The 111,357-nt window shown below is 66.7% G+C and carries 105 protein-coding genes (1 of these 105 only partly in view); 57 read left to right on the top strand and 48 right to left on the bottom strand.

Translation table 11 applies throughout. The features are described 5' to 3' along the window. From ABZ720_RS16830 to ABZ720_RS16805, 6 genes are all read right to left on the bottom strand, one after another. On the bottom strand, positions 1–289 hold the start of the coding sequence (locus ABZ720_RS16830; protein WP_366556688.1) for an amino acid ABC transporter permease. It extends 902 nt beyond the left edge of the window; 289 of the gene's 1,191 nt are visible here — the first part of the coding sequence; it begins with the start codon at positions 287–289; its stop codon lies beyond the left edge, outside the window. Positions 290–454: 165 nt separating this feature from the next. Next, complete coding sequence (locus tag ABZ720_RS16825; protein WP_366556687.1) at positions 455–1,483, bottom strand: amino acid ABC transporter substrate-binding protein; 1,029 nt, start codon at positions 1,481–1,483, stop codon at positions 455–457. Positions 1,484–1,651: 168 nt separating this feature from the next. After that, positions 1,652–2,698: a GNAT family acetyltransferase gene (locus tag ABZ720_RS16820; RefSeq protein ID WP_366556686.1), complete on the bottom strand. Its 1,047-nt coding sequence runs from the start codon at positions 2,696–2,698 to the stop codon at positions 1,652–1,654. Between the two features lie 23 nt (positions 2,699–2,721). Beyond that, entirely contained in the window at positions 2,722–3,591 is an 870-nt protein-coding gene (gene sseA / locus ABZ720_RS16815; RefSeq protein WP_366556685.1) for a 3-mercaptopyruvate sulfurtransferase, read from the bottom strand. 18 nt (positions 3,592–3,609) lie between these two features. Beyond that, positions 3,610–4,311, bottom strand: a complete 702-nt coding sequence (locus ABZ720_RS16810) for an alanyl-tRNA editing protein (protein ID WP_366556684.1) — start codon at positions 4,309–4,311, stop codon at positions 3,610–3,612. 24 nt (positions 4,312–4,335) lie between these two features. Further along, positions 4,336–5,334: a cysteine synthase A gene (locus tag ABZ720_RS16805; protein ID WP_366556683.1), complete on the bottom strand. Its 999-nt coding sequence runs from the start codon at positions 5,332–5,334 to the stop codon at positions 4,336–4,338. 160 nt (positions 5,335–5,494) lie between these two features. Here ABZ720_RS16805 and ABZ720_RS16800 point away from each other — a divergent pair, with 160 nt between their 5' ends. Continuing rightward, positions 5,495–5,773, top strand: coding sequence for a YrhK family protein (locus ABZ720_RS16800; protein ID WP_366556682.1), 279 nt, complete (start codon positions 5,495–5,497; stop codon positions 5,771–5,773). 20 nt (positions 5,774–5,793) lie between these two features. Here the strand turns inward: ABZ720_RS16800 and ABZ720_RS16795 are convergent, their stop codons facing one another. Genes ABZ720_RS16795 through metC form a run of 3 tightly spaced genes read right to left on the bottom strand, consistent with a single transcriptional unit; the run spans position 5,794 to position 7,993 of the window. Next, positions 5,794–6,414: an NUDIX domain-containing protein gene (locus tag ABZ720_RS16795; RefSeq protein ID WP_366556681.1), complete on the bottom strand. Its 621-nt coding sequence runs from the start codon at positions 6,412–6,414 to the stop codon at positions 5,794–5,796. A 9-nt stretch (positions 6,415–6,423) separates the two neighbouring features. Further along, entirely contained in the window at positions 6,424–6,786 is a 363-nt protein-coding gene (locus tag ABZ720_RS16790) for a winged helix-turn-helix domain-containing protein (RefSeq protein ID WP_366556680.1), read from the bottom strand. Between the two features lie 4 nt (positions 6,787–6,790). After that, the gene (gene metC, locus ABZ720_RS16785) at positions 6,791–7,993 is read right to left on the bottom strand and encodes a cystathionine beta-lyase (RefSeq protein WP_366556679.1); all 1,203 of its coding nucleotides are present in this window, start codon (positions 7,991–7,993) and stop codon (positions 6,791–6,793) included. A gap of 138 nt (positions 7,994–8,131) precedes the next feature. Between metC and ABZ720_RS16780 the strand changes: the two genes are divergently transcribed. From ABZ720_RS16780 to denD, 7 genes are all read left to right on the top strand, one after another. Beyond that, entirely contained in the window at positions 8,132–8,695 is a 564-nt protein-coding gene (locus tag ABZ720_RS16780) for a methylated-DNA--[protein]-cysteine S-methyltransferase (RefSeq protein ID WP_366556678.1), read from the top strand. 76 nt (positions 8,696–8,771) lie between these two features. After that, the gene (locus tag ABZ720_RS16775) at positions 8,772–11,141 is read left to right on the top strand and encodes a heavy metal translocating P-type ATPase (RefSeq protein ID WP_366556677.1); all 2,370 of its coding nucleotides are present in this window, start codon (positions 8,772–8,774) and stop codon (positions 11,139–11,141) included. A gap of 233 nt (positions 11,142–11,374) precedes the next feature. After that, positions 11,375–12,049 (top strand): hypothetical protein, encoded by a 675-nt coding sequence (locus tag ABZ720_RS16770; RefSeq protein ID WP_366556676.1) that lies wholly within the window; start codon positions 11,375–11,377, stop codon positions 12,047–12,049. A gap of 49 nt (positions 12,050–12,098) precedes the next feature. Next, positions 12,099–13,109 (top strand): EF-hand domain-containing protein, encoded by a 1,011-nt coding sequence (locus tag ABZ720_RS16765; RefSeq protein WP_366556675.1) that lies wholly within the window; start codon positions 12,099–12,101, stop codon positions 13,107–13,109. A gap of 89 nt (positions 13,110–13,198) precedes the next feature. After that, complete coding sequence (locus ABZ720_RS16760; RefSeq protein WP_366556674.1) at positions 13,199–13,573, top strand: HPF/RaiA family ribosome-associated protein; 375 nt, start codon at positions 13,199–13,201, stop codon at positions 13,571–13,573. A gap of 114 nt (positions 13,574–13,687) precedes the next feature. Then, complete coding sequence (locus ABZ720_RS16755; protein WP_366556673.1) at positions 13,688–15,130, top strand: multicopper oxidase family protein; 1,443 nt, start codon at positions 13,688–13,690, stop codon at positions 15,128–15,130. A gap of 70 nt (positions 15,131–15,200) precedes the next feature. Continuing rightward, positions 15,201–16,178, top strand: coding sequence for a D-erythronate dehydrogenase (gene denD / locus ABZ720_RS16750; RefSeq protein ID WP_366556672.1), 978 nt, complete (start codon positions 15,201–15,203; stop codon positions 16,176–16,178). 73 nt (positions 16,179–16,251) lie between these two features. Here denD and ABZ720_RS16745 read toward each other — a convergent pair whose 3' ends face one another. Both ABZ720_RS16745 and ABZ720_RS16740 read right to left on the bottom strand, forming a co-directional pair. Beyond that, complete coding sequence (locus ABZ720_RS16745) at positions 16,252–17,496, bottom strand: MFS transporter (protein ID WP_366556671.1); 1,245 nt, start codon at positions 17,494–17,496, stop codon at positions 16,252–16,254. Between the two features lie 208 nt (positions 17,497–17,704). Next, positions 17,705–17,827: an aa3-type cytochrome c oxidase subunit IV gene (locus ABZ720_RS16740; RefSeq protein ID WP_275821682.1), complete on the bottom strand. Its 123-nt coding sequence runs from the start codon at positions 17,825–17,827 to the stop codon at positions 17,705–17,707. Between the two features lie 287 nt (positions 17,828–18,114). Here ABZ720_RS16740 and ABZ720_RS16735 point away from each other — a divergent pair, with 287 nt between their 5' ends. From ABZ720_RS16735 to ABZ720_RS16720, 4 genes are all read left to right on the top strand, one after another. Next, the gene (locus ABZ720_RS16735; RefSeq protein WP_366556670.1) at positions 18,115–18,564 is read left to right on the top strand and encodes a hypothetical protein; all 450 of its coding nucleotides are present in this window, start codon (positions 18,115–18,117) and stop codon (positions 18,562–18,564) included. Positions 18,565–18,577: 13 nt separating this feature from the next. Beyond that, the gene (locus ABZ720_RS16730) at positions 18,578–19,321 is read left to right on the top strand and encodes a competence/damage-inducible protein A (protein WP_366556669.1); all 744 of its coding nucleotides are present in this window, start codon (positions 18,578–18,580) and stop codon (positions 19,319–19,321) included. 141 nt (positions 19,322–19,462) lie between these two features. Continuing rightward, positions 19,463–19,936: a c-type cytochrome gene (locus ABZ720_RS16725; RefSeq protein WP_366556668.1), complete on the top strand. Its 474-nt coding sequence runs from the start codon at positions 19,463–19,465 to the stop codon at positions 19,934–19,936. Beyond that, a complete protein-coding gene (locus ABZ720_RS16720; RefSeq protein ID WP_366556667.1) occupies positions 19,933–20,856 on the top strand; it encodes a cytochrome c in 924 nt (307 codons plus the stop codon). Before ABZ720_RS16725 ends, ABZ720_RS16720 begins: the two co-directional genes overlap by 4 nt. Positions 20,857–20,980: 124 nt before the next feature. On the opposite strand, the gene ABZ720_RS16715 is transcribed toward ABZ720_RS16720, so the two are convergent. After that, the gene (locus ABZ720_RS16715) at positions 20,981–21,640 is read right to left on the bottom strand and encodes a peroxiredoxin (RefSeq protein WP_366556666.1); all 660 of its coding nucleotides are present in this window, start codon (positions 21,638–21,640) and stop codon (positions 20,981–20,983) included. Between the two features lie 294 nt (positions 21,641–21,934). Here ABZ720_RS16715 and otnK point away from each other — a divergent pair, with 294 nt between their 5' ends. The 4 genes from otnK (at position 21,935) to ABZ720_RS16695 (ending at position 26,339) form a co-directional block, all read left to right on the top strand. After that, entirely contained in the window at positions 21,935–23,206 is a 1,272-nt protein-coding gene (otnK, locus tag ABZ720_RS16710; protein WP_366556665.1) for a 3-oxo-tetronate kinase, read from the top strand. Continuing rightward, on the top strand, positions 23,203–23,838 hold the full coding sequence (otnC, locus tag ABZ720_RS16705) for a 3-oxo-tetronate 4-phosphate decarboxylase (protein WP_366556664.1): 636 nt from the start codon (positions 23,203–23,205) through the stop codon (positions 23,836–23,838). Before otnK ends, otnC begins: the two co-directional genes overlap by 4 nt. Before the next feature lie 41 nt (positions 23,839–23,879). After that, entirely contained in the window at positions 23,880–24,938 is a 1,059-nt protein-coding gene (locus ABZ720_RS16700; RefSeq protein WP_366556663.1) for a TauD/TfdA family dioxygenase, read from the top strand. Between the two features lie 153 nt (positions 24,939–25,091). Then, entirely contained in the window at positions 25,092–26,339 is a 1,248-nt protein-coding gene (locus ABZ720_RS16695) for a lipase family protein (protein ID WP_366556662.1), read from the top strand. 24 nt (positions 26,340–26,363) lie between these two features. Here ABZ720_RS16695 and ABZ720_RS16690 read toward each other — a convergent pair whose 3' ends face one another. Beyond that, positions 26,364–26,948 (bottom strand): NAD(P)H-dependent oxidoreductase, encoded by a 585-nt coding sequence (locus tag ABZ720_RS16690; RefSeq protein WP_366556661.1) that lies wholly within the window; start codon positions 26,946–26,948, stop codon positions 26,364–26,366. Positions 26,949–27,045: 97 nt separating this feature from the next. Beyond that, positions 27,046–28,851 carry a translation elongation factor 4 gene (gene lepA, locus ABZ720_RS16685; protein ID WP_366556660.1) on the bottom strand — a complete coding sequence of 602 codons (1,806 nt, stop codon included), beginning with the start codon at positions 28,849–28,851 and terminating at the stop codon, positions 27,046–27,048. Between the two features lie 187 nt (positions 28,852–29,038). On the opposite strand from lepA, the gene ABZ720_RS16680 reads away from it, so the two are divergent. Further along, a complete protein-coding gene (locus tag ABZ720_RS16680) occupies positions 29,039–29,707 on the top strand; it encodes a glutathione S-transferase family protein (protein ID WP_366556694.1) in 669 nt (222 codons plus the stop codon). Positions 29,708–29,728: 21 nt separating this feature from the next. Here the strand turns inward: ABZ720_RS16680 and ABZ720_RS16675 are convergent, their stop codons facing one another. Beyond that, positions 29,729–30,460 carry a tetratricopeptide repeat protein gene (locus ABZ720_RS16675; RefSeq protein ID WP_366556659.1) on the bottom strand — a complete coding sequence of 244 codons (732 nt, stop codon included), beginning with the start codon at positions 30,458–30,460 and terminating at the stop codon, positions 29,729–29,731. Between the two features lie 56 nt (positions 30,461–30,516). Then, positions 30,517–31,455 (bottom strand): DMT family transporter, encoded by a 939-nt coding sequence (locus ABZ720_RS16670; protein WP_366556658.1) that lies wholly within the window; start codon positions 31,453–31,455, stop codon positions 30,517–30,519. 133 nt (positions 31,456–31,588) lie between these two features. Here ABZ720_RS16670 and ABZ720_RS16665 point away from each other — a divergent pair, with 133 nt between their 5' ends. The 5 genes from ABZ720_RS16665 to ABZ720_RS16645 all read left to right on the top strand — a co-directional run bounded on the left by ABZ720_RS16665 (position 31,589) and on the right by ABZ720_RS16645 (position 34,661). Next, positions 31,589–31,861, top strand: a complete 273-nt coding sequence (locus ABZ720_RS16665) for a BolA family protein (protein ID WP_366556657.1) — start codon at positions 31,589–31,591, stop codon at positions 31,859–31,861. 104 nt (positions 31,862–31,965) lie between these two features. Further along, a complete protein-coding gene (locus tag ABZ720_RS16660) occupies positions 31,966–32,313 on the top strand; it encodes a ribbon-helix-helix domain-containing protein (protein ID WP_366556656.1) in 348 nt (115 codons plus the stop codon). Between the two features lie 119 nt (positions 32,314–32,432). Continuing rightward, positions 32,433–33,029 carry a DUF6088 family protein gene (locus ABZ720_RS16655; protein WP_366556655.1) on the top strand — a complete coding sequence of 199 codons (597 nt, stop codon included), beginning with the start codon at positions 32,433–32,435 and terminating at the stop codon, positions 33,027–33,029. Beyond that, positions 33,022–34,035, top strand: coding sequence for a nucleotidyl transferase AbiEii/AbiGii toxin family protein (locus tag ABZ720_RS16650; protein WP_366556654.1), 1,014 nt, complete (start codon positions 33,022–33,024; stop codon positions 34,033–34,035). The genes ABZ720_RS16655 and ABZ720_RS16650 overlap by 8 nt, the downstream gene beginning before the upstream one ends. 89 nt (positions 34,036–34,124) lie before the next feature. Then, entirely contained in the window at positions 34,125–34,661 is a 537-nt protein-coding gene (locus tag ABZ720_RS16645) for an NUDIX hydrolase (protein WP_366556653.1), read from the top strand. 21 nt (positions 34,662–34,682) lie between these two features. On the opposite strand, the gene ABZ720_RS16640 is transcribed toward ABZ720_RS16645, so the two are convergent. From ABZ720_RS16640 to ABZ720_RS16620, 5 genes are all read right to left on the bottom strand, one after another. Continuing rightward, positions 34,683–36,908 carry a cellulose biosynthesis cyclic di-GMP-binding regulatory protein BcsB gene (locus tag ABZ720_RS16640; RefSeq protein WP_366556652.1) on the bottom strand — a complete coding sequence of 742 codons (2,226 nt, stop codon included), beginning with the start codon at positions 36,906–36,908 and terminating at the stop codon, positions 34,683–34,685. A gap of 167 nt (positions 36,909–37,075) precedes the next feature. Beyond that, positions 37,076–39,562, bottom strand: coding sequence for an ATP-dependent helicase HrpB (hrpB, locus tag ABZ720_RS16635; RefSeq protein ID WP_366556651.1), 2,487 nt, complete (start codon positions 39,560–39,562; stop codon positions 37,076–37,078). Between the two features lie 52 nt (positions 39,563–39,614). Continuing rightward, a complete protein-coding gene (gene rnd / locus ABZ720_RS16630; protein WP_366556650.1) occupies positions 39,615–40,787 on the bottom strand; it encodes a ribonuclease D in 1,173 nt (390 codons plus the stop codon). A 61-nt stretch (positions 40,788–40,848) separates the two neighbouring features. After that, positions 40,849–42,843 carry a TRAP transporter permease gene (locus ABZ720_RS16625; RefSeq protein ID WP_366556649.1) on the bottom strand — a complete coding sequence of 665 codons (1,995 nt, stop codon included), beginning with the start codon at positions 42,841–42,843 and terminating at the stop codon, positions 40,849–40,851. Positions 42,844–42,955: 112 nt separating this feature from the next. Beyond that, on the bottom strand, positions 42,956–43,990 hold the full coding sequence (locus ABZ720_RS16620; RefSeq protein WP_366556648.1) for a TAXI family TRAP transporter solute-binding subunit: 1,035 nt from the start codon (positions 43,988–43,990) through the stop codon (positions 42,956–42,958). A gap of 500 nt (positions 43,991–44,490) precedes the next feature. Between ABZ720_RS16620 and aspS the strand changes: the two genes are divergently transcribed. Next, positions 44,491–46,281, top strand: a complete 1,791-nt coding sequence (gene aspS, locus ABZ720_RS16615; protein ID WP_366556647.1) for an aspartate--tRNA ligase — start codon at positions 44,491–44,493, stop codon at positions 46,279–46,281. Positions 46,282–46,583: 302 nt separating this feature from the next. Here aspS and ABZ720_RS16610 read toward each other — a convergent pair whose 3' ends face one another. From ABZ720_RS16610 to metX, 3 genes are read right to left on the bottom strand one after another with little or no spacing between them, the layout of a single operon-like run. After that, positions 46,584–47,411 carry an ion transporter gene (locus ABZ720_RS16610; protein WP_366556646.1) on the bottom strand — a complete coding sequence of 276 codons (828 nt, stop codon included), beginning with the start codon at positions 47,409–47,411 and terminating at the stop codon, positions 46,584–46,586. Between the two features lie 39 nt (positions 47,412–47,450). Next, a complete protein-coding gene (gene metW, locus ABZ720_RS16605; protein ID WP_366556645.1) occupies positions 47,451–48,092 on the bottom strand; it encodes a methionine biosynthesis protein MetW in 642 nt (213 codons plus the stop codon). After that, complete coding sequence (gene metX, locus ABZ720_RS16600) at positions 48,089–49,315, bottom strand: homoserine O-acetyltransferase MetX (protein ID WP_366556644.1); 1,227 nt, start codon at positions 49,313–49,315, stop codon at positions 48,089–48,091. Before metX ends, metW begins: the two co-directional genes overlap by 4 nt. 205 nt (positions 49,316–49,520) lie before the next feature. Between metX and ABZ720_RS16595 the strand changes: the two genes are divergently transcribed. Genes ABZ720_RS16595 through ABZ720_RS16585 form a run of 3 tightly spaced genes read left to right on the top strand, consistent with a single transcriptional unit; the run spans position 49,521 to position 52,434 of the window. Beyond that, a complete protein-coding gene (locus ABZ720_RS16595; RefSeq protein ID WP_366556643.1) occupies positions 49,521–50,417 on the top strand; it encodes a chorismate mutase in 897 nt (298 codons plus the stop codon). Continuing rightward, the gene (gene hisC, locus ABZ720_RS16590) at positions 50,417–51,487 is read left to right on the top strand and encodes a histidinol-phosphate transaminase (protein WP_366556642.1); all 1,071 of its coding nucleotides are present in this window, start codon (positions 50,417–50,419) and stop codon (positions 51,485–51,487) included. The genes ABZ720_RS16595 and hisC overlap by 1 nt, the downstream gene beginning before the upstream one ends. Then, a complete protein-coding gene (locus ABZ720_RS16585; RefSeq protein WP_366556641.1) occupies positions 51,484–52,434 on the top strand; it encodes a prephenate/arogenate dehydrogenase family protein in 951 nt (316 codons plus the stop codon). Before hisC ends, ABZ720_RS16585 begins: the two co-directional genes overlap by 4 nt. A 100-nt stretch (positions 52,435–52,534) precedes the next feature. On the opposite strand, the gene ABZ720_RS16580 is transcribed toward ABZ720_RS16585, so the two are convergent. Further along, a complete protein-coding gene (locus tag ABZ720_RS16580) occupies positions 52,535–53,554 on the bottom strand; it encodes a glucokinase (RefSeq protein ID WP_366556640.1) in 1,020 nt (339 codons plus the stop codon). Positions 53,555–53,657: 103 nt separating this feature from the next. Here ABZ720_RS16580 and ABZ720_RS16575 point away from each other — a divergent pair, with 103 nt between their 5' ends. Genes ABZ720_RS16575 through ABZ720_RS16565 form a run of 3 tightly spaced genes read left to right on the top strand, consistent with a single transcriptional unit; the run spans position 53,658 to position 56,810 of the window. Further along, positions 53,658–54,872 (top strand): diaminopropionate ammonia-lyase, encoded by a 1,215-nt coding sequence (locus tag ABZ720_RS16575; protein ID WP_366556639.1) that lies wholly within the window; start codon positions 53,658–53,660, stop codon positions 54,870–54,872. Then, a complete protein-coding gene (locus ABZ720_RS16570; protein WP_366556638.1) occupies positions 54,869–56,035 on the top strand; it encodes a M24 family metallopeptidase in 1,167 nt (388 codons plus the stop codon). Before ABZ720_RS16575 ends, ABZ720_RS16570 begins: the two co-directional genes overlap by 4 nt. Before the next feature lie 13 nt (positions 56,036–56,048). After that, a complete protein-coding gene (locus tag ABZ720_RS16565; protein WP_366556637.1) occupies positions 56,049–56,810 on the top strand; it encodes a maleate cis-trans isomerase family protein in 762 nt (253 codons plus the stop codon). On the opposite strand, the gene otsA is transcribed toward ABZ720_RS16565, so the two are convergent. From otsA to ABZ720_RS16520, 9 genes are all read right to left on the bottom strand, one after another. Then, complete coding sequence (gene otsA, locus ABZ720_RS16560; RefSeq protein WP_366556636.1) at positions 56,811–58,202, bottom strand: alpha,alpha-trehalose-phosphate synthase (UDP-forming); 1,392 nt, start codon at positions 58,200–58,202, stop codon at positions 56,811–56,813. Continuing rightward, positions 58,202–59,995, bottom strand: coding sequence for a glycoside hydrolase family 15 protein (locus ABZ720_RS16555; protein WP_366556635.1), 1,794 nt, complete (start codon positions 59,993–59,995; stop codon positions 58,202–58,204). The genes otsA and ABZ720_RS16555 overlap by 1 nt, the downstream gene beginning before the upstream one ends. A 3-nt stretch (positions 59,996–59,998) precedes the next feature. After that, positions 59,999–60,775, bottom strand: coding sequence for a trehalose-phosphatase (gene otsB / locus ABZ720_RS16550; protein WP_366556634.1), 777 nt, complete (start codon positions 60,773–60,775; stop codon positions 59,999–60,001). 79 nt (positions 60,776–60,854) lie between these two features. After that, a complete protein-coding gene (gene ptsP / locus ABZ720_RS16545) occupies positions 60,855–62,633 on the bottom strand; it encodes a phosphoenolpyruvate--protein phosphotransferase (protein WP_366556633.1) in 1,779 nt (592 codons plus the stop codon). Next, on the bottom strand, positions 62,623–62,913 hold the full coding sequence (locus ABZ720_RS16540) for an HPr family phosphocarrier protein (RefSeq protein ID WP_366556632.1): 291 nt from the start codon (positions 62,911–62,913) through the stop codon (positions 62,623–62,625). The genes ptsP and ABZ720_RS16540 overlap by 11 nt, the downstream gene beginning before the upstream one ends. A gap of 60 nt (positions 62,914–62,973) precedes the next feature. Further along, a complete protein-coding gene (locus ABZ720_RS16535; RefSeq protein WP_366556631.1) occupies positions 62,974–63,384 on the bottom strand; it encodes a PTS sugar transporter subunit IIA in 411 nt (136 codons plus the stop codon). A 104-nt stretch (positions 63,385–63,488) separates the two neighbouring features. Then, entirely contained in the window at positions 63,489–64,865 is a 1,377-nt protein-coding gene (rapZ, locus tag ABZ720_RS16530) for an RNase adapter RapZ (protein ID WP_366556630.1), read from the bottom strand. 18 nt (positions 64,866–64,883) lie between these two features. Next, complete coding sequence (locus tag ABZ720_RS16525; RefSeq protein WP_438264114.1) at positions 64,884–66,668, bottom strand: sensor histidine kinase; 1,785 nt, start codon at positions 66,666–66,668, stop codon at positions 64,884–64,886. Further along, positions 66,610–67,365, bottom strand: a complete 756-nt coding sequence (locus ABZ720_RS16520) for a response regulator transcription factor (RefSeq protein WP_366556629.1) — start codon at positions 67,363–67,365, stop codon at positions 66,610–66,612. The genes ABZ720_RS16525 and ABZ720_RS16520 overlap by 59 nt, the downstream gene beginning before the upstream one ends. A gap of 311 nt (positions 67,366–67,676) precedes the next feature. Between ABZ720_RS16520 and ABZ720_RS16515 the strand changes: the two genes are divergently transcribed. Continuing rightward, positions 67,677–69,290 carry a phosphoenolpyruvate carboxykinase gene (locus ABZ720_RS16515; RefSeq protein WP_366556628.1) on the top strand — a complete coding sequence of 538 codons (1,614 nt, stop codon included), beginning with the start codon at positions 67,677–67,679 and terminating at the stop codon, positions 69,288–69,290. 7 nt (positions 69,291–69,297) lie between these two features. On the opposite strand, the gene ABZ720_RS16510 is transcribed toward ABZ720_RS16515, so the two are convergent. Next, positions 69,298–70,062, bottom strand: coding sequence for a creatininase family protein (locus ABZ720_RS16510; protein WP_366556627.1), 765 nt, complete (start codon positions 70,060–70,062; stop codon positions 69,298–69,300). Between the two features lie 71 nt (positions 70,063–70,133). On the opposite strand from ABZ720_RS16510, the gene ABZ720_RS16505 reads away from it, so the two are divergent. Beyond that, positions 70,134–70,547, top strand: a complete 414-nt coding sequence (locus ABZ720_RS16505; RefSeq protein ID WP_366556626.1) for an EVE domain-containing protein — start codon at positions 70,134–70,136, stop codon at positions 70,545–70,547. Positions 70,548–70,994: 447 nt separating this feature from the next. After that, on the top strand, positions 70,995–72,788 hold the full coding sequence (locus tag ABZ720_RS16500) for an amidohydrolase (RefSeq protein ID WP_366556625.1): 1,794 nt from the start codon (positions 70,995–70,997) through the stop codon (positions 72,786–72,788). A 200-nt stretch (positions 72,789–72,988) separates the two neighbouring features. Here ABZ720_RS16500 and hemF read toward each other — a convergent pair whose 3' ends face one another. Together hemF and ABZ720_RS16490 are read right to left on the bottom strand one after the other, a co-directional pair. Further along, positions 72,989–73,870 (bottom strand): oxygen-dependent coproporphyrinogen oxidase, encoded by an 882-nt coding sequence (gene hemF, locus ABZ720_RS16495; RefSeq protein ID WP_366556624.1) that lies wholly within the window; start codon positions 73,868–73,870, stop codon positions 72,989–72,991. Then, complete coding sequence (locus tag ABZ720_RS16490; protein ID WP_366556623.1) at positions 73,867–74,328, bottom strand: tRNA (cytidine(34)-2'-O)-methyltransferase; 462 nt, start codon at positions 74,326–74,328, stop codon at positions 73,867–73,869. Before ABZ720_RS16490 ends, hemF begins: the two co-directional genes overlap by 4 nt. A 290-nt stretch (positions 74,329–74,618) precedes the next feature. Between ABZ720_RS16490 and petA the strand changes: the two genes are divergently transcribed. The 5 genes from petA to arsH all read left to right on the top strand — a co-directional run bounded on the left by petA (position 74,619) and on the right by arsH (position 78,621). Continuing rightward, positions 74,619–75,167 (top strand): ubiquinol-cytochrome c reductase iron-sulfur subunit, encoded by a 549-nt coding sequence (gene petA / locus ABZ720_RS16485; protein ID WP_366556622.1) that lies wholly within the window; start codon positions 74,619–74,621, stop codon positions 75,165–75,167. A 13-nt stretch (positions 75,168–75,180) separates the two neighbouring features. Then, entirely contained in the window at positions 75,181–76,461 is a 1,281-nt protein-coding gene (locus tag ABZ720_RS16480; RefSeq protein WP_366556621.1) for a cytochrome b, read from the top strand. A gap of 3 nt (positions 76,462–76,464) precedes the next feature. Continuing rightward, positions 76,465–77,229, top strand: coding sequence for a cytochrome c1 (locus ABZ720_RS16475; RefSeq protein WP_366556620.1), 765 nt, complete (start codon positions 76,465–76,467; stop codon positions 77,227–77,229). A 99-nt stretch (positions 77,230–77,328) separates the two neighbouring features. Further along, positions 77,329–77,682 carry a tRNA-binding protein gene (locus tag ABZ720_RS16470; protein WP_366556619.1) on the top strand — a complete coding sequence of 118 codons (354 nt, stop codon included), beginning with the start codon at positions 77,329–77,331 and terminating at the stop codon, positions 77,680–77,682. Positions 77,683–77,892: 210 nt separating this feature from the next. Further along, the gene (arsH, locus tag ABZ720_RS16465; RefSeq protein ID WP_366556618.1) at positions 77,893–78,621 is read left to right on the top strand and encodes an arsenical resistance protein ArsH; all 729 of its coding nucleotides are present in this window, start codon (positions 77,893–77,895) and stop codon (positions 78,619–78,621) included. Positions 78,622–78,800: 179 nt separating this feature from the next. Here arsH and ABZ720_RS16460 read toward each other — a convergent pair whose 3' ends face one another. Together ABZ720_RS16460 and ABZ720_RS16455 are read right to left on the bottom strand one after the other, a co-directional pair. Continuing rightward, positions 78,801–79,295 carry a GreA/GreB family elongation factor gene (locus ABZ720_RS16460; RefSeq protein WP_366556617.1) on the bottom strand — a complete coding sequence of 165 codons (495 nt, stop codon included), beginning with the start codon at positions 79,293–79,295 and terminating at the stop codon, positions 78,801–78,803. Between the two features lie 30 nt (positions 79,296–79,325). After that, a complete protein-coding gene (locus ABZ720_RS16455) occupies positions 79,326–80,240 on the bottom strand; it encodes a branched-chain amino acid aminotransferase (RefSeq protein ID WP_366556692.1) in 915 nt (304 codons plus the stop codon). A gap of 199 nt (positions 80,241–80,439) precedes the next feature. Between ABZ720_RS16455 and ABZ720_RS16450 the strand changes: the two genes are divergently transcribed. The 5 genes from ABZ720_RS16450 to ABZ720_RS16430 all read left to right on the top strand — a co-directional run bounded on the left by ABZ720_RS16450 (position 80,440) and on the right by ABZ720_RS16430 (position 84,416). Continuing rightward, positions 80,440–80,946: a MarR family winged helix-turn-helix transcriptional regulator gene (locus ABZ720_RS16450; protein WP_366556616.1), complete on the top strand. Its 507-nt coding sequence runs from the start codon at positions 80,440–80,442 to the stop codon at positions 80,944–80,946. 25 nt (positions 80,947–80,971) lie between these two features. Next, positions 80,972–81,682, top strand: a complete 711-nt coding sequence (locus ABZ720_RS16445; protein WP_366556615.1) for a response regulator — start codon at positions 80,972–80,974, stop codon at positions 81,680–81,682. An 11-nt stretch (positions 81,683–81,693) separates the two neighbouring features. Beyond that, positions 81,694–83,103: an ATP-binding protein gene (locus tag ABZ720_RS16440; RefSeq protein WP_366556614.1), complete on the top strand. Its 1,410-nt coding sequence runs from the start codon at positions 81,694–81,696 to the stop codon at positions 83,101–83,103. A gap of 110 nt (positions 83,104–83,213) precedes the next feature. Further along, entirely contained in the window at positions 83,214–83,810 is a 597-nt protein-coding gene (locus ABZ720_RS16435; protein WP_366556613.1) for a class I SAM-dependent methyltransferase, read from the top strand. A 93-nt stretch (positions 83,811–83,903) separates the two neighbouring features. After that, positions 83,904–84,416: a GNAT family N-acetyltransferase gene (locus ABZ720_RS16430; protein ID WP_366556612.1), complete on the top strand. Its 513-nt coding sequence runs from the start codon at positions 83,904–83,906 to the stop codon at positions 84,414–84,416. A 39-nt stretch (positions 84,417–84,455) separates the two neighbouring features. Here ABZ720_RS16430 and ABZ720_RS16425 read toward each other — a convergent pair whose 3' ends face one another. The 7 genes from ABZ720_RS16425 to ABZ720_RS16395 all read right to left on the bottom strand — a co-directional run bounded on the left by ABZ720_RS16425 (position 84,456) and on the right by ABZ720_RS16395 (position 90,843). After that, positions 84,456–85,100 (bottom strand): hypothetical protein, encoded by a 645-nt coding sequence (locus ABZ720_RS16425; protein WP_366556611.1) that lies wholly within the window; start codon positions 85,098–85,100, stop codon positions 84,456–84,458. Between the two features lie 120 nt (positions 85,101–85,220). Next, positions 85,221–85,673: a molybdenum cofactor biosynthesis protein MoaE gene (locus tag ABZ720_RS16420; RefSeq protein WP_366556610.1), complete on the bottom strand. Its 453-nt coding sequence runs from the start codon at positions 85,671–85,673 to the stop codon at positions 85,221–85,223. A 4-nt stretch (positions 85,674–85,677) separates the two neighbouring features. Next, positions 85,678–85,929 carry a molybdopterin converting factor subunit 1 gene (gene moaD / locus ABZ720_RS16415; protein WP_366556609.1) on the bottom strand — a complete coding sequence of 84 codons (252 nt, stop codon included), beginning with the start codon at positions 85,927–85,929 and terminating at the stop codon, positions 85,678–85,680. A gap of 13 nt (positions 85,930–85,942) precedes the next feature. Then, positions 85,943–87,199 (bottom strand): molybdopterin molybdotransferase MoeA, encoded by a 1,257-nt coding sequence (locus tag ABZ720_RS16410; protein ID WP_366556608.1) that lies wholly within the window; start codon positions 87,197–87,199, stop codon positions 85,943–85,945. A gap of 2 nt (positions 87,200–87,201) precedes the next feature. Then, complete coding sequence (gene mobB, locus ABZ720_RS16405; RefSeq protein ID WP_366556607.1) at positions 87,202–87,744, bottom strand: molybdopterin-guanine dinucleotide biosynthesis protein B; 543 nt, start codon at positions 87,742–87,744, stop codon at positions 87,202–87,204. A 101-nt stretch (positions 87,745–87,845) separates the two neighbouring features. Continuing rightward, on the bottom strand, positions 87,846–90,122 hold the full coding sequence (locus tag ABZ720_RS16400) for an NADP-dependent malic enzyme (RefSeq protein ID WP_366556606.1): 2,277 nt from the start codon (positions 90,120–90,122) through the stop codon (positions 87,846–87,848). 118 nt (positions 90,123–90,240) lie between these two features. Further along, a complete protein-coding gene (locus tag ABZ720_RS16395; RefSeq protein WP_366556605.1) occupies positions 90,241–90,843 on the bottom strand; it encodes a L,D-transpeptidase family protein in 603 nt (200 codons plus the stop codon). A gap of 269 nt (positions 90,844–91,112) precedes the next feature. Between ABZ720_RS16395 and ABZ720_RS16390 the strand changes: the two genes are divergently transcribed. The 5 genes from ABZ720_RS16390 (at position 91,113) to ABZ720_RS16370 (ending at position 99,502) form a co-directional block, all read left to right on the top strand. Beyond that, the gene (locus ABZ720_RS16390; protein WP_366556604.1) at positions 91,113–92,204 is read left to right on the top strand and encodes an efflux RND transporter periplasmic adaptor subunit; all 1,092 of its coding nucleotides are present in this window, start codon (positions 91,113–91,115) and stop codon (positions 92,202–92,204) included. Positions 92,205–92,216: 12 nt separating this feature from the next. Further along, a complete protein-coding gene (locus ABZ720_RS16385) occupies positions 92,217–95,336 on the top strand; it encodes an efflux RND transporter permease subunit (RefSeq protein WP_366556603.1) in 3,120 nt (1,039 codons plus the stop codon). Between the two features lie 41 nt (positions 95,337–95,377). Then, positions 95,378–95,767, top strand: coding sequence for a RidA family protein (locus ABZ720_RS16380; RefSeq protein ID WP_366556602.1), 390 nt, complete (start codon positions 95,378–95,380; stop codon positions 95,765–95,767). A gap of 323 nt (positions 95,768–96,090) precedes the next feature. Continuing rightward, positions 96,091–97,395, top strand: a complete 1,305-nt coding sequence (locus ABZ720_RS16375; RefSeq protein WP_366556601.1) for an HlyD family secretion protein — start codon at positions 96,091–96,093, stop codon at positions 97,393–97,395. An 85-nt stretch (positions 97,396–97,480) separates the two neighbouring features. After that, complete coding sequence (locus tag ABZ720_RS16370; RefSeq protein WP_366556600.1) at positions 97,481–99,502, top strand: glycosyltransferase; 2,022 nt, start codon at positions 97,481–97,483, stop codon at positions 99,500–99,502. A 6-nt stretch (positions 99,503–99,508) separates the two neighbouring features. On the opposite strand, the gene tldD is transcribed toward ABZ720_RS16370, so the two are convergent. Then, positions 99,509–100,942, bottom strand: coding sequence for a metalloprotease TldD (gene tldD, locus ABZ720_RS16365; protein WP_366556599.1), 1,434 nt, complete (start codon positions 100,940–100,942; stop codon positions 99,509–99,511). Between the two features lie 107 nt (positions 100,943–101,049). Between tldD and ABZ720_RS16360 the strand changes: the two genes are divergently transcribed. The 9 genes from ABZ720_RS16360 (at position 101,050) to ABZ720_RS16320 (ending at position 109,167) form a co-directional block, all read left to right on the top strand. After that, on the top strand, positions 101,050–102,408 hold the full coding sequence (locus ABZ720_RS16360) for a DUF3422 family protein (protein ID WP_366556598.1): 1,359 nt from the start codon (positions 101,050–101,052) through the stop codon (positions 102,406–102,408). Positions 102,409–102,681: 273 nt separating this feature from the next. Then, the gene (gene coxB / locus ABZ720_RS16355) at positions 102,682–103,554 is read left to right on the top strand and encodes a cytochrome c oxidase subunit II (RefSeq protein ID WP_366556597.1); all 873 of its coding nucleotides are present in this window, start codon (positions 102,682–102,684) and stop codon (positions 103,552–103,554) included. 23 nt (positions 103,555–103,577) lie between these two features. Further along, complete coding sequence (ctaD, locus tag ABZ720_RS16350) at positions 103,578–105,185, top strand: cytochrome c oxidase subunit I (protein WP_366556596.1); 1,608 nt, start codon at positions 103,578–103,580, stop codon at positions 105,183–105,185. Between the two features lie 105 nt (positions 105,186–105,290). After that, on the top strand, positions 105,291–106,220 hold the full coding sequence (locus tag ABZ720_RS16345) for a heme o synthase (protein WP_366556595.1): 930 nt from the start codon (positions 105,291–105,293) through the stop codon (positions 106,218–106,220). Further along, entirely contained in the window at positions 106,213–106,368 is a 156-nt protein-coding gene (locus ABZ720_RS16340; protein ID WP_366556594.1) for a hypothetical protein, read from the top strand. Before ABZ720_RS16345 ends, ABZ720_RS16340 begins: the two co-directional genes overlap by 8 nt. Before the next feature lie 5 nt (positions 106,369–106,373). Then, positions 106,374–107,003 (top strand): cytochrome c oxidase assembly protein, encoded by a 630-nt coding sequence (locus tag ABZ720_RS16335; protein WP_366556593.1) that lies wholly within the window; start codon positions 106,374–106,376, stop codon positions 107,001–107,003. A 37-nt stretch (positions 107,004–107,040) separates the two neighbouring features. Next, the gene (locus ABZ720_RS16330; protein ID WP_366556592.1) at positions 107,041–107,877 is read left to right on the top strand and encodes a cytochrome c oxidase subunit 3; all 837 of its coding nucleotides are present in this window, start codon (positions 107,041–107,043) and stop codon (positions 107,875–107,877) included. A gap of 164 nt (positions 107,878–108,041) precedes the next feature. Then, a complete protein-coding gene (locus ABZ720_RS16325; RefSeq protein WP_366556591.1) occupies positions 108,042–108,428 on the top strand; it encodes a DUF983 domain-containing protein in 387 nt (128 codons plus the stop codon). Between the two features lie 13 nt (positions 108,429–108,441). After that, positions 108,442–109,167 (top strand): SURF1 family protein, encoded by a 726-nt coding sequence (locus ABZ720_RS16320; RefSeq protein ID WP_366556590.1) that lies wholly within the window; start codon positions 108,442–108,444, stop codon positions 109,165–109,167. On the opposite strand, the gene ABZ720_RS16315 is transcribed toward ABZ720_RS16320, so the two are convergent. Further along, positions 109,115–109,576 (bottom strand): hypothetical protein, encoded by a 462-nt coding sequence (locus ABZ720_RS16315; protein WP_366556589.1) that lies wholly within the window; start codon positions 109,574–109,576, stop codon positions 109,115–109,117. The two genes, ABZ720_RS16320 and ABZ720_RS16315, sit on opposite strands and share 53 nt — an antisense overlap. Before the next feature lie 78 nt (positions 109,577–109,654). Here ABZ720_RS16315 and ABZ720_RS16310 point away from each other — a divergent pair, with 78 nt between their 5' ends. Further along, a complete protein-coding gene (locus tag ABZ720_RS16310; protein WP_366556588.1) occupies positions 109,655–111,136 on the top strand; it encodes a carboxypeptidase M32 in 1,482 nt (493 codons plus the stop codon). The last annotated feature ends 221 nt before the right edge of the window (positions 111,137–111,357 follow it).

The raw sequence follows: 111,357 nt of genomic DNA, 5'->3' as shown, positions 1-111,357 counted from the left end.
GGAAGGTGTTGAGAATGCCGACGATGAAGGCGCGGCCATAGCTATCCGCCGCGCTGTAGCTGACCATCGATTCGGCGATGGCGAAGCCCGCTTCCCGGTTGAGGAAGCCGAAGCCGCTGGCGATGTTCTGCCGTTCCAGGTTCGTCATCACGTTGGAGACGAGGTAGCCGATGCCGGCCAGGACCAGAACGACGGTGAGAATCTGAAAGAAGATCGCGCGAAAGCGCGGATCATACCAGAATGGCGTTTTCGACGAAGCGGTTGCGCCTCGATCGCTGTCTGTTGCCACGAGCCGGCCTCCCTGCTTGGCCGCGCGGGGGACTCTGCCCGTTAAGGGTCTGCCCGCCCCGTTCGCGCGTCAGCTCGTCACTACGTCTGCGACCCCTCCTGGAGGCCGCAGCGGCCGCCGCCACCCGAAGGCGACGACGGCCGGTTCATGCGGATAAAACCGTCCTTACCGGACCGGCATGGCGTACATCAGGCCGCCGCGGGTCCAGAGGTCGTTGTAGCCGCGCTCGAGGCCCAGCGGGGTGTCGACACCCACGTTGCGCTCGAAGATCTCGCCGTAGTTGCCCACCTGGCTGATCGCGTTGTAGGCCCAGTCTTCGGAGAGACCCAGGTTCTCACCCATGCCGGCGGTGGCGCCGAGCAGACGCTGAACGCCCGGGTTGTCGCTGTTCTCGCGCATGTCGTCGACATTGTCGGAGTTAATGCCGTACTCTTCAGCCTCGATCAGGGCGAAGACCACCCACTTCACGATGTTGAAGAATTCGTCGTCACCCTGGCGCACGGCCGGGCCAAGCGGCTCCTTGGAGATGAGCTCGGGCAGGATAACGTGGTCTTCCGGGTTTTCGGCAACCGTGGAGCGAATCGAGGCCAGGCCCGAGGCGTCCGTGGTGTAGACGTCGCAACGGCCGGAGAAGTAGGCCGCGTTGACCTCGTCAAGCTGCTCGATCACCACTGGCTCGAACTCCATGCCGTTGGCACGGAAGTAGTCGGCCAGGTTCAGCTCCGTGGTGGTGCCCGGCTGCACGCAGACGGCCGCACCGTCCAGCTCGAGGGCGCTGGTCACGCCCAGCTCGCGCGGCACCATGAAGCCCTGTCCGTCATAGAAGGTGACGGGGGCGAAGTGGAGGCCCAGCGAGGTGTCGCGGGTCAGCGTCCAGGTGGTGTTGCGCGACAGCAGGTCGACTTCACCGGACTGCAGGATGGTGAAACGCTGCTGGGCAGTCGCCGGCGTGTAGGAGACAGCATCGCTGTCGCCCAGGATCGCCGCGGCAATCGCCTTGCAGACGTCGACGTCCAGGCCCGTCCAGTTGCCTTCGCTGTCCGGGTTGCTGAAGCCGGCGAGGCCGGTGCTGACGCCGCAGTTCAGTTCGCCGCGATCAGTGATGGTTTCCATCATGCTCTGCGCAGCGGCCGGAAGGGCGGCGCCAGCAACGGCGACCACGGCTCCGGCAGCAAGAATTGATTTCAGTTTCATTTGTCCCTCACCTGTTCTCGTTAGTGACTCTATCGAAGACCCCGAATGGGAATCCCGAAACCGCTTTGTAGCAGCAAACGGGTGATAAAATGAAGCCCTGCATTATGCACCCTTCGCGTTCTGCGGGTAACCAGGGCGGGAATGCGGCTGATTGGGGCAGAATTCGCGTCAAATGCCGGTATTGGGCAGCAGCAATCCGCTGCCACGCGGGTCGGGGAAGCGGCGTTGTTCCCGGCCGGTCAGCGCGAAGCCCATGCGCTGGCACAATGTCAGCGCACCCGGCGCATCCAGCGTGGTGACCGAGAGCAGCAGGTGGCTGCAGGGCTGGTCCCAGGCCAGTTCCAGGGTCTCGTGCAGCAGAAAGGCACCCAGGCCGCGGCCGCGGAAGGCGGGCGCGAGCCCCACGTGAGTAAGCCGGCACGCCCGCGTGTCGCGCTCGCCGGTGGGGGGCGTTTCGGCTTGGGGCCGGGAGTCGAGTTCGGCAAAGCCGGCCGGCACGCCGTCCACATAGAGCACGTAGATCGCCACGTCCGGGTCGTGGATCGTCGCAGCCAGCGCGGCATCGTCCAGCGCCAGTCGCTCCCACCAGAGGCAGTCGCTGCCAACGCTGCGGTAGAGAAAGCGATAGAAGTCCAGCGGCGGCTGTTCGGCCCGCAGCAGGGCAAGCTTGTGGCCGCCGGAGGGGTGAGGGCGCTGCAGCGCTGGCTTGCCGTCCATTTCCAGGTGGGTGACGACGACTTCGATGTCGGCGCCGCTTTCCGGGGCCGGCGTTTCCTTGGCGTCCAGCCAGCGCGCCATCACCAGGCGCGGCGTCAGATCGTAGCCGCAGCTTTCGTAGAAGGCGCGAACGCGCGTATTGGTGGGGCGGATCATGAGCTGCACTTTGCGCAGCCCGCGCTGCTTCAGCCAGCGCTCACCCTCCTGGACCAGATGCCGCCCCAGGCCCCGCCGCTGCAGGGCCGGGTCGACAGCGAGATAGTAGTACCAGCCGCGATGGCCGTCGTGCCCGACACACAGGGAACCGACGAGCTCGCCCTCTCGCTCGGCCAGCAGGATTTCCGCGTCGGCACTGGCCCTGAACAGGGCGATGTCAGCCTCGGGATCGTTGTGCGGCACGGTGAGGCCGCAGCGTTGCCAGAGCACACAGAGCGCCGGCGTGTCACCCGCTTCGGCCGGGCGCAGGCGGTAGAGCGGGGCGACCTCTTCGTTGCTCATGGATCTCGCTCCGCTCCTGCGTTCTATCCGACCGTGGCCGGCCCGCTCTCTACCGGTGTCTCGCCCTCCCGGCCCCAATCGGCCCAGGAGCCGTCGTAGAGCGCGTGGTCGCGCCGACCAAGGCAGGTGAGCGCAAGGCTGAGCACGGCGGCGGTGACCCCGGAGCCGCAGGTGGTGACCACGGGGCGGCTTTCGCTGACTCCGGCGGCCTCCAGGCGCGCGCGCAGCGCCTCGGGCGGCAGCAGCGTGCCATCAGCGGGCTCGAGCAGCTCGGTGAAGGGCAGGTTGAGGCTGCCCGGGATGTGCCCGGAGCGTAGCTCCGGGCGCGGCTCCGGTGCCTGGCCCTCGAAGCGGGCCCGGGCGCGGGCATCGAGCACCTGTTCCTTGCCGCTTTCCAGATTGCGCTGCATCTGGCTGCGGTCGCGGACCTGCGTGCTGTCCAGCCGGGCGGTGAAGTGGCGCTCCATGGGCGCGACCGGCCGGTCGTCCAGCGGGCGGCCCTCGGCTTTCCATTTCGGCAGGCCACCGTCGAGCACCGCAATCTCCTTGTGGCCGAAAACCCGGAAAGTCCACCAGACCCGCGCCGCGGAAAACAGCCCCTTGCGATCATAGACCACGATGCGGTTGCCGTCCCCCAAGCCCAGGTGACGCACCTTGCTGGAGAAGATCTCCGGCGGTGGCAGCATGTGAGGCAGGGGATTGTTGGGGTCCTTGATCGCATCGATGTCGAAGAAGACGGCGCCGGGAATGTGCTCGGCCTCGTACTCGGCCCGGGCGTTGCCTTCCTCGTTCGGCAGGTAGTAGGTGGCATCCACCACCCGCAGGTCGGGCTCCTCGAGGTGGGCTGCCAGCCAGTCGGTGGAGACCAGGCAGTGTTCCGGGTGCTGGGTCATGGGGCGTCCTTCTGCCGGTCAGGCGAGCCGCAGGTTGATGCGCCGGTTCTGCCGGCCCTTGTTCTCGATCTTGCCGACCTCGAGCCGGCCGATCTCGCCGGTGGAGCGCACGTGGGTGCCGCCGCAGGGCTGCAGGTCCACGCCCTCGATCTCCAGCAGGCGTACCTTCCCGCTACCGCTGGGCGGCTTGACCGACATGGTGCGCACCAGGTCGGGCTGGGTGGCCAGCTCGGCGTCGTCGATCCAGCGCGGCCGGACGGCGTGATCTTCCTCGACCAAGCGGTTGAGTGCCTCCTGCAGCCAGACCTTATCCGGGGCGCTTTCCAGATTGAAATCCAGGCGTCCCTTGCCGTCGCCCACCTGGCCGCCGGTCACCTCGCCCTCGATGAGCGAGCAGAGCAGGTGCAGGCTGGTGTGCACGCGCATGTGGCGGTGGCGCCTTTCCCAGTCCAGTTCCATGGTCACCGGCGTGCCGGGAGCGAGAGGCGGGCTGTCCTCGGCCGGAATGTGCAGCACCTCATCGCCCGCCTCGCCCTTGCGGGTGTCGCGGATGACGACGGCGCTGCCATCGGCCAGCAGCAGGCGGCCGCTGTCGCCCGGCTGGCCGCCGCCTTCGGGATAGAAAATGGTGCGGTCCAGGCGAATGCCCTCGGGCCCCACGCTCACGACCTGGGCCTCGCCCTCTCTCAAATAGGCATCTTCGCGGAACAACAGCTCCATGAAGCGCTTCCCCCTCTCTTTTGCTTACAGCCAGCCCGGCACCGGCAGGCCCTTGTCCCGCAGGAAGGCGGGATTGAACATCTTGCTCTGGTAGCGCGCGCCGGAATCGCAGAGCACGGTCACGATGGTGTGCCCCGGGCCGAGGTCGCGCGCCAGCCGGATCGCCCCGGCGACATTGACGCCGCTGGAGCCGCCCAGGCACAGGCCTTCCTCCTCCAGCAGGGAAAAGGCGACCGGCAGGGATTCGCTGTCGGGAATGCTGTAGGCGCGGTCGATCGGTGCATCTTCCAGGTTGGCGGTGATCCGGCCCTGGCCGATGCCTTCGGTGATGGAGGTGCCTTCGGCCTTGAGACTGCCGTGGGCGTAGTAGTGCCAAAGCGCCGAGCCGCTGGGGTCGGAGAGCGCGATTGCGACCTTGGCGTTGCGCTCCTTCAGCGCCTGGCCGATGCCGGCCAGAGTGCCGCCGGTGCCGACCGAACAGACGAAGCCATCCACCTTGCCTTCGGACTGCTCCCAGATCTCCGGCCCGGTGGTTTCATAGTGGCCGCGGCGGTTGGCGACATTGTCGAACTGGTTGGCCCAGATCGCGCCGTTGGGCTCGCTGGCGGCCAGTTCCTCGGCCAGGCGCGCCGAGACATGCACGTAATTGCCGGGGTTCTTGTAGGGCACCGCCGGCACTTCGCGCAGGTCCGCGCCGCACAGGCGCAGCATGTCCTTCTTTTCCTGGCTCTGGGTTTCCGGAATGACGATCACGGTGCGATAGCCGCGGGCGCGCCCGACCAGCGCCAGGCCGATGCCGGTGTTGCCTGCCGTTCCCTCGACGATCACGCCGCCGGGACGCAGCAGCCCGCGCTCCTCCGCATCCTTGACGATGGCCCAGGCAGCCCGGTCCTTCACCGAGCCGCCGGGATTGAGAAACTCTGCCTTGCCCAAGATCTCGCAGCCGGTCGCCTCCGAGGCCCGGCGCAGCCGAATCAGCGGGGTGTTGCCGATTGTACCGATGAATCCGTCGCGCATGTCCATGGGGCCAGCCTTGCCGAAAGTCTTTGATGAGCGGAACGCGGAGAGTAGCGCCGCCGCCCCGTTCCGGGCAAGCCGGCGCAACTTGACACTCCCGACAGCGGAGTGTGAGCCTGCTTCAGGCCCATTAAGGGGCCAGGAAAATCGGGGGAGGCGCGGCACGATGAAACCGTTCGATCAGGGGCTGCGCCTGCGCACGCCCCGGCACGAGGCGCTGACGCGGCGCTACGAGATCGCCCGCACGGCGATCGAATTCCTGGCTGCGCTGGCCTTCATCGTCGGCAGCGTGCTCTTCTTCTATTCGGCGCTGGTCTACACCGGAACCTGGTTCTTCCTGGTCGGCTCGGTCTTCTTCGCGGTGCGGCCGACGATTCGCCTTTTGTTGGAGCTGCATCTGGCCCGCTTGCCGGCACTCGACGAACTGGAGCCGGCCGGCGACTGAAGCCTGCAAGTTCGCGGTGCTCAGTCGCGGCGCCAGCGCTCGCGCAGGCCGTCGCGTTTCAGCTTCAGGCCGGTGAGGCAGGTCCAGGCCGGTGCGTTGGTGATCCGGCCGGCTTCCAACAGCGCCCAGGCCTCCGCGAAAGGCAGGGTCTCGGCGCGGATGTCCTCCTGTTCGCTCTCCAATCCATGCAGACCGCCGACGTCGCGCGCGTCGGTGCGGCCGATAAAATGGTGGATGATTTCGGTGCTCGCTCCGGGCGAGGACATGAGTGCGGCCACCGGCTCCAGGTCGGTGATGGTCACGCCGGCCTCTTCCTCCGCCTCGCGTCGGATCACCGCTTCCGCAGCCTCGCCTTCATGGTCCAGCAGGCCGGCAACCACCTCGATCTGCCAGGGCGGACGCCCGGCCAGCAGCGCCGGCAAGCGAAACTGCTCGATCAGGACGACGCAGTCTCGTTCGGGATCGTAGGGCAGAACAGCGGCGGACTGGTGCTGGTCGATGATCTCGCGCAGCTGTTCAATCCAGCCACCGGCGAAGCGGCGATAGCGCGCGCTGTGGCGCTCCACGGTCAGAAAGCCGCGGTGCAGCTCCTCCTTGTCCAAAGGTTCACAGTCATCCGGACCGAAGCGGCCGAAGGGCATGGGATATCCTTATCTGTCTTCTTGTGAGTCGGGCTCGCCGAGCAGGCGCGCGAAGCGCTCCATGTCCCCGGCCAGTGCCTCTGCGGCATGGCTTTCCATCTCGCGGTACTGCGCCAGCACTTCCTGGCCCAGCGCGGTGACGTGCGCACCGCCGCCGCCGCTGCCGCCGCGTGCGGCCTCCACCAGCGGCTGGCGAAAGGCGGAGTTCATGGTCTCGACCAAAAGCCAGGCGCGGCGGTAGGACATGCCCATGGAGCGGGCGGCCCTGCTGATGGAGCCGCTGGCGTCGATGGCTTCCAGCAGCGCCGCCTTGCCCGGTCCCATGGCGGTTGCCTCGCCGAGAAGCACCCGCAGGCGAGGGCGGGGCGGCATGGGCTCACTCCGCCGCGGCGCGCAGGCGCAAGCGGTCGAAGCCGGCCTCCAGGTCGGCAATCAGGTCTGCCGGATCCTCCAGGCCGATGTGCAGCCGCAGCAGGGGGCCTTCGGCGGTCCAGGGGACGGTCGAGCGCAGCTTGGCCGGGAAGGTGGGAATGGCCAGGCTCTCGTAGCCACCCCAGGAGTAGCCCATACCGAAGAACTGGAGGCCTTCCAGAAGGTCGGCCACGCTCTCCATTCCCACCGGGTGCAACTCCACGCCCATCAGCCCGCTGGCGCCGCAGAAGTCGCGCTTCCAGATTGCGTGCCCGGGATCGCTCGGCAGTGCGGGGTAGAGCACCCGGGCCACTTCCGGGCGACCCTGGAGCCACTCTGCGACCTTGAGCGCATTGGTCTGATGCTGTGCCAGGCGCACGGCCATGGTGCGCAGCCCGCGCAGGCCGAGCCAGGCATCGTCGGGACTGGCACCGTGACCCAGGTCCTGGGCCTGCTGGCGCACGGCGTCATGCTGTGCCTCGTTGGCGATGACCAGACCCAGCATGGCGTCGGAGTGGCCGACCACATACTTGGTGCCGGCGTGCACCGAGATGTCGACGCCGTGGGCCAGCGGCTGAAAGAAGAGCGGCGTGGCCCAGGTGTTGTCCATGATCGTGGTCACGCCGGCGTCGCGGGCCACCTTGGTGATGGCCGGCACGTCCTGGATTTCGAACGTGAGCGAGCCCGGTGCCTCGAGGAAGATCACCCGGGTGTTGGGCCGGATGCGCTCGGCGATGCCGGCGCCAATCAGCGGATCGTAGTAGGTGGTCTCGACGCCGAAGCGCGCCAGCAGGCCGTCGCAGAACTTGCGGGTGGGCGCATAGACGCTGTCGGCCACCAGAAGATGGTCGCCCTGCTTGATCTGGGACAGGATCGCGACCGTGATGGCCGCCAGGCCGGAGCCCACGGCCACGCAGCCGGCACCGCCCTCCAGTTCGGCCACGGCATGCTCCAGGGAGAAGCTGGTTTCCGTGCCGTTGCGGCCGTAGGAGACGAATTCGGGATCGAGACGGTGGCTATGCACCGCCAGCAGTTCCTCGACGCTATCGAAGAGGATGGTCGAGGCGCGCACCACGGGCGGATTGACCGGGTGTCCCCCCTTGCATGCCAGTCTGCGGCCCGCGTGGGCCAAGCGTGTCTGCGGCGCTGCCTTTTTCGCTTCCGACAAGTCTTCGTCTCCCTGTAAATCACATTTATCCAAGCTTACATCGCCCCTTCCGCCCGGCGAAAGGGCAAGGCGGCGAAAAGGGGGCGGCGAAAAGCAGAGGCGGCGCCCGCTTGCGAGGCGTGGTATCCTGCCCCGGTCATGTCCACCCTGCGCCACCATCTCTTCGATACTGCGATCGGTCGCTGCGGCCTGGCCTGGAGCGACGCGGGCCTGCGCGCGCTCGCTCTGCCGGAGGCCAGCGACGGCGACACCCTGGCGGCGCTCCTGCGCGCCTGTCCAGGGGCAGAGGCCGCCGCGCCTGAGGAACTGGCGCCGGAAACCTGGGTGGGCGCGGCTGTGGCGGAGATCACGGCGCTGCTCGGCGGCGAGACGCCGACGCTGCTGCAACTGCCTCTCGACCTGGCGGATGTCGGCCCCTTCTATCGGCGGGTCTATGACGAGGCGCGCCGGATTCCGCCGGGCCACACCAAAAGCTACGGCGAGATCGCCCGCGCCCTGGGGCAGCCCGGCGCCTCGCGGGCCGTGGGCCAGGCCCTGGGCCGCAACCCCCTGCCCATCGTCGTGCCCTGCCACCGCGTGCTGGCGGCCGGCGGGCGCCCCGGCGGCTTCTCGGCGCCCGGCGGTCTCATCACCAAGCGGCGGCTGCTGGAGATCGAGGGCGCGCTTCCGGGCGATCAGCCGGACCTTTTCGCTACGCGATGAATGAGCGGTTATAGCTCTTGACCTTCCCATTGTGGGAAGCCCCATAACCTGCTCCTGTATCAGAAGGAGAAGGGGCATGGCCCAGGAACAGCATCACGGCGGCTGCGCACACAGCGCCGGCGCGAAGCATCAGCACGGCGGCGAGGCTGCGGCGCAGGACGGGCAGGTCATCGATCCGGTCTGCGGCATGAGCGTCGATCCGGCGACCGCCCAGCATCACGCGCAGCACGCCGGCAAGGACTACTATTTCTGCTCGGCCGGCTGCCGCAGCAAGTTCCTGGGCGACCCCGAGGGCTACCTGTCAGGCAAGAAGCCGGCAGCGGAGGGCCCGCCGGATGCCATCTACACCTGCCCCATGCACCCTGAGGTGCGCCAGGTCGGCCCCGGCAGCTGCCCGAAATGCGGCATGGCGCTGGAGCCGGAGGATGTGACCCTGGAGCAGGGCCCGAACCCGGAACTGCAGGACATGACCCGGCGCTTCTGGATCGGCGCTGCGCTGACGCTGCCGGTGTTTGTCCTGGAAATGGGCGGTCACCTCTTCGGCATCACCCACGCCATCGGGCAGCAGACCTCCAACTGGCTGCAGCTTCTCTTCGCAACGCCGGTGGTGCTCTGGGCCGGCTGGCCTTTCTTCGTGCGCGGCTGGCAGTCGCTGGTGACCCGCAGCCTCAACATGTTCACCCTGATCGCCATGGGCGTCGGCGTGGCCTTCCTGCACGGCATCGTCGCGACGTTCCTGCCCGGCATCTTCCCGGAAGCCTTCCGCGACGCCGAAGGCGCCGTGCCAGTCTACTTCGAGGCGGCGGCGGTGATCGTCGTGCTGGTGCTGCTGGGCCAGGTGCTTGAACTGCGGGCGCGTGAGCGCACCTCCGGCGCCATCCGTGCCTTGCTGGACTTGGCGCCCAAGACCGCGCGGCGCCTGGGCACCGACGATCGTGAAGAGGACGTCTCCCTGGAGGAGATCCAGGTGGGCGATCGCCTGCGCGTGCGCCCGGGAGAGAAGGTGCCGCTGGATGGCGAGGTGATCGAGGGCGCCTCGAATGTGGATGAATCCATGGTCACCGGCGAGCCCATGCCTCAGCGCAAGGAAGCGGGCGCCACAGTGATCGGCGGCACCCTGAACGGTCAGGGCGGCTTCGTGATGCGGGCCGAGAAGGTGGGCAAGGAGACCATGCTGGCGCAGATCGTGCAGATGGTGGCGAGCGCCCAGCGCAGCCGCGCGCCGATCCAGCGGTTGGCCGACGTGGTGGCCTCCTGGTTCGTGCCGGCGGTGGTGGGCGTGGCCGTGCTGGCTTTCGTGATCTGGGCGATCTGGGGCCCCTCGCCCTCCTTGGCCTATGCCCTGGTGAACGCAGTCGCGGTGCTGATCATTGCTTGTCCCTGCGCCCTGGGCTTGGCGACGCCCATGTCGATCATGGTCGGCGTCGGGCGTGGTGCGGGCATGGGCATCCTGATTCGCGATGCCGAGGCCCTGGAGCGCTTCGAGAAGGTCGACACCATCGTGGTGGACAAGACCGGCACGCTGACCGAAGGCAAGCCACGGCTGACAGGGCTGCACGCGGTGGCCGGGCTGTCCGAGGATGAACTGCTGCGCCTGGCCGCGAGCCTGGAACGGGCCAGCGAGCATCCCCTGGGCGCGGCGGTGGTGCAGGCGGCCGAGGCACGCGACCTGCCGCTGGCCAGCGTCGAGGACTTCGATGCCCCCGGCGGCAAGGGAGTCACCGGGCTGGTGGAAGGCCGGCGCGTCGCCCTGGGCAACCGCGGCTTTCTGAGCGATCTCGGCGTGGACGTGAGCGGCCTGGAGGGCCAGGCCGAGACCTGGCGGCGCGACGGGGCCACCGCCATCTTTGCGGCGGTGGAGGGCGTTGCGGCCGGTGCGCTGGCCGTTGCCGATCCGATCAAGGAGACCACGCCCGAGGCCATCCGTGCCCTGCACGAGCAGGGGCTGCGCCTGGTCATGCTGACCGGCGACAACCGCACAACCGCGGAAGCCGTTGCCCGCCAGCTCGACATCGACGAGGTCGAGGCCGAGGTGCTGCCCGAGGACAAGGGCCGGGTGGTGGCACGGCTGCGCGAGGAGGGCCGGGTCGTGGCCATGGTCGGAGACGGCGTGAACGACGCGCCGGCCCTGGCCGCGGCGGACGTGGGCGTTGCTATGGGGGGTGGCACCGATGTCGCCATCGAAAGCGCCGGCGTGACGCTGCTGCGCGGCGACCTCACCGGACTGGTGCAGGCTCGGCGCCTCTCCCAGGCCACCATGCGCAACATCCGCCAGAACCTCTTCTTCGCCTTCGCCTATAACTCGGCGGGCGTGCCGATCGCCGCCGGAATCCTCTACCCGGTCTTCGGTCTGCTGCTCTCGCCGATCGTGGCCGCTGCCGCCATGTCGCTCTCCTCTGTCAGCGTCATTGGCAACGCCCTGCGGCTGCGCATGACCCGGCTATGAGGGAGGGTTGGTTGACACGAAGGACACGAAGAATTCCACGAAGTGCACAAGGGATTTCATTCGAAAAGGGTGAGCGGCGGCTTGAATCGCTCTTGCTGAACTTTGTGAAGCCCTTCGTGTCCTTCGTGTCTCCGCAATGGTCTGCAAAGGTTGCGCCAGATCAAGGCGGGTGCGCCGCGGCGGTGGCAGGCTCGCGGTAATCGCCTGTTCCTGTTCTATGCGAGGAGATGGCCATGAGCGAAAGTGGTGCGGTGCGCGAAGCGGTGGGTGTCTTTCACAAACGGTCCGAACTGGAAGCGGCGATCGACGAGTTGCTGAGTTCGGGCTTCGACCGCGCCGAGGTGAGCCTGCTGGCAAGCCGGGAGGCCGTGGAAGAGAAGCTCGGGCACAGTTACCGCTCGGTGCGGGAATTGGAAGACGACCCCGATGTGCCGACCGTGGCCTACATGGCGCGTGAATCGGTGGGTGAGATCGAGGGCGCCATTGCGGGGACCCTGATCTATGTCGGAGCGGTGGCGGCCGCGGGTGCCGTGGTCGCTTCTGGCGGCGCCTTCGCTGCAGCCATCGCCGCGGCCGCAGCGGCTGGTGGCGGAGGCGGGCTGCTCGGCTACCTGCTCGATCGCTATGTCGAGAAGCGCTATCTGAAATCCATCGCCGACCAGATTGCCCGTGGTGGCCTGCTGCTCTGGGTGCACACGCGCAACGAGGAGCACGAGCGTCGCGCGGTGGACATTCTGACACGAAACGGCGGCGAGGACGTGCATGTCCACGACCTGCCGGCCGGCGAGCGGGAGGCGTTGCAGATGCGTGCGCGCATTTCCGATCTGGTCGACGAGGCCGGCCGGCAATCCTTCCCCGCCAGCGATCCGCCGGGCTTCAACCCCGGCCGCAGCGGCGGGCCGCACTGAGGGTGCATCCAGCCGCATCGGTTTCTCACCTTTGGAAGGAGTCCCGATCATGACACGGAAGCTACGTCTACTGATGTTCGCGGCACTGGGCGGTGTCTTGGCGGCAGGCACGGCCATGGCGCAGTCCTCCGGAATGCAGGAGGGAACCCGCGGCCAGGGGCAGTACCACGATGGCAATCCCATGGGCATGCACGGCAGCGGTCCCGGCAGCCAGCGCGGCGCGCAGCAGGACGAGGACGGCGACTGGGCGCCCCGGTCGCGTGAGCGTCGCGAGCGTGGCGAGGGCCAGGGACCGGGCCAGGGCTACGGCTACCAAATGGGCCCCGGCGATGGCTACCAGATGGGGCCGCAGATGGGTCCGGGTTACGGGCATGGCCCAGGCTACGGGATGGGTGGTTACGGCATGGGCGGCTATGGACCCGGCTACCCTGGTGGCGGTCAGCCGGGCATGGGTCCCGGAATGATGGGCCCCGGAATGATGGGCCCCGGAATGATGGGCCCCGGAATGATGGGCCCCGGAATGATGGGCCAGGGCATGATGGGCCCCGGAATGATGGGGTGGGGCCAGGGTTATGGCGCCGGTCAACCCTGTCCGGGGCCGGGCCATGGGCCGCAGTACGGCCAGCAGTGGGGCGGCGGCTCCGGGGCTGGCTGGCAGGAGGGTGCTGGCGACGGGAAGCGGGGCGATCGCCGCGACCGGCTTGAGGCGCGCGATCCGCAGCGCGGCATGATCGACCGCGACAATGACGGCAGCATTTCTGCCGACGAGGCCGCCGCCCACGCCGAAGGCATCTTCGAGTTCCTGGACCAGGACGGCGACGGTGCGCTGGTGCTCGAAGAACTGCAGGCCCGTCAGCGGGCGCGCGGTGACGCGGACGGCCCCCGGGCGGAACGGCGCCAGCAGCGCCTGGAGGAACGTTTCGGCGAGATGGATGCCGATGGCGACGGTGAGATCTCGAAGGAAGAGTTCATGACCTTCCACCAGGAGCGCTTCGAAAGCATGGCGAGCGAAGGCTCGGCTTCGCCCTGGCAGTATCGCGGCCGCCATCACCGCTACTGAGCGACGCGCTAAGAGCGACCACCTGACCGGCCGGGGCGGCTTGCCCCGGCTGGCATCCCTCGCGTTCCTCCCAATGCACAGGAAACAAGATGCAGACAGAACCTGAAATCGTCTTCCACAACCTGGACCACTCGCCGGCCATCGAGACCCTGGTGCGGGAACGCTTGGAGAAGCTGGACCGACTCTTCGACGGTATCGTGTCGTGCCGCGTGGTGATCGAGCGCAGCCAGCATCGCCACCGCAAGGGCGATCTCTTCGCCGTGAACATCGTGGTGGGCGTGCCGGGGCAGCAGCTTGTGGTCAATCGCGCCGGCCCCAAGGACCATGCCCATGAGGACATCAAGGTGGCGCTGCGCGACTCCTTCGATGCGGCCGATCGTCAGGTGGAGGACCATGCCCGCAAGGTGCGCGGTGACGTGAAACATCACGAACCGCGTCCGGAAAGCCCGCCCGAGAACGTGTAACAGGGCCGGCCGCCCTGACTCGGTGACCCGTCCCATCATCTTTGGGTGGCGCCGGACGGCCGCTTGCGTCATCTGTGACCGGGGGCGCTAAGCAACACAGGAAGCCAGGCGACGATGCGGGCAGACCATTCGAAGCACACGACCTTTGGCGCCGGCCTTTCCCGCCGCCGCCTGCTGTTGACCGGTGCCGGCCTCGTGGCGGCGGGGGCGCTTCCGCGCTCTTTGCGCGCACAGGCCGAGGCGCAGCGCCTCGTCGCCGGTCCGGGCCGGGCGCAAGTGGCGCCGGCCGGCTATCCGCAGACCGATGTCTGGGCCTACGACGGCGTGGTACCGGGGCCGACCTTGCGGCTGCGCCAGGGCGAGCGGCTGGACCTGGTGGTGGAGAACCGCCTGGAGCAGCCCACCACCATCCATTGGCACGGCATCCGCCTGCCCAACGAGATGGACGGCGTGGCGCATCTGACCCAGGCGCCGATCCAGCCGGGCGAGAGCTTCCATTACAGCTTCGACTGCCCCGACGCCGGCACCTTCTGGTACCACCCGCACTTTCGCAGCTTCGAGCAGGTGGAGCGTGGGCTGGCCGGGGCGCTGATCGTCGAGGAGGCGGAGCCGCCGCAGGTGGACCGGGATCTGCTCTGGGTGCTCGACGACTGGCGTCTGACCGAGGAGGCGGCCATCGCCGAGGATTTCGGTGCCTTTCACGATATCAGCCATGCCGGCCGGCTCGGCAACAGCGCGACCATCAATGGCCGCAGCCCGGAGGCCCTGGCGGTGCGCCGCGGCGAGCGGTTGCGCCTGCGGCTCATCAATGTGGCCAACGCTCGGGTGTTCGGCCTCGACTTCGAGGGCCATGCGCCAAGCATCATTGCCTGGGACGGACAGCCGGTGACGCCGCACGCCTTGCCCGACGGCAGGCTGGTGCTCGGCCCCGGCATGCGCGCCGACCTGATTATCGACATGACCGGCGGACCGAACGAGACCTTTGCGGTCACCGATTCCTTCTACCCGAACCAGACCTACCGGCTGGTGGACATCGCCTATGAGGCGGAGGTGCTGCGCGAGGAGTCCCTGGGCGCGGTGCCAAGCCTATCGGCCAATCCCGTGGCGGAGCCGGATCTGGAAGCCGCGGAGCGGCACGATCTGGTCTTCGCCGGCGGCATGATGGGCGGGATGACCGGGGCCGAACTGGATGGTCGCCAGGTCTCGCCGCGCGAGTTGATGCAGCACGGCCTGGCCTGGACGGTGAACGGCGTGGCCGCGCGCGATCACGATCACCGGCCCATGCTCTCCCTGCGGTTGGGGCGCAGCTACGTTCTGACCCTGCGCAACGATACCGCCTGGCCGCATCCCATCCACCTGCACGGCCATGTCTTCCGGGTGCTGAGCCGCAACGGCATGCCCACGCCACATGGAGAGTGGCAGGACACGGTGCTGCTGATGCCGCAGGAGGTGGCGGAGATCGCCTTCGTGGCCGACAACCCCGGCGACTGGATGCTGCACTGTCACATCCTGGAGCATCAGCTGGGCGGCATGAGCGGCGTGCTGCGGGTGGCTTGAGCTTGACCCCGAGGGCGTTCCGGTATCGGATCGCGCAGCAAGAATTCACCTGAAGGGAAGGGAAAGCCCAATGCACGTCCTGGTCATCGGCGCTGCCGGCATGGTGGGCCGCAAGCTGGTGGAGCGCCTGGTTGCCGACGGATCGCTGAACGGTCAGTCCATTTCGGCCATGACGCTCTACGATGTGGTCGAGCCCACGGCCCCGGCCGGAGCCGGTTTCAGCATCGAGACCCATGCCGGCGACTTCACTGCGGAGGGCGCGGCCGAGACGCTGATCGCCGGGCGCCCGGACGTCATTTTTCATCTGGCCGCCATCGTGTCCGGCGAGGCGGAACTGGAGTTCGACAAGGGCTACCGCATCAACCTCACCGGCACCTGGGCCCTGCTCGAGGCGATCCGCAAGGCGGATTACCGTCCGCGGCTGGTCTTCACCAGCTCGATCGCGGTCTTCGGCGCACCCTTCCCCGAGATCATCCCCGACGATTTCCATCACACCCCGCTGACCTCCTACGGTGTGCAGAAGTCCTGCGGCGAGATGCTGCTGATGGACTACACCCGCAAGGGCATGGTCGACGGCATCGGCATCCGCCTGCCGACCATCTGTGTGCGCCCGGGCAAGCCCAACAAGGCGGCCTCGGGCTTCTTCTCCGGCATCATCCGCGAGCCTCTTGCCGGGGTGGAGGCCGTCTGCCCCGTCGATGCCGACGTGGTCCACTGGTTCGCCAGCCCGCGCTCGGCCGTCGGCTTCCTGCTCCACGCCGCCGGGCTGGACGGGGAGACGGTCGGTCCGCGCCGCAACCTGACCATGCCCGGCCTCGGCGAGACCGTCGGCGGCATGGTCGAGGCGCTGCGCCGGGTCGCCGGCGATCAGGTCGCCGCGCGCGTGCGCTGGGAGCCGGATCCCTTCATCCAGGGCATCGTCGCCGGCTGGCCCACCACCTTCGAGGCCAAACGCGCCCGCGCGCTGGGCTTCAAGGCGGAAAGCAACTTCGAGGAAATTATCCGCGCCCACATCGAAGACGAACTGGGCGGCAAGATCGCGTCCTGACCGGTCGACGTTTACTTGGTGAGAGCGCCCCGTAGGTCCGGCTTGCGGGGCGCTTCTGCTTTCAAAGGAAGTTTCAGCCGCGCGGCTTGCCGGTCAGTTGGCGCGGGTGCACGTCACGCGCCGGCAGGTAGACCAGCACGGCCAGCAGCACCAGCGATCCCATGGCGGTGAAGAGCACCCGGAAACCGGCATCGGCGATGACGCCCTGCGAGCCTGTGTAAGCATTGAGCAGCAGCGAGCTGCAGAGCTGGAACAGCGCGGCGCCGCCGATGATGCCGATGTTGATGGTGGTGATGCCGCGCCCGGCCAGGTGATCCGGCAACAGCCCGCGCCCATGGGCGATGATCAGCATGCTGGCAGCCGAGAAGAAGGCGATGGCGCCAAGGAAAAGGGTCACGAGGGTCAGCGAGGGCGCGGGATGAATGCCCAGGCCGAGCAGCAGCAGGCCGAGCGGCACGATACCCGCCAGCACCGCGCGTTTGCGCGAGTTGAAGAGCTGGTCCAGCGGGCCGAAGCAGAGCGCGCCCACCAGGCTGGAGGCCGGCATCACCAGCAGCACCTCGCCCACCTGGGAGGAGGTCAGGCCGAAGCGGGTCTGCAGGTAGGGGCCGCCCCAGAGCCCGAGAATGGTGATCATGCTGGGATAGCCGACCAGGGCCAGGACGAAGGCACGCTGAATGTCGCGCATCTTCAGGATCGACAGCGAACCCTTCAGCGTCTCCGACCAGGAGCTGCGCGCGGCCTGGCGGCTGCGCGGTCGCGGCGTGTCGCGCACCAGCAGATAGACCAGCAGGGAGGCGACAAGGGTCACTCCCGCCAGAACGACGAAGCTGCCGCGCCAGCCGACGGTTTCCACGGAATAGCCCAGCGGTGCGGTGGCCAACAGGTTACCGAGATGGCTGGTGGAGATGATCACCGAGGAGATCAGCGCGAAGTGCCGCGCCGGGAACCAGCCGGAGATGGCGATGAAGGCGCCCATGATCACCGCGGCGCAGCCCACCCCCAGCAGCACGCGCGCGGCGATGAGCACGACCAGGCGGTCGCCGGCGGCGAACAGCAGCGCGCCGGCCACAGCGAAAAGCAGCAGGCCGCTGATCGTCAGCCGCGGGCCGTAGCGGTCGAGCAGGATGCCGGCGGGGATCTGGGTCAGCATGAAGGCGACGAAAAAGGCCGCGGTCATGCCGCCATAGGCAGCGGGCGGCAGGCTGAGGTCGGCCATCACCGGGGCGGCCAGCACCGAGTTGGCGGCGCGATAGAACTGACTGACCATGGCGGCCAGGCAGAGAACGCTCAGGACCAGGAAACGCTGGAGATGCATGGCTCCCGACTCCCTTGGCCCGTCCTAAACTCGCAAGCCGGCACACGGCGGCGGTGGGGCCTTCCGTGCCGGCGGGATGCGCGTACGTCGCGGACAAACCGGGAAGGGGCGTGGGGCGTGTCACGCCCGAAGAGCGATACGGGCCACTGAAGGGAAAACCGGACTGAACTTGCCGGCCAGTGGTCCCGCTGCGCGGGAAAGACGGGAATTACACCAGGAAGAGGGCCATGAGGATGAGCACCACGGCAACGATGACGGCGCCGGCGGTGGAAAACTTGATGAAGCCAGAGTAGGTCGACTTGTGGTCCTGCAGCATCCGGTCGTCGGTCATGCTCGTGCGATCCCCTTTGTTGGTCGGGCCCCTGCGTGTCCGGCCCCTGAATATCTGAGTGGGCAACACGGGCGTCCTCGCCCGCCTTTTGCAGCCTATGTAGGAAAATCCCCGCCCGGGCTCAAGCAAATCCGGGTTGTGGCAGTCTGACAGGGCGCGGCCCTTCCACCGAAACACAGCACCGAGACACAGCACCGGGAAACAAAGGTGGCAGCGGCGCCGGCCAAAGGCGCCTTGTCCTTTGCTTCCCACTTGCACTTGCGCAACGCGGGTCGCAAGCTGTCGGCATGATGGCACTGACTTCTTCCACCCCCCGAGCCGCCTGCCGCCCACCGATCCTGTTTGGCGTGGCCCTGGCGGGACTGCTTACTCTGGGTGCCTGCGCCCAGCGATCGGCTGAAGCCCCGGCGGGCGAAAGCGCGGCCCCGGCCTATCGCTACGATGAGCCAAGGCAGGAAACCTCGCCCCTGATCTACGACGATGCGGCCACGCAGCCCGGTCAGCGTGGACGGGACGAGGGTTACCAGGAAGCCAACGAGCAGTGCGATGCCTATGCCCGGGCGGTGGTGGCCCAGGACCGACGCATCCGCAGTGATCGGGACACGATGCGCAGCAGCCGCCTGGGTTCCGCCCCGATGAGCTCGCTCAGCCGCTCCATGCGCGATCACGGCGAACAGGGCAGCTACGAGCGGCACTTCCGTCAGTGCATGGAAAGTCGCGGGGCGTCCACGGAGTGAGTGGCGGGCTGAGATGAGTCGTATCTACACCGCCGCCGTGCTGGTGATCGGCAACGAGATTCTCTCGGGACGCACCCAGGACGCCAACATAGGCTACCTCGGCCGCCGCTTGAACGAACTGGGCATCCGCCTGCTCGAAGTGCGAATCCTTCCGGACCTGCAATCGGCGCTGGTGCCGGCGCTGCGCAGGCTGAAGGACGATTACGACTATCTTTTCACCACCGGCGGCATCGGCCCGACCCACGACGACATCACGGTGGATTGCGTCGCCGCGGCGTTCGAGCGCCCCGTGATCGAGCATCCCGAGGCCCGTCGCCTGCTGGAAGACTATTACGGCGACCGCATCAACGACGCGCGCCTGCGCATGGCGCGCACGCCTGAGGGGGCCGGGCTGATCGAGAATCCGGTCAGCCGCGCGCCGGGCATCCGGATCGAGAACGTCTTTGTGCTCGCCGGGGTGCCGCGCATCATGCAGGGGCAGTTCGAAGCCCTGGCGCCGGAGTTGGTGGGCAGTCTGCCCATGCAGTCGGTCTCCCTGCCGGTGGCCATGCCGGAGTCCGAAGTCGCGCCGGGATTGGGTGCCCTGCAGGAGCGCTATCCCGACGTGGAGATGGGCAGCTATCCCTATATGCGCGACGGCCGTGTCGGCACCTCGCTGGTGCTGCGCGCGACCGATGAAGCCCGGCTGAACGCCGCGACAGATGAACTGCGCGGCCTGATCGCCGAACTGGGCGGCCGCCTCGACGAGGATATGTAGTCGCGGGGCGACGGGGACTTGCAACGCGGCTTGGAAGCACTGTTGACCAAAGAATGTTTGCGGCAAGGGCACGCGGGCCGCTAGTCTTTTGACATAAGTCCGCTACGACAGGGTTCGACAAACAAACAGGGAGACGATGCAATGCGCCGTACCAAGTCCCTCTTTACGCTACTTGCGGCCGGCCTGCTGATCGCCGCACCCCTGGCCGCCCAGGCCGACCCCGCGGAGATCATCGACGAGCGGCAGGAGTTCATGAAGGGCCTCGGCCAGCAACTGGGCGTTGCCCGCTCCTATGTTCAGGACGGCGAAGGCACTGCCGCCGATGTGGCCGAGGCTGCCCGGACCATAGCCGAGCGCGCCGGCGAGATCGTGGCCCTCTTCCCCGAGGGCACCGGCATGCACGAGGTCGACATCGAGACCGGGGCGCGTCCGCAAATCTGGGAAGATCCCGATGATTTCGCGGCCAAGGCCGAGGGGCTGAGCGAGGCGGCCACCAGCTTTGCCGAGCTTGCCGACTCGACCGAGGACCCGGCCGAGATCGGGGCCGGCATGGCCGCTCTTGGCCGTGACGGCTGCGGCGCCTGTCACCGGACCTATCGCGAAGAACTGGATTGATCGCGGCCGCAACGCTTTTGCGCGGCCTCCCGGCCTTTCTGGGCCTGGCGCTGCTGGTGACGGCGGCGCAGGCCCAGGAAGAGCAAAATCAGGAAGAGCAGGCTGAAGCGGAAGCGGCAGCCGAACTCTCGCCGGCCGAGGAGCGGGGGCGGCAGGTGTTCCTCGCCGCCTCCTGCGCCGGTTGCCACACGGCGCCGGACGAGGGCACTTTCCTGGCCGGCGGGCGGGCCATTTCCTCGCCCTTCGGCACCTTCTACAGCCCGAACATCACACCGCATCCGGAGGCCGGGCTGGGCAACTGGAGCGAGGCGGAATTCGCACGCGCCCTGCGTGAGGGGCGGATGCCGGGCGGTTCAGCCTACTATCCTGCTTTTCCCTATACCTCCTACACCGGCATGAGCGATGCCGACGTGTCGGATCTCTGGGCCTATATCCAGACCATCGAGCCCTCGGACCAAGCCAACCGGGAGCATGATCTCTCCTTCCCCTTCGGCTTCCGCTTCCTGCTGGAGCCCTGGCGGCTGCTCTTCTTCGAGGACGGTCGCTTCGAAGCGGATCCGGCTTTGAGCGAGGAGGAGGCGCGCGGCGCCTACCTGGTCGAGGTATTGGGCCACTGCGGCGAGTGCCATACGCCGCGCAATCGCCTGGGCGCGCTGGAGCAGGACCGCGCATACGCCGGAACCCCGAGGGGGCCGGACGGGCGGCGGGTGGCCAACATCACGCCGCATGACGATGGCCTGGCGAACTGGAGCGCCGGTGACATCGCCTACTATCTGGAGACCGGCTTCACGCCGGATTTCGACTACGCCGGCGGGGCGATGGTCGAGGTGATCGAGACCTCCACCAGCCAGTTGACCGACGAGGACCGTCAGGCCATGGCGGCCTATCTCAAGAGCCTGCCGCCCCTGCCGCGCGAATAAGGCAGATCGCATTCATTCGAAGTCGCTTCGCGATCCGAATGAATGCGTGACTCTGCGTTGCACCTTTGAATCCGGCCCGATGGCGACAGGGGCAGGGCGGGCGAAGAATGCCTGAAGTCGGGGCTTACTTCGGCTGCGGCACGATGCGTAGGTAGGGCTTCAGGGCCTTCCAGCCGTCGGGGTAGCGCTTCTTGGCCTCCTCGTCGGAAACGGAGGGGACGATGATGACGTCCTCGCCCTGCTTCCAGTTTACGGGCGTCGCCACCTGGTGCTTGGCGGTGAGCTGGCAGGAATCCAGCAGACGCAGCACCTCGTCGAAGTTGCGGCCGCTGCTCATGGGATAGGTCAGCATGGCCTTGATCTTCTTGTCCGGGCCGATAATGAAGACCGAGCGCACCGTGGCATTGTCCGCTGCGCTGCGGCCCTCGGCGCTGCTCCCCTCGCTTTCCGGCAGCATGTCATAGAGCTGGGCGACCTTGAGTTCCGGATCGCCGATCATCGGATAGGTCACGGCGTGGCCCTGGGTCTCCTCAATGTCCTTGGCCCAGGCCGCGTGATTGTCCACCGGATCGACGCTCAGGCCGATGATCTTGCAATTACGCTTCTCGAACTCCGGCAGCAGCCCGGCCATGTAGCCCAGTTCCGTGGTGCAGACGGGCGTGAAATCCTTGGGGTGAGAGAAAAGGATGGCCCAGCCATCGCCGATCCACTCGTGGAAGTTGATGGTGCCCTGGGTCGTCTGCGCCGTGAAATCCGGCGCGACGGCATTGATCCGCAAGGTCATGATGTACCTCCAATGTGGCAGAAGCCGTGTCCCGCCGCCCGGGTGGCGGCGGAAAGATGTCGCTCGGGCGGGCGAAATCGGCACGCAGAACGGGGCTGCCGACGGCCTCCGAGCCTGACCGGCGCATTGCACCAAGAATCACCCCGCCGTGCAATCGCCCAATGGGCGGACTCGAGACGCTTCGGCCTTCAGCTTCCAGTTAATGCTCGGTCGACCTTTGAGCACGCTCGGGAAGGCTGGACCCTGTGCCGTGCGCGGTTTAGCTTTCCGGGCAACCACAAACGGGGAAATGCCATGCTGCTTGGCTGTATTGCCGATGATGTGACCGGAGCCAGTGACCTGGCCTCGACGCTGGTGCGCGAGGGCATGCGCACGGTCCAGGTCCTGGGGGTTCCGGCAAGTGACTGGACGCCGCCGGAGGTGGACGCGGTGGTGGTGGCGCTGAAATCGCGCACCGCGCCGGTGGCCGAGGCGGTGCGGCAATCCCTGGAAGCGCTGGAATGGCTGCGCGGTGCCGGGGCGCGGCAGATCTTCTTCAAGTACTGCTCCACCTTCGATTCCACCGATGCCGGCAACATCGGGCCGGTGGCCGAGGCCCTGCTGGAGGCGCTGGGCGGGGAGCAGACCATCTACTGCCCCGCCTTTCCCACCAATGGCCGCTCGATCTACCAGGGGCACCTCTTCGTCGGTGACCGCCTGCTGTCGGAAAGCGGCATGGAGAACCATCCGCTCACGCCCATGACCGATGCCGATCTGGTGCGCGTCCTGGGTCGCCAGACCACCCATCCGGTGGGGCTTGTCCCCTATGCCAGCGTGTCGCGGGGCGCCGAGGCGATCCGTGCGAGCCTGGGTGAACTCCGGGCGGCCGGCAAACGCCACGCCATCGTCGACGCCCTGGACGATGCCCACCTGCGCGCCATCGGCGCGGCCGTGGCGGAGCTGAGCCTGGTCACCGGCGGCTCCGGGGTCGCCCTGGGCCTGCCCGAGAACTTCCGCCGCAGCGGTCTGCTGCACGCCGAGGTCAGCGATGCGCTGCCGGAGTTCGCGGGCGCGGCCGCCGTGCTGAGCGGCAGCTGCTCGCGCGCCACCAACGCGCAGGTGGCGCACTTCGCCGCCAAGCGACCGGCTTTGCGCCTCGACCCCCTGGCGCTGGCCCGTGGCGAGCAGAGCGTCGAGACGATTCTCCACTGGGCACGGCCGAAGCTGGGGGCGGAGCCGATCCTGATCTACGCCACCGCCGAGCCCGAAGCCGTGGCCGCCGTGCAGTCCGAACTGGGGCGTGAGGCGGCCGGCACGTTGGTCGAGGAAACCCTGGCCGGCGTGGCCAAGGGACTGGTCGCCGCCGGGCTGCGGCGCCTGGTGGTGGCCGGCGGCGAGACCTCCGGCGCGGTGGTGGCCGCACTCGGCATCGCTGCGCTTCGCATCGGCCCCGAGATCGATCCCGGCGTGCCCTGGACCGCGACCCTGGGCGAGCCGCCGCTGCTCCTGGCGCTCAAGTCGGGCAACTTCGGCACGGTGGATTTCTTCGAAAAGGCCTTCCAGCAGCTGCCGGGAGAGGGGGCATGAGCGAGGAGAACCGGCTGCGCGAGCGCATCGCACTGCACGGCAAGTCCCTCTTCGATCGGGGCTACGGCTGCGGCTCCTCGGGCAACATCTCGGTGCGCCTGGAGGACGGCATCCTGGTGACGCCCACCAACTCCAGCATGGGCCGGCTCGACCCGGCGCGCATTTCCCGGCTGGACTGGCAGGGCAACCTCCTGGCCGGCGACAAGCCCTCCAAGGAGGCCTTCCTGCATCTCGCCATGTATCAGGAGCGCCCCGATGAGCGCGCGGTGGTGCACCTGCACGCCACCCATTCGGTCGCCGTCTCCTGCCTGGCGGAAATCAATCCCGAGAACGTGCTGCCGCCGATCACCGCCTACTATGTGATGCGCGTCGGCAAGCTGCCGCTGCTGCCCTATTACCGCCCCGGCGACATGGCGCTGGCCGAGGCGGTGCGGAGCATGGCGCGCGAGCACCGTGCCATGCTGCTGGCCAACCACGGCCCGGTGGTGGCCGGAAAGGAACTGGATGCGGCGGTCTATGCGGCCGAGGAGCTGGAGGAAACGGCACGGCTCTTTCTGCTGCTGCGCGGTGAGCGCACGCGCTACCTGACGCCCGAACAGGTGGGCGAGCTGACCGAGCACTTCCCCACCTGAGGGGTTCACACCACACAAGACGAAGGGGGAGCCAGGCAGCGATGATGACAGCGCGGAAGATCGAAGGCGTCTGTGTCTGGGAGGGCCGGGAGATGGCGGCTTCCGATCGCTGGATCATCGAACTGACCCAGGCAGAGATCGCGACTCTGGACGCAGCGGTCGCGACGGCCATGCGCCGCGGCCTGCCCTGGCACGAGCTGACCCGCGAGAGCTTCCCGCTGCCGGGCCTGGAGGAGCGGCTGGCAGCTGCACGCGCCGAACTGGAGGAGGGCAGCGGTATGGTTAAGCTGCGGCGCATTCCGGTTGAGCGCTACGAGCCGGCCGACCTGAAGCGCCTCTGGTACGGTCTCGGCCTGCACCTCGGCACCCCGCGCTTCCAGAACGCCCGCGGCGAACTGATGCGCGAGATCTGCGACGAGGGGGCCGGTATCGGCGAGCGCTATGGCGCGGTGGAGACCGACAAGGGCACCTTCCTCTCCTCCTACGCCCGCACGCTGAGCAACGGCGCGCTGCGCTTCCACACCGACCGCTGCGACGTGGTGGGCCTGCTCTGCGTCAGCCAGGCCGGCAGTGGCGGCGTCAGCACGCTCTGCTCCTCGGCAGCGGTGCACAACGCGATCCTGGAGCGCCGGCCGGACCTCGCCGCTGTACTCTACCAGCCCTATCACCGCAGCCGTTTCGGCGAGGAAAAGGGCGCGGAGCGGCTGGCCTATCCTCTGCCGATCTTTGGGCAGAGGGACGGCAAGTTCACCAGCCACTATTCCCTCACCTACATCGAGGCGGCGGAGCTGCTGCCCGACATCCCGAAGATGACGGCGGCCCAGCGCGAGGCGCTGGATATGCTGATGGCGGTGGCGAAGGAGCTCTCCTTCGAGATGACGCTGGAGCCGGGCGACATCCAGCTGCTCAACAACCACGTCATCTATCACGGCCGCACGCCCTTCACCGACGCGCCGGAAAACGGCCGCAAGCGTCTGCTCCACCGTCTCTGGCTCGCCATGCCCAACAGTCGCCCCCTGCCGGAGGACCACGCGGTGCTCTGGGGCTCGGTGGCGCCCGGCGCCCTGCGCGGCGGCATCGGCCAGGAGGCGATGGGATAGGCGCGCGCCGACGTAGAGATGAAGTAAAGATGTTTGTCGATTTTGGGTATGTGCAGGATGAAGATAGAGAGCTTTTGTAATCTATTATTGCGATGAAATGAGATTGCGATGTAGTTTGCTTTGGATGGGCTAATGTTAATTTGGGGGGCGGCAATGAAGACCAACAAGTATGGCATGGCAGTTGGCGGCGGGTTTCTCACGCTTGTGCTTGCTTCAGCAGCGGCTGCGGGGAATGTTCCCCAAGGTCCTGACGGCGCGGCTTTCTATGATCCGGCCGACCCTCTGCCCAGCGGGGCGCGGGGCGACGTGATCTACGCCCGTGCCATGGACGAAACCAAGACCATGGCCCTGCCCAGCGCCGCTCGGAACAGTCTGGTCCTCTATCATGGTCTCAGTGACCGTGATCAGCCCATCCCACTGTCTGGGAGTGTCTCTGTGCCCGAGGGCGCGCCGCCGGAAGGCGGTTGGCCGGTCATTGTCTGGACCCACGGCACTTCCGGAATGAACCCCAGATGCGCCCCCTCCCTGGACACAGCCGACGGCCCGGAACACGGCTATGTCAGTGCCATGGCAGAGTTGCTGGATGGCTTCGTGCAGAAGGGCTATGCGGTTGTGGCCGCGGACTACCAAGGCCTGGGCGTGGTCAACCATCAGCCCTTCCTCCAGGGTGTGCCCACCGGCCGCAGTGCCCTGGATATGCTGACGGCCGGCCATCAGGTGGAAGCCGACCTGGGCACGCGCTACGTCGTGATGGGACACTCCCAAGGAGGTCAGGTTGATCTCTTTGCCTCATCTCTTGGCCCGGAGTATGTGCCGCAGTACGACTTCCTGGGGACCGTGGCCTTCGCGCCGGCCTCGCATCTGGCAGATCGCCTGGATGCCATGCGCCAGTCCGACAGCCCGCAGCCGGCGCTCGCCTACGTGCTCTATATTCTGCAGTCCTACGCCACGACCCACTCCGCGATAAATCTCTACGATATCCTGACGCTGGACGCCCTCGATAACCTGCCCAGGATCCACGATGACTGCGTAACGGCCGCCAGCACCTCGGGCTATTGGACCACGGTCAGTTCCGGCGCTCAGTTCCTGGAGGCACCGGACCTGGAGGCCTTTCGCTCTGTTGCCGCCAGCAACGAACCCGGCGAGCTAGAGATCGACCGGCCGGCGATGATCGTCCAGGGCGCGCAGGACCACACGGTCCTCCCGTCCGCGACCGACAGCACGGTGCGGCGGCTCTGCGAGAGTGGCAACTTCATCAACTATCAGGTCTTCGCTCAGGCCGACCACAGGGGTGCTTTGCGCTACGGCGCCGATGCGGCGCATAGCTGGGTGCAAGACCTCTTCGCGGGCAACGAGGTGCAGAGCAACTGCGCCAGCCTGCCGTCAGCAGCACAGAGCTGATTCGGCGGCGCCAGGGAGTCAGCGCTACCGCGCCCGCTCGCCAAGCCGGCGCATTTCGGCCAGCCAGCCTTGGCGCCGCTGCGGGCTGGCGCTGGCCACCATGCCGAAGAGGGTCTGGCGCACCGGCTTGAGGCCGACGAAGCCGAAGAGGCTGTGCGACAGGCCTTTCAGGGCGTGGGCGCCGTAGAGCCAGCGGTAGGCCAGCGCGGGCATGCCCATGGTGACCACCAGGCGCACCGAGCGGCCCTTGAGCCGTCCCTTGGGAAAGCCCTTGCCCTCGGTGGCAAAGGCGAAGCCGGGGCGCAGCGCCTGCTCGAAGAAGGCCTTGACCAGGGCGGGCAGGGTGCCGAGCCACAAGGGGAAAATTACCACGATGTGCTCGGCGGCCAGCAGGGCCTCCTGGGCCCGGCGGACCTCCTGCGTGGGTTGCTCCTCCTTGAAGGCGGCTTCGCTGCGCAGCAGGGGAATGTCCATTTGGGCGAGGTCGAGGCGGGCGATCTCATGCCCCGCCTTGTGTGCGCCCTCGGCATAGGCCTCGGCCAGGGCGCGGCAGAGGCGTGCCGGGTCGGGGTCGGGATGACCCTGGATGATCAGGATGCGGCGGGGCATTGGTGGGCTCCGGCGGTCATGTCTCGCCGGCTCCTTGCCACCCCCGCCGCTCGGCTGCCATGACCTGGATCAGCATGACCTGGATCAGAGGGTCGCGCTACTCCTCGCCCATGCGCAGCGCGGCCAGGAAGGCGGACTGCGGGATCTCCACATTGCCGAACTGGCGCATGCGCTTCTTGCCCTCCTTCTGCTTGTCGAGGAGCTTGCGCTTGCGGGAGATGTCGCCACCGTAGCATTTGGAGGTGACATCCTTGCGCATGGCGGAAACCGTTTCGCGGGCGATCACCTTGCCGCCAATGGCGGCCTGGATGGCGATCTTGAAGAGCTGGCGCGGGATCAGTTCCTTCAGCTTCTGGCAGAGTGCTCGTCCGCGCGCTTCCGACTGGCTGCGATGGACGATCAGTGCCAGGGCATCCACCGGCTCCTGGTTGACCATGATGGAAAGCTTGACCAGGTCGCCCTCGCGATAACCCTCCAGGTGATAGTCGAAGGAGGCATAGCCGCGGGTCACGGATTTCAGGCGGTCGTAGAAGTCGAAGACCACCTCGTTGAGCGGCAGCTTGTAGACCACCATGGCCCGATCACCGGCGTAGGTGAGGTCCTGCTGCTCGCCACGCCGCTCTTCGCAGAGCTTGAGCACCGAGCCCAGGAACTCGTCCGGCACCATGATGGTCGCCTTGATCCAGGGTTCGTCGATGGAGAGCACCCGGGTCGGGTCGGGCATGTCGGAGGGGTTGTGCAGGTGCAGCGTCTCGCCGTTGCGCTGATGCACGTGATAGACGACCGAGGGCGCGGTGGTGACGAGGTCGAGGCCGAACTCCCGCTCCAGGCGCTCCTGCACGATCTCCAGGTGCAGCAGTCCCAGAAAGCCGCAGCGGAAACCGAAGCCCAGCGCCGGGGAGACTTCCGGCTCGAAGACGAAGGAGGAGTCGTTGAGCGCCAGCTTGCCCAGGCTGTCGCGCAGCTCCTCGTAGTCGCTGGCGTCGGCCGGGAAGAGGCCGCAGAAGACCACGGGGATCGAGGGCTGGAAGCCGGTCAGCGGGCCGGCGCAGGGGCGGCGCTCGTCGGTGATGGTGTCGCCCACCTTGGCGTCGGCAATGTCCTTGATCCCGGCCACCACATAGCCGAGCTCGCCGGGGCCGAGTTCCTGGACCTTGGTCTTGGTCGGCTTGAAGATGCCCACCTGGGTCACGTCGTGCAGCGCCCGGGTACCCAGCATGCGGATCTTCATACCGGCACGCAGCTTGCCGTCCATCACGCGCACCAGCACGACCACGCCGAGGTAGGGATCGTACCAGGAATCAACCAGCAGGGACTGCAGCGGCGCCTCGGGTTCTCCTTGTGGTGGCGGAAGGCGGTGGACGATGGCTTCCAGCACCTCCTTGACGCCGATGCCGGTCTTGGCCGAGATCTGCAGCGCGTCGGTGGCATCCAGGCCCACCACCTCCTCGATCTGCTCGCGAATGCGCTCGGGTTCGGCGGCCGGCAGGTCGACCTTGTTGAGCACCGGCACGATCTCATGGTCGTGGTCGATGGCGAGGTAGACGTTGGCCAGCGTCTGCGCCTCCACGCCCTGGGAGGCATCGACGAGCAGGAGCGAACCTTCGCAAGCCTTGAGCGAGCGGCTGACCTCGTAGGAAAAGTCCACGTGGCCGGGCGTGTCGATCATGTTGAGCTGGTAGGTCTCGCCGTTGTCGGCGGTGTACTCCAGCCGCACAGCCTGGGCCTTGATGGTGATGCCGCGCTCGCGCTCCAGGTCCATGGAGTCGAGCACCTGCTCCTTCATCTCGCGCTCGGTCAACCCGCCGCAGAGCTGGATCATGCGATCGGCCAGGGTGGACTTGCCATGGTCGATGTGCGCGATGATGGCGAAGTTACGAATATGACTCAGGTCGGTGCTCATGCCGGTCCGGTTACCGTGGCTGGGGCGCTCTGGGCGTGCAGACTCCTGGGAGCCTGCAGGCTCATGGAAGGCGGAAAATAGGGTGGACGGGCCGCTGCCGCAATGTCATGCGGATGCGCTCTCCCTGCAATCGGCAGAAACCCCGGCCCTGTTCAGTCCGGGAGACAGTCCGTATATGGTGGCGCTCATGCGTGTCCTCTACCATCATGCCCTCAATCCCGGCAGCCGCAAGGTCCGACTGGCGCTGGCGGAGAAGGGACTCGAATTCGAGCTCAAGGCCGAGCAGGTCTGGGAACGGCGCCAGGCCTTCCTGCGCCTCAACCCGGCCGGCGAGGTTCCCGTTCTCATCGAGGAGGACGGGACCGTGGTGCCCGGCGACGGGGTCATCACCGAGTACCTCGACGAAATCTATCCCGAGCGCCTATTGCTGGGCGAAACGGCCCTGGACCGGGTTGAGGTGCGCCGCCTGACCAACTGGTTCGACCGCAAGTTCGCGCGCGAGGTTTCCGAGCCGCTCCTGGAGGAAAAGCTGCTGAAACGCCTGGCGCGCAGCGGTTCGGCGGACTCCCAGGCGATCCGGGCCGCCAATCACAACATCCATCACCACCTGGAATACCTCGCCTGGCTGGCCGAGCGGCGCAATTGGCTGGCGGGTGAAAGCCTCAGTCTGGCCGACCTGGCGGCTGCGGCGCATCTCTCCTGCGTGGATTACCTGGGGCACGTCCCCTGGGACAATCACCCCGTGGCGCGGGACTGGTATGCCCGGATCAAGTCGCGCCCGATCATGCGCGCACTGCTTGCCGACAGCGTGCCGGGGGTGCCGGCGCCGGCCCACTACGCCGATCTGGATTTCTGACGCCAGATTCCCGGCGGGGAGTTAATCTGCCGCGGCCTCGAGGCGTTGCAGGTTCTCGCGCGCAATCCGTCCGGCTTCGCCCTGCGGGTCCAGGTCGCTCGCCTGACGCCAGTCGGCGGCGGCGGCTTCACTCTCGCCCAGTTCGACTTGCACGATGCCGCGCTGCATCAGCGCCTCGGCATTGTCCGGCTCCAGGGAAAGCAGGCGGTTGAGATCGTCGAGCGCCAGCTCCGCGGCATCGACCCGGCGGTAGGCCTCGGCGCGCAGCAGCAGCGTTTCCGTGCGCTGCGGCGCCAGCTCCCAGGCGCGGTCCAGGTCATCGATCGCCTGCCACCAGCGCTCGCCTTCCGCCCGCACGATGGCGCGGTCGATCCGCAGGTCCGCGTTGTTCGGCGCCTGCTCGATTGCTTCACTCAAGGCCGTGTCCGCCGCATCGCGATCGCCGCCCAGCAGGTGCAGCCAGGCCGCCTCGGCCAGCAGGCCGGGACGGGCGTCGTTCTCGACCAGACGGGCCACGCCCTCCAGTTCCAGTGCCGCCTCGCCGTAGCGTTGCAACTCGGCCAGGGCCGCCGCGGCGCAGTGGCGTGCCGCAGCGCCCCCGCCCTGCTGTCGCCAAGCCTGGGCGCGTTCGAGTGCCTGGGTGGGCTGCGAGGCCGCCTCCTCCAGGCAGGCCTGATGGCGATCCTGGGCCGCGGCCGGCAGGGCCGGCAGCAGGGCGATGAGCGCAAGCGCGAGAAGGGGCATAGGCAGCATGGCTGCAGGGTGCGTCCGGAAAGCCGCGCTCGCAAGAGCCTTGCGTGTCGCCGGCTCTATCGTGTGCGCCGATTGCGACGCAGGTCGGAGAGATTGACCAGCGTGACGCCAAGCAGGATCGCCAACAGCCCGGCGATCACGCTGAGCGTCAGGGCCTCCTGCACGATCACGGCGGAGGAGAGCACGCCCACCACCGGAACCCCGAGGAAGCCGAGCGACGTGGACATGGCCGGCAGGGCACGGGTCACCGTGAAGGCGGCCCAGTAGCAGAAGCCGGTGGCCAGCACGCCGTTGTGCAGCAGCAGCAGCGCCAGATCCCAGCGCGCCGGCGGGCGCCAATCGGGATGGAAGAAGAGCGCCCCGGCGAGCAGCGGCGGCATGGCGACGAGCAGCTGCCAGGGCGCCAGCTCCAGCGGCGAACCCTGCCATCGGCGCGAGCGCACGTGCAGGATGGCCACGGCCCAGGCCAGGGAGGCCAGCATGAGCAGCGCATTGCCGCGCAGCTGGGCGGCATCCCCCCAGTCGAAGGCCGTGGGGTTGAAGAGGATCGCAACCCCCAGCAGGCCGGAGAGCAGGCCGAGGGTCTTCAGCGGTCGCAGGCGCTCGCCCAGCAGCAACAGGGCGCCCGGCACCACCCAGAGCGGCGTGGTGTAGGCCAGGATGGCCGAGCGTCCCGCGCCCACCACCGGCACCGCCAGATTGATGATGAGCAGGAAGGCGGCGATCTGCAGCATGCCGACGGAGAGGATCACCGGCAGATCGCTGCGCTGCGGCAGGCGCAGGCTGCCCACGGCAGCCAGCACGGCAAAAAGGGCGAGACAGCCCAGGAAGACGCGCAGGAAGGCGAACCAGAAGGCCGGGACCATGGTCAGCCCGATCTTCATGATCGGCCAGTTGCTGCCCCAGATCAGCACCGTGATGGCAAAGAGGCCGTAGGCGAGGGCGGGAGTGGGTGGTGGCGACGTGGATGCCGGGGTTGAAGCGGTCCTGCTCATGAAATCGGGTCATCCCCTCCTGCGCTTGCGTGCTTCCCCGCTGCGGGCCGGCTTGACAGGTCGGCGGGGGCAGCGGAGCGTCGCGTCCAGCCATACAGTCGTAAAGCCATACAGTCCCGAGGAGGAGCATGCCATGTCGATGTCGCAGAACCTGGAACGGAAGTTGCGTGAGGCCTTTGCGCCGCAAGAGCTGACGATTCAGGACGATTCGGCCCTCCACGAGGGCCATGCCGGCGCGCGGCCCGGCGGCGAGACGCACTACAGGGTGCGCATCGTCTCCGAGCGCTTCGTGGGGTTGAGTCGAGTGGAGCGCCAGCGGGCGGTCTATGCGGCCCTGGGCGCGGAATTCGAGGCCGGCCTGCACGCCCTGCAAATGCAAACCCTTACCCCTGAGGAAGTGAAATAAACTGATCAGTACGCCTTTTGGCTGTGAAATAGACTTGCGCCGCTCGCAACGGACGCGCGATTAATGGAGGATGAAACGTCACGGCCTCAATCATTGGGTGCGCCATGCCAACACGCGCCCTTGAATCCCGTCCACTGGACGGCCCCGAGGAAGCCTCCGCGCCTCAATCGAACCGGGACGCCCTCGATCATCGGGGCGCGCAGGAACTGCGCAACATCCGGGTTCGGGGACGCCGCACGTCGTTGCGCCTGGAAAGCCCGATGTGGGATGCCCTGGAGGAGGTATGCCTGCGCGAGGGCGTCGGCATGGATCGCCTGATTTCCTGCATCCGTGCCACCAGCGAGGGCAATCTGGCCTCGGCCGTACGCACCTTCCTGGTTGCCTACTACCGCGCCGCCGCCACCGAACAAGGCCACAAGGCCGCCGGCCACGGCCTGTTCCGCGACTGCTGAGCGTGGCCCCCTAGGGTTCCTCCTGACCTCCCATTAACCCGGCAGGGTATAAGGAATATGGGAATTGGCGTGGATTTTGTCAGAAAACAGACTATGTTTCTGACAGAAGGAGCGCAGCCATGACGGCCCTAGCGAAATCAATCCTGGCTCATAGCGAGTCACTGCCGGAAGGCGCACCAATTTGCGCCAAAGCACTGCTGCACCTGGGCAGTCGTGCAGCTGTGGATCAGGGGCTTTCCCGTCTGGCCAGGGAAGGTCGGTTGCTGCGGTTTAGCCGCGGTGTCTATCTCAGGCCCGTTCAAGGCCGTTTTGGTCAGCGGTCTCCTTCCGCTCCGGAGGCGCTTGAGGCTTTTGCGCATCTCAAGGGCGCAACGATCGTGCCGCACGGCGCAGCGGCGGCGAACAGGCTCGGTCTCTCGCCCCAGGTTCCGCTATACAGCGTCTACCTCACGTCCGGGCCGACCCAACGGCTTACCCTCGGCAAGCAAACCATCGAGCTCCGCCATGCGCCGCGCTGGCAACTTCTGATGCCAAACCAGCCGGCAGGCGACGCAATCCGGGCTCTGGCATGGCTTGGGCGGGAGAAGGTCGGGGAAGCTCTCGGCGTGCTCAGGCGCCGACTCTCGGCGACTGAATTGGAGAACCTGGCGTCGGTCCGCCCCCAGTTGCCGTCATGGCTCGCCGCCAAGGTCAGCGAACTCGTGAGGCATGGCTGAAGACTTTCTCCAGCTTTCAAGCCGTGATCGGCTCGATGCACTTGGCTACGTGGAAGCCGAGAGCGGCAGGCCGGTTCACTTGCTTGAAAAAGACGTTTGGGTGGTCTGGGCGTTGGCGACGCTCTTTAACGCACCTGTCGGGAAGCATCTGGTCTTCAAGGGTGGCACGTCACTGTCGAAAGCCTATGACGCGATCCGCAGGTTCTCCGAAGACGTCGATTTAACCTATGACATACGCGCCCTGCTGCCGGATGTCGTCAGTCATCGAGGCGATGCGCTTCCGCCAAATCGCAGTCAGGAAAGGCGTTGGACTCGGATGATTCGCGGCCGGCTCGACGAGACGATCGCTAAAGAGATTGTCCCTGTTCTGGAGCATGCCATCCATCATGCTCGCTTGCCGGCAGTTATCCGTGTCGAAGGGGCGAATGTATACCTTGATTATGAGGCGGTGGCTGGCGGCTCGGGGTACGTGAACCCCTCCGTAATGCTGGAGTTCGGTGCCAGGGCGACGGGTGAGCCTTTTGCGCTTCGAAATATCCGCTGCGACGCAGCTGATCATCTTCATCAGCTGGAATTTCCCCAGGCACTGTCCAAGGTAATGCGCGTTGAGCGCACCTTCTGGGAGAAGGCCACGGCGATTCATGTTTTCTGCTGTGGCGGCCGGTTGCGCGGACATCGGATCGCGCGGCACTGGTATGATTTGTACTGCCTGGATGCGACCGGGCATGCCCAGCCGGCAATTCAAAGCCGTGACCTTGCTGCAGCTGTCGCGCGCCATAAATCGCTGTTCTTCCCCGAGAAGGACGCTTCGGGCCAAGCGGTGAATTATCACGAAGCTGTTCGAGGGGCTTTGCAACTCGTACCGAACGGACGTGCACGAGAGGTGCTGGCAGTCGACTATGGTCGCATGGTGGATGATGGCTTGCTGCTTGATGATGCCTTGGCGTTCGATGAATTGATGCTGGGTTGCCGGCAACTCGAACGGAGAGCGAATCTGCTGGGCTGATCTTCGGACCTGCGGAACAGGGTTGCGTCTTGCCCCCATCCCTGTCGTTTCCCACACTGCAGGCGACGGACAGTGAAGGAGCCGGTGGCTTGGGCGGAGACGGGACGAACTTCGAACAGCGCAGGCCTGCGGGCGACGACCGGGAGCGTTTGGTCTGTCGCGATTGCGGCTTCATCAACTACCAGAATCCGAAGATCGTCGTCGGCTCGGTGGTGTTGTGGGAGGAAAAGCTTCTGCTGTGCCGTCGCGCCATCGAGCCCAGTCTCGGCTATTGGACGCTGCCGGCCGGCTACATGGAGCTGGGTGAGACAGCCGATGCCGGGGCCCGGCGTGAGGCCTGGGAGGAGGCGCGCGCCCGCATCGAGATCGACCAGCTGCTCGCCGTCTATTCCATTCCGCGCATCAGCCAGGTGCAGTTGATCTACCGCGCTCGGCTGCTGGACGATGCCGTGTGGGCCGGGCCGGAATCAAGCGATGTCGGGCTGTTTGCCTGGGCCGACATTCCCTGGGAGTCGCTTGCCTTCCCCTCCGTGCACTGGGCCCTGCGCCACCATCGCGAGGTGGCCGGGCAGAAGGCCTTCGTGCCCTTCAGCAACCCGGTGGAAGGCCGGCCGGCTGGCCTGTGAGGGCATCGCGCCGGCGGTGGGTCAGCCCTGGTCGCGCCGACGGCGGCGGCGCTGGCGGGTGATCAGCGCCAGGATCAGCAGCGTCAGCAGGACGGCACCCCCCGCGAGGATCGCGTGGCGGTGCCGGTCCAGCAGTTCGAGCCAGGTTTCCGCCCAGGGGTAGCGCAGGCGCGCGGCCGCTTCGGGCTCGGTCTGCAGCGCAAGGGCCACACCCCCGTCGTCGATCCAGGCCAAGCTGTTGCGCCCGAGGGAGAGGCTGGGCGGCGTCGGATAGCGTCCTTGGCCGTCAGGCAGGACCCACAGGCCGCTGTGCTCGCCGAGTCGTGCCAACTGCACCACCGCGGTCTGCAGCGGCGCATCGGCCTGCAGCAGGTTACGGCCGGTGCCGTCGCGCAGGGTGAGCTGGCCATCGGAGAGATCGAGCGGCGCCTGCGGCCGCAGCCCCTGCGCCTGACCGAACAGCAGGAAGGGACCATCGACGCCGGCCGGGGTGCTCTCCCCGAAAAAGCGCAGGCGCGGCCGCACCCTGGCCGGCAGCAGGGTTTCGCTCACGCGCGCCAGCAGCGGCAGGGCTGCGGCAGGGTCGGCCAGCAGGCTTTCGGGCAGAAGGAAGAGCGGATCCTGCCCCATGTGGCTGATCAGTTCGTAGAAGTCGCGCGGGCGCGGCGCCTCTTGCTCGGTGAGAACGCGGCTGCTGGCCAGCAACTGGGCGGGGGTGTCGGCCGGCGGCAGGGCGCAATCGCCAGCGCTCTGGGTGCGGTGCAGCACCACCCGCAGGCGGTTTTCCGTGCCGATCAGGTAGGTGGGCAGAGCCAGGGTCTCGCGCCGTCGCTCGCCGCTGCGTCCGGGCGGAATGCTGGCCAGCAGCGAGTCGTTGAAATAGACGTCGAGCGGGCCCGATCGCGTGCCGTCCGGCGCGCCCGGCAGGATGAGCTGCAATTCTACCGCCGTGGGCAGCCGGCCCTGCGGCAGGTCGCGCAGGGCGAAGTCGAGGAGCCATTCGGAGCGGCCCGCGCCGCTGCGCAGGCCATCGTCGAACCCCAGCTCGGCAAAGGTGACGCCTTCGCGCTTTGGTGTGTCTGCGCTCAGCGACTGCTGCAGGTCTGCACGCAGGCTGCTGGAGTCGGCCAGACTTGACCAGGGGCCCGTCAGCAGCCCGATCGCCGGCTCCGGATCACTGCTGCCGGCCGCGATCACCGGGTAATCCAGGAAGCGCACCAGGCGCAGGTCGGGGGCGTCGCCCGGCTGCGGTTGCAGGCGTGTTGACGGGAGCGGCATCTCGCCCTCCGCAGCGCCGGAGAAGCGCTCGAAACGTTCCTGCGCTTGTGCCACCGCGCCTTCCAGCGCGGCCAGTTCGCTGCGTGCGGCCACCACGATGTGACCGATGCCGAAGCTCTCGTCCGGGGCAAAGCCCTCGAACAGCAGGCTGCGCGCGCCGGCTAGCCCGGAGGCCAATTGACCAACCGGCGCGTCGGCCGGGATCTCCGGCAGTGGCAGGGTGCGCACTTCGCGGCCGCTGGCCTGCAGGCGTCGGGTGATTTCCAGCAGCGCGGCAAAGGCGCCCGGCGTCAGCGGTTCGCGCCCCAGCGATACTGTGACCCGCTGCGGCAGCAGCGACCAGGCCGAGGCCAGGGACTGGACGCTGTGGGCATCGATGGCCAGGTGCAGACCGCTGCCCGGACCGATCCGTACGAAGTCCGTCAGCGTGCGTTCATCGAGGCAGCGGTTCTCACTGCGGCTTGCCCGAAAGTCGAGGCCCAGACTCAGGCTGTCGCCGCTTAGGGCGGCAGCATCGAGCGGGAAGGGCCAGTCGCTCTCGCCTTCACCGGCGAGACCGCGGGTCGCGCGCGGCATGCCGTTGATCGACAGGCGCAGGCTGGCGGTGTCGCTGAAGGGGGTGACATGCTCGAGACCCAGTCCCAGCCAGCCCTCTTCGATGGACACGCCGTGCGGCAGAGGAAAGCGCAACTCGCGCGCGTCGGCGACACCTTCCAGCGCCAGACCCTGGAGATGACCCAGCCGGGCCAGGGGGATGCGGCGGATGATGCGGGCGGAGGGCTGCGTGTCCGATACTTCCGCACCTGGCTCCTCGGTCCCGGCCGCTTCGCCCTCGGTCGGGTCGGCAGCCTCTTCCTGGGCGGCCAAGGGCGACACCAGCAGCAGGATGGCAAGCAACAAACCGCCAAGCAGACCCGGCCGGCAGGCCTCAAGACGGGCGCGCAGCCTTGCAGGCGCAGCGACACTCATGCCGCGGCCGTCCACACCCATGCCCTGCGCGGCCCAGCCACGCCGACCCGCCCCAAGTCTGTCCGCCCCAACCGGCTGTCTTTCTTGCTGTCTCGTAACGGTCGCCAGCATAACCCAAGTGACCCTGCGGCCAAAGCATGACGCTGTTCGTCGGCTCGTGCAGCCGCTCATCGCCGCGGCTTGGCCCTGGCTGTGGCCGGGGCGGTCAGGGGATCCTCCGGCCAGGGGTGCTTGGGGTAGCGGCCGCGCATCTCGGCGCGCACCTCGCGGTAGCCTTCGCGCCAGAAGGTGCGCAGGTCGCCCGTGACTTGAAGCGGCCGCCCGGCCGGAGAAAGCAGGTGGAGCAGCACCGGCACCCGCCCTCCGGCCAAACTCGGGCTCGACTCGGCCCCGAACATTTCCTGCAGCTTCACCGCGAGCACCGGCTGGTCGCCGGCGCAGTAGTCCAGGCGATGGCGTCGGCCGCTGGGTGTGCTCAGGTGGGTGGGGGCCAGGCTGTCCAGGCGTTGACGCTGCGGCCAGTCCAGGCGGTCGGTCAGGATGGCGGCGAGGTTGAGGCGCTGCAGGTCCTCCAGGCGGGTCATGCCGTGTAGGTAGGGCTGCAACCAGGTGGCCAGGTCCCGGGCCAGCGCCGCATCGGACAAGTCGGGCCAGGTTTCCTCGCCCTCGACACGGCGCAGCAGCGCAACGCGTGCCTGCAACTGTCGGGCCGCCTGGCTCCAGGGCAGCGACTCCATCCCACGGCGTTCCACGGCCTGCAGCAGCGCGGCGGCGATCTGCTCGGGGGCGGGGCGCGCCAGCGGCCGTCTCTCAAGCACCAGGGCCCCGATCCGGCGCTGCCAGAGGGCCTCCACGCGTCCGCTGCGTTCGTTCCAGGTGATGTTCTCGCTTTCCTCGATGCGTTCGGCGCAAACCGCCTCGATCTCGGCCTGGGTGAGGGGAGCGGCCAGGAAGATGCGCGCATCGCGCTCCGCGCCGTCCAGGTGGGCCACCGCGAGCCAGTCGGCGGCCGACAGCGGATCCTCCACTCGCAGCACCGCGCCGCGGCCATTGGCGAGCCGAAAGCTGCCGGGACGGCCGGATCGGGCCTGGCCCAGGCGCTCGGGATAGGCCAGGGCCAGCAGCCGGCCGGCGGCCTCGCTGGAGACCGGCTTGCCCGAAAGTCCGAGGCGACGGCGCCATTCGGCGGCGGCCTGGCGGCAGCGCCGCAGCAGACCCCGATCCACCCGCAAACCTTGGGTCGCCGCAGCCCCCTCGCGCAGCAGATCGAGGCGCAGACGCAGGTCGGCATCGCGCGCGGCTTTCAGGATATCGCGTTCCGACAACAGGGCCGCGAGGTCGCAGGCCAACAGTTTCTCGGTGCCCTCTGCCGAAAGCAGCATGTGCGCCAGGCGCGGATGCGCGGAGAGCCGGTTCATGGCGCGGCCGTGCTCCGTGATGCGGCCATCAGCATCCAGCGCTCCCAGAGCGCTCAGCAGGTCACGCGCCTGTGCCAGGGCGGCCGCGGGGGGCGGGTCGAGCCAGGCGAGCTGCTCTGCGTCCTCCAAGCCCCAGGCGGCGAGTTCAAGCGCCAGGGGTGCCAGGTCGGCATCCAGGATTTCTGGGCGGTCGAAGGCCGGCAGTGCACGCTCTTCCGGAGCGGACCACAGACGGTAGCAGTGGCCGGGCGCGGTGCGGCCGGCGCGCCCGCGCCGCTGGTCCGCGGCTGCCCGGGAGACGGGACCGGTTTCCAGGCGGGTCATGCCGCTGGCGGGGTCGAAGCGGGCCCGGCGGGCAAGCCCGGAATCGATCACCACCCGCACGCCCTCGATGGTCAGGCTGGTCTCGGCGATGGCCGTGGCAAGGATGACCTTCCGTCGGCCTGCCTTGGCCGGGCGCAGGGCTGCGTCTTGGCGTTCCGGCGGAAGGGCACCGTAGAGCGGCAGCACCTGCACCGCTTCATCCGTGCTGGCCTCGGTCAAGGCGGCCTCGCAGCGCCGGATCTCTCCCTCGCCGGGCAGGAAGACCAGGAGGTCGCCTTGGGCTTCGCGCAAGGCCTGGCGGACCGCGGCGGTGATTGCCGGCTCCAGGCGGTCGCGCGGGCGCCCGAGATGGGTCACGCTCACGGGGTGCTGGCGCCCGGCGCTGGTGAGCCGCGGGGCCTCGCCGAGCAGGGCGGCCACGGCCGCTCCGTCCAGGGTGGCCGACATGACCAGGAGGCGCAGGTCGTCGCGCAGGGCCTGCACCTCGAGACAGAGCGCCAAGCCCAGGTCCGCCTGCAGGCTGCGTTCGTGAAACTCGTCGAAGATCACCAGCCCGACACCGTCCAGGCCCGGGTCGCTCTGCAATCGGCGGGTCAGAATGCCCTCGGTCACCACCTCGATGCGGGTCTCGCGGCCGACCTTGCTGTCGAGGCGGGTGCGGTAGCCGACGCGCTGCCCGGGCACTTCGCCCAGCAGGCTCGCCATGCGCGCGGCGGCTGCACGGGCCGCGAGCCGGCGCGGCTCCAGCATCAGGATCTTCTGGCCGGCAAGCCAGAGTTCCTCCAGCAGGGCCAGGGGAACCAGCGTGGTCTTGCCGGCACCCGGCGGTGCCTCAACCACCGCAGACCTCTCGTCGGCAAGCGTCCGCCGCAGGGCGGGCAGGAGTTCTTCGATGGGCAGGGTCTCGGTCATGGTGGGGGCGACCGGGGCGGGGACGATCGGGGCGGGGGCGACCGGAGGGGCGTCAGGACTTGGGTTCGGCGCCGCCTGCGGTGAGGGGGACGAGCTTGACCCGCTGGCCCGCGGCCGCCAGGGCGAGGTCGCCGCGCTTGAGCGCCAGGGCGTCCTTGCCGAAGATCTTGCGGCGCCAGCCGGTCAGCGCCGCCACCTCGGCATGATCGTCCAGGGCGATCTGCTCCAGATCGGCGCTGTTCGCCACCAGCTTCTGGGCGATGTCGTGCTCCTCGCACTTGTGTTTTAGCAGCACCTTCAGCAGGTCGAGCAGGGCCTGCGGTGCTTCGGCATTGTCCACCTTGGGGGCCTGGGGGAGAGAGTCCTTCGGCAGCGCCAGCACCGCCTCGATCTCGGCCAGAATCTCCTTGCCGATACGCCCGCGCGCCACGTCGGCGTTCAGGCCGCGCGTGCGCCCCAGGGCGTCGGGCGTGGTGGGAAGCTGGGCGGCGAGGTCGTAGAGCTGCTCGTCGCGAATCACCCGGTTGCGTGGCACGTCCCGGCGCTGCGCCTCTCGCTCTCGCCAGCCGGCCAGCGCCTTCACTGCGGCTAGATAGCGCCGGTCGCGCGAGCGGCTTTTCAGGCGTTTCCAGGCATTCTCGGGGTCGAGGTCGTAGGTCGCCGGATTGGTCAGCGTGGCCATTTCCTCACTGAGCCACTCCGCCCGTCCGTTGCGCTCCAGGCGGCTGCGCAGCTTGGCGTAGACCGTGCGCAGATGCGTGACATCGGAGAGGGCATAGTCCAGTTCCCGCCGGCCGAGCGGGCGGCGCGCCCAGTCGGTGAAGCGTGCGGACTTGTCGATCCGGGCATTGGCCAGGGCGCCGGCCAGCTTCTCGTAGCTCGCCTGCTCGCCGAAGCCGCAGACCATGGCCGCCACCTGGGTGTCGAAGACGGGCGACGGCAGGCGTCCGCAAAGATGATAGAAGATCTCCAGGTCCTGGCGCGCGGCGTGGAAGACCTTCAGCACCTGCGTGTCGGCAAAGAGGTCCAGCAGCGGCGTCAGGTCCATGCCCGGTGCCAGGGGATCGATGATCGCCGGCTCGTCGGGGCCGGCGATCTGAATCAGGCAGAGCTTGGGCCAATAGGTTGTGTCGCGAACGAACTCCGTATCGACCGTGACGAAATCTGCACTGCGCTGGGCCGCGCAATAGCCGGCGAGCGCATCGGTATCTGTCAGGACTAGCATGGCCGGCAGTTATAGCGCGCCGCGCCGGGCCTAGAAAGGCGCAAGGACTGCCCGCTCTGCTTCAAGCCTTCGCCGTACCTCCCGACCTCAGAGTGCTGACGACTCGGCGCATGGCGAGCGTGCCCAGCACCAACGCCACCAGACAGGCCACCGCGAAGGCGGCTGCAAGCGTGGTGTCGGGGATCAGGATGGCGCCCAAGCCGAGTGCGGCGATGACCACGCGCAGTCCGATGTCCGCTGCCGTGCTGTGCGAAAGCCGCCCCTGGAAAGAGAGGCTCAGCGCCAGGGTGCCGGTCACCACGATGAGGAAGGCGGGAAGCTGCGCCCAGCCCGGATTGAGCACCAGTTCCGGATGGGTGAAGACCGCGGCCATCATGACCATGAGCGGCATGCACAGAACGATGGCGTGCATCATGGTGCGCACGAAGGGTGCGTCCGCAATGCGCGAGGTCACGGCCGCCACCACCGAGGTTGGTGGCGAGAGCTCGCCGAAGACGGCGACGAAGAAGGCGAAGAAGTGCACGACCCAGGGGTCGAGCCCGGCCCTGATCATGAAGGGGGCGATGACCACCGCGGTGATGATATAGGTCGGCGCCACCGGCAGGCCCATGCCCACCAGGTAGCCGAAGCCGAAGGCCACCAGCACCATGACGATGAGATTGATGCCGGCGCCTTCCATCAGGATGACGCCCACCTTGGTCGGGACACCGGTGATGGTGAAGCTGGCGGTCAGGATGCCCAGGGTGGCGAGCAGGATCGCCAGTTCGCAGGTGATCGTCGCGAAGGATTCGATCATCCGCAGGAAGGGCCGCGCGATCTCCCGAATGTCGAAAAGGCGCTCCTTGACCACGCGGAAGAGGAAGACCGCCGTCATGGCAAGGAAGAGATAGATGAAGACCGTCTGCGCCGCCGACATGGCGGCGCGCCGCTCGACGCCCATGAAATAGACCAGGCCCACCACCGCCAGGGCATAGGCGGCGATGTTGAATCGGTCCAGGTGGCGCAGCGGGCCGACCTTGTCCATCACGGTGCGGTGCTGAAAGCGCAGGGCGAGGAGGTAGACGGCGAAGGCCACGCCGATGAAGTAGACGAAGGCCGGCGCGAAGCCGCGGGCCACGACATCGAAGTAGCTGACGCGCAGGTACTCGGCCATCAGGAAGGCCGCGATGCCCATCAGCGGCGGCATGAGCTGCCCGCCCAGGGAGGACGCGGTCTCCACCGCCGCTGCGGTGACGCGGGGAAAGCCGGCGCGCACCAGAGCCGGAATTGTGGCCGAGCCCGTGGTCGCCGCATTGGCGGCACCCGAGCCGGAAACGGCGGCAACCGCGAAGGAACCCACCACGACGGCCTGCGGCAGCATGGTGGGCGAGCGTGCCGCCAGGCGCGAGGAGCCGTGCAGGATGGAATCGATGCAACCGAAGGCGCGCAGCGCTGCCAGAACCAGAATGAATGACCCGATCAGGGTGAGGCCGAGCTGTGGCAGGCGCTCGAAGATGCCGGTCGACATCTCGACGCTGATCGAACTAGCCACCCGCTCCCAGGACATGCCCGGGTGGTTGAACAGGCCCGGAACAGCATAGCCGTAGACGGTGTAGAGGATCAGCAGGAGATTGATGACGAAGAGCACGAAGTAGCGTCGCCGCGTGTATTCGAGGATCAGCGCCGCCATGCCGGCACCCACGATCAGGTCATGGGTGTTCCACATACCCATGCGGTAGATGCGGATGTTGTCGAACTCGGTCCGGAGATAGTAGGCGGCGTAGACGCTGAAGCCGATGTAGACGACGGCAAAGAGCCATGGCAGCGCAGGCCCCAGCGCCGGGTAGAGCATCTGCTTGCGCAGGTCGTTCAGGATGACGATGCACAGCGTGATCGGCATCATTGTGACCGCCAGCAGGGAGGGGCCCCCGGCGCCGGTCATGTAATAGCGGAAAAGGTAGACGAAAAAGCCGGTGCAGAAGACGTAGAACAGGATGTCGGCGACCAGGCCAAGCCGCTGCTTGAGCGGGGTGTCCCGGGGCGGCGGTCCAGTTTCCAGTTCGACGATGTCCGACATCCTCTTGTGTCTCTTGCGGCTGGTGGGATCAGATTCAACCGCCCCCGGCCGATCGGACCGGGGGCGGTGTCTCAGCAGCGGGCGCTGTGCGCCCTATACACGGTAAGGCTACTCATTCCGCGATGCGGTCGTCCCAATCCTCGTTCCAGGCGTCGCGGTCCTGGAGGAAGCGGGCCAGCCCCGGATGGATCGGGGCAGCATCGCCGATGGACTCGATGCCGCGCACCTGCATGCCGACGAGATCCTCCTGCAGCTGGGACAGGCCGGGGTCCGCCGCGACAAGCTCGTCGACATTCTCCTCGACCACCTCAAGCATGCGGTAGACCGTGTCGGCGTCCACATTCATGCCGACATGGAAGCCGTAATAGAAGGGGACGGCCACCACCTCGTCGGCGCCAATGGCATTGTCGTAGGCATCGGCACTGACACGGACCACCTGGATGCCCGCATCCGCGAGTTCTTGGATTTCCTCATCGCTGGGGTTGAGGACGTGGACGTCCGTGCTCATGAGCGCTTCCTGCACCCAGGGGGAGGCACTCGCTTCACCGGCCGTGTAGATCGAGAAGGCATCGACCGTGCCGTTCTGGAGCGACTGGGCCGTCAGGCCGGTGTCGAGCTCCACATACTCGTGGCCGACCTCGAGGACGTTCATTGCGCGCTCAAGAGCCGCGCGCGTGTCCCAGGGCGCCGGGCTGGTGAAGACGGGGCGGCCGCTCAGCGAGCGCCAGCCCTCGAACTCGTCGATGTCTTCGGCGCGCACGCCCAGGCCCATCTCCAGCGTGTAGGCCCAGAAGGACTGGGTGAGCTCGTTCTCGCCCGGCTCGAAGCCTGCGTAGCGGCCGGTGTCGCCGGCAATCTCGTGGAAGGCGACGTCGGCGCCGTAGTAGCCGTCGAACTGTCCCGCCGAGAAGCCACGCACAGAGGCCGCTGCCCCGGGGGTCGGCATCACGGTGATGGAGATCTCATCCATGTTGCTATTCAGGAGCTGGGACAGGCTCACCAGCGCACGGTGACCGGCCGAGCCCACAGAGGACGTCGCCCAGCGGATTTCCTGAGTGTCCTGGGCCGTGGCCGGTGAGGACATGAGGCCCCCGCTCAGCCCGACCGCGGCAACGCCCGCTGCCAGAGTTAGAATCGGATGTTTCATGCCAGCCTCCCAATGTTATGCAAATCCTGTTGGTTCAGGAACTATAACCTGTCGGTGCAACTGCTCACAACCGTTGATCAGCAGCCAGTCAAGATCGCGGTGAGCCTTTGGCAGTGAACTATTTGTACACCAATGTTTGGCTGTAATCGATTTTGCGCTCACCCTTCGGACCTACTTGATTCAGCATCAGCGACGAGGGCGCGTCGACATGCTGTGGGACGGCGGCGTTGCTTCGTGCATCGACAATTCCACCGTGGGGACCCCTCCCTGTGCCCCGATCCTTGACAAACACCCGCCGCTCGTTGCCTCTTGCCGCCGCCTTTTCGACGCGCGCGCAGCCTTGTGCGGCGTGGGGTCGGGGCCTGGAACAGGACGCTTTCGATCGGGGTCGCTTGGCGAGCCGATTGACTGCAAGACGATCCAGCATCATTCGCGGCTGAACAGCCGGTTGCCTGCCCGCTCACGGGGCAGGCGCGGAGCCCTTCGAAACGGAAAAGCCAATGCACGCCTATCGTACCCACACCTGCGGTGAACTGCGCGCCTCCGATGCCGGCACGCAAGCGCGCCTGTCCGGCTGGATCCATCGCAAGCGCGACCATGGTCAGCTGCTTTTCGTGGACCTGCGCGACCACTTCGGGATCACCCAGTGCGTGGTGGACGTGTCGTCCCCGATCTTCGCAGAGGTCGAGGCTGCGCGGCCGGAGAGCGTGGTGACCATCACCGGTACGGTGGTCGAGCGCTCGGCGGAAACGGTCAATCCGAAGGTGCCCACGGGCGCGGTGGAACTGCGCATCGAGGCCTTCACGCTGCAGTCCCGGGCCGACCTCCTGCCGCTGCAGGTCAACTCGGAAGAGGATGCCGGCGAGGACATCCGTCTGCGCTACCGCTACCTCGACCTGCGCCGTGAGAAGATGCAGCGCAAGATCGTTTTGCGCGGCAATGTGATCAATTCGATCCGGCGCCGGATGATCGAGCAGGATTTCGTCGAGTTTCAGACGCCGATCCTCACCGCCTCTAGCCCCGAAGGCGCGCGCGACTTCTTGGTGCCCAGCCGCCTGCACCCGGGCAAGTTCTACGCCCTGCCGCAGGCGCCGCAGATGTTCAAGCAGCTGGTCATGGTGGCGGGCTTCGACCGCTACTTCCAGATCGCGCCCTGTTTCCGGGACGAGGACAGCCGCGCCGACCGCTCACCGGGCGAGTTCTACCAGCTCGACTTCGAGATGAGCTTCGTCACGCAAGAGGACGTCTTCGCCGCCATCGAGCCGGTGCTGCATGGGGTCTTCGAGGAGTTCGCCGACGGCCGCAAGGTCTCCCCGGCGCCCTTCCCGCGCATTCCCTTCGACGAGGCCATGCGCAAGTACGGCTCCGACAAGCCCGACCTGCGCAACCCCATCGAAATGCAGGCGGTGACCGAGCACTTTGCCGGTTCCGGCTTCAAGATCTTTGCCGGCATGATCGAGAAGGATCCGCAGGTCGAGGTCTGGGCCATTCCCGCACCCGGTGGCGGCAGCCGAGCTTTCTGTGATCGCATGAACTCCTGGGCCCAGGGCGAGGGGCAGCCGGGTCTGGGCTACATCTTCTTCCGCGAGGGCGAGGGTGCCGGGCCCGTTGCCAAGAACATCGGCCCGCAGCGCACGGCCGCGATCCGCGAGCAGCTTGGGCTCAAGGACGGCGATGCCGTTTTCTTCGTCGCCGGACTGCCGAAGAAATTCGCTGCCTTCGCCGGCCAGGCGCGCACCCGCGTCGGCCAGGAACTGGAGCTGATCGAAAGCGGAGTCTTCAAGTTCTGCTGGATCGTCGACTTCCCGATGTACGAGCGGGACGAGGAGACGGGGCAGATCGAGTTCTCCCACAACCCCTTCTCCATGCCCCAGGGCGGGCTGGAGGCCCTGGAGACCCAGGACCCGCTCACCATCAAGGCCTTCCAGTACGACATCGTCTGCAACGGCGTGGAGCTCTCCTCCGGCGCGATCCGGAACCATCTGCCGGAAGTGATGATCAAGGCCTTCGAGATTGCCGGCTACGGCAAGGAAGAGGTGGAGGCGCGCTTCGGCGGCCTGTTCAATGCCTTCCGCTACGGCGCGCCGCCGCATGGTGGCTCGGCACCGGGCATCGACCGCATCGTCATGCTGCTGGCCGACGAGCCCAATATCCGCGAGGTCATCCTCTTCCCGATGAACCAGCGCGCGGAAGACCTGATGATGGCGGCCCCGGCCGAAGTGCCGGCGGAGCGCCTGAAGGAACTGCACCTCAAGCTGGCCCTGCCCCCGAAGGTCGTGAAGGAGGGCTGAGGGCGCCGGCTGGCGGCGGCGCGCGATGAACGTGGCTCGCAAAGGGCCCCTCTCTCGCACCAATGCAGCGCCGGCAACGCCTTAACCACCGTCACTGCGAGCGACCAGCGGGAGCGCGGCAGTCCAGGGCCGCGAGCCAATGGCCCTGGATCGCCGCGTCGGCTTCGCCTCCTCGCGATGACGGCCGTGGTAAGCGGTTCCTCCCGGATCAATCACCGTGCAGCGGGGGGGTAGGGGGCCGAATTTCCGGCGTTGAGCTGCCGAGCAGAACACGGAAATCGTCAACACGTGCCGAAGCCGCCCTACTGCCTCTGATCCTCCGGTCGCCGCTCCTGGCGCATCTCTGCCACCTCCTGGCGCAGGCTGCGCAGCTCTTCCAGGATGGCCGCGGCATCGGCGTGGGCCTGTTCGCGCTCGGCCTCGATTTCCGATTGGTGCTGGCTCTGCATGGCGTCGACAATGATGCCGATGAAGAGGTTCAGCACGGTGAAGGAGGTCAGCATGATGAAGGGCACGAAGAAGAGCCAGGCGATGGGATAGGTTTCCATCACCGGCCGCACGATGCCCATGGACCAGGATTCCAGAGTCATGATCTGGAACAGCGAGTAGGATGAGGCGCCGATTGTGCCGAACCACTCCGGAAAGCTGGCACCGTAGAGCCGCGTGGCGATGACGGCGAAGACGTAATAGACCAGGGCGAGCAGGGCTACGATCGAGCCCATGCCGGGGATTGCGCTCAGCAGCGCGCCCACCACGCGGCGCATCGAGGGGATGCCGGAGACGAGGCGCATGACGCGCAGCACGCGCAGCGCGCGCAGGACCGAGAGGTTGCCGGTGGCCGGCACCAGCGCCACGGCCACCACAAGGAAGTCGAAAATGTTCCAGGGGTCGCGGACGAAGCGCCGGCCGTAGACCAGCATCTTCGCACTCAGTTCGGCGACGAAGACGGCCAGGATCAGGCTGTCGAGCAGGCGCAGCAGGTCGCCGGCGGTTTCGCGCGCCGTGGCACTGGTTTCCAGGCCCAGCACCACCGCGTTGATGACGATCAGCGCCATGATCGTGCGCTGGGTGCGCGGGTGCTCGACCAGCGCCCGCAGCTTCTCACGCCACGCCGATTGCCCCGCGGTCATGCCCGGTCCCTCACTGTGCGTCCCTCATTGGACGGTCTTTCAATCGCGTCTTAGAAGGAACACTCCGTCCTGTCCCAGGAGGTTGGCCAGCGTGGGCGAGGTGATCTCTTTCGGCGTGCCGTCGTCGCGCACCGTGAAGGCATGGTCCACGGCAATCCCTTCCTCGCGGCACAGCGACAGGAAGTCCAGCAGGGTGCAGAGGTGGATGTTCTGCGTCTCGTACCAGGCTTCGGGCAACGAGGGCGTTTGCGGCATGCGGCCGTGCAGCAGCAGGGACAGGCGGATGCGCCAGTAGCCGAAGTTCGGGAAGGAAACGATGGCACGCCGGCCAATGCGCACCAGCTGCCGCAGGACGGCGCGCGGGTCACGGGTCGCCTGCAGGGTCTTGCTCAGCACGGCGACATCGAAAGCGCCGTCCGGATAATGGGACAGCGCGGTGTCCGCATCGCCCTGCACCACGGAAAGACCGCGCGCGACCGAAGCGTTCACGCCTTCCTGGCTCAGCTCCATGCCGCGTCCGACGACCGACTTTTCCCGCACCAGGAACTCCAGCAGCATGCCGTCGCCGCAGCCGATGTCGAGCACCCGGCTTCCGGGCTCGATCAGCTCGGCGATCAGCCGAAGGTCCGAACGCCCGAGGCTGCCCGGTGCTGGCACGGAGAGAGGTTGCGGTCGGCTCATGAGATCCGCTCTTCGCTCGGGTCTCGTTCGCCCAGCTCGAGGGGAATCAGGTCTCCTGTCGGCAGGTCGAGCCGTTCCGCCGAGCCGTTGAGGAAGCCGTGCAGCGTGGCGTGGAACTCGGGCTCGTTCAGCAGGAAGGCATCGTGTCCCTTGTCGCTTTCGATCTCCACGAAGCTGACGTCGGCGGCGACGGCGTTAAGGGCGTGCACCACGCGCTTGGCCTCGGCCGTCGGGAAGAGCCAGTCGCTGGTGAAGGAGACCAGGCAAAAGCGCACCGGCGAGTCACGGAAGGCCCCGGCCAGCACGCCGGCATGGTCGGCGGCGAGATCGAAGTAGTCCATGGCCCGGGTGATGTAGAGGTAGGAGTTCGCATCGAAGCGCTCGACGAAGCTGGCGCCCTGGTAGCGCAGGTAACTCTCCACCTGGAAATCCGCGTCGAAGCCATAGCTGAGCGCGCCGCGGTCCTGGAGCCGTCGGCCGAATTTGCGGTGCAGCGCCGGCTCGGAGAGATAGGTGACATGGGCGGTCATTCGCGCCACCGCGAGGCCGCGGCGCGGCACGCTGCCGGCCTCGAGATAGCGCCCTCCGCGCCAGTCGGGGTCGGCCATGATCGCCTGGCGGCCGATTTCGTGAAAGGCGATGTTCTGCGCGCTGTGGTGGGCGGCCGTAGCGATGGCGATGACGCTGTGCACGCGTTCGGGGTGGTGCGCCGCAATCTGCAGCGCCTGCATCCCACCCATGGAGCCGCCGATGGCGCAGAAGAGCTTGTCGATGCCCAGATCGTCCAGCACCCGCAATTGTGCGCGCACCATGTCGGCGATGGTCACCACGGGAAAATCGAGGCCCCAGGGCTCGCCGGTCGCTGGATTGATCTCCTTCGGCCCCGTCGAACCCATGCAGCCGCCGGGTACGTTCACGCAGATGATGAAATAGCGGCGGGTGTCGAGCGGCCGCCCCGGACCGATCATCACTTCCCACCAGCCCGGCCGGCCGGTGATCGGGTGATCCTCGGCGGCGAACTGGTCGCCGGTGAGCGCGTGAAAGACCAGGATGGCATTGCTGCGCTCGGCGTTCAGCTCGCCATAGGTCTGGTAGGCGAGCACCGCCGGTGCAAGAGTGGCACCGCAGTCCAGCTCCAGAGGTCGCTCCGGTCCGATTTCGAGCCGGTGACCGGGCAGGGCGCGCTGAATCTCCGGGGTTTTCGAGGAGCTTGGACCGGCCATGGGCTGCGAAGCTGCGACTACTCTGGTGTAACGGGGTGCAAACGGCGGAACGATCGCACACTAAGGAAGCGGCGCCCCTTTCTGTCAATGCCCCTTTCCGGGAAGCAGCCCCGGCTTCCGTTCAGCGCAAAGGTTGCGGGATTCCTTTGATTTTCGTCGATTCTGCGACTAACACTGGGCGCCCTTGGAACCAAGATCCCGGACAATGATGGATAGCACTCCATCCCTCGACAGCTTGCGTGGCGAGATCGACGAGATCGACAGCAAGATCCACGATCTCCTGATGCGCCGCACCCAGGTTTCGCGCACCATCGCCAATGCCAAGCCGAAAGGGCCGACCTCCTTCCGCCTGGCGCGGGAAATGCAGGTTCTCCGCCGCCTGGTTGCGCGCCATGCGGGCCCGTTGCCGCGTGCCGTTTTGGTGCGTCTTTGGCGCGAGATCCTGGCCGACTCCCTCTCCCAGCAAGGGCCATTCGCCGTGGCCGCCTACAGCGCCGAGCCGGGCAGCAACCTGACTGGGCTGGCACGCGACCATTTCGGCGTGCTGACCCCGGTGCTGGAGCGTGGCTCAGCGGTGCAGGTGATCAACGCTGTCGTTGAGGAAGAATGCAGCATCGGGCTGCTGCCGCCGGCGGCCAGCGATGCGCCGGATGCCTGGTGGCGCTATCTGGCGCGCGGGGGCAAGCAGGTGCCGCGCATCATTGGCTACCTGCCCTTTGCGCCGGCTGCGGCGCCGTCGGGCGCCGGCCAGACAGCGCTGGTCATTGGCCTGGTCGATGCCGAGCCCTCGGGTGCGGATCACAGTTTCCTGGTCCTCGAGGCCGGATCGGAACTAAGTCGCAGCGCAGCGCGCAGCCTGGTGGAAAAGGCCGACCTGCCGGTCCATGATACGGTGCTGTGGGACAGCCCCTCGGAGGGCTATCTCCTCCTGGTGGAGGTCGCCGATTTCGTGGGGCGCGACGACCCGCGCCTGAAGCGCCTGCTGGACACGAGCGGCGGGCGGGTTCAGCACTGCTGGCTGATCGGCAGCTATCCCCTGCCCTTCGCCGAAGCCGAACTGGTCGACCCGAGAGTTGCCGCCAAGGAACGAGAGCGTAGCTGATGCCTTTGCAAGTCCGTCCCGGAATCATGGAGATCGCCGCCTATGTCGGCGGGGAGGCTGCCATTCCCGGCGTTGAGCGGGTGATTCGCCTGGCCTCGAACGAGAATCCGCTCGGCCCCAGCCCCCGGGCGGTGGAGGCCTATCGCGCGGTGGCGGACGAGCTGCATCGCTATCCAGACGGCGGTGCTGTGGCGCTGCGCGAGGCCATCGCGCAGGCCCTGAACCTGGATGCCGCGCGCATCGTCTGCGGTGCCGGCTCCGACGAGCTCATTTCCCTGCTCACCCGCGCCTATGCCGGACCGGGCGACGAGGTGCTCTATTCCCGCCACGGCTTCCTCATGTACCCCATCGCCGCCAAGAGCGTCGGCGCGACGCCGGTGGCGGCGCCGGAGCGCGAACTGACGGCCGATGTGGATGCGCTGCTGGCTGCGGTCACCGAGCGCACGCGGCTGCTGTTCCTGGCCAACCCGAACAATCCGACCGGCAGCTGCCTGCCGGCGTCCGAGATCGAGCGGCTGCACGCCGGCCTGCCGGACTCGGTGCTGCTGGTGCTCGATTCCGCCTACGCCGAGTATGTGGAGGGGGCGGACTATAGCGACGGCAGCGCGCTGGTGGAAAAGCACGATAACGTCGTGATGACCCGCACCTTCTCGAAGATCCACGGCCTGGCCTCCCTGCGGCTGGGCTGGGCCTACTGCCCGCCGGCGGTGGCCGACGTGCTGCACCGGGTGCGCGGGCCCTTCAATGTGGCGGCCCCGGCCCAGGCTGCCGGGGTGGCGGCCATCGGCGACAGCGAGCACCTGGAGCGCTCGCGCCGGCACAACGCCGCGGCCCGCACTGCCTTCATCGAGGGGCTGAAGCGTCTCAATCTTCGCGCCGAACCCAGCGAGGGCAACTTCGTCCTGGTGCGCTTCGGCGATGCGGCTGCGGCGGCGGCCCATCTCAAGCAGGAAGGTATCTTGGTGCGCCGTATGGATGCCTACGGACTGCCGCAGCACCTGCGGGTGACCATCGGCACCGACGAGGAGATGGCGCGGGTGCTGGACGCGCTCTCCCGCTTCGAGCAATGAGCACGGTTCCCTTTCAGCGCGTCGCGATTCTCGGCATTGGCCTTATTGGCTCCTCTCTTGCCCGGGTCATGCGCACGCGCGGCCTGGCCGAAGAGATCGTCGGCTTCGATGGCGCCGAAGCGGTGCGTGAGCGCAGCGCGGCGCTGGGGCTTTGCGACCGCCTGACCGACAGCCCGGCCGACGCCGTGGCCGGCGCCGATCTGGTCATGCTTTGCCTGCCGGTGGGCGCCAACGCTGCCGTCGCCGAGGCCATGGCGCCCAGCCTCGCCCCCGGCTGCATCGTCAGCGACGTGGGCTCGGTCAAGCTCTCGGTCATCCGCGACGTTGGCCCCTGCCTGCCGGAGGGGGTTCACTTCGTGCCGGGCCATCCCATTGCCGGCACCGAGCACAGCGGCCCTGACGCCGGCTTTGCCGACCTCTTCGAGAACCGCTACGTCATCCTGACGCCGCCTCCGGGCTGCGACGGCCAGGCGGTGGCGCGGGTCAAGGCCCTGTGGGAAGCCTGTGGCGCCATGGCGGAAAGCATGGACGCCGCGCATCACGACAAGGTGCTCGCGGTCACCAGCCACCTGCCGCACCTCATCGCCTACACCATCGTTGGCACGGCCTTTGATTTGGAGGCCAGCGAGCGCCAGGAGGTGATCCGCTATTCCGCCGGCGGCTTCCGCGACTTCACCCGTATCGCCGGCTCCGATCCGGTGATGTGGCGCGACGTCTTCCTCAACAACCGCGAAGCCGTGCTCGAGATGCTGCAGCGCTTCAGCGAGGACCTGACGGCGCTGCAGCGCGCGATCCGCTGGGGCGAGGGTGACACGCTGGAAGACCTCTTCCGCCGCACCCGCGAGATCCGCCGCGGCGTGATCGAGATGCGCCAGGCCGGCACCTTCGACGCGCGTGAGCCGGGCGGTCCGGCGCCAGAGACGCCCAAGGACGAGCCGTCGCAGTAGCCACGGCCTAGAGCGGTGAATCCGCTCTGAACCAAGAGTGTAGGGCAGATTCACGACTCAAACCGGGTCGCTTCGCGAACCGGATTTGAGTCGATCTGGTCTAGTTCTGTTGGAGGTCTCCGGGCTCCGGCGGTTCGCTCAGCAGGCGGCGCAGGCCCAGAAACGCGGCGTCGGGCCGGGTGAGCCGCCACAGCGGCACGCGGGCGAGATAGTCCGAGAAGCGCCCCTTGTCTTCCAGGCGCCGACGGAAAGCCTCGGCGTCGAACAGCCCCTCCAGATGGCCCAGGACCCCGCCCGCCAGATAAACGCCGCCCAGGGCGCCGAAGGCCAGGGCGAGGTCGCCGGCCAGCGTTGCCAGCCAGTTCTGAAACAGCCCGATGGCATCCTCGCAGAGGCGATCGCCGGCGCGGGCGGCCGCCACGACTTCGGCCGGTGTGCCTGGCGGGGCGGGTGCGCGGCGCAGCGCTGCCAGCGCCTCGGCAATCTCCACCAGGCCGGGGCCGCTGGCCAGGCGCTCATAAGAGACATGCCCGCGTTCCCGACGCAGCTGGTCCAGAACCTCTGCTTCCTCTGCGTTGCAGGCAGCGGCCGTCATGTGGCCGGCCTCGCCGGGCACCACGGTCCAGCCGCCGTGCCGGTCGGCGACGATGGCCGCCGCGCCCAGCCCCGTGCCGGGACCGAGCACCAAGATCGGTCTGCCGGGCCTCGGTGCCAGTGCCGGCCCCAGGGGTCGGCGGTCCCCATCGGTCAGCAGGGGCAGGGCATGCGCCAGGGCAGCGAAGTCGTTCACAACCTCCAGACGCTCCAGCCCCAGTTCCGCCTGCACGGCCCGGGGCGTGAAGCGCCAGCGCGCGTTGGTCAGGCTGATCTCCGCATCCGCGCTGTGGCTTCCCACCGGCGCGGCGATGGCCAGGGCCGCCGCGGCCGGGGTCGGGCAGTCGGCCTGCTCCAGGACGCGAGCGATGGCCGTGGCCGGCCCGGCGACCGAGGCCGTGGCCATACGCGCGTGATAGAGGGCGTCTTGGCGTGCCAGCGAACCGGCGGGATAGAGGGCAAAGCGGGCGTTGGTGCCGCCGATGTCCGCCACCAGCCAGAGGGCCTTGGTCCCTGAAAGCGTCATGGCTGGGACGTCTCCATCAGAAAGCCGATTCCGCCCAAAGCGAGCTTGCTCTAGGCTAGGCATCTTCCGTCAGCCTGAAAAGACGCCGGACCAAGAGGATGAGATGCTGAAGCCACCGCCGCGGATTCTCGACCATGCGAGCCTGTCTGTGACGCAGGGGCCCTGGCCCGCGGCGCTGGATGCCGTGCTTTCGCCGGCGATGGCCGAAGCGGCGCTGGCGGAGATCGCTGACTGGCCGGGCTATGCGCCGACGCCGATCCAGCAGCTCGACCGCCTGGCCGAGGCGCTGGGTCTGGGCGCGGTCTACTACAAGGACGAGAGCCATCGCTTCGCCTTGGAGAGCTTCAAGGCGCTGGGCGGAGCCTATGGCGTCTTGCGCCTGGCGGCGGCGCAGGTGGCTGAGCAAAGCGGCACGACGCCGGCGCTCAGCCGCATCCGCGCTGGAGCGTTCCGGGAGCAGCTGCGGGAGCTGACCGTCACCACGGCCACCGATGGCAACCACGGCCGCTCGGTGGCCTGGGGCGCGCAGATGGCCGGCTGTCGCTGCCGAATCTACATCCACGCCACCGTCAGCACTGGACGGCAGCAGGCCATGGAGGCGCTGGGCGCCGAGGTGGTGCGCATCGAGGGGGACTACGACGAATCGGTGATCCGCTGCGCGCGCGACTCCGAGGAAAACGGCTGGTTCGTGGTCTCGGACACCTCCTACGAGGGCTACACCGACGTACCGCGTGAGGTGATGGCGGGCTACAGCGTCATGGCCTCGGAAGCGTTGAAGCAGCTTGCCGACGCGCCCCCCACCCACCTCTTCATCCAGGGCGGCGTTGGCGGCGTGGCCGCGGCGCTCTGCGCGCGCTTCTGGCAGGGTCTGGGTGAGAGGCGGCCGCGGACCGTGGTGGTGGAACCGGCCAGCGCTGCCTGCATCCTTGCCACGGCCCGCGCCGGGCAGCCGACGCAGGTGTTGCTGGAGGAGGAGACTCTGATGGCGGGGCTGTCCTGCGGCACCGTCTCTCTGCTGGCCTGGGACATCCTCAAGGTTGGTGCCTCGGACTACCTCACTATCGGCGAGGAGGGCGTGGCGCCGGCGATGCGCCTGCTGGCCTCGGGCGAGGCCGGCGGCGGCGCCATCGTTGCCGGAGAATCGGCGGTGGCCGGTCTCATCGGCCTCATCGCCGCAGCACAGGACGAGACCCTGCGGGCGGGGTTGGGCCTGGGGCCGGACAGCCGGGTGTTCCTGCTGGGCAGCGAGGGGGCGACGGACCCGGACATCTATCGACAGTTGGTTGGCAGCGGCCCGCAAGCGGCATCCGGCCAATGAACGCCGCGCCGCCGCGGGGCTTCCCAGAGGCCGAGTATGCCGCGCGCACCGCAAGCGCCCAGGCCGCCATGGCGGAGGCCGGGCTGGACGCGCTGCTGCTGACCACCGAGCCGGAGGTGCGCTACTTCTCCGGTTTCCTCACCCAGTTCTGGCAGTCACCCACGCGGCCCTGGTTCCTGGTCGTTCCGGCCGCCGGAAAGCCGATCGCAGTGATTCCGACAATCGGTGCCGCCAGCATGACCCGGACCTGGGTCGAGGACATTCGCAGCTGGGAGTCGCCCGCGCCCGATGACGAGGGGGTGAGCTTGCTCGCCGATACCCTGCGCGGGCCGCTGGGCGAGGGCGGTCGCCTGGGCCTTCCCATGGGACCGGAGACGCACCTGCGTATGCCGCTGGCGGACTACCAGCGCCTGCTCGCGCTGCTGCCGGGGGTACGGGTGGCCGATGCCGGGCCGGTCATCCGGGCCCTGCGCATGATCAAGTCGCCGGCGGAAATCGCCAAGATCGAGCACCTCTGCGGCCTGGTCAGCGGCGTGTTCGAGACGCTGCCTGGACGGCTTGCGCTGGGGATGAGCGAGGTGGAGATCTTTCGCGGCTTCAAGCAGGCCTGCCTGGCCGCCGGCGTGGACGACGTGGCCTATCTGGTTGGCGGTGCCGGACCCGGCGGTTACGACGATATCATCTCGCCGCCCGCCGACCGGCCGGTCGCGGCAGGCGACGTGCTGATCCTCGACACCGGCGCGACGTTCGACGGTTATTTCTGCGATTTCGACCGCAACTACGCGTTCGGGTGGGCCGATGAAGCAGTGCAGCGGGCCTACGACACGGTTTTCGCGGCCACGGATGCCGGCTTCGCGGCGGCCCGGCCCGGCGCCTGCTGTGCCGATGTCTTCCAGGCCATGCAGGCGGTACTCGAGCGTGGAGGCGCGCACGGCAATGCTGTCGGGCGCATGGGGCACGGGCTGGGCATGCAGCTCACCGAGTGGCCCTCGCACACCGCTCGGGACGAGACGGAACTGCGCCCCGGCATGGTCCTGACGCTCGAGCCGGGCATGACCTTCGCCCCGGAACGGATGATGGTGCACGAGGAGAATATCGTCATCGAGGAGGCGGGTGCGCGCTGGCTCAGCCGCCGTGCCCCGCCTCAGCTGCCGGTCATCTGAGGGAACGCTGCTCATGCACCTGCCCTACACCCTGGCTGATTCGCAAGCGCCCGGCCGCGTCGCGCTCGGCCTCATCGTCCTGGGCGTGGACGAAACGGTCGAGGAGGATTTTCGCAGGCTGCTGCCCTTCGACGCCGCGCGCCTCTATCACACGCGCATAGAAAGCGGCAGCGACCTGACGCCGGACAGCATCGCTGCCATGAGCCAGCGGCTGACGGCGAGTGCCGCGCTGCTGCCCGCGCACGCCGGCCTGGGCGCCATCGGTTATGCCTGCACCTCCGGGGCGACGCTACTGGGCGAGGCGCGGGTCGCCGCGTTGATCGCAGAGGCGCGGCCGGCCGTGCCGGTGACCGACCCCATGACGGCGCTGAAGGCGGCCTGCCGCAGCCTCGGCATTCGGCGCCTCGGTCTGGTCAGCCCTTATATCCGCTCCGTTTCCGAAGTCCTGCTGCATGGGCTTAAGGTGGCCGGCATTGCCGTGCCCGCCTTCGGTAGCTTCGACCAGCAGGAGGAGAGAGTGGTGGCGCGAATTGCTCCGGCTTCGATCCGCGAAGCCCTGCTTCGGATCGGCGGCGAGGATGACTGCGAGGCGGTCTTCGCCTCCTGCACCAACTTGCAGGCTGTCGAGGTTCTGGCCGAGGTGCGCGAGCGGCTGGGCAAGCCGGTGCTGGCCAGCAACCAGGTGCTGGCCTGGCACATGCTGCAGCTGGCCGGGCTGTCCCGCCCGCAGTTGCTCGACAGCGGGAACAGCGGGACCAGGGTGGCAAGGGCCTGATCAGGCTGCCCAGGCGTCCTCGGCCAGGCGGGTGACGAAGCTGCGCCACCAGCGGGTGACATCCTGGGCCCGGATCACCTCCATCATGGCCTGCCAGCGCTCCTGCCGTTCCTCCAGGGACATGGCGAGCGCCTGGTGCAGGGCCTCGCCGGTGGCCTCGTAGTCCAAGGGATTGACGATCAGCGCCGCTTCCAGTTCATGCGCCGCGCCGGCAAAGCGTGACAGCAGCAGGACGCCCGGATCTTCCGGGTCCTGTGCGGCCACATACTCCTTGGCCACCAGGTTCATGCCGTCGCGCAGCGGCGTGACCAGCGCGACCGAGGCGATGCGCAGCACCCCGGCCAGAGCGCTGCGCGAGAGGCCGCGGTTGACGTAGCGCAGCGGCACCCAGTCCAGTTCGGCGAAGCGGCCGTTGACGTGCCCGCTCAACTCTTCGAGGCGCCGGCGCAGGTAAATGTACTCCGGCACCTCCGAGCGCGAATGGGGGGCGATCTGCAGGAAGGCGACGCGCCTGCGGTGTTCGGGATGATGCTCGAGCAGATGCTCGTAGGAGAGAAAGCGCTGGGGCAGACCCTTGGTGTAGTCCAGGCGGTCGACTCCCAAGAGCAGGCGCCGGCCATCCAGGCTGACGAGCAGGCGCCGCCGGGCCTCGTTGCGCACCTGGGCCGCCGCCTGAGAGAAGCTGTCGGGATCGATGGAGATGGGAAAGCAGCCGGCGCGCAGACGGCGGCCGAAGCACTCGATGCGGTCCTCGTCCAGCACCTTGCCCCCGGCTTCGAAGCGCAAATAGTCCAGGAAGGCGCGCAGGTCGGTGCGGGTTTGCAGCCCAATCAGGTCGCAGTGGCAGAGCCCCTGCATCAGTTCGCGGTGGTTCGGCAGGGCAGTAAGGGCCTCGGGGGCCGGGAAGGGAGTGTGCAGGAAGAAACCGATGGGGTTGTCCACGCCGCGTTTGCGCAGTTCCTGCGCCACCAGCAGCAGGTGATAGTCGTGGATCCAGATCAGGTCGCCGGCGCGTACCTGCTGCGCCAGCTGCTCGGCGAAGAGTTCGTTGACCCGGCGATAGGCTTCGAAATGCGCGCTGTGATACTCCATAAGGTCGGCGCGGTAGTGGAGGATCGGCCAGAGCACGCCGTTGGAATAGCCGTTGTAGTAGCCCTCGAGTTCGGCCTCGGTCAGATCGATGGTGGTGACCTGGTAATGCTCCTTGTCCTCCGTGTTGAGCCTGCGCTCCGTCTCGCTTTCGGCAATGCGACCGCTCCAGCCGAACCAGAGGCCGTGGCTTTCCGACAGCGCGTCGTGAATGGCCACCGCCAGTCCCCCGGTTGCGCCGCGGTTTCCGGCGCCGGTTTGCAGAGGCGTGACACGGTTGGAAAGCAGCAGCAGGCGCCGCATCACAGAGCCTCCCAGCTCCGGCTGAGGCGCGTTGCCGAATGAATGATGCCGACGAGAGAGTAGGTCTGGGGGAAGTTGCCCCAGAGCTCGCCTGTCTTCGAGTCCAGATCCTCGGAGAGCAGGCCGACGTGGTTGCGCCGCGCCAGGAGGTTTTCGAAAAGCGCGCGCGCTTCTTCCTCCCGCCCGGTCGCGGCCAGGGCGTCCACATACCAGAATGAGCAGATGGTGAAGGCTACCTCAGGTACTCCGAAATCGTCCGCTGCATGATACCGCAAAAGGTAACCCTCCCGCATAAGGGAACGCTCCACGGCAGCCACGGTTCCCAGGTAACGGGGGTCCTTGCCCTCGACGAAGCCCAGTTCCTGCATCAGCAGCAGACTGGCATCGAGGGTCTCGCCTTCGAAGGTGGCCACGAAGCTGTTCAGCTTGTCGTTCCAGGCGCGCTTCAGGATCACGCTGCGGATGCGCTCAGCCTCGGTGTGCCAGTAGGCCGCCTTTTGGGTCTGCCCCAGGCGGCGCGCGATTCGCGCCAGGCGGTCGCAGGCCGCCCAGCAGAGCAGGGTGGAGTAGGTGTGGACCATCTGCCGGCTGCGGTACTCCCAGGGGCCCGCATCCGGGGTGTCGAAACGCCGGATCGCCTGCTCGCCCAACTCCTCCAGACGCCGGAAGAGATTGAGCGTTCCGGGTGCCATCAGGCGCTGGTCGAAGAAGCACTGGGTTGCGGCCAGGATCACACTGCCGTAGCCGTCGTTCTGGACCTGGGTGTAGGCCTGATTGCCGATGCGCACCGGCCCCATGCCCCGATAGCCGGGCAGGCTCTCGACCACGCGCTCGTCGATGCGCTGTTCCAGGTCGAGCCCGAAGACCGGCTGCAGGTAGCCGTCCGGGGCCGCCGAGACCACGTTCATGATGTAGCGCAGATAGCCTTCCATGGTGCGCGTGGCGCCCAGGCGATTGAGGGCATTGACGGTGTAGTAGGAGTCCCGCAGCCAGCAGTAACGGTAGTCCCAGTTGCGCTGCGAGCCCGGCGCCTCGGGGATGGAGGTGGTGAGCGCCGCGATCAGGCCGCCGGTTTCCTCGTAGCTGCAGAGCTTGAGCGTGATGGCGGCGCGGATCACCGCCTCCTGCCACTCGAAGGGGATGGAGAGCGAGCGCACCCAGTCCCGCCAGTAGGCATCGGTCTCGGCAATCAGGCGGTTGGCCGCGGTTTCCACCGGTTCGGCCAGGCTCTCATCCGGCCCCAGCAGCAGGTGCTCGTCCTCCTCGAGCAGGAACCAGCGCTCGGGCAGGATGTAGGCCAACGGCGCGGTGGCGTAGAGCCGCAAGGTGAACGAGGGGCCGATGTAGCGGGCGTGATTGCTGCCGCGTGTGACCTGCGGTTTTTCGGCGCCGTAGCTGCAGGTGGGGCGGAGGACGACGCGGACCTGCGGCGTGCCGCTGATCGGGCGCATGCGGCGCACGATCATGGTTGGGCGGAAGGTGCGGCCGAACAGCTTGCTGCGCGGGATGCAGTCGGTGATCTCCACGGCGCTGCCGTCCTCGGCATAGAGCCGCGTGACCAGCACCGCCGAGTTGCGGCGATATTCCTGCTCGCAGCGCTGCTGCCCCTTGAGCTCGATGGCGAAGAAGCCTTCGGTCGGCTCCTCGCCTCCCAGTAGGGCGCTAAACCAGGGATCGCCATCGAACGCGGGCAGACAGCCCCAGACCATCCGCCCGTAGCAGTCCACCAGGACGCCGATGGCACAGTTGCCGATCACCGCCAGATCGAGGTTGGGCCGGGGCGCAAAGGTCAAGCGTCAGTCTCCTTTCGGGGTCAGGGCCTGCGCAGCCTGGCTCAACCAGTGGCGCAGGGCTGGGGGATCCGGCAGGGCCCAGCGCGCCGCGCTGGCCCGCCGTCCAACCAGAATGGTGTGGCCCTGCAGGGCGTTGACCCTACGGAAGCCGTCCTCGTCGGTCACGTCGTCCCCGGCGAAGGCGGGGATGCGCCCGCGGAAGGGTGGTTCGTCGAGGAAGGCCGCGATGGCCTGACCCTTGTCGCTGCCCGGCACGCGCAGTTCGATGACCGCCTTGCCCGGCACGGCGGCCAGGGGCGGTTCGCAGGTTGCAGCAAGCGCTTCGGCCAGGCGACGTGCCTCGGTCTCGCACGCCGGCGCGCCACGATAGTGCAGGGCGAGGCCGTGTGACTTGCGTTCCAGCAGCATGCCGGGATGGCGCTCGGCGAAGAGCGCAAGCCGCGCTTCCACCTCGGCGAAGCCGGCGGGCAGGGTGGCTGTGGGCAGGAGGTGCCCCCGGGCATCGCGCCGCTCCAGACCGTGCTGCCCGGCGGCGGCCAGATGCAGGGGAGCGAAGAGCGCATCGAGCTGTGCCAAGGGACGGCCGCTTACAAGAGCCAGGGCGCCGCCCAGGCGGGTGCGCAGGCAAGCCAGCGTTTCTGTCAGGCCGGCTTCCACCGCAACCTCATCGGGGCGCGCGGCGATGTCCACCAGGCAGCCGTCCACGTCGAGAAACAACGCCCAGTTGGTTCCCGGCAGCGGCGGTGCGGGCGGTTGGAAGAACGGCTCTTCGAGCGGCATGACGACTATAGGCGGATATGCATGTGCCCGGACCCTAGCCAAACTATTGGGTTGCGGCAACGCACGTGAAGCGCCTCTGCTATGCGCGGAAGCTCTCGAGGAGGTGCTGGATGGTCTCGCGATCGTGCTCGCGCAACATGGCTTCGGCAAGGGTCCGGCAGGCCGAGGCATCCAGTCGGCGCAGCGACTGCTTGATGCGGGGCAGGGCAGTGGGGCGCATGGACAGCTCGCGCACCCCCAGGCCGACGAAAAGCGGCAGGTAGCGTGGGTCGCCTGCCATTTCGCCGCAGACCGACACCGGTTTTCCATGCCGCAGTGCCACGTCGACGGCAAAGTGGATGAGCCGCAGCACCGCCGGGTGCAGCGGGTCATAGAGATAGGCCACCCGCTCATCGCCCCGATCGATCGCCAGGGTGTACATGATGAGGTCATTGGTGCCGATGGCGAAGAAGTCGGCTTCTGGCGCCAGGGCATCGGCGGCAAGCGCCGCGCCGGGCACCTCGATCATCACGCCCAGCGGGGGAAGCGGGTGCGGAACCGGTCGACCTTGCGCCGCCAGCTTGCGGGCGACGCTGTTGAGGGTGCGCCGCACCATGCGCAGCTCCTCGACGTTGACGATCATCGGCAGCAGGATCCGCAGGCGGCCCCCTACGTCAGCCTGCAGGATCGCCGCGAGTTGGGTTTCCAGCAACTCCGGAACCCGCAGCGAGAGGCGAACGGCGCGCAGTCCCAGAGCTGGGTTCGTGGCTTCACCAAGATGGTGCCCCAGGGCAGATGCGAGCTTTTCGCCGCCCACGTCCAGGGTGCGCACCGTGACCGGTCCCTCGGGCAGGCCGCCGAGGATGTGGCGGATCGAGTCGGCCTGTTCTTCCTGTTCGGGCAGGTCGTCGCGGTTCATGAAGAGATATTCGCTGCGCAGCAGGCCCACGCCCTCGGCGCCGGCGGCCACGGCCTGTTCCACATCGGAGGGGAGTTCGAGGTTGGCCTGGAGCGTGACGCGCGTTCCGTCGCGGGTCACGGCCGGCAGGTCGCGCAGGCGCTTGAGTGCCCGGGTGGAGCGCAATTGCCCGGCGCGACGGCGGCGATAGCTCTCCAGCGTCTCGGGCGTTGGGTCGAGGATCACCAGACCCTCGTTCCCGTCGACGATGGCAGCGGCGCTGTTACGGGCATGGCGCAGCAGTTCCGCCACGCCCAGAACCGCGGGAATGCCGAGCGAGCGGGCCATGATCGCGGTGTGGCCCTCGGCGCCGCCGAGCACGCTGGCAAAACCCACCACCCGGCGCGGGTCCATCAGGGCCGTGTCCGCCGGTGTCACCTCTTCGGCGAAGACCAGCGAGTTGCGGCCCAGTTCGCCGAAGCCCTGATAGGCCTGGTCGGTGAGGTGGCGCAGGATGCGCTGTCCGACCTGGCGCACTTCCTCGCCTCGGGTGCGCAGGTAGGAGTCGTCCATGGCCTCGAAAAAACCGACGATCTGGTCGATCTCGATCGCCAGTGCCGCCTCGGCATTGCGGCGCTCATCGCGCACGCGGCGTTCCACGCCCTCGCGCAACTGACCGGAGCGCAGCATCTGCGCGTGGGCTTCCAGCAGGTAGGTCAGTTCCTCTGCCGAGGCGCCATGCGTCGAGCCGGCCTTGCTGCGCAGCTTGCTGATCTGCCGCTCGGCGGCCTGCACCGCCACAGTGAAGCGGCTGATTTCCTTGGGCACCTGGGCGGCGGAGATGAGGTATTCGGGCACCGGAATCCGGCTGCCATCGCGCAGATGCGCCGTGCCGATGCCGATGCCGGGCGCGACGGCCAGGCCCTGCAGCCGGGTTTCGCCCCGAGGCTTCGTCTTGTCCTGTCCGCTCTCAGTCTTCATCGAACGCGCGCTGCACAAGTTCGGCCAAAGCGTCGAGCGCCTGCTGCGCTTCGGGGCCCTCTGCCCGCAGTTCCAGTTCGCAGCCCGGCGCGGCCGCAAGCATCATCAGGCCCATGATGGAGTTGCCGGGCACTTCCTGGTCACGGCGCACCACGGAGACCTGGGCCGAGAACTCCCCGGCCAGCTTCACGAACTTTGCCGCAGCCCGGGCATGCAGTCCCTTGCGATTGCATATGGTGACGCGACGAACAGAGGGGGATGTTGTTTTCTGATCATCCACGTTCTTGAAAGTCCTTCCGCGAGCGGCCCTTCGGCGGGCGGCTCCTCAGCGAGTGGCCCCTCAGCGACTGGCTTCGTCGCGCAGCAGCTGCGAGGCCACACTGATGTACTTGCGCCCGGCTTCCTGGGCCTGGAGCACGGCGTCGGCCAGGCGCTCGCGGCCGCGCACCTGAGCCAGTTTGATGAGCATGGGCAGATTGATGCCGGCGATCACCTCCACCCGGCCCTGGTCCAGCACGGAGATGGCGAGGTTGGAGGGCGTGCCGCCGAACATGTCGGTGAGGATGACCACGCCGGCCCCCTTGTCCACGCGTTGCACGCTCTCGATGATCTCCTGGCGCCGCTGTTCCATATCGTCCTCGGGACCGATGCAGACCGCAACGGCGTCAGCCTGAGGGCCGACGACATGTTCCATGGCTGCGATGAATTCGCTCGCCAGATTGCCGTGTGTGACCAGAACGAGACCGATCATTTCGCTTTCCTTACGGGCGCAGCCATGCGCGGGCCGGCCATTACTACCTGAATTGATCTGCGACCGCAGCCATCATTCGTCCACTTGCGACCCTTGGACACCGGTCAGCGCGGGACCGGGGAGGGGCGGGAGCTGTTGGCGTTGACCACAGCGCGCTCCAGTTCACGGTGCGAGAGGCCCGCCGGCCACCCAAGCTCGGAGAGCCGCGCCATGACCCGCTCCGCGGTGGCAACCGACCGGTGCTGTCCGCCGGTGCAGCCGAAGGCAATGGTCAGATAGCTCTTTCCGGCCGCCTGGTACTGCTCCATCAGAGGCTCCAGCAGGCCCAGCAGTCCGGCGATGAAGGGCTCGTAGTTGGGGTCGGCGGCCAGATAGGCGGCCACCGCCGGGTCGCGTCCGGTCAGGCCGCGCAATTCCATCTCCCAGTGGGGATTGGCCAGGAAGCGCGTGTCGAACACCAAGTCTGCCTCCCGCGGGAGCCCGAAGCGATAGGAGAAGGAGGTGATGAAGACCTGCATGCCGGCGGCGCGATCGATGGCGAGGTCGGCTGCCAGCAGGCGGCGCAGCTCCACCGGCGGCAGGTCGCTGGTGTCAAGGAGCCGATCGGCCTTGAGGCGCAGTGGCTCCAGCAGGACCCGTTCCGCGGCGATGCCGTCGGCCAGCGGCCGGTTGAGCGCCAGCGGATGGCGCCGGCGGGTCTCGGTGTAGCGCTGTTGCAGCACCGCGTCGTCGCAGTCGAGGAAGAGCAGGCTGGGCTCGATGCGTGGGTCGGCGCGCAGGCGAGCCAGTTGCCGCAGGAACAGCGGCACGGAAAAATCCATGGTGCGGCTGTCGATGCCCACGGCCAGCGGCTGCCGGCGCGGGTTGGCGCCCAGCACGCCGTCCAGCAGGCCCAGAGGCAGGTTGTCGATGGCTTCCCAGCCAAGATCCTCCAGGTGCTTCAGTGCCAGGGTTCGCCCCGCTCCCGACAGCCCGGTGATGAGCAGCAGCGGTGCGGGGGTGTCGTCCTTCTGCGCGGCGGGGTCCTGTGTCTCCGCTGTGGGCGGCGCCAGAGCCGTGGCCCGTGCCCGGGCGGCAAAGCGCAGCGTGGCCGGCGTGGTCGCTGCGGCCGGGTCCAGGCGCAGCAGCGGCAGGTCCAGGCCGAGCAGTTCCAGGCTCGCCTCTTCGGGCAGACGCTCCACGCCTTCTCCGGGCACCAGGTCCACGGCCAGGACCAGCGGCGTTTCCGGCAGGTGGGGCACCTCGGCCAGACCGAAGCCGCGCAGTTCCATCATGCCGGCGACCTGCGCCGGCGCGCGGGCCAGCAGCCGATCTTCTTCTCGGCGGATTTCCACCTGGTCGTCGGCGACCAGCCAGCCGCCCTCATCGATCAGGCGCAGCGCCAGACCGGACTTGCCCGCGCCGGCCGGCCCGCGGAGCAGCACCCCGAGTGGGCCGGCCTGGGTGGAAAGGGCGACGCAGGTGGCATGCATGCGTTCCATACGCGACTCCTGCAGCAATCAGCCGGCCGCCGGCAGGCGCACGGTGAAGCGGGCGCCGCCCTGCGGCCGGTTCTCGGCAACAATGGTCCCGTGGTGGGCCTCGACGATCTGACGCGAGATCGACAGTCCCAGGCCGGAATGGGTGCCGAACTTCTCTCCGGCGGGACGCTCGCTGTAGAAGCGGCTGAAAATGGCGTTCTCCTTGCCTTCAGGGATGCCGGGACCCTCGTCATCCACGGTGATGATCACCCAGACGCCTTCACGCCAGGCGGCAAGCCGGATGGTGCTGTCTGGCGGGCTGAAGGACAAGGCATTGGCAATGAGATTGCGGAACACCTGCCCCAGGCGACCTTCCTTGCCCATGACCGCCAGGTTTGCCCGCAGCGGCAGGGTCAGGCTGAGATCGGCGGTGCCGACTTCGGCCCGTTCGCGCTCCACTGCCACCAGGGTTTCGAGCAGGATCGCCATGTCGAAGCGTTCGCTTTCGGCCCGGGCCAATTCGGCATCCAGGCGGGAGGCATCGGAAATGTCGCTGATCAGCCGGTCGAGGCGCGACACATCGTCGATGATGATTGCCATGAGCCGCGCGCGTTGCTCGGGGTTCTCGATCCGACTGACCGTTTCCACTGCGCTGCGCAGGGAGGTGAGGGGATTCTTGATCTCGTGCGCCACGTCGGCGGCGAAGTGCTCGATGGCCTTGAGCCGGCTGTGCAGCGCCTGGGTCATCTCGATGAGCGCGGCAGAGAGGTCGCCGATCTCGTCGTGCCGGGCAGTCATATCGGGAATGCTGTCAGCCTGTCCGCTGCTGCCCCGAACCCGGTCGGCGGCTTCCGCCAGGCGCCGGATGGGTCGGGCGATGGTCCGTGCCAGGTAGAGCGAGAGCAGGATCGTGACCGCCAGTGCCACGGCAAAGACCAGCAGGATGTCGCTGCGGCGGTCGCGCACCGCACGGTCGATGGCGCTACCCTCTTTGCTGACCATCAGTGCGGCCACGACCTGACGGTAGCGCTGGACCGGTACGGTGACCGAGAGCACGAGGCGCTGGCCGGCGTCCTGGCGCACTGCGGCGGAGCCTTCGCCGGCAAGGGCCTGCTCGACTTCCTCGTAGTGGGTGGCGCTCTGCCGCGGCTGCTCCTGATAGAGCGGCAGGGCATCCGGGTACAGCAGGCGGCGCATGTTCTTGTCGTAGAAGTCCTCGATCCAGCGGATCGCCTCCAGGCCAAGCGATTGCGGCGGCGGCAGCTCTTCCACGCGAACCACCGCTTCCGGCCCGCCGAGCATGAAGGAATCCGCCACCAACTCGCCGCTCTGGCTGAAGACGCGCGCCCGCAAGGGCGCGCTCAGGGAGATGTCGCTGAGCAGCACCCGGATCAACTGGCGGGCGGACTCATGCATGAGCTGCTGATCGCCCTGGGGGCCGTCGCGGATGGCCGCGGAGCCGAGGGCCAGCGCAACGGTGGTGGCCTGGGTGCGCATGGCCTCGATCTCGGAATCGATCAGGCTCTGGCGGTACTGCTCCAGATGCAGAAGGCCGAGCACGGGGATCAGCAACACCAGGGTGTTGATCAGCAGGATGCGGCGCGTGAGGGGGGAGCGCCAGGCCGGCCGACGCCGACGCGCGTCGGCGCTGCTCTCCTGCCTTCCGCGCAGCTGCGAAAGCCGGGGTGCGATCGTCTCGCCTGTCCTTTCTTCCGGGCGGCCGCTCCGCCTCCGCTTCGCGCCCGATGCCGCCGCCGCCTTCGGCTCAGATGTCCCGGTAGCGGTAGCCGACACCGTAGAGGGTCTCGATCTGCGCGAAGTCATCGTCGACCACCTTGAACTTCTTGCGCAGGCGCTTGATGTGGCTGTCGATGGTGCGGTCGTCCACATAGATGTGTTCGCCATAGGCCGCGTCCATCAACTGGTCGCGGTTCTTCACATGCCCCGGGCGCTGCGCCAGCGCGCGCAGGATCAGGAACTCGGTGACCGTGAGGTTCACCGGGCCGCCCTTCCAGGTGCAAAGATGGCGCGCCGGGTCCAGCATCAGTTCGCCGCGACGGATCGGCGCCTCGCGTTCCGGGTCGAGTTCCTCGCGGGCCGCCCGCTCGCGTCGCAGCAGGGAGCGGATGCGCTCGACCAGCAAGCGCTGGGAGAAGGGCTTGGTGATGTAGTCGTCGGCCCCCATGCGCAGGCCCAGCACTTCGTCGATCTCCTCGTCCTTGGAGGTGAGGAAGATCACCGGCATGTTGGAATTTTCGCGCAGGCGCTGCAGCAGTTCCATGCCGTCCATGCGCGGCATCTTGATGTCGAGCACGGCGAGGTCTGCCGGATGACTTCTCAGTCCCCGCAGCGCTTCGGTGCCGTCCGTATAGGTCCGCACGCGGAAGCCTTCCGCTTCCAGTGCCATGGAAACCGAAGTCAGAATGTTCCGATCATCATCCACCAACGCGATGTCGTAGCGCTGGGGCTCGATCTCGTCCGGTGAGGCTGCGCTCCCCTGGCGCTCGCTTTGTGCTTTCATGCTCTGCTCACTCTGGTCACAGGGTCATCGGGACCGATGGGTGGTGTTGCTGCTGTCGTGTTCAAAGTCCGCGATCATAGCGTCAGCGCGGCAGGACTGGCCAGAACTCCTGCGTTGCCGCCCGAAAACGCGGGCCGCCGGGGCGATATGAGGTGGCGTCCGCGCCGTGCAGGAACGCCGGTGCGGGGCTGGTGAACCACTTGCAATCGTCGGGCGTTTCCCCTGCGACAGCCCAACTCTTGCCATTTGCACCGCGGCCCACTAACCACAATCTCGGAGAGGTTCACGAAACAAGGGAACGGAGACGCATCGTGGATAACACCGGCCCGGTCGTCAGCAGCCACGGACTGGATACCATCGGACTGTATAATCTCGGCAAGGCGCATTGGAACCTGCCTGCGCCGCTGCTCTACGAGGCGGCATTGCGGCGGAATGAAGGGCTCGTTGCTTCCGGCGGCGCTTTCGTTGCTTACACCGGTCAGCATACCGGCCGCTCTCCGAACGACAAGTTCATCGTCGAGGAACCCTCTTCCCAGGCGGATATTTGGTGGGGCAACGTCAATCGCCCCATGTCGCCCGAAGCCTTTGATGGCCTGCTGCGCAAGGCGCGGGCCTATCTGCAGAACCGCGAAGCCTTCGTTCAGGATCTCTGGGCCGGCGCCGACCCCGAGCATCGCCTCAACGTGCGGGTGATCACCGAGAATGCCTGGCACAATCTCTTCGCCCGCAACATGTTCATCCGCCCGCCGGCCGAGGCCCTGCAGTCCTTCGAGCCGGAGTTCACAGTGCTGCAGCTTCCGGGCCTGCAGGCCGACCCGCAGTTGGACGGTACGAACAGCGAGTGCTTCGTGCTGGTCAACTTCGCCCAGCGCCTGATCCTGATCGGCGGCACCTGGTACGCCGGCGAGATCAAGAAGTCGATCTTCTCCGTCCTGAACTACCTGCTGCCGGCGCGCGACGTGCTGCCGATGCACTGCTCGGCGAATGTCGGGCCCAAGGGTGACACCGCGATCTTCTTCGGCCTCTCCGGGACCGGCAAGACCACGCTTTCCGCCGACCCCTCGCGCAACCTGATCGGCGATGACGAGCACGGCTGGACCAACAGCGGGGTCTTCAATTTCGAGGGCGGCTGCTACGCCAAGGTGATCAAGCTCTCCGCCGAGGCCGAGCCGGAGATCTGGGCCACGACCCGGCGTTTCGGCACCATCCTGGAGAACGTGGCCCTCGACCCGGCCACCCGTGAACTGGATCTGGATGACGGCCGCTTCACCGAGAACACCCGCGCCTCCTATCCGCTGGACTTCATTCCCAACATCGTGCAGGAGGGCGCGGGCGGCCTGCCGCAGAACATTGTCATGCTGACCGCTGATGCCTTCGGTGTGTTGCCGCCGATCAGCGAGCTGAGCCCCGAGCAGGCCATGTATCACTTCCTCTCCGGCTACACGGCGCGGGTCGCCGGGACGGAAAAGGGGCTGGGCAGCGAGCCGCAGGCCACCTTCTCCACCTGCTTCGGCGGGCCCTTCATGCCGCGCCATCCCAGCGTCTATGCCCGCATGCTCGGTGAAAAGATGGCCAAGACCGGTGCCCGCTGCTGGCTGGTGAACACCGGGTGGACCGGCGGCCAGTACGGCGTGGGACAGCGCATGTCGATCCGCCACACCCGCGCCATGCTGCGCGCGGCCCTGGATGGCAGCCTTGCCGGTGTGGAAAGCGTGGTCCATCCGCAGTTCGGGCTGCGCGTGCCGACCGCCTGCCCCGACGTGCCCGCCGAGGTGCTCGACCCCCGGCGCACCTGGCAGGACACCGGCGCATACGATTCCACGGCGCACGAGCTCACCAAGCGTTTCGAGCAGAACTTCAAGCAGTTCGAGGCCTATGTGGACGATCCCGTGAAGGCGGCCGGCATCTACGCCAAGGCCGCCTGAAGTCCGGTCAGTCCTCCACCGCGAAGCGTTTCCAGACCTCGCTGAGTTCGGTCACGGCTGTCTCGTACAGCCGAGCGCCGGCCTCGGCGCTGGCCTTGCGCGGATCGGAACCAATGCGCCCGTCGGCGAAGCGGTGGCGGTAGTCGTCGGCATCTCGGATCGGGCCGTTGGGCGCGCGCCCCGGCGTCAGCGCGTTGCCGGCCGCGGCGAGTCGCTGCCCGGCTTCGGGAAAGGCGTGATAAGTGAGCGACACCTCCGAGCAGGTGGCGTGGCTGCCTTCGTCGGCGCCGAAGACTTCGCTCGAGAGCCGCTTGACGCCGGGCACGTCCCACCAGTTGTGCAAGCGGCAGCGCAGCGGCGGCCGATTGCCAGAGGCGGTGCCCAGGCTGGATTCGGCATAGATCTCTGAAAAGGCGGCCGTGACGCTGGCAATGTTGCCGCCGTGGCCGTTGAGGAAAAAGAAGCGGTCGAAGCCGTGGCGTGCCAGGGAGTTCACCACATCCTGCACCACGGCGATCAGCGTGGTCGGCCGCAGGGTGATCGATCCGGGAAAGCCCAGGTGATGCTGTGCCATGCCGATGGACAGTGTCGGGGCGATCAGCGCGCCGCAGCGCTCGCCGATGCCCTCCGCCAGCACCTCGGGGCAGAGCGCGTCCGTGCCGAGAAAGCCGGTGGGACCGTGCTGCTCGGTGGAGCCGATGGGAATGATGATGGCGGTGGACCCGCGCAGATAGGCCTCGATCTCCGGCCAGGCGCAGTGCTGCAGCTTCATAAGGTCTCCTTTCCGGTGTGGCGGTGCGGCGGGGCTTTTGCTATGGGGCCTCAACCGCTGTGGAGGAAAGCATGGCCTATTGGCTGATGAAAAGCGAACCGGGAACCTGGTCCTGGGACGATCAGGTGCGCGAGAGCCGGACCCATTGGGACGGTGTGCGCAACTACCAGGCCTCGAACAACATGAAGGCCATGAAGGTGGGGGACCTCGCCTTCTTCTACCACTCGGTCAACGAGAAGCGGATCGTCGGCATCGTGCGGGTGGTGAAGGAGTACTATCCCGACGACAGCGACCCCAGTGGGCGCTTCGGCATGGTGGACGTGGAAGCGGTCAAGCCTGTCGAGCGGCCGGTGACCCTCGCCGAGATCAAGGCCGAGCCGCGGCTGGCCGATCTGGCACTGGTGCGCCAGTCACGCCTGTCCGTCGTGCCGGTTTCCGACGAGCACTGGCGCCTGATCTGCGCCATGGCTGAAACCGAAGCCTGATACGCGCATTCAGGCTGGATATCGGTTCATCTGAACCACAGGGTTTCATATTAGCTGCGTGATTCCGGTCTATTTACAAAGTGGTGAAGTAGATTCGCGCGCTCTTTTTGGGTCGCACGGCGATCCTGCTCGAGCGCGCTACTCGAGTCTGAACCCCTTGCTTCAGATTGAATGCGATCCGGTCTGACTCTTTGGGCTGAAGATGTGAGTGATTGCAGTCCGCGTCTCGCCAGATGACAAAACTATACAATTACCATATTCGAGAATGTTCGCGGTCGAGGTACGATTGATCGCGCTAAATCAATATTTGGCGAGCTGATCTCCAAATTCTGCTTGCTCTCTCAGTCTTCAGCACACGACAACCGGGTTGACGGACATGGTCTAGTGGCACAGAACTTGTGCTCTAGATTAAGTTATCTCTTGGAAGGATTATCAATGAGACCAATTGTGGGCAGGGCGGCGCTGTTGATCGGCGCGGCGCTGTGGGCCGGGAGCGCGACAGCGCAGGAGATCGCTGACACGATCTATTCCGGCGGGCCGATTGTCACAATCAACGATGCGCAGCCCACCGCTGAGGCGGTAGCGGTGAAGGATGGGAAGATCCTGGCTGTCGGCACGATGGACGAGGTCTCGGCGCTCGAAGGCGAGGGAACCGAGATGTTCGATCTTGCCGGTCGCGCCATGCTGCCCGGTTTCTTCGACAGCCACGGCCACGTGGTGATGGGTGGCATCCAGGCGCTTTCGGCCAATCTGCAGGCACCGCCCGACGGAACCGTCTCCGACATCCCGAAGCTTCAGCAGGCGCTGAGGGACTGGATGGCCGACAACGAGGCGGTTCTCGAAAATGCAGGGATGGTCATCGGCTTTGGCTATGACAACGCGCAGCTTGCCGAGTTGCGGCATCCCACGCGCGATGAGCTCGATGTTGTCACCACCGAATGGCCACTGATCATACTGCACCAGTCCGGCCACCTTGGCGTCGCCAATTCCAAAGCACTGGAGTTGGCCGGGATCGATGCTTCCACCGAGGACCCGGCGGGCGGCGTCTTTCACCGCGACGCGGACGGCGCACCGAACGGCGTGATGGAGGAATATGCTTTCTTCCGCGTGCTGATGCCAATGATCGCTGATCTCGGCGCGGATGGCCAGGAAGCCTTTGCCAAGGCTGGCGCTGAACTCTGGGCGCAGTTCGGCTACACCACAGGTCAGGAGGGCCGCTCGTCGGGCTCGTTGGTCGAGGCGCTGCGCGCTGTCGACGCACGGGGTGAACTTCCGATCGACGTGGTGGCCTTTCCCGACGTGCTGGAGGCGGCGGACTATATCAACGAGCACGCCTCGCAGGAGTACGACGGGAAGGTGCGCACCGGTGGCTGCAAGCTGACGATCGACGGCTCGCCGCAGGGCTTCACCGCACTTCGCGACCAGCCCTACTACGACCCCGTTGGTGACTACCCGCCAGGCTACAAGGGCTATTCCGCCATCACCATGGAGCAGACGCAGGACGCGGTGAACTGGTGCTACGAGAATGGGCATCAGATCATCACCCATGCCAATGGTGAGGGCGCGTCGGACATGTTGCTGGCGGCGCTGGGTGCAGCCCAGGAGTCCTACGGAGACATCGGCAACCGCCCTGTGCTGGTCCACGGACAATTCCTGCGCGAGGACCAGGTGGACCTGATGCAGAAGTTGAACGTGTTCCCGTCGCTCTTCCCGATGCACACCTTCTATTGGGGCGACTGGCATCGCGACCACACCGTGGGGCCGATTAACGCCGACAACATCTCGCCCACCGGATGGGTGCGCCAGCGCGGCATGATGTTCGGCAGTCACCATGACGCGCCGGTGGCCTTCCCCGACAGCATGCGGATCCTCTCGGCCACGGTCACCCGGCGCACCCGCTCGGGCGACATCCTTGGGCCGGCACAGCGGGTAAGCGTGATGGAGGCGCTCAAGGCACTGACCATCTGGCCTGCGTGGCAGCATTTCGAGGAAGACCGGAAGGGCACGATCGAGACCGGCAAGATCGCCGATTTCGTGATCCTGTCGGATGATCCCACCGCAGTGGATCCCGAGACGCTGGCCGAGCTCGAAGTCGCGGTGACGATCAAGGATGGCGCGGTCATCTACGAGGCACCTGAGGGTGAGCAGAAGGCCGACCTTCGCGATTACCCGTTCTTTGGCGACCCAGTCGCGGCGCATCACATGTTGCATGCGATGTACGAAGGGATGGGGGTGGAATAACCCGTCCCTTGCACGCTGCTGCCGAACGGTGCGCCGAGCCGGCAGTTGCGAGCGCGAAAGCGCGAGATCTAAACGTTTGGGCCGCTCCGAAAGGGGCGGCCCAATTGCCATGGTCGTCGTGGCAAGCGCAGCGCTCTGCGCACGCCTTCCGAAATCAAAACGAAGTCCTGAGCCCGGCCGTCCGACTCTGGACTGCTCTGTTACGGCCAGGCCGCCAGTGGCGGCAGAGACATGAGGATGGCCTCGACGTTGCCGCCCGTCTCCAGGCCGAATCGGGTGCCGCGGTCGTAGAGCAGATTGAATTCGACGTAGCGCCCGCGGCGGAACAGCTGGTGCCGGCGCTGCTCCTCGCTCCAGGGGCGGTGCATGTGACGGCGCACCAGCTTCGGATAGACCTCGAGGAAGGCGCGGCCGACGTCCTGGGTGAAGGCGAAATCCCGCTCCCAGTCGGTTTCCAGATAGTCGTAGAAGATGCCGCCGACTCCGCGGGCTTCGCCGCGATGGCGGATCATGAAGTAGTCGTCGCACCAGGCCTTGAAGCGCGGATAGTGCTCGGGATCGTGTCGGTCGCAGGCGCTGCGGAAGGCGTCGTGGAAGTCGGCGGTGTCCTGCTCGTCCGGGTACATGGGGTTGAGGTCCGCGCCGCCGCCGAACCAGGCTTTGCTGGTGACGATGTGCCGCGTGTTCATGTGCACCGCCGGCACCAGCGGGCTCTGCATGTGGGCGACCAGGGAGATGCCGGAGGCCCAGAAGCGCGGATCGGCCTCGGCGCCGGGGATCTTCTTCGCGAAGTCCGGCGAGAAGCGGCCGTGCACAGTGGAAATGTTGACCCCCACCTTCTCAAAGACGCGGCCGTGCATCTGGCTCATAACCCCGCCGCCACCCGGCGCACCGTCGTGGTCCTTGCGCTCCCAGCTCTTGCGCTCGAAACGCCCCGGTTCCTGCTCGGCCAGCGGCGCATCCGGCCGCGCCCCCAGCTCGTCCTCGAGTTCCTCGAAGGCGGCGCAGATGCCGTTGCGCAGTTCCTCGAACCAGGCTGCCGCCTTTGCTTTGCGGGCCTCGATGCCATTCGTATCGCTCATAGCGACTCCTGCTGCGGAAATCCCCTGGTCTGACGGAGGGCCTCGCCGAGCACCATGGCGCCGGCCACCGCGACATTGAGGGAGCGAAAGCCCGGAGACAAGGGAATCGCCAGTCGGGCGTCGGCAGCGGCGTGGACCGACTCGGGCACGCCCGCGCTCTCGCGCCCGAGCAGCAGTATGTCGTCCGCACGGTAGGTGAAGTCGGTATAGGGCGTCGTGCCGGCGGTGGTCAGCAGAACGAGCCGCTGTGCCCGCGCGCGGCGGAAGGCTTCCCAGGAGGAATGGCGGGTGACAGAGGCCAGCACGGCATAGTCGAGGCCGGCCCGGCGCAGCCGCTTGTCCTCCCAGAGAAAGCCGAAAGGCTCGATGAGATCGACCGGCACGGCCAGGCAGGCGGCGAGGCGCAACAATGTGCCGCAGTTCTGGGGAATGTCCGGTTGATAGAGGGCAAGGCGCATGGCGGCTCTCGACAATCCTTGGTCGGTGGGGTGGTGGAATTGGGGTCTTGCAACCACGCCTGGGCGAAATCGGCGCGCAACCGGACCAGCCGGCCTTTACTTCACGGCGGAATTTCCTCTATATGCACCGCGTCACGCAAGGCGAGCGAGCTGCGCGGCTGCTGGCTTGCGCCATGACGAGGCCGGTGTTCGCGAGCAGGACGGCAGGGGACCCACGCGCGGTGCATGGGCGGCCGGCATCACGGGCACAAGCTTCGCGTTGCGTCAACGACGAGGGGACTTGGAATCCAATGGCAGACAGTGCGCATGCCGGACACGGCGGCGAAGGAGAGACCCGCCGCGATTTCCTCTACCTGGCAACCGGCGCGATGGGCGCGGTGGGTGCCGCTTCGGTGGCCTGGCCGCTGATCGACACGCTCAATCCATCCGCCGACGTCCTGGCCTTGGCGACCACGGAAGTGGACGTCAGCCAGATCCAGGAAGGGCAGGCGATCACCGTGACCTGGCGCGGCAAGCCGGTGTTCATACGGCACCGGACGGCCGACGAGATCGAGGAAGCCGAAAGCGTGCCGCTGTCGGACCTGATGGACCCGGAAGCCGATGAGGCACGGGTTGTCAATCCCTCGTTCCTGGTAATGGTTGGCATCTGCACCCACCTTGGTTGCGTGCCTCTCGGTCAGCGTGCGGGTGATCCCAAGGGCGATTTCGGTGGCTGGTTCTGCCCCTGTCACGGGTCCCACTACGACACCTCGGGCCGGATTCGCCGGGGCCCGGCGCCGCGGAACCTGGATGTGCCGGAATACGACTTCCGCGACGACACCACGATCGTGATCGGCTGAGGGGGCGCGAGGGATGAGCGGTTTGAAAACGAACAACAGAGCCATCAAGTGGCTGGACAGCCGGCTGCCGATTGTCTCGACCATGAATCACCATCTGGTCGATTATCCGGCGCCGCGTAACCTGAATTACCTGTGGAACTTCGGTTCCCTGGCCGGCATCGTGCTGGTGGTCATGATCGTCACCGGCATTCTGCTGGCGATGCAGTACACGCCGCATGTGGATCACGCCTTCGATTCCGTCGAGCGGATCATGCGCGACGTCAACTACGGTTGGCTGGTGCGCTACATCCACATGAACGGCGCCTCCTTCTTCTTCATCGTGGTCTACGCCCACATGCTGCGGGGGCTCTACTACGGCTCCTACAAGGCGCCGCGCGAGGTGCTCTGGGGGCTGGGCGTCATCATCCTGCTGCTGATGATGGCCACCGCCTTCATGGGCTACGTGCTGCCCTGGGGCCAGATGTCCTTCTGGGGCGCCACGGTGATCACCAACCTCTTCTCGGCCATACCATGGGGCATCGGCGATGCGCTGGTGACCTGGCTGTGGGGCGGATTCTCGGTGGACAACCCGACGCTCAATCGCTTTTTCGCGCTGCACTACCTGCTGCCCTTCGTGATCGTCGCCGTGGTCTTCCTGCATCTCTGGGCGCTGCACGCCTTCGGGTCGAACAACCCGCTGGGCATCGACGCCAAGGGCCCGCAGGACAAGATCCCGTTCCACCCCTACTACACCGTGAAGGACATGTTCGGCCTGGGCGTGTTCCTGATCATCTTCGCGGCCTTCGTGTTCTACGCCCCGAACTACATGGGCCACCCGGACAACTACATCGAGGCCAACCCGCTGGTGACGCCGGCGCACATCGTGCCCGAGTGGTACTTCCTGCCCTTCTACGCGATGCTGCGGGCCATCACCTTCGACATCTCCATCCCCTTCACCGGGATCGTGCTGATCGAGGCCAAGCTGGGTGGTGTGCTGGTGATGTTCGGCTCCATCCTGCTGCTCTTCTTCCTGCCCTGGCTGGACTCCTCGCCGGTGCGTTCGGCGCGCTTCCGCCCGCTTTACAAGCAGTTCTTCTGGCTGCTGGTGATCGCGGCTGTGGTGCTGGGCTACGTCGGTGCCATGCCGCCGGAGCAGCCCTGGGTGACGGTCGGCCAGATCGCCACGGCCTACTACTTCATCCATTTCCTGATCATCCTGCCCTTGCTCGGCAAGCTGGAGCGGCCGAAGCCGCTGCCGGCCTCGATTTCCGAGCCGGTGCTCAGGAGCGGTAACCAGTCGACGGAGAAGGCCTGACCCATGAAGAAGCTGGCAATCATCGCCGCGGCGGCCGCCTTCCTCGGCTTGGCCCAGGCGCCCACGGTCCAGGCGGCGGAGGGGGTCGATATCCCCTCCCGTGACTGGTCCTTCGACGGCCTGTTCGGCACCTTCGACCGGGCCAAGCAACAGCGCGGTCTGCAGGTCTACCGGGAGGTCTGTGCGGCCTGCCACGGCCTGCGCCTCGTGTCCTTCCGCAACCTCGCAGACCTCGGCTACAACGAAGACGAGATCCGGACGATCGCGGCCGACTATCAGGTCGAGGACGGTCCCGACGGCAACGGCGACATGTTCATGCGCGACGGCACGGCGTCGGACCGCTTCCCGCCACCCTTCCCGAACGAGAACGCCGCCCGGGCCGCCAACGGCGGCGCCTACCCGCCGGATCTTTCGCTGATCACCAAGGCGCGCGCCGACGGCTCGAACTACCTCTATCATCTTCTGACCGGCTACCAGGATCCGCCGGCCGACGTCGAGTTGATGGACGGCATGTACTACAATGCCTACTTCCCCGGCCATCAGATCGCCATGGCGCCGCCCTTGATGGAGGGTGTGATCGACTACGCCGACGGCACGCCGGCCACGGTGTCGCAGATGGCGGAAGACCTCACCTACTTCCTCACCTGGGCGGCCGAGCCGCACATGGAAGATCGCAAGACCATGGGCATGAAGGTCATCCTCTTCCTGCTCATCTTCACCGGCTTGCTCTATGCGGTGAAGCGCAAGATCTGGGCCGACCTGCACTAAGATCCGGTCGGAAAGTCAGTCAGCAGCGGGGGTCGTTCCGGTTGGAGCGACCCCTGTTTCGTTTGTAACAGTTGCGCAATGAGAAATGCGGGGAATGCCATGAGCGATGCACCGGCGGGTGAAATCACCTTCGACGATTTCCTGAAGGTGGACATTCGGGTCGGCACGGTGGTGCGGACCGAGCCCTATCCCGAGGCTCGGCGACCGGCGATCAAGCTGTGGGTCGATTTCGGCCCGGAGATCGGCGAGCGCAAGACTTCCGCGCAGATCACCGAAAACTATGATCTTGAGCAGCTCGTGGGGCGGCAGGTCGCAGCGGTGGTCAACTTTCCGCCCAAGCAGATCGGCAAGTTCCGCAGCGAGGTGCTGGTCCTGGGCTTTGCCGACACCGAAGGCAACGTGGTGCTGGTCCGCCCGGACAAGCCGGTGCCCGACGGCAGCCGGCTGCATTAAGCCGGATCGCCACAAGGCTTCTGAATTGATGCGTCAATCCGGTCTGGTTTCAAAGTGGTAGGGCGTGAGGCGGACTCAACGGCCTCATTCACGGCCCGGTCCCTCTCGCTATCACGGCGACGAAAGCCGGCTTGATTCAACGGCTCGCCCTTAATATCTATAATTCTCGAATAATCGAAATTATGTCGCGCTCTCAGCAGGACGTCTTCCATGCCCGAATCGGCCCATTCCTTGCTTACATTCCCGAGTCTGCAGGAGGAGCATTTTCGCCCAATCGATCGCGAGGCGCTTTTCGAAGCGCCGGTTTCCGGGCACCCGCCGCGCATTCTCATGCTTTACGGGTCCTTGCGGGAAGTCTCCTATTCGCGGCTGGTAACCGAGGAAGCCGCGCGCATCCTCCGGCGCTTCGGCGCGGACGTGCGCACCTTCAATCCGGCTGGCCTGCCGCTCCCGGATGGGGCCGATGCGGATCACCCCAAGGTCCAGGAACTGCGCAGCCTGTCTCTCTGGTCGGAGGGCCAGGTGTGGTGTTCGCCGGAGCGCCACGGCGCGATGACCGGCATCATGAAGGCGCAGATCGACTGGTTGCCGCTGGCGATGGGTGGGCTTCGTCCGACCCAGGGGCGCACCTTGGCGGTGATGCAGGTTTGCGGGGGCTCCCAGAGCTTCAACGCCGTCAACCAGCTGCGGGTGCTGGGGCGGTGGATGCGCATGGTTACCATTCCGAATCAGTCCTCCGTTCCGCGCGCCTTTACGGAATTCGAGAACGGGCGGATGAAGGCTTCGCCCTATTACAATCGGATCGTCGATGTGATGGAGGAGCTGATGAAGTTCACCCTGCTCCTGCGTGACCGGAGCGCCTACCTGACCGAACGCTATTCGGAGCGGGTGGAGTCTGCGCAGGAGGTGGCGCAGCGTGTGAACCAAGGCAACCTGTGACGGGCCGCGCGACGTCTGCCTAGAGCGGATCGCGTTTGATCTGTAACGCGCAGCGTTCAGAACAAACGCGTGAATCCGCTCTGAATCAATGGTGTAGAGCAGATTCACGCCTCAAACCAGGTCGCTTCGCGAACCCGATTTGAGTCGATCTGCTCCAGAGTCGATCAGGCGCGCCAGGCTCAATCCCACTCGACGGCGAGGACTTCCAGTTCGATATCGCCGGCAGGGCGCTGCCAGGTGACCAGGTCGCCTTTGCGCGACTGCATCAATGCCCGTCCGAGCGGGGAGCGCCAGGAGATGTCCCCGGCCTTGGGGTCGGCTTCCACCTCGCCGACCAGCCGGTAGCGCTGCTCCTGACCCTCTGCGTCCTCCACCGCGACCCAGGCGCCGAACGCGACCTCGTCGCCACCTTCTGGAGCAGGCGTATGGGCGGCAGCCAGCAGGCTCTCCAGCCAGCGCTTTTCCCGCTGTAGGTGCTGGCGTGCGCTGTCTGCGGCCAGGGCGGTGTCCTCGGCGAGTGCGGCCTCCTCGGCCTCTGTCTCGGCGAGTTGGGCTTCCAGACGCGCACGCCCGGCGGCAGTGATCAGGATCGGCCGCGGCGGCAGGGGGCGTTCAAGTCCCTCGAACTCGCCGCGGGATTCCAGATCGTCTTCACGGACGAAGGCCCGGCTCATGACCGGCGCCTTCTCGTATCGAGTGTCGTGTCAGGCCGCGCTGATGGCAGGCGTCGCCGCCTTGCCCTGGACCAAGGCATCATAGTCATGCACCAGGTTAACCGTTATCTCACCCGGTGTGAAATGGTAGGTCGCATCAGCCAGGGCAATCTCCCGAACGGGTGTTACCTCCACAGCCGTACCGGTGAGGAAGACCTCCTGAGTACGCCCGAACTCTTCCGGCATAATTGCCCGTTCGACGATCTCATAGCCGCGCTGGCGCGCCAGATCCATCACCGTGCGCCGGGTGATGCCATCCAGGAAGCAGTCCGGGGTGGGGGTGTGTATCACGCCGTCCTGCACCAGGAAGATGTTGGCGCCCGTGGCCTCGGCGACCTGGCCGCGCCAGTCCAGCATCAGTGCGTCGTTGAAGCCCTTGGCCTCGGCATCGTGCTTGGACAGCGTGCAGATCATGTAGAGCCCGGCGGCCTTCGAGTGGACCGGCGCCGTGCGCGGGTCCGGGCGGCGATACAGACCCTGGGTCATGCGGATGCCCTGCAGGCGGGCTTCCGGGCTGAAGTAGGCAGGCCATTCCCAGGCGGCAATCGCCAGGTGGATCTTGTTGTGCTGGGCAGACACACCCATCATCTCGGCACCGCGCCAGGCGATGGGGCGCACATAGCCGTCGACGATGCCGTTGGCCTTGAGGACCTCTTCGGAGGCAGCGTCTATTTCCGCGGCGCTCCAAGGAATTTCAAAGCCCATCAACTCTGCCGAGGCATGCAGCCGCTCATGATGCTCGCGCATCTTGAAGATGTGGCCGCCATAGCTGCGTTCGCCCTCGAACACGGCACTGGCATAGTGCAGACCATGGGTGAGTACATGCAGCTTGGCGTCGCGCCAGGGCACGAGAGCGCCATCGAACCAGATCGAACCATCACGGTCGTCAAAAGGAAGCATGGAAATCGCGGGTCCTCAGGCCCTATAAGTGTTGTGTCCGCCGACCCGCCGTTTGCCGGGTTACAGGGTCCGGGCGTGGTTACACGCGTTCGGACTTCGGCTGTCAAGGGCGACCAGGTGCATCATTACCAGGGAATCGCTGACTTTGTTACATTCTGACCGTCCGCTGCGATCATCTGTAACAACCTTAGTGAACTAAGTCAACATGACTGACATAAAAGCCCAGGTGAATCCGCTTTTCCTGCGCGAGGAGGAGCTGCGTCAGGGCATCGAGCTGCTCTTCTTCTCCTACCGCGATTTCACCGGGGAGGCGGACCGCATCCTGGCCGATAAGGCCTTCGGCCGGGCGCATCACCGCGTGATCTACTTCGTGGGCCGCCATCCGGGTATGGCGGTGACCCAGTTGCTGGGGATCCTCAAGATCACCAAGCAGAGCCTGTCGCGCGTCCTCGGTCAGCTGGTGGAGGAAGGCTATGTGCGCCAAACTCGCGGTGAGCGGGACCGGCGTCAGCGCCTGCTGGAGCTGACCGACAAGGGGCGGGCCCTGGAACGGCAGTTGAGCGCCGCCCAGATGGAGATGGTGGCGCGCGCCTATCGGGCCGCCGGGGCCGAGGCGGTCGAAGGATTCCGCACCGTGTTGCTCGGCTTGATCAACGAGGAGGACCGCAAGCGCTTCTTGGACCGGGAGACGGGGGGCGGAGCCAAGCGATGACGGAGCGGGCCGCGATGGAAGGACAATGGGTTTGACGGCGCTGCAGCCGGGCGAGGAGCGGCCGCACATCCTCGTCGTCGATGATGACACGCGCCTGCGTGAACTTCTGAAGCGCTTCCTCACAGACCAGGGGCTGCGGGTCACCACGGCGGGGGATGCGGCCGAGGCGCGGCGCACGCTGGCCGGAGTGGAGTTCGATCTCATCGTCCTGGACATCATGATGCCCGGCGAGGACGGGCTGGAGCTGACCCGTTGGCTGCGGCAGGAGCGCCGGGCGCCGGTGCTGCTTCTGACCGCCATGGACGAGGTGGACAGCCGCATCGCCGGCCTGGAGAGCGGCGCCGACGACTATCTGGCCAAGCCCTTCGAGCCGCGCGAGCTGATCCTGCGCATCCAGGCGATCCTGCGCCGTGCCGCGGCCGGGTCGGGGGAGCCCGGCAGCCAGCGCGTCTTCTTCGGCGAGTTTGTCTTCGACCTCAGCCGCACGGAGTTGCGGCGCGGCGAGGCCCTGGTGCATCTGACCACGGTGGAGGCGCAATTGCTGAGCGCGCTGGCGCGCAATCCCGGGGTGCCGGTGGCGCGGGAGGGGCTGGCGGCGGTCAGTCCGGACATCGGCAATCAGCGCAGCATCGACGTCCAGATGACTCGCCTGCGCCGCAAGATCGAGCGCGATCCCAAGATGCCGCGTTATCTCCTGACAGTGCGCGGCACGGGTTACGTGCTCGAGCCCGACTGAGGAGTCTCGCTGTGGCTGAGGCCGTTTCGCCGAGTGAGGAAGAGCGCCAGGCTTCGCGCGAGCGCTATGCCCCTTCGCCCGAAACACGCCGGCGGCGTCGGCGGCGCCTTCGGTTGAAACGTCTGGTGCCCCAGACCCTGCTTGCGCGCTCGCTGCTTATCATCATCCTGCCCCTGGTCATCCTGCAGGGCATCTCCACCTGGGCCTTCTACGACCGCCACTACGAGAACATCACCCGACGGCTGAGCCAGGCCGTGTCCGGGGAGATCGCGGCCGTAGCGGCCGTGCTGGAGTCCGAGGAGATGCCAGTCGACCGCGATCAGGTGATCGGCTTGGCGCGTGACCACCTCTCCATCTCCATCGGCCTGCTGCCGCCCGGCGACATCGAGGCGTATGAACCTCCCTTCTGGCCTTCGCTCATTCACGACCGGCTGGGGCGGGCGCTGCGCGAGCAGCTCTGGCACGACTTCTCCATCGACACGCGCAGCTACTCTGATCACGTGGAGGTGCGCGTCGATCTGGAGGACAAGGGCGTGCTGCGGGTCATGGTGGACCGCAGCCGCCTGTTCAGCTCGACGATCTATATCTTCCTCTGGTGGATGTTCGGCAGCTCCCTGGTGCTCTCGGCGATCGCCACGATTTTCATGCGCAACCAGGTCCGGCCGATTCGCCGGCTGGCGAAGGCAGCGGATGCCTTCGGCCGCGGCCAGGATGTGGGGGATTTCAGGCCGGCCGGGGCCTCCGAAGTGCGGCGGGCGGGGCGCGCCTTTCTGGTGATGCGCGATCGGCTGCGCCGCCAGGTGCAGCAGCGAACGGAGATGCTGGCCGGCGTCAGTCACGACCTGCGCACGCCGCTCACCCGCATGAAGCTGGAACTGGCGATGCTGCCCCCGTCGCCGGAAATCGACAGCCTGCAGGCCGACATCACGCAGATGGAGCGCATGGTCGAAGGCTATCTGGCTTTCGCGCGCGGCGAGGGCAGCGAACTGGCACGAGAGATCGACGTGGCGGAGCTTCTGCGCGACTGCGTGGCCGAGACCCGTCGGGCCGGGGCGCGGGTCGATCTGCATCTGGAGAGCGCGCTGGTCTCGGTGGTGCGGCCCGAAGCACTGCATCGGGCGCTCGCCAATCTCCTGGCCAATGCCGCGCGCTACGGTGAGCGGGTCGGCGTCACGGCCCACCGGCGCAACAAGGGGATCGAGATCCTGATCGACGATGACGGACCAGGCATTCCCGAGGAACAGCGCGAGGCGGTCTTCCGGCCCTTCGTCCGCCTGGAGCGTTCGCGCAACTTCGACACCGGCGGCACCGGGCTAGGATTGACCATTGCTCGTGATATGATACGTGGACAAGGGGGGGAACTGTCTCTAAATGACGCGCCCGGTGGAGGTCTGCGGGCGCGTCTGTGGATACCGGCTTGACTCCGTTCGACTTGCGCGGGTCGCTGCAGCCTTGACGGCCGGACCCATCGTGATAGGGACAACGCCGTTTAATTGAGACAGCTGACCGCGCAGGGAGCGACGGCGAGTTCATGGGAAATCCGAACAGTCTCTTCTTTCAGCTCTGGCTCGAGCACCCGCTGTCCATCGCGTCGGTCGTGCCCAGCAGCCACGCCCTGGCCAAGGCCCTGGCCGCGCCGGTGCCGCTGGATGATCCCGAGGCCTGGGTGGTGGAACTGGGCCCGGGCACCGGCGTCGTCACCCGCGCGCTGCTCAAGCGCGGCCTGCGCCCCGACCGCCTGCTGGCGATCGAGCGGGAGCCGCAGCTGGCGGAACTCTTGGCCAAGGACCTGCCCGAAGGCGCCGAGATCCTGACCGATGACGCTCTGCACCTGGGCTCCCTGCTGCGGGCCCGGGGCATCCAACGCGTGGCGGCCATCGTCTCCGGCATCCCGCTGGTGGCGATCCCGGCCGACGAGCAGGGACTGCTGCTCAACCAGGCAGCGGAGCTGCTGGAGCCTGGCGCGCCCTTTCTGCAGTTCACCTATGGTCCGGTGGCGCCGGCGCGGCGCTCGCTGCTGCAAAGGGCCGGACTCGTCGCCCGGCGCGAGCGTTTCGTGCCCTTGAATTTTCCGCCGGCGTCGGTCTGGAGCTTCAGGCGTGAGGCAGCATCCCTCTCGGGGAAATAGAGGGCCGATAGGAGCACTTGGCGTCAAGTTGCGCCGCAGAACGCTCGATGGCTGTCTCCTGTGCTGCGCGCCGCTGCTCGGGACGCCGGCGCCATGATCAACATCAGGCCAGCCGAGCATCATGATGCTGCTGTTCTGCCGAACGTCGAGCGCAGTTCCGGGGCGATCTTTCGCGAATGGCCGGGACTGGAGTGGATCGCTGACGACGATGTGCAATCGATCCAACAGCACCATGATTTGATTGCCTCAGGTGTCGTCCTGGTCGCCGAGATGCCAGGGCGCGGTGTCGTCGGATTTGTGAACGGGGAGTTCGCCGCGGATGCCCTGCACCTATGGCAGGTGGCCGTCCACCATGACTACCAGCGGCGAGGGATCGGCCGGCGGCTTATCGAGGCGGCAAAGCGCCGCGCGCGCCAACGCGGGCTTGCAGCGCTCACCTTGACGACATTCCGGCAAGTGCCGTGGAACGCACCATACTATGCACGCCTGGGGTTCAGGGTGCTTGAGGCTGACGCCGTGAACCCGCGGCTGAAGGCCATTCTGGAGCGTGAAGCGCAAGCCGGACTGCCTGCCGGGCACCGCTGCGCCATGGTACTTTCTGTTTAGGCCGGATCGCGAGGCGATTCCGCTTGAGGGCGATCCCTGTTAATTGCCCAGCAGCCGCTTGATCAGGCCTGGGGAGTCCAGGGCAAAACGCACTTCAAACAGGCGGTCTTTGAAGCCTTCGTCCAGGAGGCTGGCCATCGGTACAGAGTAGCTTGCTGTCTTGCCGTCTTCCGAAAGCTGCCCGTTCGTCTCGAGGATCTCCGGCGCAGAGACGGACCAGTCCAGCGATCGTCCGGCGAAGGCAGCCACCATCATCGGTTTCATCTCTTCCATCATCGGATCATCGGCGCCGGTTTCCATCGGGCTGCTTTCGAAGTGGACGGAGAAAACGTAGTTGCTGTCCTCGCGCCGGAGCGTGATCGTCGGCGCCTCTCCCATCTCGCCGTCGGCCCCGGTCGGGCCCTGATCCAGTTCGATCCACTCCGCGAGGCGGTCAATCGGGCCCGAAGCCGTGACGGTGCAGACCTCCATGCTGCCTTCGGCAAAGCTCTCCTGCTCAACCGAAACGCCGTCTACCGCTGCAACCTCGTCCGGCGCGCAGAAGTCCTCGTCATCCTCGGACATCTCCACCACGCTGGCCTCCATCGCGATGCGCGTGCGGAAGGTGGCAGAGCCATCCTCTTCCACAGTCAGGTCCTGGTCCGCCTCGAAGCAGCCCGCCAACAGGCAGCATGCTGCAGCCACCCCGATTACCCGGCGCACTTTCACTGATTGCCCCCAAAGCTGTGATGTCTACCGAAACTAGACTCAGCTATAAGCGACAGGGGCTGGGACGCAAGGCCGAATGGCAGCAGGATCCGCGCTTCATTGCCAGCGGTCTGCCGCCTCCTCGTCACACTCGCGGGCTTCCACCCAGGTGCCGGTGCCCTTGCTGTCCTCTTCCAGCTTCCAGAAGGGTGCCTGGGTCTTGAGCCAGTCGATCAGGAAGCGGCAGGCATCGAAGGCGGCGTCGCGGTGCGGGCTGGCGGCCGCGACCAAAACGATGCGCTCGCCCGGCTCAAGCCGGCCGTGGCGATGGATGATCAGGCTGGCCTCCAGGGGCCAGCGCTCCTTCGCTTCCGCCTCGATACGCTCCAGCATCTTTTCGGTCATGCCCGGATAGTGTTCGAGCGTCATGGCCGAGAGCTGGCGGTTCTCCGCCATTTCGCGCACGAGACCGACGAAGACGGCCAGGCCGCCCACGGCGGTGTTCCCGGCAGTCAGAGCCGCGATCTCTGCGCCGGGGTCAAAGTCCTCGCGCTGTACGCGTACGGCCATGGCTTCAGCCTCCGGTGACCGGTGGGAAGAGCGCCACCTCGTCGCCATTCTTTACCGGATCGTCCGCCCGGGCGTACTCCTGATTGACCGCAACGCGGATGGTCTTGCGGTTGGCCAGCGCCTCGGCGTAGCCCTCGCCGCGTCCGGCCAACCAGTCCAGCAGTTCGCTGACCTTGGTCACCTCGCCGGGAAGCTCGACCTCTTCCTCAGTGACTCCGGTCTTCTGTTTCAACCAGGCAAAATAGAGCAGACGCACTTTACCCTCCCACTCATCCGAAGAGTTCACTGAAAGGCAGGAAGTCGACCATCGCGCCGGCTTCCAGGCGGGTGAGGCTTTCCGGCAGTTCGATAAGCCCATCGCTTTCCACCAGGGAGCTGAGGATGCCCGCGCCGTCCCGGGGAAACTTTATTGCCGTCAGCCGACCGTTTGCCTCGCGGTGCAGGGAGGCACGCACCCATTCGCGTCGGTCGGGCTTCTTCTTGTAGTCGAAGCCGGCGGCCACTGGAAAGCGCAAGGGCGCTTCTGCTTCGCCGCCCATGAGCAGGAGGAGCAGTGGCCGCACCAGCATTGTGAAGGTCACGACCACGGCAGCGGGGTTGCCGGGCAGGCCGATGAAGGGCACGCGGCCCAACTGGCCCAGCGCAATCGGACGACCGGGCTTGATCGCCAGCCGCCAGGCATGCAGTTGCCCCAGTGCTTCCACCGCTTGCTTGACGTGATCTTCGTCGCCTGTGGACACGCCGCCGGAGGTGATGAGCAGGTCATGGCTCCGGGCTGCCTCCTTCAGCGCGCCCGAGATGTCGTCGCGCCGGTCCGGCAGGATGCCGAGATCGGACACCGCGCAGCCCAGTCCCTGCAGCAGGCCGATCAGGGTGTAGCGGTTGGAGTCGTGGATCGCGCCAGGGACCAGGGCCTCGCCCGGCTCACGCAGTTCGTCGCCTGTGGAAAAGAGCGCCACGCGCAGACAGCGCGAGACCTGCAGGCTGCGCCGACCCACGGCGGCCGCCTGGCCGAGATCCGGGGCGCGCAGCCGCCGACCGGCTGCGAGCACGCGGCTTCCCTTGGCGACGTCCTCGCCGGCACTGCGGCAGTTGGACCCGCGCTTTATGCCGGGCGCGATGATCACGGCCCCCGCCTCCTCGCGGCAATCCTCCTGCATCATCACGGTGTCGGCGCCCTGGGGCAGGGGGGCGCCGGTGAAGATGCGCACAGCCGTGCCCGGCTGCTGCGGCTCGGGCAGGGCTTGCCCAGCGGCAACCCGTCCCGACAGCGGCAGGCGGGTCTCGCTATCTCGCTTCAGATCGTCGAAATAGACGGCGTAGCCGTCCACGGCTGAGTTCGCATGCGGAGGCACATCGGCGGGCGCGATGACCTCCTCGGTCAGCACCCGACCCAGGGCCTGGGCCAGCGGCAGGGTTTCGTCCTCGGTCACCCGGACCAGCCGTTCGCGCAGCAGCGCCAGCGCCGCGTCGCAGGGCAGCAGCGGCCCGCCGTGGGCAAAGCAGTCGTCGCTGAGCTGGGCCATGCTCAGGCCTCTTCCCGCTGAGCCACCTTCGCCTCCAGCCCGCAGTGGGCGAGGATGAAGTCGGCGATGGCATCCACGTCGTTCAGGTCAAGCACCGGCCTCGGGCCGCCGGGCAGCTCGGCGGCTTCCGGCACCGGCCCGTCGCTGCAGATCGCCACGACGCGCGGGTCCTCGCCGGCCAGCAGCGGCTTGTCGATCGAGCGGCGCCAGACCTCGAGCTTGTCGTGCCCCTCGCGCTTGAAGCCCTCGATGATCGCGAGGTCCACCGGGCTGAGCCGTCCCAGCAGTTCCTCCACCGTCGGCTCGGCCTCCTCGCGCAACTCATGCATCAGCGCCCAGCGCTTGCCCGAGGAGACCAGCACCTCCGTGGCACCGGCGGCGCGATGCTCGTAGGAATCCTTGCCGGGCTTGTCCACGTCGAAGGCGTGATGGGCGTGCTTGATGGTGGAAATCGACACGCCGCGCCGCCGCAACGCCGGGATCAGCTTGCAGACCAGGGTGGTCTTGCCCGCGCCGCTCCATCCCGCCAGCCCGATAACCTTCATGCCGTCGTGCCTTTCCCGCCGCAAAATTCCCCGCCATGGAAGGCAGGCAAGCGGGGCCTGTCAACCGCGCAGGCTTTGGGGGTAAGCGGCGCGGCCGAAGCTCAGCCGAGGCGGTCGGACAAGGCGCCGTATCCAGCGAGGGCGGCGGCATTGACCAGGTCGCCGACCGTCGAGCCGAGTCCGACGATCTGGGCCGGGCAGGCGAGACCGTTGAGCAGCGGCCCGATCATGGTCCCGGCGCCCAGCTCCTGCATCATCTGGGTGGAGATGTTGGCGGCATGCAAGGCCGGCATCACCAGCACGTTCGCCGGTCCCGAGAGACGGCAGAAGGGATAGAGCTCCTGCATCAGCCCGTGGTTCAGGGCCACGCCGGCCTGCATCTCCCCGTCGTACTCGAAGTCCGGCGCGCGGGAATCCAGCACGGCGATGGCCTCGCGCACCCGCATTGCCCGTTCGCGCGGCGGGTTGCCGAAGCTGGAGAAGGAGAGCAGCGCCACCCGCGGCTCGTGCCCCATGCCACGGGCGAACTCCGCCGTCTGCTCGGCGATGTCGGCGATCATCTCCGCCGATGGCAGCTCGTGGATCTGCGTGTCGGCAATAAAGAGCGTGCCGCCGCGGTGCAGCAGCATGTTGAGGCCGAAGACCTGGCGGCCCGGCTTGGCGTCGATGGCCCGGGTCACGTCCTCGTAGGCGACGTTGAAGTTCCGCGTCAGGCCGGTGACCAGGGCGTCTGCCTCGCCACAGGCGACCATGCAGGCGGCGAATATGTTGCGGTTCTGGTTCACCATGCGCACGCAGTCGCGATAGAGCGAGCCCTTCCGGTTCAACCTGTTGTAGAGGTACTCGGTATAGCGTTCGCGGTGGTTGCCGATCGCCGCGTTGGCGATCTCGGCAAAGTCTCCGGAGACGCCGAGCGCCTCCATGGTCGCGCGGATCGGCTCCTCGCGGCCGATGAGGATCGGCTTGCCCAGCCCGGCATTGTGGTAGGCCAGGGCCGCCCGGATGGTTTTCTCTTCCTCGCCCTCGGCGAAGACGATGCGCCGCGGCGAGCGCCGCACCTTCTCGAAGATCGACTGCAGGCTTGCCGCCGTGGGGTCGAGCCGGGCGGAAAGCTGCTGCTCGTAGGCGCGCATGTCCTCAATCGGTTTGCGCGCGACCCCGCTGTCCACCGCGGCCTGGGCCACGGCCTTGGGCACGGCGACGATCAGGCGCGGGTCGAAGGGGGCGGGGATGATGTACTCTCGGCCGTAGCGCAGGCGGCGCCCGGCATAGGCCTTGTCCACCTCGTCCGGCACATCCTCGCGCGCCAGCGCGGCCAACGCCTCGGCGGCAGCGATCTTCATCTCCATATTGATGGTCGAGGCGCGCACGTCCAGCGCACCGCGGAAGATGTAGGGGAAGCCCAGGACGTTGTTGACCTGGTTGGGATAGTCGGAGCGCCCGGTGGCCATGATCGCATCGTTGCGGACCTCGGCCACCTCCTCGGGCGTGATTTCCGGATCGGGGTTGGCCATGGCGAAGATGATGGGATTGTCGGCCATGGAGGCCACCATCTCGCGGGTCATGGCGCCCTTGGCCGAAAGGCCGAAGAAGATATCCGCGCCCTCCAGGGCATCGGCGAGGCTGCGCGCCTCGGTTTCCACCGCGTGCGCCGACTTCCACTGGTTCATGCCGCTGGTGCGGCCACGGTAGATCACGCCCTTGGTGTCGCAGACGGTCACGTTCTCCGGGCGCATGCCCATGGCCTTGACCAGTTCGGCGCAGGCGATGCCCGCGGAGCCGGCGCCGTTGATCACCATGCGTGCGCCAGCCAGTTCGCGACCCGTCAGGTGCAGGGCATTGATGATGCCGGCGACGGCGATGATCGCGGTGCCGTGCTGGTCATCGTGGAAGACCGGAATGTCGAGCAGCTCCTTCAGCCGCTCCTCGATGATGAAACACTCCGGCGCTTTGATGTCCTCGAGATTGATGCCGCCGAAGGTCGCGCCGAGAAAGCGCACGCAGTTGACGAACTCATCCACATCCTCGGTGGACACCTCGAGGTCGATGCCGTCCACGTCGGCGAAGCGCTTGAAGAGGACGGACTTGCCCTCCATCACCGGCTTCGAGGCCAGCGCGCCCAGGTTGCCCAGGCCCAGCACCGCCGTGCCGTTGGAGATGACGGCCACGAGGTTGCCTTTGACCGTGTAGTCGTAAGCCGTGGCGGGGTCCTCGGCGATCCGCAGACAGGGTTCGGCCACACCAGGGGAGTAAGCGAGCGAGAGGTCGCGCTGCGTGGTCAGCGGCTTGGTCGGCGTGACCTCCAGCTTGCCGGGCCGGCCCTGTGTGTGAAAGTCCAGTGCATCCTGTGCCAGGGTCCGTGCCTTGCCGTCGCCCATCGTCGCTCCCCTATTCATTGCCCTGGCCGTCTCACGACGACGGCGGGGCGCTGATGTTAGAGAGCGATTGAGGCAGCGTCAAAAACTACAGTGCTGTGCGCAGGACGCACATGTCGCATCAGGGGCGAATCTCGATGGGTGTGCCCACCGCCACCCGGTCCCAGACCTCGGCGATGTGATGATCACGCAGGGCGATGCAGCCGTTGGTCCAGTTGTCTTCATCCCAGACCTCGCGGCGGTACTCCACGTCGTTGGGCATGCCGTGCAGCATGATCATGCCGCCCGGGCTCACCCCTTCGGCCTCGGCGCGGGCCCGGTCCTCGCTGTTGGGATAGGAAACGCGCAGCGAGAGAAAGAAGGCACTGTCGGGATTGCGCCAGTCGATGTGGTAGAGGCCTTCCGGTGTGCGGTTGTCGCCCTCGCGCAGCTTGTGACCTGTTGGCTCCTTGCCGAGCTGGATGGGAAAGCGCGCGATCTCCTCCCCCTCGGCAAAGAGGGAGAGAACGCGCTCGGTCTTGTCCACCAGAACGTAGTCGGCCAGCGGTTCCGTGTGTGCGCCATTGCGCAGAGGGGCCTCGGGCAGCGCGCTCAGTGCTGCCGGCTGCGACAGTCCGATCTGTGCCGGTTTCGGGCCCGGCGGCCGCGGCAGGTCGGCAAGCGCCGGAGTGGCCATTGCCAGGGTCAAAGTGAGTAATGCTGAAAGAATCGCTCGTTGAAGCATTGCGCTTTCTATTCCACTCCCCGGCGGTCTGCTGTAGGTTGCGCCACGGCAAGTGTGCCGGGAAAGCAGGCGTTTTTCCAGTCGGTTGTGTGTCCGGGGCTTCCTATTCCGGGCGACCACGTGACCCTGTGATCTCTCCGGCGGGCAAGTACGTAGAAGAGATTGTGGATCAGTGCTGTCGCAGCTTCGCGCGACCTGGTCCCGATCGCTGGGGATGGAGTGAGCCCTTCGCGGCGTAGTATCAACGCGGCGATGATATTAAGGTGATCATGAAGCGGACTCTCTTGCAATTGGCGATCGTTCTGGCGATCGCGGCCGGCGCCTATGCCGCCTGGCAGGCTCTGGGCGAGCCTGCGGCACGCGAGGAGTCGCGCCCGGGGGGGTCGGCTGCGGTGCCTGTGGCGGTGGCCGAAGCGCGCAGCGGGCGTGTGGTGTTGCGGGTGGAAAGCGTGGGCACGACTCGGGCGCGCGAAGCTGTGGAAGTGGTGGCGCCGGTGGCCGGACGGGTTGTCGCGATCCACTTCGAGGAAGGCGAGCAGGTCGAGGAGGACCAGCTCCTGGTCGAAATCGACAAGGAGCGCGAGGCCGCGCAGCTTCGCGAGGCCCAGGCCTTGCGCAATGACGTCGCCAGCCAACTGCAACGCGCCAATCGCCTCCTGCAGTCCCAGAATGTCGCCCAGGCGCGGGTCGATGAACTGCGTGCCGGCCTCGCTGCGGCGGACGCGCGGGTGGCGGCCCTGCAGGCCGCGCTGGATGACAAGGAGATCAGGGCGCCCTTCGATGGCGTGCTTGGATTGCGCGAGATCAGCCGCGGCGCCTTCGTCCAGCCGCAGCAACGCGTCACGACTCTCGACGACATTTCTTCCCTGCGACTGGACTTCTCGGTACCCGAGCGCTTCCTGTCCGCCCTTGAGCCGGGCCTGGCGGTGGAGGCGAACAGTTCCGCCTTTCCCGGACAACCGATCATCGGTCGGGTGACCCGGATCGACACCCGGGTGGACAGTGTGACCCGGTCGCTTCGGGTTCAGGCGGAGTTGGCGAATTCCGATCGGCGTTTGCGGCCGGGCATGTTCATGGGTGTGTCTCTTACCGTGGACGCGAACGATGAGGCCGTCCTGGTGCCGGAGGCAGCGCTGGTCAATGAAGGCAGCGACAGCTACGTCTTCGTGATCGCCGACGAGCGGGCGGAGCGGCGGGCCGTCACCATGGGCCAGCGGCTGCATGGCGAAGTGGAAATACGCGACGGCCTGGCGCCCGGCGAAGCCGTGGCCGTTTTGGGCCTGCAGCGCCTGGGCGACGGCATGGAGGTGCGCATCGTCGATGGGGATGAGCAGGCCCCCGGCGCGGCGGCCGGCGTCTGAGGCCCGGGCGCAATGGTCCTCTCCGACGTCTCCATCAAGCGGCCGGTGCTGGCCACGGTTCTGAGTCTGCTGATCGTCGTGCTGGGGATCGCCTCCTTCATGCAGCTGGCGGTCCGCGAGAACCCCAACATCGATCCGCCCATCGTCTCCATCCGCGTGGAGTACACCGGAGCCTCGCCCCAGGTGATTGAGAGCGAGGTGGTGGAGGTCATCGAAGACGCCATCGCCACGGTCGAAGGCATCCGCTACATCACCTCTGAAAGCCGCGACGGGCGCGGATTCATCACCATCAACTTCAATCTCAATCGCGACGTCGACGTTGCAGCCAACGATGTGCGCGACGCCATCGGACGCGTTCTCAACCGCCTGCCGGACCAGGCTGACGCGCCCATCGTGCGCAAGGCCGATGCCGATGCGCGTCCCATGCTGTGGCTCTCGCTGACCAGCGAGCGCATGGAGCCGTCGGAACTGACCGACTATGCCCGGCGCTACCTGGTGGATCGCCTGTCGGTGCTTGAGGGCGTGGCCAGCATCAACATCGGCGGTGAGCGGCGCTATGCCATGCGCATCTGGCTCGACCGCCAGGCCATGGCCGCGCGCAACCTGACCATTGCCGACATCGAAAGCGCGCTGCGCCAGAACAACCTCGAGCTTCCTGCCGGGCGCATCGAATCGGTGACGCGGGAACTGACGGTGCGCACCTCGACACGGCTGGCCACGGCCGAGGAGTTCGCCGAGATCGTGGTGGCGCGCACGCCGGACTATCAGGTGCGCCTGGGTGAGGTGGCCCGGGTGGAGCGCGGCGTGGAGAGCGAGCGCACCATCCTGCGTGCCGATGGGCAGCAGGCCGTGGGGCTTGGCATCATTCGCCAGTCGAATGCCAACGTCATCGAGGTCTCGGACCGGGTGCAGGCCGAATTGGACCTGATCGAGGAGAACCTTCCAGCAGGCGTTTCGATCACCCGCAGCTACGACGAATCGGTTTTCGTGCGCGCCGCCGTGCGCGAGGTGATGATCTCGCTTGGCATCGCCGTGGCCCTGGTCATCGTCGTCATCTTTCTCTTCCTGCGGTCGATCCGTGCGACGGCGATCCCGGCCTTCACCATCCCGGTATCCATCATCGGCGCCTTCATCATCATGGCGCCGGCGGGCTTCTCGATTAACGTGCTGACGCTGCTGGCGCTGATCCTTGCCGTCGGCCTGGTGGTGGATGACGCGATCGTGATGCTGGAGAACATCCAGCGGCGCATCGACGAGGGCGAGCCGCCCTTGATGGCGGCCTATCGCGGGGCCCGGCAGGTGGCCTTTGCCGTGATCGCCACCACCCTGACCCTCATCGCCGTCTTCGTGCCCATCGCCTTCATGGAAGGCAACGTGGGCCGGCTCTTTACCGAGTTCGGCTTCGTCATGGCCGCGGCGGTGATCTTCTCCAGTCTGGTCGCGCTGACGCTCGCGCCCATGCTCTGCTCCAAGTGGCTGCGGCCGACGAGTGGCGGCAACATGTTCGTGCGCGGTTCCGAGCGCTTCCTGAACGGCCTTGCCGCCGGTTATCGCCGCGCGTTGCAGGTGTCGCTCAAGCTGCCAATCGTGGTGCTGGCGCTGGCCTTCGTGGCCGCGCTGGCCGCCGTCCAGCTTTTCCTCTATCTCCCCCAGGAGTTGACGCCCACCGAGGACCGCGGCGTCATCATCATTCCTGGCACCGCAGCCGAAGGCACCACGCCGGCGGAAACCTATCGCAGCGTCCAGGCCATCGAGGGGCAACTCGAGCAGTTCCGCGAACAGGGGCTTGCCAACCGCATCTTCACCATTGTGGGCTTTGGCGGCATCGGCAATCGCTCCTTCACCATCCTTGGACTGGTGCCCTGGGAGGAGCGGGAGGTGCGCCAGCAGGACGTCACCCAGCAGATCTTCCCCATGCTGGGCAATGTGCCGGGCATTCGCGCCTTCGCGGTCAATCCGCCGGGACTGGGCCAGTCCAGCTTCCGTCAGCCCCTGCAGGTGGTGGTCAGCGGCGCCGACTACGATGAGATCAAACGCTGGACCGACCGCCTGGTTGAGCGGGCCGGGGAGAATCCGGGGCTGGTCAACGTCGACACCGACTATGACGAGAACCGGCCGCAGCTCGATGTCTCGGTCGACCGGCGCCGCGCGGCCGACCTGGGTGTAAACTCCGAAGAGGTGGCGCGCGCCGTCGAGACCATGATCGCCTCGCGTGTGGTCGGCCGCTATCTCGATCGCGGGCGCGAGTATGACGTCATCGTCCAGGCCGATCCGGCCGACCGGGCCACCCCGGCCGATCTGGAGAACATCTTCCTGCGCGCCTCCGACGACCAGCTCGTGCCGCTGTCGAGCCTGATCTCCGTGGAGGAGCGGGGCGCCTCGCCGCGCCTGACGCGCGTCGACCGCCTGCCGTCGATCACCATCACCGCCTCCCTGGCCGAGGGCTACGATCTGGGGCAGGCGCTGACGTTCATCCAGGACTTGGCAGCGGAAGAACTGCCGCCGGAGGCGCGGCTCGGCTATCTCGGCCAGTCGCTGGAGTTCATGGAGACCAGCGGCGCGATCTATGTCACCTTCGCCCTCGCGCTGCTCATCGTTTTCCTGGTGCTGGCGGCGCAGTTCGAAAGCTGGATCCACCCGCTGATCATTCTGCTGGTGGTGCCTTTGGCCATCACCGGAGCACTGGGCGCCCTGCTGCTCAGTGGCATCTCGCTCAACATCTACAGCCAGATCGGTATGATTCTGCTGATCGGCCTGCTGGCTAAGAACGGCATTCTGATCGTCGAGTTCGCCAACCAGCTGCGCGACGAAGGCATGAGCGTGCGCGAGGCCATCGTTGAAGGCTCAGTACTGCGCTTCCGTCCCATCCTCATGACCGCGATCTCCACCGTCTTTGGTGCCCTGCCGCTGGTCATGGCCACGGGCGCCGGCGCCGAGAGCCGGGCTTCCATTGGTGTGGTGGTGATCGGCGGACTGCTCTTCGCCTCGGTCTTGACGCTCTTCGTCGTGCCGGTGCTCTATGATCTGCTGGCGGGCTTCACCCGCTCGCGCAATGCCGTGGCGCAGGACCTCGAGGCGCTGGAGGCGGAAGAGCGGCGCCAGGCGAAACCGGGCGAGCAGCCCGCCGAGTAGCACTCAGACCACTGGGCTTAGACCAACTGGGGGAGCGAGACATGCCGAAGACCCTGCACAAGCGCCACGCCGGCGCCTCACCTCCCACCGCGCGCTACGCGCCGGCTCTGGAGGTCGATGAGGGCCGGCGCTGGCTCTACCTCTCGGGCCAGGTCGGCACTCTACCTGACGGAAGCGTGGCTCAGGGCGCGGAAGCCCAGTTGCACGCCGTCTTCACCAACATCGAATCGCTGCTGCGCTCGGCCGGCATGGGCTGGGAGCATCTGGTGCGCTTCAATGTCTATCTGACCCGGCGCGAAGACCTGCAGCTTTTCCGCGACGTGCGCGATGCCTTCATCGGCGACGCCGAGCCCGCTTCCACCCTGCTCATCGTCGCCGGCCTCGCCAGCCCCGAATTCCTGGTCGAAATCGAGGCCGTGGCAGCGGGGTAGGGCGGCGCGGCATCGCTTTGCAGGAGCATTCCGGGCGGGTGAAATGACGATCTGGTTGTCCGGCTTTCTCCAGAAGATTTGAGAGTAGTTCGCATTATTTATTGTATTAAATTGTATAGCCTGGGGTGATTGGGGCCTTTTGGGGCATTTGTCGCATTGACCCCCCAGCTTGGCGCAGGGAAAACGGTCTTGTGTCCGAGAACTGCGCAAAGGGTGGCAGATTCGATGCGCGCTGCACCTATCCCCCTGACCAGCAGGACTGTCATTCAGAGCAGACCGCAGCTATTTAGATAAGCCTCTTTACAAGTATGCGAACGCCCTCCGTGAACTGGAAGATATTGGCCGGGCTCGCATTGATCCTGGTGGCCTTCTATGCGGTGTTTCAGAACATTGTGCGAACCATCGCCACTGAGGCGAACGTCAATACCGAGCTTCATGGCGTCGTCACCCCGATCGACGGTTTGATTGCCGCGCCGCTCCCCCGAGCCGGGGAGATGGTGGGACCAGGCCATCGTGTCAGAGTGCGCAACAATCTCATAGACGAGCGGTCGCTCTTCGATCTGCAGACCCGCATCGCCGATATCGAGGCGCGGGAGCGCGCGGTCGAGCGCAGAATCGCCGTAACCGAGGATCAGATCGGTCGACTTCGAAACGTAAACGACGCCTACCTTTCCTATCGATCCGAGGTGCTCAAGGCGCGACAGGAAGAGGTCGAGGCTGAGATCGAAATGCTGGACGCGCGCTGGCGCGATGCTTCGGACAGGAGCCGGCGTATTGTGCGTTTGGGAGAGCAGGGGGCAGTCAGTCAACGCGAAGCGGTGAGCAGCCGGTACGTTCTGCGCGCCGCCGAGCAGGAGAAGCGTGCGCGGCAGGCGAACAGCGTCGGTCTGGAGGTCGAACGCGAGGCCTTGGCCAAGGGCTTGCTGGTAACGGACACCTGGTCAGAAAGCCCACAAGCCAGCCAGCGGCTTCAACTCCTTGAGTATGAAACCGATCTGGCCCGGTTGGAACTGGAGGAGTTGGGCGCTCAGCGGCGCAGTCTCTACGAACAACTCGCGCATGAACGTTTCGCTGTGGAGCTGCGGCGGGAATCCGAGCTGGTCGCACCGGTCGGCAGGGTCTGGTGGCGCGGCTATGAGGGCCGCTATCTCACGGCCGGGGAGTCGCTGGGCGATGTCGCCGTATGCGAAGCGGTCGTGGTCACCGCGACGCTGGTGCGCTCCGACTTCGAAAAGCTGTCGATTGGCACGCCGGCCGTCTTCACCCCGTCTCGCGAAGAAGGGCTGCCGAAGCGCCTGGCGGGTCAGGTGGATGCGCTGGTCGGGGCAACGACCGATAACAGCCGCCGCATGGCCCTCTCCTTCGGGCGCGGCGCGGCAGCCAACGGCTACGGCGCCATCGTGCGCCTCGATCATCCGGAAGACCTGTCCTGCGGGATCGGTGTGTCGGGGCGCCTGGAGTTGATGCCCAGAGGCGGGGCCTGGCTCGATCTTCGCAGCCTCTCCTCGGCCGTCGGCAATGTGCTCCGCTGGCTCTTTGGGCGCGGCGCCAATGAAAGCCTCCGTCTGCCTCAAGCGGCGGAGGTCGGCTCATCCCTGCGTCTGGCTCTGCCCGAACGCGACGGCTAGATGCGGGGCTTTCGCGCAATCCTGAAATGGTCGCTGTGGGTCAGGGGACGCCGGATCGCCTTGCCGGCGCGCGCTCCGAGATCCCATGAATAGTCTGCTCTATGTCGTCGCACCGGCCCTGCTGGTGCTGGGCGGCATTCTTCTGTTTGTCGGATTTCGACAAGACAAGACGGGCGGCCGTGAAAGATCCCGCGCATCCCTCGTCATGCGCGTGATCGTCCTGTTTCTGGTTATGCTTTCCCTGTTGCGGTATGTTTGGTGGCGGGTCAATTACTCGCTGCCGGACTTCGCCTGGACGTTTGAAGGTCTCTGGTCCCACGTCTATTTCGCCGGCGAGATGCTTGGTCTGGCCGCAGCGTGCCTGATGTATGTCTGGCTCATGCGGCGCCGGCAGCGGCATGAGCAGGCGGATCGGGGCGAGGAGCTGTTGCGCTCTCGCCCACTGCCCAGCGTTGCCCTTTTCATCGCCACCTACAATGAGCCGGCTGAGGTGCTGGAGAAGACGCTGATCGGCGCCACGAGCCAGCAGTACGAAAACTGCAGGGTCTATGTTCTAGACGATGGCTGTCGGCCCTGGCTGCGCGCCCTGTGCGAGCAGCATGCTGTCGGCTACATCGAACGAGAGTCCAGCGAAGGGGCCAAGGCCGGAAACTTGAATCACGGCCTGGCGGTGATCCGGGCGCGCGGTGAGGACCCCGATTTCATTGCCGTACTGGACGCCGACTTCGTCGCGATGCCGAACTTCCTCCGGCGCACCGTGGCGGTCGCGGTGACCGATCCGGAGATCGCCATCGTTCAAACGCCGCAGCACTTCTATAACCCGGACCCGCTCCAACTGAACCTGAGCCTGACGGGCAACGCGCCCGACGAGCAGCGTTTCTTCTTCGATGACCTGATGCCGGCCCACGACGCCTGGGGCACGGCTTTCTGTTGCGGCACGTCCTGGATCGGTCGCACCCGGGCGCTCGATGCGATCGGGGGGCACCCGACCGAGTCACTGACGGAAGACATGCTCATTTCATTCAAGCTACGGGAGCAGGGCCACAAGACGGCTTATCTCAACGAGCGCCTGTCCGTCGGCCTCGCACCCGAAAGTCTGGGGGAGTATGCCTCCCAACGGCACCGCTGGTGCCTGGGCTTCATGCAGATATTCAGGAAGTACTATAACCCATTTTCATTTAAACATAATCTGGGTATTCTTGACAGGATTTCGATAACACAGAGTTTATTCTATTGGGGAATATCGTTTTTTCTGAGGTATCTGCTTCTTTTGTGCCCAGCGGTATTCTGGTTCACGGGCGCAACCGTCTTCGATGCGAACATAGCCGATCTCTTAGCTGTTCTGCTGCCGTGGTTGCTGCTGCATATCGTTGTGCTGGCTTGGGTCACGGAAGGCCGGCTGCAGCCGATCATGAACGAGTTGACCCAGATCCTGATCATGCCCGTGGCGATCCATGCCTCCTTCCTGGGTCTGTTCACCAACAAGAAGTACAAGTTCAACGTCACGCAGAAGGGCGTCTACGGCACCAAGACGATCATCCAGTGGTCGCTGCTCAGACCGATCCTGCTTCTCTTTGCCATTTCGGTCGTCGTTCTGGTTTTGGCAGCCAATCCGTTCTACCGCGCCTATCTCGAGGGGGACGTGCGGCTCATCAACATGTCCTGGCTGATCGTCAACACCATCATTCTCGCGGTGGCGGCGATTGCTTGCGTGGAGATTCCCAGACGCCGTCGGGAGGAGCGTTTTGACCAGGCGCAACGCGCCATCCTGCGGATCGAGGGCCTGGGCATTCCTTGCACGCTGCGTGATCTCTCGCTCAGCGGCGCCAGGTTGACCCTTTCGGAGCCCATTTTGTCCGCGCTCTTCCGGGCCGGAGTGCCGGTCACGCTGGAACTTGATGGGCACACGAATCTTGCGGCCCAGGTTGTGCGTAGCCGGGCACGTGAGGACAGCCTGGATCTCGGCATACGCTTCGCCATGCAGGATCGCACCACCCGTCAGGAACTGGTCCGGCGCACCTTTGCGACCGGGCGGACGGCGACGCAAAGGTTCCGGGTCAACAGCTTCGTGGTGATCTCGAAGATCCTGCGCGGCGCCTTCCGCTGAGCCATCTCAGGCCGCGGTGCCACCGACGGTGATGGCGCTGACCAGGAGGCTGGGTTGGCCGACGCCGACGGGGACGCCTTGGCCGTCCTTGCCGCAGGTGCCGATGCCGGGGTCCAGGGTCATGTCGTTGCCGATGCCGGTGACCTTGGTCAGCACGTCGGGGCCGTTGCCGATCAGTGTGGCGCCCTTGACCGCGGGACCGATCTTGCCGTCTTCCACCAGGTAGGCTTCGGTGCAGGAGAAGGTGAACTTGCCGCTGGTGATGTCCACCTGGCCGCCGCCGAAGTTCACGGCATAGAGCCCGCGCTTCATGGAGCGCAGCAGTTCCTCGGGCTCGCGGTCGCCGGCCAACATCACCGTGTTGGTCATGCGCGGCATGGGGATGTGGGCGTAGGACTGCCGGCGGCCATTGCCGGTGGCCTGCATGCCCATGAGGCGTGCGTTCTGGCGGTCCTGCATGTAGCCGGTGAGGATGCCGTCTTCGATCAGCACGGTGCGCTGGCTGGGCGTGCCCTCGTCGTCCACGGTGAGCGAGCCGCGGCGGTCGGCGATGGTGCCGTCGTCCACCACCGTGACGCCGGGCGCGGCCACGCGCTGGCCCATCAGGCCGGCAAAGGCGCTGGTCTTTTTGCGGTTGAAGTCGCCCTCAAGCCCGTGGCCAATGGCCTCGTGCAGCAGGATTCCGGGCCAGCCGGGGCCGAGCAGCACCGGCATCTCCCCGGCGGGTGCGTCGACCGAACCCAGATTGACCTCGGCCTGGCGGATTGCCTCGGCGACGCTGGCCTGCCAGTGGGCAGGCTCGATCAGGCTTTCATAGGCGAAGCGTCCGCCGCTGCCGTGGCTGCCGCTTTCCATGCGGCCGTTCTCTTCCATGACCACCGAGACATTGAGGCGGACCAGTGGCCGGATGTCGGCCCGACGCTCCCCGTCGGGGCGGATGATCTGCACTGCCTGCCAGCTGCCTGCCAGCGACACCGAAACCTGCCGCACCCGCGGGTCGCGTGCCCGGGCGTAGGCATCGATCTCTTCCAGCAGCTTCACCTTGTGCTCGAAGGGCAGCGCCGAGATGGGGTTGTCGTCGCTGTAGAGCCGGGCGTTGGTGCCGGCGGGCGCCAGATCCAGGCTGCCGCCGCGGCCGCGATGCACCGCGGCCACCGCCTCGGCTGCGCGGCCCACCGCCTCTTCGCTCAACTCGCTGGAATGGGCGTAGCCGGCGGCCTCGCCGGACACCGAGCGCAGGCCGAAGCCCTGGGCGGCGTCGAAGGACGCACTCTTCAGTCGCCCGTCATCCCAGCCCAGCGCCTCCGACTGGCGATACTCCAGGAAGATCTCGCCATCGTCGGCGCCGCGCAGCGCGTCGGCCACCTGTTGTTCCAGGCGGCTGCGCTCCAGTCCGCTGCGGGAGAAGAAGAGCGAATCGGTTTCGGTGAGCAATGACATCAGGCTGTGGTCTCCGGCGATGCGTGGCGGGTTTGCCCCTGATATAGAGATTGACGGCGGCTTTATCGACCACCCCTGCCGGTCGAGCCGTCCAAAAGGGGGAGATCATGCGCCAGAGCCTGCACGTTCCGGACCATCCGCAACGCCGGCTGCTGTCCGACGAGGTCCATGCCCGTCCCTATATGCGCCTGCGGCCGCCGGAGCGGGCGAGCCACCTGGCGCTCTACACCGGCGAGGACGGCGTGGAGGCCGAGCGCAGCTTGCTGGCGGCCTTCTGCGAGGCGCGCGACGCGCCGCCCCCGGCCCCCGATGCCAATTTCCACCTGGTCGAGCTCGACGGCTTTCGCCTGCGCTGGGAGCGCCATACCGAATTCTCCACCTACGGCTTCTTCGTCGCCGGGGACTCGCAGGCGGGGTGGCAGGACAAGTCTGCGCAAGCGCCCTTCGCACACACCGCCATTGAGCGCGTGCCGGAGGAGTGGCTGCAGCGTCTGCCCGGTCGGGTGCTGGCCGCGGTTCATCTGGAGCTGCGCCCGTCCGACGGGCAGGAGCTCGACCCCGAGGGCGTGGGGGTGCTGCTGGGCAGCGACACCTTTTCAGGCTCTATGGTGGCGGGCGGGGCGGCCGAGGTCTGGATGAACTTCACGATCAACGAGGACGGATTCGGGCGCGTCCTGGTGCTCGACCGCCATCTGGGTGCCCGGCAGGCGGGCCGCCTGGCGCAGCGGCTGTTCGAGATCGAGACCTATCGCATGATGGCCCTGCTGGCCCTGCCGCTGGCGCGCCAGCATGGGGGCGAGCTGACGCGAATCGGGTCGCGCCTGGCCGAGGTGACACAGGCCTTGGCAAAACCCTCCGATTCGCTGCTGCCCGATAAGGATGCGCCGCCCGGTGTGGACAGCGAGCGCGAATTGCTGGATCGCCTGACCCTGATCGCGGCCGAGACCGAGCAGATTGCAGCCGCCACCGCCTATCGCTTCGGCGCCGCCCGAGCCTACCAGGCGCTGGTCGAGCGACGGATCGCCGAACTGCGCGAGGAACGCATCGAGGGTCAGCAGACCATCGGTGAGTTCATGGACCGTCGCCTGTCCCCGGCAATGCGCACCTGCCGAGCGGTGGCCGAACGGCTGGAAAGCCTGTCCCGGCAGGTGGCGCGCACCGGCCAACTGCTGCGCACACGCGTCGACGTGCAACTGGAGGCCCAGAATCGCGATCTTTTGGGCTCCATGGACCGTCGGGCACGGCTGCAGCTCGCCTTGCAGGAAACGGTAGAAGGCCTGTCGGTGGCGGCCATCACCTACTACGCCATCGGTTTGCTTGCCTATGCCATCAAGTCCGCCGAGGACCTGGGCATCTCCCTGCCGGTGGAGGTCACGCCCGGCCTGGCCATTCCCCTGGTCGCGGGCGCGGTCTGGCTCGCCATGCGTCGGGTGCGCCGCCGCCTGGCGCGCTGGGTGCGGGAGTGATCGGCGATCTTGGCAGCAGCAGTGCGGCACAAGGTCGCATGAGCCGACACAGGGTGCTGCTTGGCGTTATAATTGCGGCGAAGGCTTCAGGCGGCGGGCATTGCGTCAGGCGCGACGTCGTGCCGCTTGAGGGGCAATAGCGCTTCGGCTAGGTTGCGCGCCGACAAAGGCGGGGGCCGTCCGTTCCCACTAGGGGGGCGAACGGTCGGAAGGGATGACTGCCGAGAGGGCTCGGTGCGGTGTCCTGTCCGGCAAAGGAGAGACGGGAAAAGGATGATGAGGCTGATGTCACGCCTGGGCGCCGCTTTGGTCGCCCTCGTATCGGCGGTTAGCGCCGCCCCGGTCCTGGCTCAAGAGATTATCGGCGAGCCGCGGAACTGGGGGCTGGGCTTCCAGCCGTCGGTCACGCCGATCAAGGATCAGATGCATGATTTCCACAATCTGCTGCTGATCATCATTACCGCCATCACGTTGTTTGTGCTGGCGCTCTTGGTCTTTGTGATCCTGCGATTCCGCGAGGATGCCAACAAGACGCCCTCCAAGACCACGCACAACACGCTGATCGAGATCGTCTGGACCACCGTTCCGGTGCTGATCCTCGTAATCATCGCCGTGCCCTCGTTCCGGCTGCTCTACGCCTCCGACCGTGTGCCGGAGTCCGCGATCACCATCAAGGCGACCGGGATGCAGTGGTACTGGAACTATGAGTACGATCACCCGGACCAGGGAACGTTCCAGTTCGACTCCTTCATGCTGACCGACGAAGAGGCGGCTGAGGCCGGCCTGCCGCGCCTGCTGGGTGTGGATCAGGAGATCGTGGTCCCGACGGACACCAACATCCGCGTGGTGGTAACCGCCGGCGACGTGCTGCACTCCTTTGCCGTACCGTCCTTCGGCGTGAAGGTCGATGCTGTCCCCGGGCGCCTCAACGAGATCTGGTTTAATGTGAACACCCCGGGCCTCTACTTCGGCCAGTGCTCCGAACTCTGCGGCACCGGTCACGCCTACATGCCGATCCAGGTGCGCGCGGTTCCGCGCGACGAATATGACGCCTGGCTCGACGAGATGGCTGAGCAGTATGCAGAAGCCCCCGCAACGGCTCCGGCGCGCGCGACCCAGCTCGCCGACGCCCGCTCGGCCCAGTGATTTTCGCCGGAGGATAAACGACGATGGCGACCGCCTCGCACGCACACGACGACCACCACGACCACAAGCCCGGCTTCATTGCCCGCTGGTTCTTTTCCACGAACCACAAGGACATCGGGACTCTCTATCTGATCTTCGCCGTCATCGCCGGTTTGATCGGCGGCCTCTTCTCCGTGATCATGCGCATGGAGCTGCAGGATCCGGGCGTCCAGTTCCTGACCAGCGCCGGCGATCCCGACGGCCATCTCTGGAACGTCATCGTCACCGCGCACGGCCTGATCATGGTCTTCTTCGTGGTCATGCCGGCCTTGATCGGCGGCTTCGGCAACTGGTTCGTGCCGCTGATGATCGGCGCGCCGGACATGGCCTTCCCGCGGATGAACAACATCTCCTTCTGGCTGCTGGTGCCGGCTTTTCTGCTGCTGCTGGCCTCGCCTTTCGTGGGCGGAGGCGCCGGGACGGGCTGGACGATCTACCCACCACTGTCAGCCGATCTCGGGCACCCCGGGGCCTCGGTGGACATGGCCATCTTTGCGCTGCATCTGGCAGGCGCCTCCTCGATCCTGGGCGCGATCAACTTCATCACCACCATCTTCAACATGCGCGCCCCGGGCATGACGCTGCACAAGATGCCGCTGTTCGTCTGGGCGATGCTGGTGACGGCCTTCCTGCTGCTGCTGGCGGTGCCGGTGCTCGGTGGTGCCATCACCATGCTGCTGACCGACCGCAATTTCGGCACAGCCTTCTTCGATCCGGCCGGCGGCGGTGACCCGATCCTGTTCCAGCACCTCTTCTGGTTCTTCGGTCACCCCGAGGTCTACATCATGATCCTGCCGGCTTTCGGCATCGTGAGCCACGTGGTCTCGACCTTCTCCAAGAAGCCGGTCTTCGGCTACTTGGGCATGGCCTACGCCATGGTGGCCATCGGTGCCGTCGGCTTCATCGTCTGGGCGCATCACATGTTCACCGTCGGACTCGACGTGAACACCCGGGCCTACTTCACCGCCGCAACCCTGATCATCGCGGTGCCCACGGGCATCAAGATCTTCAGCTGGATTGCGACCATGTGGGGCGGCTCGATTCAGTTCAAGACGCCGATGCTCTGGGCGATGGGCTTCATCTTCCTCTTCACCATCGGCGGTGTGACCGGCGTGGTGCTGGCCAATGCCGGCATCGATATCGCGCTGCACGACACCTACTATGTCGTGGCCCACTTTCACTACGTGCTCAGCCTGGGCGCGGTCTTCGGCATCTTCTGTGCCATGTACTACTGGATGGGCAAGATGAGCGGCCGGACCTATCCCGAGTGGGCCGGTAAGCTCCACTTCTGGACCACCTTCATCGGCGTGAACCTGACCTTCTTCCCGCAGCACTTCCTGGGTCTACAGGGCATGCCGCGCCGCTACATCGACTACCCCGATGCCTATCAGGGCTGGAACCTGGTGTCCTCCCTGGGTGCCTACCTGTCATTCGCCTCGACGCTCTTCTTCGTCGGGATGACGATCTGGGTGCTCACCTCGGGCCGTCGGGTGGCCGACAACTACTGGGGTGAGGGCGCGACGACACTGGAGTGGACCGTCTCCTCCCCGCCGCCGTTCCACACCTTCGACAAGCTGCCGCAGATCAAGTGATCCGCGCGCAGTGAGACAGCGGGCGGGCCCTAGCCTTTCGGTCAGGGTCCGCCCCTCGTTACCGAGGCCGGTGACGAAGCACCATTGGGATCAGGAGAGTCAGGTTTGAGCGACGCGACCCTCGACAGGGCCACAGAGACGCAAGAACAGCTGCGCGACTTTATCGCGCTGCTCAAGCCGCGTGTTATGTCCCTGGTCGTCTTCACGGGCCTGGCCGGCCTGCTCGTCGCGCCGGGCAACCTGCATCCCTTCCTGGCGGCCGTGGCCGTGCTGTGCATCGCGGTGGCCGCCGGTGGCGCCGGCGCCATCAACATGTGGTACGACCGGGACATCGACGCGGTCATGGCTCGCACGCGGGCCCGGCCCATCGTTCAGGGACGCGTGGCGCCCGAAGAGGCCCTGGCTTTCGGCGTGGTGCTGTCGTTCTTCTCCGTCATGGTGATGGGTCTGGCGCTGAACTGGACCGCCGCGGCGCTGCTGGCGCTGGCCAATCTCTTCTACGTCTTCGTCTATACCATCTGGCTGAAGCGCCGCACGCCGCAGAACATCGTCATCGGCGGGGCGGCCGGGGCTTTCCCGCCCATGATCGGCTGGGCCGCGGTGACCGGCGGCGTGTCGATCGAGTCGCTGCTGCTTTTCGCCCTGATCTTCTTCTGGACGCCGCCGCACTTCTGGGCACTGGCTCTCTACCGCAGCGGCGACTATGCCCGCGCGGGCGTGCCGATGCTCCCGGTGGTGGCCGGGGAGGGTGCCACCAAGCGGCAGATCCTGCTCTACAGCCTGCTGCTGCTGCCCCTGGCGCCGGCGCCGGCGCTGCTGGGCACCGCCGGGCTGGTCTATGGCGCCACCGCTCTTGTTCTGGGTCTGCTCTTCCTCGCCGGCGCACTGGCCGTTGTGCGTGCGCCGAGCGGTGCGGATACCGACCGGGCGGCGAAGCGGCTTTTTGCTTTCTCGATTCTCTACCTTTTCCTCCTCTTCGCCTTGCTGATCGTTGATCGCGGTGAAGGGCTGATCGGGGGGCTTGGTCTTGCCTGAGATCAGGGATCCCAATGACCGCCGTCGCAGACCGGGCAGTTCCGATGTGCACCGCGCCAAGCGCCGCAAGAATCTTGCCCTGCTTTTCGCGCTGCTCACTTTTATCGTGCTGGTCTTCTTCGTCACCATCATCCGTATGGGAGGGTGAAGCAGATGTCTGAGTCCGACCGTCGCACATCTCATACGGATCGGCGCAACGGCCGCCTCGTGCTGGTACTCTGCAGCATTGTGGTGGGCATGGTGGGCCTGACCTTCGCCGCTGTGCCGCTCTACGATCTCTTCTGCCGCGTGACCGGCTATGGCGGCACCACGCAGGTCGCCGAGCGCGCGCCCGATGCGGCCAATGCCGAAACCATCAAGGTGCGCTTCAACGCGGACGTGAACCGGCGCCTGCCCTGGTCGTTCAAGCCGGAGCAGCGAGAGATGGTGGTGCGGATCGGTGAGCCGAACCTGACCGTCTATCATGCCGAGAACCAGGCCTCGCGGCCGACCGTGGGGACCGCGATCTATAACGTGACGCCCTTCAAGGCGGGTCCCTATTTCCACAAGGTGCAATGCTTCTGCTTCGATGAGCAGAAGCTGGAAGGTGGCGAATCCGTGGAAATGGGGGTCAGCTTCTATATCGACCCGGCGATCCTCGAGGATCCCGAGTTCGAGGATATGCACACCATCACCCTGTCCTATACCTTCTTTCGCGACCTTGACGATTGGGACGCGGAGGAGGCAGAGGAGCAGGTGAGCCACCTAGTGCCGATGTCAAACAGCTTGACGCAGGAGCAGTGAGCGGCTCGCGGGCCGCACCCTGGGGGAAGAAGAGAACATGAGCGATACACACGCCAAGCCTGAGCATCCCTATCATCTGGTCGATCCCAGCCCCTGGCCGCTGATCGGCGCCCTTTCCGCAGGAGTCCTGGCCACCGGCATGGTGATTTTCATGCACGATGGCGGAAGCTGGCTCCTGGGCCTCGGCATCCTCATGGTGATCTTCACCATGTTCGGTTGGTGGCGCCAGGTGGTGCGCGAAGCCACGGTGCAGGGGCATCACACCCCGATCGTGCAGCTCGGTCTGCGTTACGGCATGCTGCTGTTCATCGTCTCGGAGGTGATGTTCTTTGCCGCCTTCTTCTGGGCCTACTTCGACGCCGCGCTCTTCTTCGGGGAGGCGCAGCAGGTGGAGCGGGTCGCGGCGACCGGCGGGGTTTGGCCGCCGGAAGGCGTGATCACTTTCGATCCCTTCGATCTGCCCTTCCTCAACACCCTGATCCTGCTGCTGTCGGGCTGCACCGTGACCTGGGCGCACCACGCCCTGCGTGAGGGCGACCGCAAGGGCACGCTGCAGGGCCTGGGCCTGACGGTGCTGCTGGGCGTGCTCTTTACCTCGCTGCAGGCCTATGAGTATTCCCATGCCGCCTTCGGGTTCCGCGACGGCATCTACTCCTCGACCTTCTACATGGCGACCGGTTTCCACGGCTTCCATGTGCTGGTCGGCACCATCTTCCTGGCGGTCTGCTGGTTCCGCGCCTACGCCGGCCACTTCAAGCCGAACCACCACTTCGGTTTCGAGGCCGCGGCCTGGTACTGGCACTTCGTGGACGTGGTCTGGCTCTTCCTCTTCGTCTCCATCTACTGGTGGGGTGCCGGGGCCGTTACAGTCTGATCCCAAGTCTCTCTCTTCGCCTTTGGTCTTGACCTCAGGCGGAGAGCCAACTTCCCGACTCGCAACAGCGCGCCCGTGACCCGCGGCGCGCTGTTGTCCATTCCGGCTGCGACAACCCGCCCCTTGCCCGGCTGGCGGGCAATCCTTCAGGGTGCGCGTTGACCATGACTACTTCATCTCATCATGCCGGCGTGTCGCCTCTGGCCGCCGGACTCAGCTGCCGTTGCCCGCGCTGCGGGCAGGGGCGGCTTTTCGATGGCTTCCTGACTGTGCAGGACCACTGCGAACGCTGTGGTCTGGACCTGAAAAGCGCCGACAGCGGCGACGGACCGGCCGTTTTCCTCATCTTCATTCTGGGCTTTCTGGTCGTGCCGTCGGCGCTGCTGCTGGAATCCTGGGTCTCGCCGCCGCTTTGGGCGCATGCGCTGCTCTGGGGCGTGGTCATCCTGGGTGGCGCCATTGCCATGCTGCGCCCCTTCAAGGCGACGATGATCGCCCTGCAGTACCGCCACAAGGCCAGCGACAGCGGCAGCACCCGCTACGACCCCTGATCTGGGAGCTGTGATGTCCTATCGTCCGCGTTTCTGGCCCACGGTGATCATGCTCCCGGCCCTGGCGATTCTGCTCGCCCTGGGCTCCTGGCAGTTGGATCGGCGGGAGTGGAAGCACGAACTGATCGCGGACTTGGCGACCCAGCAGGCCGAACCGCCCGTGCCGCTCCCGGAACGTATCGATCCCGACGCGCTGGAGTTCCGCCGCCTCGCGCTCAGTGGCACGCTGCTGCACGAGCGGGAGCTCTATTGGGCCTCGCGCACGCTCGACGGCGTGAACGGCTATCACCTGGTCACGCCGCTGCGCCTGGAGGATGGCCGGGAGATCCTTCTGGATCGCGGCTGGCTGTCTGAAGCGGATCTGGATCCCGCCGGCCGCCGTGCAGCCCAGCCGGAAGGCCCGCTAGAGCTCGTGGCGACGGCGCGCAGCGGCGGTTGGGGCGGCCCGGTGTGGGCGGCCTGGCTGCGTCCGGTCAACGACCCGGCCGGCAATCGCTGGCTCTGGCCGGACCTGGAGGCGATGGCGGCCGCCGCTGGTCTGATTCAGCCCGTCACCGAAGTCTACGCCGTGGTCGAGCCCGGCGAACTGCCGGCGCCGCCGCAGGCCCGTCCCGCGGAGCCGGAACTGCGGGACAATCACCTGCAGTACGCGCTTTTCTGGTTCACCATGGCTGCGTCCCTGCTGGTCATTTATGTTCTGTTCCATCGCCGACCGCGCGGTGGGCGCACTCCTGAATGAGCTTCATCACCTCCAGGGGCTTGGCCTTGATCATGTTGAGCTCGATGTCGTAGCGCTCCCCATCGGTGCGCTGGATGCGAATGCCGCGGCTGAGCAGCCGGCGCTTGATGGTGGCCTCCTGCACATCCTCCCAGGCGATGCCGTCGGGCCCCCTGCGCCGATCGACCAGCCCGTCCTCGGCAATGATCAGTACCGGACCCTTGATGCGCATTTCAGCGCCCACCATCCACATGGCCAGGCCGGGAATGATGAGCAGGATGAAGATGCCCCCCAATTCGCCTTCCAGGCCGTTCTGGGCGATCCGAGCGAAGCCCAGCATCATCAGTACCGCCAGCATGATCATGAAAGACCAGCTCTTGGTCCGGTCGAAGGAAAAGGTGGCAACAGGCTTGTCGAGGCGGGGTTTCATTGCGGCTCCGGGTTGACCATGCTGTAGACCGCGATTGCGGTTTGATCGCGGCGCAAAAGCGAGGATGAACTCAAGACCATGTCCGCCTATCAGCTTCTACAGCAACGCTTCAAGCGAATTGGGACACTCGCCGGTGCACAATCGATGCTGCACTGGGACATGGCCGCCATGATGCCGTCGGGCGGCAGTGGTGCCCGCGCGGAGCAACTCGCAGCTCTGGAGGTGCTTCAGCACGAGTTGCTGACCGCGCCCGAGACCGGCGATTTGCTGGAGCAGGCGCAGCAGGAGCCGCTGGACGAATGGCAGGCAGCCAATCTGGGCGAGATGATCCGCAGCCATCGCAGCGCCACCGCCGTTCCACCGGAGCTGGTGGAAGCCCTGACCAAGGCCTGCCGCCGCTGCGAAATGCTCTGGCGCGAGGCCCGGAAGAACGACGACTTTGCCGCTGTCCGTCCCGCCCTGGCCGAGGTGATCGCCCGCGTGCGCGAAAGTGCGGCGGCGCGCGGCGAGGCCCTGGGCCTGACGCCCTATGACGCCCTGCTGGAGCAGTATCAGCCGGGTCTGCGGGCTGCGCGCGTGGACGAACTCTTCGCGCCGCTGCGCGCGGCGTTGCCGGAACTGATCGAGGGTGCCCTGGCTGCACAGACGGCGCGTCCCACGCCATTGGTGCCGCAAGGGCCTTTCCCGCAAGCGGCGCAGGAGGCGCTGGCGCGGCAGTTGATGGAGCGGCTGGGCTTCCCCTTCGATCAGGGGCGGCTCGACACCTCCTTGCATCCCTTTTCCGGCGGGACCCCCGACGACCTGCGCATCACGACCCGCTGGGACGAGGCGGACTACAGCTCCGCGATCATGGGGGTGCTGCACGAGACGGGACACGCGCTCTACGAGGCCGGACTGCCCCGGGACTGGCGGCTGCAGCCGGTGGGCGAAGCGCGGGGCATGGCGGTGCACGAAAGCCAGTCGCTGTTGGTCGAGATGCAGGCCTGCCGCGGCCGCGCCTTCCTGACCTTCTTGGCGCCTCTGCTGGCGCAGTATTTCGGCGCGGACCCCGCCTGGGACCCCGAGAACCTCTATCGCCTGGCGACCCGGGTGGAGCGGGATTTCATCCGCGTGGATGCCGATGAGGTGAGCTATCCGGCGCATGTGCTGCTGCGCTACGAACTCGAGCCGGCGCTGCTGTCGGGCGATCTGCCGCTTGCCGACCTGCCGGGTGCCTGGCGGGAGCAGGCCAGGGCTCTGATCGGTGCCGTGCCGCCGGACGATCGTCTTGGCTGCCTGCAGGACATCCATTGGTACGATGGCGCCTTCGGCTATTTCCCCACCTACACCCTGGGCGCCATGACCGCAGCCCAGCTGTATCGGGCTGCCGTGGAAAAGGATTCGGAGATTCCCGAGGCGCTGGGTCGGGGTGACTTCACACCGCTGATCGCCTGGGTGCGGCGCGAGATCCACGCCCGGGCATCGCTGCTGGGATGGGAGGATCTGGTCGAAACGGCAACCGGCCGCCCGCTCGACCCGGAGATCTACCTGGCGCACCTGCGCACGCGCTACCTGGACTGACCTCAGAGCGGGTCGCGTTTAATTGGAATCGCTATGCGATCCAATGATACGCGTGAATCCGCTCTACACCTTAGAAATCAGACCGGATTCACGCATTTAATCTGAACCCGAGGTGGTTCAGGTTAAATGCGATCCGGTCTAGTGTCCTGGTTCAGAAGTTCTAATCATTGATTGGCTTGCTCTGGGCAGTTTCGCAGGCAGAAGCGCTCGATGGAAGCGAG

The organism is Aquibaculum sediminis (assembly GCF_040712085.1).
In the GTDB taxonomy this organism is placed as follows: domain Bacteria; phylum Pseudomonadota; class Alphaproteobacteria; order Kiloniellales; family DSM-21159; genus Aquibaculum; species Aquibaculum sediminis.
The sequence above is the reverse complement of the archived record's forward strand: the minus strand, read 5'-3'. Positions and strand labels throughout refer to the sequence as shown.

Excerpts from the sequence above, each read along its gene's own strand:
- ABZ720_RS16825 (WP_366556687.1), bottom strand. The coding sequence starts at position 1,483 with ATGAAACTGAAATCAATTCTTGCTGCCGGAGCCGTGGTCGCCGTTGCT.
- ABZ720_RS16820 (WP_366556686.1), bottom strand. The coding sequence starts at position 2,698 with ATGAGCAACGAAGAGGTCGCCCCGCTCTACCGCCTGCGCCCGGCCGAA.
- sseA (WP_366556685.1), bottom strand. The coding sequence starts at position 3,591 with ATGACCCAGCACCCGGAACACTGCCTGGTCTCCACCGACTGGCTGGCA.
- ABZ720_RS16810 (WP_366556684.1), bottom strand. The coding sequence starts at position 4,311 with ATGGAGCTGTTGTTCCGCGAAGATGCCTATTTGAGAGAGGGCGAGGCC.
- ABZ720_RS16805 (WP_366556683.1), bottom strand. The coding sequence starts at position 5,334 with ATGGACATGCGCGACGGATTCATCGGTACAATCGGCAACACCCCGCTG.
- ABZ720_RS16800 (WP_366556682.1), top strand. The coding sequence starts at position 5,495 with ATGAAACCGTTCGATCAGGGGCTGCGCCTGCGCACGCCCCGGCACGAG.
- ABZ720_RS16795 (WP_366556681.1), bottom strand. The coding sequence starts at position 6,414 with ATGCCCTTCGGCCGCTTCGGTCCGGATGACTGTGAACCTTTGGACAAG.
- ABZ720_RS16790 (WP_366556680.1), bottom strand. The coding sequence starts at position 6,786 with ATGCCGCCCCGCCCTCGCCTGCGGGTGCTTCTCGGCGAGGCAACCGCC.
- ABZ720_RS16780 (WP_366556678.1), top strand. The coding sequence starts at position 8,132 with ATGTCCACCCTGCGCCACCATCTCTTCGATACTGCGATCGGTCGCTGC.
- ABZ720_RS16775 (WP_366556677.1), top strand. The coding sequence starts at position 8,772 with ATGGCCCAGGAACAGCATCACGGCGGCTGCGCACACAGCGCCGGCGCG.
- ABZ720_RS16770 (WP_366556676.1), top strand. The coding sequence starts at position 11,375 with ATGAGCGAAAGTGGTGCGGTGCGCGAAGCGGTGGGTGTCTTTCACAAA.
- ABZ720_RS16765 (WP_366556675.1), top strand. The coding sequence starts at position 12,099 with ATGACACGGAAGCTACGTCTACTGATGTTCGCGGCACTGGGCGGTGTC.
- ABZ720_RS16760 (WP_366556674.1), top strand. The coding sequence starts at position 13,199 with ATGCAGACAGAACCTGAAATCGTCTTCCACAACCTGGACCACTCGCCG.
- ABZ720_RS16755 (WP_366556673.1), top strand. The coding sequence starts at position 13,688 with ATGCGGGCAGACCATTCGAAGCACACGACCTTTGGCGCCGGCCTTTCC.
- denD (WP_366556672.1), top strand. The coding sequence starts at position 15,201 with ATGCACGTCCTGGTCATCGGCGCTGCCGGCATGGTGGGCCGCAAGCTG.
- ABZ720_RS16745 (WP_366556671.1), bottom strand. The coding sequence starts at position 17,496 with ATGCATCTCCAGCGTTTCCTGGTCCTGAGCGTTCTCTGCCTGGCCGCC.
- ABZ720_RS16740 (WP_275821682.1), bottom strand. The coding sequence starts at position 17,827 with ATGACCGACGACCGGATGCTGCAGGACCACAAGTCGACCTACTCTGGC.
- ABZ720_RS16735 (WP_366556670.1), top strand. The coding sequence starts at position 18,115 with ATGATGGCACTGACTTCTTCCACCCCCCGAGCCGCCTGCCGCCCACCG.
- ABZ720_RS16730 (WP_366556669.1), top strand. The coding sequence starts at position 18,578 with ATGAGTCGTATCTACACCGCCGCCGTGCTGGTGATCGGCAACGAGATT.
- ABZ720_RS16725 (WP_366556668.1), top strand. The coding sequence starts at position 19,463 with ATGCGCCGTACCAAGTCCCTCTTTACGCTACTTGCGGCCGGCCTGCTG.
- ABZ720_RS16715 (WP_366556666.1), bottom strand. The coding sequence starts at position 21,640 with ATGACCTTGCGGATCAATGCCGTCGCGCCGGATTTCACGGCGCAGACG.
- otnK (WP_366556665.1), top strand. The coding sequence starts at position 21,935 with ATGCTGCTTGGCTGTATTGCCGATGATGTGACCGGAGCCAGTGACCTG.
- otnC (WP_366556664.1), top strand. The coding sequence starts at position 23,203 with ATGAGCGAGGAGAACCGGCTGCGCGAGCGCATCGCACTGCACGGCAAG.
- ABZ720_RS16700 (WP_366556663.1), top strand. The coding sequence starts at position 23,880 with ATGATGACAGCGCGGAAGATCGAAGGCGTCTGTGTCTGGGAGGGCCGG.
- ABZ720_RS16695 (WP_366556662.1), top strand. The coding sequence starts at position 25,092 with ATGAAGACCAACAAGTATGGCATGGCAGTTGGCGGCGGGTTTCTCACG.
- ABZ720_RS16690 (WP_366556661.1), bottom strand. The coding sequence starts at position 26,948 with ATGCCCCGCCGCATCCTGATCATCCAGGGTCATCCCGACCCCGACCCG.
- lepA (WP_366556660.1), bottom strand. The coding sequence starts at position 28,851 with ATGAGCACCGACCTGAGTCATATTCGTAACTTCGCCATCATCGCGCAC.
- ABZ720_RS16680 (WP_366556694.1), top strand. The coding sequence starts at position 29,039 with ATGCGTGTCCTCTACCATCATGCCCTCAATCCCGGCAGCCGCAAGGTC.
- ABZ720_RS16675 (WP_366556659.1), bottom strand. The coding sequence starts at position 30,460 with ATGCTGCCTATGCCCCTTCTCGCGCTTGCGCTCATCGCCCTGCTGCCG.
- ABZ720_RS16670 (WP_366556658.1), bottom strand. The coding sequence starts at position 31,455 with ATGAGCAGGACCGCTTCAACCCCGGCATCCACGTCGCCACCACCCACT.
- ABZ720_RS16665 (WP_366556657.1), top strand. The coding sequence starts at position 31,589 with ATGTCGATGTCGCAGAACCTGGAACGGAAGTTGCGTGAGGCCTTTGCG.
- ABZ720_RS16660 (WP_366556656.1), top strand. The coding sequence starts at position 31,966 with ATGCCAACACGCGCCCTTGAATCCCGTCCACTGGACGGCCCCGAGGAA.
- ABZ720_RS16655 (WP_366556655.1), top strand. The coding sequence starts at position 32,433 with ATGACGGCCCTAGCGAAATCAATCCTGGCTCATAGCGAGTCACTGCCG.
- ABZ720_RS16650 (WP_366556654.1), top strand. The coding sequence starts at position 33,022 with ATGGCTGAAGACTTTCTCCAGCTTTCAAGCCGTGATCGGCTCGATGCA.
- ABZ720_RS16640 (WP_366556652.1), bottom strand. The coding sequence starts at position 36,908 with ATGAGTGTCGCTGCGCCTGCAAGGCTGCGCGCCCGTCTTGAGGCCTGC.
- hrpB (WP_366556651.1), bottom strand. The coding sequence starts at position 39,562 with ATGACCGAGACCCTGCCCATCGAAGAACTCCTGCCCGCCCTGCGGCGG.
- rnd (WP_366556650.1), bottom strand. The coding sequence starts at position 40,787 with ATGCTAGTCCTGACAGATACCGATGCGCTCGCCGGCTATTGCGCGGCC.
- ABZ720_RS16625 (WP_366556649.1), bottom strand. The coding sequence starts at position 42,843 with ATGTCGGACATCGTCGAACTGGAAACTGGACCGCCGCCCCGGGACACC.
- ABZ720_RS16620 (WP_366556648.1), bottom strand. The coding sequence starts at position 43,990 with ATGAAACATCCGATTCTAACTCTGGCAGCGGGCGTTGCCGCGGTCGGG.
- aspS (WP_366556647.1), top strand. The coding sequence starts at position 44,491 with ATGCACGCCTATCGTACCCACACCTGCGGTGAACTGCGCGCCTCCGAT.
- ABZ720_RS16610 (WP_366556646.1), bottom strand. The coding sequence starts at position 47,411 with ATGACCGCGGGGCAATCGGCGTGGCGTGAGAAGCTGCGGGCGCTGGTC.
- metW (WP_366556645.1), bottom strand. The coding sequence starts at position 48,092 with ATGAGCCGACCGCAACCTCTCTCCGTGCCAGCACCGGGCAGCCTCGGG.
- metX (WP_366556644.1), bottom strand. The coding sequence starts at position 49,315 with ATGGCCGGTCCAAGCTCCTCGAAAACCCCGGAGATTCAGCGCGCCCTG.
- ABZ720_RS16595 (WP_366556643.1), top strand. The coding sequence starts at position 49,521 with ATGATGGATAGCACTCCATCCCTCGACAGCTTGCGTGGCGAGATCGAC.
- hisC (WP_366556642.1), top strand. The coding sequence starts at position 50,417 with ATGCCTTTGCAAGTCCGTCCCGGAATCATGGAGATCGCCGCCTATGTC.
- ABZ720_RS16585 (WP_366556641.1), top strand. The coding sequence starts at position 51,484 with ATGAGCACGGTTCCCTTTCAGCGCGTCGCGATTCTCGGCATTGGCCTT.
- ABZ720_RS16580 (WP_366556640.1), bottom strand. The coding sequence starts at position 53,554 with ATGACGCTTTCAGGGACCAAGGCCCTCTGGCTGGTGGCGGACATCGGC.
- ABZ720_RS16575 (WP_366556639.1), top strand. The coding sequence starts at position 53,658 with ATGCTGAAGCCACCGCCGCGGATTCTCGACCATGCGAGCCTGTCTGTG.
- ABZ720_RS16570 (WP_366556638.1), top strand. The coding sequence starts at position 54,869 with ATGAACGCCGCGCCGCCGCGGGGCTTCCCAGAGGCCGAGTATGCCGCG.
- ABZ720_RS16565 (WP_366556637.1), top strand. The coding sequence starts at position 56,049 with ATGCACCTGCCCTACACCCTGGCTGATTCGCAAGCGCCCGGCCGCGTC.
- otsA (WP_366556636.1), bottom strand. The coding sequence starts at position 58,202 with ATGCGGCGCCTGCTGCTGCTTTCCAACCGTGTCACGCCTCTGCAAACC.
- otsB (WP_366556634.1), bottom strand. The coding sequence starts at position 60,775 with ATGCCGCTCGAAGAGCCGTTCTTCCAACCGCCCGCACCGCCGCTGCCG.
- ptsP (WP_366556633.1), bottom strand. The coding sequence starts at position 62,633 with ATGAAGACTGAGAGCGGACAGGACAAGACGAAGCCTCGGGGCGAAACC.
- ABZ720_RS16535 (WP_366556631.1), bottom strand. The coding sequence starts at position 63,384 with ATGATCGGTCTCGTTCTGGTCACACACGGCAATCTGGCGAGCGAATTC.
- rapZ (WP_366556630.1), bottom strand. The coding sequence starts at position 64,865 with ATGGAACGCATGCATGCCACCTGCGTCGCCCTTTCCACCCAGGCCGGC.
- ABZ720_RS16525 (WP_438264114.1), bottom strand. The coding sequence starts at position 66,668 with ATGACTTCGCGCAGATCGAGACCCTCTACGGTGTCGGCTACCGCTACC.
- ABZ720_RS16520 (WP_366556629.1), bottom strand. The coding sequence starts at position 67,365 with ATGAAAGCACAAAGCGAGCGCCAGGGGAGCGCAGCCTCACCGGACGAG.
- ABZ720_RS16510 (WP_366556627.1), bottom strand. The coding sequence starts at position 70,062 with ATGAAGCTGCAGCACTGCGCCTGGCCGGAGATCGAGGCCTATCTGCGC.
- ABZ720_RS16505 (WP_366556626.1), top strand. The coding sequence starts at position 70,134 with ATGGCCTATTGGCTGATGAAAAGCGAACCGGGAACCTGGTCCTGGGAC.
- hemF (WP_366556624.1), bottom strand. The coding sequence starts at position 73,870 with ATGAGCGATACGAATGGCATCGAGGCCCGCAAAGCAAAGGCGGCAGCC.
- ABZ720_RS16490 (WP_366556623.1), bottom strand. The coding sequence starts at position 74,328 with ATGCGCCTTGCCCTCTATCAACCGGACATTCCCCAGAACTGCGGCACA.
- petA (WP_366556622.1), top strand. The coding sequence starts at position 74,619 with ATGGCAGACAGTGCGCATGCCGGACACGGCGGCGAAGGAGAGACCCGC.
- ABZ720_RS16480 (WP_366556621.1), top strand. The coding sequence starts at position 75,181 with ATGAGCGGTTTGAAAACGAACAACAGAGCCATCAAGTGGCTGGACAGC.
- ABZ720_RS16475 (WP_366556620.1), top strand. The coding sequence starts at position 76,465 with ATGAAGAAGCTGGCAATCATCGCCGCGGCGGCCGCCTTCCTCGGCTTG.
- ABZ720_RS16470 (WP_366556619.1), top strand. The coding sequence starts at position 77,329 with ATGAGCGATGCACCGGCGGGTGAAATCACCTTCGACGATTTCCTGAAG.
- arsH (WP_366556618.1), top strand. The coding sequence starts at position 77,893 with ATGCCCGAATCGGCCCATTCCTTGCTTACATTCCCGAGTCTGCAGGAG.
- ABZ720_RS16460 (WP_366556617.1), bottom strand. The coding sequence starts at position 79,295 with ATGAGCCGGGCCTTCGTCCGTGAAGACGATCTGGAATCCCGCGGCGAG.
- ABZ720_RS16450 (WP_366556616.1), top strand. The coding sequence starts at position 80,440 with ATGACTGACATAAAAGCCCAGGTGAATCCGCTTTTCCTGCGCGAGGAG.
- ABZ720_RS16445 (WP_366556615.1), top strand. The coding sequence starts at position 80,972 with ATGGGTTTGACGGCGCTGCAGCCGGGCGAGGAGCGGCCGCACATCCTC.
- ABZ720_RS16435 (WP_366556613.1), top strand. The coding sequence starts at position 83,214 with ATGGGAAATCCGAACAGTCTCTTCTTTCAGCTCTGGCTCGAGCACCCG.
- ABZ720_RS16430 (WP_366556612.1), top strand. The coding sequence starts at position 83,904 with ATGATCAACATCAGGCCAGCCGAGCATCATGATGCTGCTGTTCTGCCG.
- ABZ720_RS16420 (WP_366556610.1), bottom strand. The coding sequence starts at position 85,673 with ATGGCCGTACGCGTACAGCGCGAGGACTTTGACCCCGGCGCAGAGATC.
- ABZ720_RS16410 (WP_366556608.1), bottom strand. The coding sequence starts at position 87,199 with ATGGCCCAGCTCAGCGACGACTGCTTTGCCCACGGCGGGCCGCTGCTG.
- mobB (WP_366556607.1), bottom strand. The coding sequence starts at position 87,744 with ATGAAGGTTATCGGGCTGGCGGGATGGAGCGGCGCGGGCAAGACCACC.
- ABZ720_RS16400 (WP_366556606.1), bottom strand. The coding sequence starts at position 90,122 with ATGGGCGACGGCAAGGCACGGACCCTGGCACAGGATGCACTGGACTTT.
- ABZ720_RS16395 (WP_366556605.1), bottom strand. The coding sequence starts at position 90,843 with ATGCTTCAACGAGCGATTCTTTCAGCATTACTCACTTTGACCCTGGCA.
- ABZ720_RS16390 (WP_366556604.1), top strand. The coding sequence starts at position 91,113 with ATGAAGCGGACTCTCTTGCAATTGGCGATCGTTCTGGCGATCGCGGCC.
- ABZ720_RS16385 (WP_366556603.1), top strand. The coding sequence starts at position 92,217 with ATGGTCCTCTCCGACGTCTCCATCAAGCGGCCGGTGCTGGCCACGGTT.
- ABZ720_RS16380 (WP_366556602.1), top strand. The coding sequence starts at position 95,378 with ATGCCGAAGACCCTGCACAAGCGCCACGCCGGCGCCTCACCTCCCACC.
- ABZ720_RS16370 (WP_366556600.1), top strand. The coding sequence starts at position 97,481 with ATGAATAGTCTGCTCTATGTCGTCGCACCGGCCCTGCTGGTGCTGGGC.
- tldD (WP_366556599.1), bottom strand. The coding sequence starts at position 100,942 with ATGTCATTGCTCACCGAAACCGATTCGCTCTTCTTCTCCCGCAGCGGA.
- ABZ720_RS16360 (WP_366556598.1), top strand. The coding sequence starts at position 101,050 with ATGCGCCAGAGCCTGCACGTTCCGGACCATCCGCAACGCCGGCTGCTG.
- coxB (WP_366556597.1), top strand. The coding sequence starts at position 102,682 with ATGATGAGGCTGATGTCACGCCTGGGCGCCGCTTTGGTCGCCCTCGTA.
- ctaD (WP_366556596.1), top strand. The coding sequence starts at position 103,578 with ATGGCGACCGCCTCGCACGCACACGACGACCACCACGACCACAAGCCC.
- ABZ720_RS16335 (WP_366556593.1), top strand. The coding sequence starts at position 106,374 with ATGTCTGAGTCCGACCGTCGCACATCTCATACGGATCGGCGCAACGGC.
- ABZ720_RS16330 (WP_366556592.1), top strand. The coding sequence starts at position 107,041 with ATGAGCGATACACACGCCAAGCCTGAGCATCCCTATCATCTGGTCGAT.
- ABZ720_RS16325 (WP_366556591.1), top strand. The coding sequence starts at position 108,042 with ATGACTACTTCATCTCATCATGCCGGCGTGTCGCCTCTGGCCGCCGGA.
- ABZ720_RS16320 (WP_366556590.1), top strand. The coding sequence starts at position 108,442 with ATGTCCTATCGTCCGCGTTTCTGGCCCACGGTGATCATGCTCCCGGCC.
- ABZ720_RS16315 (WP_366556589.1), bottom strand. The coding sequence starts at position 109,576 with ATGAAACCCCGCCTCGACAAGCCTGTTGCCACCTTTTCCTTCGACCGG.
- ABZ720_RS16310 (WP_366556588.1), top strand. The coding sequence starts at position 109,655 with ATGTCCGCCTATCAGCTTCTACAGCAACGCTTCAAGCGAATTGGGACA.